The following is a 115343-nucleotide window of genomic DNA, read 5'->3' on the forward strand; positions in this document are numbered from 1 at the left end:
GTGGTTTGTATCAAAGCTCTAATTAATCTATCTTGTAAAGCGAAAGCTTTAGAATATATATAATTTCGATATCACCTTTAACCTTGATTCAGTTAGGTTACAAGTTGGTCGACCAATAGATAATATCTTGACGTCATAATAACATCAGACTCATATCTAACCCCCTTTGCTGACGACAATAGCGCGATGGCCCCACCTGATCCCTTCCCGAACTCAGAAGTGAAACATCGTAGCGCCAATGGTAGTGTGGTTCGCCCATGTGAGAGTAGGTCATCGTCAGCTCTCTATTCCTGATTAGCCCCTTAACTTAATTGTTAAGGGGCTTTTCTTTGTCTGCGGGTTTTTTATTTTGTTTATGCGTTCTTTAATGGACAGTTTCTCTCAGCTCAATTATTTATGTGCTTGTAAAAAAAGACTTTTATCATTTAGATAAAAGTCTTTTTAAATCTTACATTTCCATCTTTTTCTAAGCGTTATGTGGGTTCCATTGTTGGTTAGATTTAAAAATATCCTGATATATTACATCTCTTATAGATTGTATATTGAATTTACTTTTATCCTCATTTAAGCGTAATATCCGTGGCAAACGACTTATTCCTAGCTTACCGTCAGCAATGGCATAATGCCTGTATTGTTCGTTGATAATGCTATTACATTCAAATTCGACGTAAATCATACTTTCGTTTTGTATTTTAGCCAAACGAACGGTTGACATAAAAAAATCTTCTTGTAAGCTTTGCTCCATTTGAGAGATATCTTCTAATGAGTACTCAGGAGCTCTTCGAGATTTCAGTTTTTGCCAGAAGCTACCATTCTCTTTTATATATTTATAGTCATCTATACTATCTTTGAAAGACTTTAAGTTTTCTATAGAATCCTCAGTTTCTTCAAGATTTGCTTTTATGATTTCTAATGTTGTTTTCATGGTTTCAGTATGATCACCTATGGCTTTCTCTTGAGAGCAAAGTAGGCTACGTGATTTATTTAATAATTGCGCCATAGAAGTTAACTTCACAGCCATTATTTCATTACTGGTTGAGTACATAGAAAAAGGCTGTAATCGAAAATCTTCAATATTTTCATTCATTTTTTTTATCAACTGATCTAGATGATAAAATAAATAGTCTTGGTCATTTACATCATGAAGCGCTACTTCGATCATTCCAGGTAGTTTTTGAAGTATCAATATCGATAACTGCTTTTCAAATTTAATCAAACGCTCTCTAATGACAATCTCTGGGTTGCTGCCATCTTGTTCAAGAGGTGCTCTTAGTAAAGGTTGTAGATAGTTTTGATATAACTGTTGAATCTCATGCACAGATCTCAGCAGTGTGTCTGATACACCTACGTCGAGTGTATATAGTCTTGTCATACAGTAGGCAGCATGTTCCATATATTGAGGATCATGCATTTGGTCTTTTTTAAGCACTATATGAGTTAAGTAGATATACTTCTTAACATTATTACCACTTTCATCTTCGTACAGAAATCGACGGAAAGAGTAAGCATTTTTGTCAACTTTATTCGCACTACCAATTAAAAACCAATAACTTTGTCCTTCCACAATAAAGAATTTTCTATCTTTACCTTCTTTTTTGATAAAGGAGGGCAGATGTGTAAGTTCTTGAAAGCTGAGGTCTGACGAGTCCCAATTACGAAAGTCGCGTCCTTGTATTTGTTGTTTGATAAAAACTTCTTTGAAGTAGGATTTGATGGTGTCGGTATCTAGTCTCCGTAAGCCCGGTTTAATCTCTAGAGTAATACTCTCTATCCATATAGCCAAATCATATAGAAATGCTGTCCGTATCATTTGCCTATATTTCTGATCAGAGATGCTATTATTTGTGTCTACACTATCAAGGTAGCTAAGAATCGCTTCGACCTCATCAGCCAACTTTATGGCATTGTAAGCGTTAATGTTTGGGTCGATAATTTTTAACATATGCCGTGAGATAGCGCTTAATTCTTGATTATTCGTATGTAAGTTTTCAACAGTTTGTCTCAACGTATTAGGACTTTTATGAATCAGATTGTCTTCATCATTAAGAAAAATACCTCGCGGTTTTAATATATTTTCATAGACCGTATCTTGACCTTGCTGATTCAGTTTTGGAAGGATACTGTTTACAACGTCAGACCAGTCTGAACTGAGAGTAGGATCTATAGATTTTAGTTTATATAACTGATATTCAGATAGGTCATGAATATTCATTAAATTTGCCCCTTTAAGGTTTCACTATATCAAAATATATTAACTTAGTAATTATAGTGGGCAAATGTAGGATATCAAGTTATTAGTTTCGAATTCGCACAAATAAGTGTGATATTTCTCTATAATCATTACTTATCATACATATATTAGAATGGATTAAGAGATGAGTCATGAATCGTACTAAAAATTTCAACTAAATCAATTATAAAAAAATGATCTAAAAAATAGGATAATAATATGACAACTTCAAAAGTAACCTATCAAGGCGATTTGCGTACCACTGCCATACATCTGCAATCAAAAGATGAAATAATTACCGATGCACCGACTGACAACCAAGGCAAAGGTGAAGCGTTTTCACCGACTGATTTACTAGCCACTAGCTTAGCCAGTTGTATGTTGACGATTATCGGGATTAAAGCTCGTGATATGGATATCGATATTGCAGGCACTATGGCTGAAGTGACCAAAGTAATGGCAGCTGACCCAAGACGTGTTAGCGAAGTACATATCGTAATTACTTTTAATCAACAGTTAGATGATAAAACGCAAAAAATATTCTATAACACCGCCTTAACTTGCCCAGTGGCTAATAGCTTGCATCCTGATATCATTCAAAAAGTGACTATTGATTCTAAGAGCTATTCATTCTAAGAACTATTCATTCTAAGAGCTATTAATTCTAAAAGTTGCTGATTCCAAGAACGACTAATTCCAAGAACGACTAATTCCAAGAACTAATGACCTCTACAAGGGTGATTAATATGGCTAGCAAAACCTTACTTATTGTTGCGCATGCACCATCGCCGAATACTAAAAAATTAGCACAAGCGGCCTACGATGGTGCGAACCATCCTGATATAGATATTAATGTCATTCTGAAATCACCACAAGACACGCAGCCTCAAGATGTACTCTCGGCGGACGCACTTCTTCTTGGAACGACAGAGAATTTAGCGTATATGGCTGGGCTCACCAAAGACTTCTTTGATCGTTGCTATTATCCTGTGTTAGAGGGAAAGCAGGGTATGCCATTTGCGCTTTATATTCGTGCTGGACAAGATGGTACAGGTACTCATCGTGCGATGCAGACCATTACTACCGGATTGCGTTGGTCATGGATTCAGGATGCTCTAATATTAAAAGGTGATTGGCAAGAGGAGTTTGCTTCCCAAGTGGAAGAGCTAGCGATGACATTGGCAGCTGGATTAGAAGCGGGTATTTACTAGTTTTTAATTCTGAATTGGGTTTAAAAGGCTGTTATGAATAATAAAAACTTAGGCAACACCGGTATCAATAATCAAAGTAAGCTACCGTTTTCGCAAGCTTGTGAGAACAATAAGCGACCCATTCTGTCTGTTTTGCAAAAAGAGTTAGTAGGATATTCGCAAGTATTAGAAGTAGGATCAGGAACGGGTCAGCACAGCGTGTACTTTGCACCAAACCTAACTCATCTCAATTGGCAAACTAGCGATGTTGTCGCCAATCACGCTGCTATAAAAGCTTGGCATGATGCTCACCCTGCCTCTAATTTATATAAACCTTTGGCTTTTGACTTAACGACTGACACGCTACCTAGAAGCCTTAACAATGAGTCTTCTATAAGTGCTAACGACAAGCCTTATGATGCAGTATTTACGGCCAACACTTTACATATTATTTCGTGGTCTTTGGTCGAAAGACTTTTTGAGTCAGTGGGAGAGATGTTACCTGATAGTGGTAAATTTATAGTGTATGGCCCTTTCAATGACAATGGGCTTTATACGAGTAACAGCAATCGTCAGTTTGATAAAGCACTACGACAACGTGATGCTAATAGCGGTATACGCGATAAAGAAGATGTTGTAGCGTTGGCTGAAAAAAATTGGCTGACATTGGTTAAATTTTATCCGATGCCAGCCAACAATCAGCTACTTGTTTTCAAAAAGATAGAGTCAGTTTAGTGCGTGTTGAACATTCACAAGAAAGCACTGCTGATAGCTAAAGTGGTGCAAAATAATAGCATTTATAAAAATGTCATTTAACAACTTGAGTAGCAACTCATTTGTAAGTATTCTCTAAAAAGTTTAGATAACGATTCCAAGAGCGTTCATCTGCGCGAGCATCATATCTATCTTTATTATTGAAGTCCGTAAAAGCATGTACTGCACCACTATAAGTAATCATTTCATGCGGTACTTTAGCTGCTTCTAGCGTTTTGTTAAGCGCGGCAAAATCTTCGAACGGTACGGCTTCATCGGCTGAGCCATGAAACACCAATATCTCGCCTTTAGTATTGCTATAGCTTTGACCTGTTGGCGTCTCCAAGCCACCGTGAAAAGGGACAAAGGCTTTTTGCTCAAAGCCTGAGCGTGCCAGCTCTAGCGCGACACCACCACCGAAGCAATAACCCATCGTCACGCCTTCGCGGACATTATTACCTTGGGCTTGTCCAGTATTTAACGCCGCCGTCAGAATACGGCGCATCTTACTGCGATTCTTATAAAGCTCAGAAGTCAGACGCTTTTTGTCTGCTAACTCAGTCGGGCGAATACCCGTGCCAAACATATCAGCAGCTAGGACATTATAGCCCTCAGTCGCCAGCATATCAGCTCGTTTTTTTTCGTAATCAGTCAACCCATCCCAATCATGAATGAGCAAAATAAAAGGCGCATTGGCCTTATCGGCTTTGGCGTAATAGCCTTCATAATTTTGATTGTCTACCGTATAAGTGATATTTTTAGTCGTAATAGCTGCTGCTGTTTGACTAACGGTCAGTGCCATTAAGCCCAATGACGTGGTAAAGAGCAGAGATTGGCACAAACGCTTAGCGGGGTGAATGACGTTCGATAACATAAGTAGTCCTTTATTTATGAATGATCAGGGTAAATGCTTGGCTGAGCTCTCTTTTTATTCATAAGATGTGGCTCGCAAGCAAGCTATAGTTTGATGAAGCATATTTTAGCAAGGCATACTTTAGAGAGTACCTTATAGAACCTGCTCATGACAAGCATGGCTATCAATAATAAAATGCACCTCATTTTTACTGTCAATTCCCAGTATTATTAACCAAATATCAACAAGCTTAACTATTTATATGACGTGTAACTTTGAATTTTTCGCTAAGATAAGTCGCAAGCCTATAATTTCTTTATCTTTTTAACAATCAGCATCGCTAAAACACAGACAATTAAACGACAGTTGAAGTCATTATTATCTCTAGGGATATTAGAACTGTGTAGGTGCTTTCTTTGGTCTCATTAGAGTCCATTTCACTTATAAGCTAGGATATTTATGAAAAAGAATATTGATCATAACGACCCCGCCAAAGATATGAACCCTGCGCGTGGTAATGGTGGCGAGACTCATCAGCGTGCTAGTGACGATGGCAAGGTGTTAACCACGCAACAAGGCGTCGCAATTTCAGACAACCAAAACTCGTTAAAAGCCGGCGCACGTGGTCCGGCCTTGTTAGAAGATTTTGTCTTACGCGAAAAAATCAATCACTTCGACCATGAGCGCATTCCAGAGCGTATCGTCCATGCTCGTGGTAGTGCGGCGCATGGTTATTTTGAGCTAACAGAGTCGTTAGAAGAATACACCACCGCTAAAATTCTGACTGAAACAGGTAAGCAGACACCTTTATTTACGCGTTTTTCTACGGTTGCCGGTAATAAAGGCTCCAAGGATACGCCACGTGATGTCCGAGGGTTTTCTGTAAAAATTTATACTGAAGAGGGTAATTGGGATATTGTCGGTAACAATATGCCGATTTTCTTTATTCAAGACGCCATTAAATTTCCAGATTTGATTCATGCGGTAAAACCAGAACCTGATCGTGGGTTCCCGCAGGTGGCATCTGCCCATGATACGTTCTGGGATTTTGTCTCGTTAAGTCCTGAGACCATGCATAATGTTATGTGGTTGATGAGTGATCGTGCGTTACCACGTAGCTTTAGTATGATGGAAGGCTTTGGTATTCACTCTTTCCGTTTTCTTAATAAAGAAGGGAAGAGTACCTTTGTACGCTTTCATTGGAAGCCAGTATTAGGCGTACAGTCTTTAATTTGGGATGAAGCAGTAAAAATCTCAGGCGCAGATCCTGATTATAATCGCCGTGATATGTATGAAGCTATCGAAAATGGTATGTTCTTTGAGTGGGAGTTTGGCGTTCAGTTATTTACCGAAGAAGAAGCTAATGAATTCCCGTTTGACCATTTAGACGCTACTAAGCTGATTCCAGAAGAATTAGTACCAGTTAAGATAGTCGGTAAAATGGTCTTGAATCGCAATCCAGACAACTTCTTTGCAGAAACTGAGCAAGTAGCCTTTTGTCCCTCGCATTTGCCACCTGGTGTTGACTTCAGTAACGACCCATTATTACAAGGTCGCCTGTTTAGCTATCTAGACACCCAGCTATCGCGCCTCGGTTCGCCAAACTTTGCCCAGATTCCTATCAACGCACCAAAGTGTCCGTTTGCTAACAATCAGCAGGATGGTCATATGCAAATGCGGGTACCTAAGACTAGAGTATTGTATGAGCCACAAAGCTTGGATCAAAGCCGTCCTCGCGAAAGTGTTAAGCACGGTTTTGAGTCATTCCATGAGCAGTTGGATGATGGTGTTAAAGGCCGTATCCGTGCTGAGAGCTTTGCAGATCATTATAGCCAGCCACGTATGTTCTATCGTAGTCAGACAGCTACTGAGCAAGCGCATATTGCAACGGCTTTTGCATTTGAGCTTGGCAAGGTAGATACAGGGTATGTACGTACCCGTGTCCTTAGTCACTTGATTCACATCGATGAAGATTTGGCCAATCGTGTGGCAACGGCGCTAGGTATGCAATTGCCAGAGCCTGCTGAAGCAGCAGCACCTGTGCAAGACTTAGGTACCTCTAAAGCAGTACAAACTATTGGTTTGACGCCTAAGAGCTTAAAAGGCCGTCTGCTAGGCATCTTAGTCGCAGAAGGTTCTAAGCATAGTGAAATTAAGAAATTCGAAGATGCGGCAAAAGCGGAAGGCGCGAGTGTGAAGATTGTCTCGCCGAATAAAGAAGTGACTTTAGACGATGGTACCCGTGTTCAAGCTGATGAGCGTCTTGCTGGTGGACCCTCAGTATTGTTTGATGCGGTAGTGAGTATCATTATGCCTGACCAAGCTAAGAAGCTAGCCATGGATAGCTCTGCGTTAGATTGGTTCAATGATGCTTACAATCACTGTAAAGCTATTGCATATTGCGGCGCGACCGATGAATTTATCCTAAGTAAGCTGCCAGTTGAAAAAGATGAATTTGTGACGCCATTGGCTGAGCTAGATGCCTTTATTAGTAATGCTAAGTCTCGTCTATGGGAACGTGAGCCAAAGGTTCGTGACCTTGCATAGTCGATAAGTAGGTAATTTACGAATTATCTAAAATAACAAATAAGATATTAAGTGTTTCCTTAAACCCAGCCAAAGTGCTGGGTTTTTGCTTTTTGCTAATAAGGTGAGAATTATCATAGATAGAATTATATAAGCAATTATTAATAGTCAGTTGTCCATAATTAGTTGTTAGCTGCATAGTCTCTGTATGCCGTATGGTTTCTATATATAGTCACAAGCGTTCACTCAAAGTCATTTTATTTATGGTGACGGGCGCTATAATAAAGATTGGTTATAAAACTGAACAAAAGCCTCACAATAATAATGACGAATGAGGTAGGGAACACCAATGAGTCTATGTGAAATTGTACGATTAGAAGGATATATCCAGAGTAGCTATCTGGCAGTATATCCAGATAAAATAATGCTGTTAGATGGCTGTTGCCGTGCTGATGTGCCGATGGTGCTCGACTATATCAAGTCGACGTTAAAACGACCCGCCACCGACCTAAAAGTAGTGGTGGTCACGCATATGCATCCGGATCATGCAGGAGGTGCTAGTGCGCTCAGAAAAGCGACAGGCTGCCTTATTGTTTCCGCAGATAAACCGAAGCCGTGGTATGCAGGTATTAGTGGAAAAGCTATGTATTTAACGGATATTGCGCTGGCTCATTATGTTGCTCGTCGTACACAACGTCCTTATGCAAACCTATGGTACCCAATACATCTGCGCCCTGATATTACCGTTAAGGAGGGTGATTGTATTCCTAGCTTTGAGGAGTGGCAGGTACTGGAAACACCGGGTCATACCGATCGGGATTTGTCTTTGTTTCACCTTTCAACTAGGCAAGTATATACGGCTGACTTAATTATAAAGCTACGCCATAAGTTTGTCGCTCCTTTTCCGGTTCATTATCCAAAAGCTTATGTTCAATCTCTTCAAAAAATAAAAGACTTACGTCCTTCTAACGTTATGATGGCGCATGGCTGCGAGCTGCCTATTGACGCGGCAACTTTTGACATGCTTATCGCACAAGCTCCCAAAAAGCCTCGTACTATAACCGACACCATTAAGCATAAATTAAAAGGTGGAAAAACAAAGGTCAAAGATTACTAAAGTAGAATAGCTTCTATAGGTAGTCCTCTATAAATCAGATACGATGTCAGGCTCGCTTAGTCTACTATTTGCAGTACTCTCATTCGCTTTCCCTATATCCAAATTATATCGATATAGTCAGTGAAAGTAATATCGTCGCGTTTTTAGGATATTTCAGTTATATACACTATTCTTTATTAAAACCAAATTTAAGACAAAAAAAGCCCAGCCATTATAAATAATGGCTGGGCTTTTAGAATATGGTGGGCCGACCGCGACTCGAACGCGGGACCAATTGATTAAAAGTCAACTGCTCTACCAACTGAGCTATCGGCCCTGAGAAGCGTTAAAAAATTGCATGACAATTTTAGCTTCGCAAGATAAATTTCCTTAAAGGGAAATTTATTAAAACTAGACATCAAAAACAATGTCTTTAAACTTATAACGCTACTACCGAATAGGGTAGCATACATGATAAGAATCATACTAAAGATGGTGGGCCGACCGCGACTCGAACGCGGGACCAATTGATTAAAAGTCAACTGCTCTACCAACTGAGCTATCGGCCCTGAGCGAGGATAACACGAAACACTGCTTCGTCTGAGCGCAAGAGAATTTACATTTTCGTAAGTTCTAAAAACTCAGTATCCAAACTAGGTTTGCATTTACTGCAAGATAAATTCCCTTAAAGGGATATTTATTAAAACTAGACATTAAAAATATCTATAAGCTTAACTTCTTTATCTATTCTTGAATCAATATCAAAAGAGACAATAAGCTTGTTTACTCGTTTAGATTATTTGTATCTCTAAACGTGAGAGCACATTATATATATTATTAAGACAATTACAACCCCGTAGAACAAAAAAAGTGTAATTGAGGCAAAACAATGGGTATTTTTATTATATTCACGAGTAAATGCAATTTTAGAAGGTCAGTTAGCTAAGATAACTGACTGAATAAATACAATTAGTCCCAAATAAGATGAGTACAAGTATTATAACGTGCTACTGGTATAAATTTTCTTTGCTTGCTGTGCCTGCGCAGTTTCGATGCTATGAAAAATCCATCCCAGTAGCACTGTGTGTATTCTATAGTAGATCGACTATAACTTAGTGTTTGATTTAATTATTGGTTTAATCTCTAGACAGCGCTTCTACAGGATCCAGTCTGGCCGCATTGCGTGCAGGCAAGAAACCGAAGATAACACCAATCAGCGTCGAGCACAAAAAGGCGGCAATGATAGAGGTGGATGAATAAATGACTTTAAAGCTATCGCCACCAACGCGGTTAATGACCTCACCAATCGCAAATGCCAGCCCAATACCAAGTAGTCCGCCTAGAATACAGACCAGTACGGCCTCGATTAAAAACTGCTGCATAATGTCGTTTTGACGAGCACCGACCGCCATACGTACCCCAATCTCATTGGTGCGTTCAGTGACCGACACCAGCATGATATTCATCACCCCGATGCCACCAACAACTAGTGAGATAATAGCGATTGATGAAATCAGTAAGGTCATGGCAGTGGTGGTCGATTCGATGGTTTGGCGAATCGAGTCTGAGTTGCGTATGCGAAAGTCATCGGTACCATGGCGACTTTCCATCAATTCGGAAATGGCGGATTCTGCAGCGGCCGATGAGATATTATCATCAATGAGTGCGACAAAATTTTCAATATAGGCACTACCGATAAGTCGCGACATCATCGTGGTATAGGGCATATATAGCGTAGGCGTATCGACAGAACCTCTGCCGAAGCCGCTAGAGTTGGGGGCTAAGACGCCAATGACTCGCCCTGGTACGCTACCTATCAGCATGACTTCACCGATGGGGTTGGGGTTGTCCGGAAAAAAGGTATTTTTGGCGTTGTTGTCGATGATAATGTCTTGAGTACGGCGTAAGATGCTGTCCTGATCAAAACCTTGACCCTGAACCAGTGTTTCGCCACTGACATCAAGATAGTCTTTACCCACACCACTAACGCTAGCCGCCTCCTGGACGCTGCGATAACGCACATTAATATTGGTATCGAGCTGCGGGCTCACACTAACGACATAGGGCTGATCAGCGACCGCTTGGGCGTCTTCTGGCGTTAAATTGTCATCATTGTATTGCCGTCTGGGATCGCCATAAGGATAGCCGTCAGAGACGGTAATAGTATTGGTGCCAAGAGAGCTAATATTGGAGAGGATCTGCGCCTGTGAGCCTTTACCGAGACCGACGACTGATACGACTGAGGCGATACCAATAATAATGCCTAGCATCGTCAGTAAGGTGCGCATTTTATGAGCACGCATGGCCAGTAATGACATCTTAAACGCTTCAAATATACGGTCGATAAAGCTGCTAAAGGTACTCTTTCGATGTTTGTCTAAAATAGGCTCAGGTTTTACCTCTGTTCGCTGGTAGCGCTCATTTTTATAATCAGCAATCACATAACCGTCTTTGAGCTCAATTACCCGCTCGGCTTGTGCCGCAAGGTTGGGATCATGCGTGACCATGATAATAGTATGACCTTGGGCATTTAACTCATACAATATCTGCATCACATCGTCGCCAGACTTACTATCGAGTGCCCCAGTTGGCTCATCCGCTAAAATAATGTCGCCGCCATTCATCAGTGCCCGAGCGATAGAAACACGCTGCTGTTGTCCGCCTGACAGCTGATTAGGACGATTATTGACTTTATCTGCCAATCCCAAGTCTGCTAGCAGTTTCTCGGCTCGCTCGTTACGGGCTTGCCCATCCATCCCTGCATATACTGCAGGCACCGAGACGTTATCGCGCGCGCTGATATCGCCGAGTAAATGATAACGTTGAAAAATAAAGCCAAAGTGCTCGCGGCGCAGTTTGGCCAACTCATCGGCTTCTAGGCGGTCAACGGGTTTGCCAAATATTTTGTATTCGCCAGCACTGGCTTGATCTAAGCAGCCTAAGATGTTCATCAGGGTCGACTTACCCGAACCCGATTGACCAATGATGGCCACCATCTCACCTTGATTGATAGTCAGATCGATATCATGAAGCACACGAATGGTCTGTTCACCCGCTTTAAACTCTTTTATCAGCCCTTTGACCTGCATCAATGGGACGTCTGCTGCGATATTAGGGTTGGGGTTGCCACTATTCATCTAGAATGCTACCTATATCAATACTGCTAATATGAATCAATTTCAAAAACTTATCTGCTGAGCGATGTTTGCTGAGCGATGTATCTGTGCAGATGGTACGCCAATTTTAGTGCTAGGCATTAAAACGGACGTCCGCCTCGGGCATTTGCTTTTGCGGGACCTTCTTCGCTTAAGATGACTTCATCGCCTTTATTAAGACCACTCAAAATCTGAACATTCACGCGGTTGTTAATACCAGTCTTCACTATTTGCTCGACGACTTGACCATCCGCTTTTAGCACGCGAACCTTGGCCGTTTTTACGTTCGGATCTTCATTTCTGCTTTTGGTATTTTTAGTATTGCCAGCAGGTTGCAGGGCCGCAGAGGGGATAAGTAGCGTATTTTTTGCTTGATCAATAACGATATAAACCTGCGCGGTCATGTCGATACGGAAACGGCGATCGGTATTGGGCACTTCAATATAACCGACATAATAAATAGCCGCGTCCGTTGAGCTGGTGTCACTGATACTCTCAGGGGCGGGTTCAATCGCCTTGAGGACAGAGTCAAATTTTTGATCAGGATTACCAATGATATTAAAGTAGACGGGCAAACCCGCTTGGACATTAATAACGTCCGCTTCAGAGATTTGCGCGTTAATACGAACCGTGGATAAATCTGCCAAAGTCACAATTGTTGGTGCCGTTTGATTGGCATTAACAGTAGTACCTTGCTCGGTAGTGACCGATACCACAGTACCTGCCATTGGGGCACGGATAGTGGTATAGCTCAGATCTTCTTGGGCAGTACTGACGTTGGTTTGCGATTTGCGTAGTGCCGCTTGCTGGCTGTTGATATTGGCCTCTGTGGTCGCAATGGCAGCTTTTGCCGTTTCAATCGCAGCACGGGCATTGGCTACGGCCGCTTTTGCTGTCTCAACACTGGTGGCTTGCATATCGTACTCCTGCTGTGAAATGGCATCGATAGCCACTAAAGACTGTAAACGCATAAAATCGGATTGCGCTTGTTTTAATTCCGACTGACGGCTGGCAAGATCTGCATAGGCACTTTTTAACGCCGCCTGCCGACTCAAAGATTCTGCCCGCGCACTTTGTAAGGCTGCTTCACTTTGCTCAAGGCTGGCTTGTTCATTACTCAGGTTGTTTTTTTGCGTTACTTGATCAATCTGCGCAATCAAATCGCCTTTTTTTACCTCGTCACCGACTTCAACGAATAGGCGAGTGACTTCACCAGATACCTGTGCCCCTACATCAACGGTATTAAGCGCTTTGACCTTACCAGAGGCCATGACATTATTTTCAATATCGCCCATTTCAGCGATGGCTGTTAAATAGTTGGGGGTGGTTTCTTTCGGTTTAAAAAAGCTATAGGCCAAAGCTCCCAATGCGATGATAATTAAGGCAATAACACCCCATTTGATAGCAGACTTTTTGCTTATTTTGCGCATGACAACAATCCAATTACAATTAAATCAAGTGTAGCTATAGTAGAGACTTCATGGTCAAAATGGAATGGGAATTAGTTTAAGAAAGGTTAAGGTAGTTTTTGAACATGGTGGGAATAGAGAAAAAATAGGAGGGGAATTGCAAAAGTAGATATATGTGAAAACTATAGAGGGCATCAGAGGGCATCGAAGATTTGTGAGAAGTCATTACTGACGCTGTTTTTGACAGGGAATGGCTGCATCACATCAATAACAATAGTGACTGAAATTTATCGTGCAGCAAACAAGCGCTTACCTGTTAATTCAAGCGCGGCCTGCAACAACAACTCCCACGCTGGCTGACGAACGAGACCTTTAATCGCTTGGTCACAACGATATAGCAGGGCAGGCCATTCAGCCGTTTGCGCTTTCGCTTGGCGGCGGCATGCTTGTTGATAGAGACCTTGTTTGCTGCGCCAAATACCCAATGCTTGCGGATCTTGCCCATCCATTAATTGTATAATTTGGCGCATGTCTTTGCTGATTGCCCACAGTACCAAGGTCGTCGGCTCATCAGTGGCTTTCAGCTGAAAAATGATTTTCGCCACTTGTGCGCTATTGCCTGCCAGCATTGCATCAGATAAATCAAAGACGCTGAATTGAGCGTCGCTGACCAAGGCGGCCTGAAGATCTTTGATGTCTAATGCTACGTTTGGCGCGGTCGTTGTAGACTGATTATTGCCTTCGTGAGTTGCATCATGACTACTAGCATCCAACTGCGGTGCAAATAGATAAGACAGCCGCCACAAGGTTTGATAAGCACTTAGCAGGTGATGCTCGGTGTGCGACATGAGCAGTTGCCACGCTTCTTGTGACAGCCTGAGTCCAAATTGCTGGGCTTGAATCTGCAACAGCTGCTGACGTTGCTGTTCGTTGTATAAATTGCAGTCAATGATGTGACCGTATTGCGCAAATGGCGCAAACCACTTGCTGCTTTGCGCGCGTTTGTCTTGCTTGGGCGTTAACCATAATAAGCTATGACTGTGCGCTCCTGTTTGTGCCTCGACAGCAAAGCGCTCAAGCTCAGCGATAACGACTTTATCAGGTTTATGATTACCGGTTACGATCAAGGCGCTGGCATCATCAAATAAAGACTGGCTACCAAGCTCTGAGAGTACTTCTTGCCAGCTCTTAACCGACACCAGCTCTATACGTTTAATCGCGTAATTCTGCGCACGCCAATGCGGACGCAAGGCATCGATTAGCCACTGACTCAATAACGGCTCATCTCCATGTGCCAGCCACAAACCAGCTACGGCCACGGATGACTGTAGTAGTTTGGGATAGGCTTGTATAAAAGACTCTTGCATAGACTAATGAGGACACAGGTTTATGAGAATGGATGGACAGAATACCTTACGCTAACCATTAAGGGGTTGGTGTGCTTGGAACGATAACAGCCGTAGACGCTGAGCCTGTTTGTGCCGTTTTATTGGCATTGGCAGGGGTGACTCTAGGCAATGCAATGGCAACATATTGATCAGTGATACGGCGTGCCAAACTGTCATAGAGCCAGTCACGAATTTGATCGCCTTGTTGGTCATCGGTACTGACCGATGCCTCATTATACTGGTAACTGCGCTCGACTTGGATAGGGTTGGTTAGTGTCACCACTTTGCCATTTTGTAGGGTTTGGTAGCTGACATCTGCTGACAATACTAAGCGGATTTCTGTTAAAACACCGACCAATTCATAACGCTTAAAGCGCATATTTTTGACGCTAATCGCAGCAATGGGTTCCGCCGTCGCGTTTTTATTGTTATTGGTAATATCGACCAAGGTCATATTATCGATTACATCGACGCCCAAGGCTTCTAGGCGTCGTGACAACGGTAACTTTAGTGGAAAGGAGGTGCGATTGTCTTCGATGATGATGGCTGTTTTGGCCACATCAAATAGCATCGGTGTGCCATAACCTCTTAGCTGAAAGCCGCAGCCACTAAGAGCCGCTGTGGCTCCCAGTACAGAAAGCAGTGGCAAGCTTGCGAGTAATGCTGTCGCTAGCTTCTGTGCATTAGACTTTTTTGCCATATTGCATTGTCCACTTGGCTTGCTTAATTTCGTTTGAGATGACTGCACAGCTCGCTGCTTACAAGACATAATCGCTATCCTTATGTTGATAAAAAGGCTTAAAACACTACGTTTAAAAAAGTTTAGCCTGCAACCACGATATTGACCAGTTTATTCGGCACGACGATTTCTTTTTTGATGTCACCCGTTAGGAATTTCGCCACGCTTTCTATCGCACGCGCTTGCGCCTTTAGCTGTTCAGGGTCGCTGTTCGGCGCGACATCCATCTTACCGCGCATTTTGCCGTTGACCTGTACCACCATCGTGATCATGTCTTGTACTAAGGCACTTTCATCGACGGCTGGGTAGCTCAGGGTAAGGGTATCCAGCCCTAACTGCTCAAGTAAGTGCTCGCCCGCGTGCGGCGCGTAGACTGATAGCATAATAAGCAGATCAATCAACGCTTCATGCTGCACTTGTAGGTCTTGCTCACTATTTGCTTTAAAGCCAGTCAGCTCGTTGGCAAGCTCCATCAAACTTGATACGGGCGTGTTTAGCGCCAGACGATCACCCAAGTCACTATCGATCTTGGCAATGGTCTCATGAGTTTTACGGCGTAAATTTTTCGCTTCTTTGCTTAAGCCATCAGTTTTCAAGGCGACATTATTGAGTGTCTCAAGGCTTAGGTTTGCTTCAGTAAGCGCTTGCATATGCTCAGTAGCAATACGCCATACTTTTTTAACAAAATTATAAGGGCCTTTTAGCGCGTCATCTGACCATTCTAGCGTCTGATCGGCAGGCGCGGTAAATAGGGTATAGAGACGAACGGTATCAGCGCCGTATTTATCAATAGTGATCTGTGGATCAACACCGTTGTTTTTGGACTTAGACATTTTTTCGATTTTGCCAATGGTTACTGGCTGTCCATCAGCTTTTAAAATCGCTTTAATCGGTTGACCACGCTCGTTGTAGTCGATATCGATGTCTTCTGCGAAGTAATACGTCGTGCTGCCATCGGCATTAAGACGGTAAAAAGTACCGGCAAGCACCATACCTTGGGTCATAAGATTGGCAAATGGTTCATCGCCTGACACCAGTGACTCATCGCGCATAAGCTTATGGAAGAAGCGTGCATAAAGCAGATGCATGACGGCGTGCTCTACACCGCCAACATATTGATCGACAGGTAGCCATTTATTGGCGGCAGACTTGTTGACCATGTTCTGTGCATCATTCGGACTGGCAAAACGCGCATAGTACCAGCTTGACTCTACAAAGGTATCAAAGGTGTCAGTCTCACGTTCAGCAGGGTTGCCACATTTCGGGCAAGTGGTATTCACAAACTCTGGAATGTTTTTGAGTGGATTACCGCGACCATCAGGAACGACGTCAGTCGGCAAGACAACGGGCAAATCTTGCTCTTCAACAGGTACGGTACCGCAATGCTCACAGTTGACCATTGGAATAGGGCAGCCCCAATAACGCTGGCGAGAAACACCCCAATCACGGAGACGGTATTGGATTTTTTTCTTAGCCAGTTCTTGTGGCTCAAGTTTGGCTAACATAGCCTCAAACGCTTGCTCAAAGTCTAAGCCATCAAATTCACCTGAATTGACCAAAATATTGCGCTCAGTATAGGCAAGATTAATCTCAGCATCGTTCGCCTTTGCGTCTGCTTCTAACTCATCAAAATACCCAGCAGGGATATCGATAACTTGTTTAATTGGTAGCTTGTACTTAACGGCAAATTCATAATCGCGCTCGTCATGTGCCGGTACTGCCATAACTGCGCCAGAGCCGTAGCTCATGAGCACATAGTTGGCGACCCATACGGGTACTTCTTCGCCGGTCAGTGGATGCGTCACGGTAAGACCGGTATCCATACCGATTTTTTCAGCTTTGGCTAGATCGGCTTCTGCCACTGAGCCTTTTTTACACAGCGCATTAAACTGGGCAATCGCCTCATCATGCTCAGCGGCGTACTGTGCCAATGGGTGCTCAGCAGCAACCGCCACATAAGTGACGCCCATCAAGGTGTCAGGACGCGTCGTGAATACATCTAGGGTATTGGTTTCGCCAGCAAGCTCATAAGGGAAATGCACTTCCATACCTGCGCTACGACCAATCCAATTGCGCTGCATAGTCAATACTTCTGATGGCCAGTGACCTTCTAATTGATCCAAATCGTCAAGCAATTCGTCAGCATAATCAGTGATATTAAAGTAATACATCGGAATGTCGCGCTTTTCGACCGCCGCGCCACTACGCCAACCTTTACCGTCAATGACTTGCTCATTGGCTAAAACCGTATTATCAATCGGATCCCAATTGACCGTCGCCAGCTTCTTATAGACCAAGCCTTTTTTGTATAACTGTAAAAACAACCACTGCTCCCACTGATAATACTCAGGGCTACAAGTGGCAAATTCACGTGACCAATCGATAGACAAACCTAGCAATTTTAGCTGCGCGCGCATGCTGTCGATATTGGCAAACGTCCATTTAGCAGGTGGCGTCTGATTGGCAATCGCAGCGTTTTCAGCGGGCAGGCCAAAACCATCCCAGCCCATTGGCTGCATGACTTCATAGCCCTTAAGGCGATAGTAACGGCTCAGCACATCCGAGATGGTATAGTTGCGCACGTGACCCATGTGTAGCTTGCCACTTGGGTAAGGGAACATCGACAGCATATAGCGACTTGGCTTGTCGCTTGGCTCATTGCTGACTTCAAAGCGCTTATCCGTTGCCCATTTGGCTTGTTGTGCGGCTTCAATAGCTTGTGGGTTATAATAATTATTTTCTGATTGGTCAGATGTCACAGTATTGCTCATAGTCGGCTCTAGATTGAATATTTTGATAAGAAATTAGATACGCTAGAATAGCGCAAATCGGCAAAAAATGCGATGGGGCAACGTAATAATAGAGCAGTATTAAGAAGTATATAACAACTTATGAATCCACAGTAAGGCTCGGCATGCAAAAACTAAAGAAAGGTCAGGTACTAAAGTATACTATTGATTTGTATTTATCGAACAAACACATGCTGTCGATTTTGGCTTTAGGTTTGTTAATTTTTCCGCTGTATTATTATGGGCTACCCATCGCAAAAGATGAAGGTTGGTTTTTCATTATAGTGATGTGGTTATCAATAATTTTGATAGCTGTTGCGGTATTCACGGTATTATTTGCCTTTATTACTGGTAAGCCCGTTTTTCAAATTACAGATAAAGGGATAACGATTTTACAAGTCTTGCGCCGACCACAACAGAGATATTTGTTGTGGCAGGATATTGAGTGTATAGGTATCGATTGTCGAGTCATCAAGCGCCACGAAATTTGGCTATTAATGATTCAACCTAAACAAGGCAAAATTATACAATACCCCATAAGGTCTATGAGATATAAAGATGCCATCTTGAATGAAGTGGAAGTGGTGCATTTAGTGCAACTTGCCTCTGAAGGCCGTTCCGCTATACATTATGAGCCTATAGGAATGGAAAGAATTAAACTGATCACTCCAAGAGTGCAGTGGTTATTGTTAGCCTTGATTTTTCTTTGTATAGTTTTCTATCTATTTTTTATGATTAAATAAAAGTACGCGCTAAATATAACCCCTTAAGGATTAATTATGACCATCACTATTTACGGTATTAAATCTTGTAGCACGATGAAAAAGGCTTTTACTAAGCTCGATGAGCTAGGCATCAGCTATGATTTTCATGATTATAAAAAACAAGGTATCGATAAAGAAACGCTTCAGCGTTGGGTCAACGAGCTTGGCATTGATAAAGTATTAAACAAGCGCGGTACCACATGGCGTAAGCTCACCGATGAGCAAAAGCAAGCCGCTGATACTAATGTAACTAATGCCATTGATTTACTTGTCGAAAATACCAGCATGATTAAACGTCCGATCGTCGAAGGTCAGCTTAAGAATAAGGATCAGGCGGTCTTATTGTGCGGTTTTGATGAAGAAGCATTCGATATAAACTTTTCGTAAAGGAAATTTTGGTCAAGTGCAAAAAATCCCGAACCTAGTCATTGCTAAGTTCGGGATTTTTCATATTTGAATTTGAGAGCTTATCGCTAGCTCATAGCAGCATCGATTTCACGACTAATCAGCGTACCAACACCTTCGTTGGTAAAAATCTCTAACAGCGTGGCATGCGGGACACGACCATCGACGATAACCGCGCTTTTTACGCCGCTACGTACTGCGTCAAGCGCGCATTGAATCTTAGGAATCATACCACCTGAGATAATGCCATCTTCAATAAGACCATCGACTTTCTTTGGCGTGAGTCCAGTCACGACTTCGCCGTCACGACCCAGCACACCCTTTATATTGGTCAATAGCATGAGCTTTTCCGCTTGTAAAAATTCAGCGACTTTCCCCGCGACCAAATCAGCGTTGATATTGTAGGTATTGCCTTCGCTATCAACACCAAGCGGCGCAATCACAGGAATAAAATTGGAGGAGATAAGCATATTAATCACCTCTTTATTAACGCTGACCACATCGCCTACATAACCTAAATCTATTGGCACTTCGCGGCCATCGTCATCAATTTTTGTCATCAACATTTTCTTAGCTTGGATCAGGTTGGCGTCTTTACCGGTAAGTCCAATAGCGCTACCACCATGTTTATTAATTAAGCTGACGATAGATTTATTGACGCCGCCGCCTAGTACCATCTCGACAATATCCATGGTGCTTTTGTCAGTGACTCGCATACCATCGATACGCTCAGATTTGCGTCCGAGCTCCTTTAACAAATTATCGACTTGCGGTCCACCGCCGTGCACCACTACCGGATGCATACCTACTGTCTTTAGTAGCACAATATCACGTGCAAAAGAGCTCTCAAGCTCAGGATCAGTCATCGCATTACCACCGTATTTGACGACGATTAGTTTGCCGACGTAGCGTTGGATATAGGGCAGCGCTGTGGTCAATACTTCAGCGGTGATTTTGGCTTCATCCAGATTAAGCGTCATGACTAACTCCTAAAAGATATGGGTTTAAAAGGCTGGTTATTCAGAAATAAGGTCTGCAATCTGCGCTGCCAAATTTTTATCAAAGGGACGGCAGAGCGCTACGAAGCGTGCTTGTATGTCTTTTAAATCCGCTAAGCTGTCGCCAGCAAAGCGCACGGTCAAATGATGACTGGTGTTTGATTGGCGCAATACGCCAAAACCATGAGCGAAATCTAAGCGCACGCCATCAATACAGGTCAGCCGAGTGCCACTCGGTAACAATTGCTTGGCTTGGGCTAAGGTCGTATGCTCGACACTCGACACACAAGAGCATGATGATGAGCCATGAGCCGCAGCCAAGGTATTGTCGACGTCATCAAAAGGCGGCGTAACCAAACGTTGTAGATAATAACAAAATTCTGCTAACTGTTGCACGATTGGGCATTGTAGAGACGCGCTATTGGGTAAAGGTAAATAATGATCCGCTGTACTGACCAACGTCGGTAATTGACGGGTGATATCAGTCAACCGAGGAGGGCGAGAGGTCTCAATGGCTTCGCCCCATAGACCAACGGCGGCTGATGATTTATCAGCAAGCGCCGCTGTATATACCAGCCAATGCAGCAGCCGTAAGCCGGCGTACATCGCATCATCATAAGCAGTAAAATAACCGTCGTTAAAAATAAAATGTCCAGATAACTCGCCTGCGAATAGGATTTGACTGTCATCGACCCGCAGCTGTTGCCGCATTAAGCTACTGCCGGTTTTGCTTAGAATGGGAGTCGCCCCCAAGTCGCTTAAGAGCATAGGCAGATGGTGTGAGCATTTAATATCAAACAGTACTTGCGGGCTCACGGTATCAGCCTGCCACGGTTCTGGACGCTCGCTAATGGCAACTGAGGCGAGCAAATACAGTAGATGGTCAGGCATAATCACTTTACCGCTGTTGTCGACAATCATTAATCGATCGCCATCGCCATCGAATGCCAGACCAATATCGGCAATATTTACGATGACGGTTTGTTGCAGTTCGGCCAATCGATTCGGTTCAGTAGGGTCAGGGTTGCCCATGGGAAAGCTACCATCAGGCGTGTCATTGATGATGATGACGCGCTGACAGAAGTTCGTGAATAACGGCAGGGCGATTCTACTGGTCGCCCCATGCATACAGTCAATAACGATGGTGAGATCAAGTTTTTTAAAGGTTCGCTTGTTGCTAGCAGATAGGCTTTGATCGGGATAGATACTGATAAATACATCGGCAATGGCATCAATATAAGGCGCTGCCACAATATCAGTCGGCAAGCCTATAACGGATAATATCGACGGTGCTGTAGCGTCATCACTGTGGCATGCATTTGAGAGTTTAGGGCTGTCATTGCCATTGTCACTGTTATTGTTATTGTCATTTTGATTGTTGCGTTGGTTAGCCGCAAACGCTGTCAAATCTTGATAAAGCAACTGAATATCTTCGGCACTAGGGGAAGCGTTGCCAACCAGCCACTTGATACCCAAGATGCCTTTGGCAGAGTGACTGGCGGTGACCATGATGCCATGACCGTCGTATTGCTCAGTCCAAAATGCCATCATCGGTGTAGTGACCAAGCCCAAATTAATCACTTGCAGGCCTTGCTCTTGCAGGTTAGTCGCTAATGCCTGAGCCATGCTATCGCTATCGCAGCGTACATCATAGCCGATGATGACCGTGGTTTCTTTCGGCTTATGATGCGGTTTAGCAGTGCTGTTAGAAATATGGCTGTTAGAAATATCGACATTAGCAATGAGACTATTAGCAACGAGGCTATTAGAAATCAGCTTGCCATGTTTGGCAGCATTATAGCTTTTGTAAAGTCGTACAAAGGCGCTGCCCAAAGCCTGTATAAAATCTGAAGTAAAGTACTGCTCGTCGCCGCGAATATCATAAGCACGAAATAAGGATTGCTGCGCAGCAAAAGACGGCATCGTTTACTCTCCTTATTGTCGTAATAAATGGGCTAGTGGTGAAACAAAAAATCGCTGATTATTTTTATTGCTGCGATTGATGCTAAATGAAAATCCAATAATGCTTAATGCTTATATTCAATGCTACTGACGACCAGAATGTCCAAAACCACCCGCACCGCGCGCGCTTTCGTCACTAAATTCTGCCACCACTGCAAACTCTGGGCGGGCGACGGGTACGACCACATACTGTGCCATACGTTCTGCTGGGTTGAGTACAAAGTCTTCATTGCTGCGATTCCAAATACTGACCATCAGCTCACCTTGATAATCGGCATCAATCAAGCCGACCAAGTTACCCAAAACGATACCATGCTTATGACCCAGACCTGAACGCGGTAAAATCATCCCCGCAAAATTGGGATCTTGAATATAAACGGCGAGGCCAGTACCTATTAAATGCGTGGCACCTGCTTTAATCGTTAAAGGCTCGTCAATGCAAGCACGTAAGTCAATACCGGCACTGCCATCGGTGGCGCGCGTTGGTAGAGAAAATGCTTTATCTTCAGTGATTTTAGGGTTTAATACTTTGACTTGTACAGCTTGCATAACGCACTCACTTAACGATGTTTTGATTTAAGTTGATTTTATGTTTTATAAATAGAACGAATCACATTTTTAACTTTGAGTTTTTAAATATACTTAACAGCAACTATTATTATAAATAGCTGCTGATTTTTAACTTTTGGTATTTAACTTCTAATAACGGTTTTACTAAAGAATCAGCACGCTTGCCAAGCCCAAGAATGACATAAAGCCGACGATATCAGTCACGGTGGTTAAGATAACCGAAGCGGACAGCGCAGGATCGATATTCATGCGTTTCAATGCTAATGGAATACTAATGCCCGATACATTGGCAGCGGTCATATTAATGGCAATAGCAAAACCGATCACCGAGCTAATTTTAATATCATGAAACCACAGTTGCGCGATAAACGCCATAATTATCGCCCAGATGATACCGTTTATCGCACCGACCCACAGTTCTTTATTGAGTAACCACAGACGGTTAGAACCACCGATTTGACCCATCGCCATACCGCGAATGACCACAGTCAGCGTCTGCGAGCCAGCGATGCCGCCCATACTGGCAACCACGGGCATCAATATCGCCAGCGCCACCACTTGCGCCAATACTTCCTCGAACTGACCAATCACCGCTGCCGCTAAAAGCGCGGTACACAAGTTGATGCCAAGCCAAATACTACGGCTTTTGGCACTGGTTAAAATAGGCGCAAACAGCTCTTCATCTTGGCTGACACCAGCAAGATTTTTCATGGTGCTGTCGACATCATCTTGGATAATTTCCATGATGTCTTCGCCATTTAATTGACCAACCAGCTCGCCATGACTGTTAATCACTGGCGCAAAACGAATGTCTTCTGAACGAAAAATCGCGGCAGCATCTTGAATGTCTAAGCGGTCGTTAATGGTAATCGCATTATCAATCAGCGCGGAGACCAAGGTATTTTGATCATGCTTGATCAAGTCGACCAAACTGAGTAGCCCAAGTAACTGCTGACCTTGATCGACGACCAGTAGCTCTTGGCTTTGATCATCAAGTAAGTCGTCGTTTTCGCGTAGCCAGTGCTGTACTTGCGCCAGACTAATATCATCCTTTACTTGGATGAGGTCGGGGTCCATATAGCTACCAACTTCCCAGTCGGCATAGGTATCGAGCTTATTAACCTGAATCCTAATATCTTCATCTAAAGTCGCCATGACTGAGGTACGCACGCTCTCAGTAACGGTGTCTAGAATTTCAGAGATATCTTGCGCATCAAGGTCTTGAGTAAAAAGTGATATCTCTTTTGAAGAGATGTTTTCCATCAAGGGCTGGCGCGTATCTACGTCCAGCTCAGCGAGGACTTCACCTCTTAAATTGTCAGGGACTTGCGCCCAGATAATGCGCCGCGCTTGCGTCGGGAAGGATTCGAGTAGGTTGGCAATCTCATACTCTGACTGCTTGATTAAGAACTCAGCGATGTCGCTATGCGAGTCTTTAGCGACCAGTTCCTGTAGATATAACAGCTTATATTCGGCACTATATTCTAACGGATTATAATCTGCCTGCAAGGTTGGCTGACGATCAGGAGTAGGCGTGGGAGCAGGCATAATCGTTCCAAAGTAGTGAGTGAATAGTTTTTTTGCCAACCATTAACCTCATGCTAATGGTGTGGCGCTCAATGTAACATGGCTAGTGGCTAGTGCATGTTCTAGCCACTAGCCATGTTACGATTTTTATCGGTCTAGCGTTTACCCAGCAAGGCACGAATATTGGCCAAATATTCATCAGCGACGGCTTCTGGATCTTTGGTCGCTTTTTTCTTTTTCGCTTTGGCCGGCCAGTCGATATGATCTTCTGGTAATTCATCTAAAAAGCGTGATTCAGAGGTCACGCGCATCTGCCCACCGGCGCGGCGCTGAGTCGCTAAAGTCAACGTCAGCTCACGACGGGCTCGGGTAATACCTACATACATCAAACGCCGTTCTTCTTCGACCGTCTCGCTCATGATAGAGTTGCGATGTGGCAGCATCTCTTCCTCAAGGCCCATGATATAAACGAAATCAAACTCCAGACCTTTTGCCGCATGCAAGGTCATTAGGTTGACCTTGTTGGTGTTTTCTTCTTCTTGCTGTTGCTCAAGCATGTCGAGTAACACCAGCTTGCGAATAATGGTATCAATCGTCCGGTCTTCATCTTCTTCCGCGCGATTAATCAACGATTGGATACTGGTATAAAGCATATCGATATTATCGATACGGTTCTTTTCTTGTTGCGGCGTTTTGGCGTCGCTACGCACGAAGTCAATATAACCGGTCTCATCAATCATCTGGCGCACGATTGGCACAGGGTCAGGGTGTTGATCCAGCTCGCGAGTATAATGCTCAATGAACTCACCAAACTCTTTTATCGTGCCATAAGCCTTCGATGGCAAGACGTGAGCCAGACCAGCGTGCGTGCAAGAGGCTAATAACGAGATGCTATGCTCTTGCGAAAATAGACCAAGCTTTTCGAGGGTCGCAGGTCCCATACCGCGCTTCGGTGTATTGATGATACGTAAAAATGCGCTGTCGTCTTCTGGGTTCAAAATCAGACGCAGGTAGCCCATAATGTCTTTGATTTCACTACGGGCAAAGAACGACTGACCACCCGATAGCTTATAAGGCACTTGCAACTGGCGCAATTGCGCCTCCAGCATGCGCGCCTGAAAGTTACTGCGATACAGAACGGCATACTGCTCCCATTCATTACCAAAACGCAATTTATGCGTGACGATTTCTTTTGCCACGCGCTCAGACTCGTCGTCGTCATTACGGCAATTAATAATGCGAATCTTTTCGCCTTGCCCTTTATCTGACCACAGTTTCTTTTCGAATAAATGCTCGTTATTCATAATAACGGCGTTAGCAGAAGTCAAGATGCGCGTGGTCGAGCGATAGTTTTGCTCAAGCATGACGATTTTAAGCTTTGGAAAATCTTCTTTTAGTAGCGCCATGTTTTCAGGCTTAGCGCCTCGCCAAGCATAGATAGACTGGTCATCATCGCCAACCACAGTAAAACGCCCTTGTGGCCCGACCAAATATTTAATCATCTCATACTGCGCGGTATTGGTATCCTGATATTCATCGACGAGCAAATAACGAATACGGTTTTGCCACTTATCACGCAGTTCTCTATTTTCACGTAATATCTTGGTTGGCAATACAATCAAATCGTCAAAATCGACAGCATTATAAGCACGCAAGTTACGCTCATAAAGCGCATATAACGTCGCGAAAATCATATCTTCTGGATCGTCTAGCGTTTCCATCGCCTTATCGGGCTCGACCAAATCATTTTTCCAATCGGAAATCATTTTGATGGCTTTACCGACCAACTCGCGGCTTTCAGCGCCACTCAAGTTGTCGCGCATCATCAGCTCCATCAGCAAGCGCTTACTGTCGTCGCTGTCCATGATAGAGAAGTTACCTTTTAGAGGCGTATGAATCAGCTCATAGCGTAAAAACTGCAGACCAAATTGGTGAAAAGTTGATACCGTTAGGCCACGCATCTTATCGCTTGGTAGCAATTTACTGACACGCGCTTTCATTTCACGCGCCGCTTTATTGGTAAAGGTCACCGCCGTTATGCGCTCAGCTGGCATGTTGCATTCTTCGATCAGATACGCAATCTTGCGCGTAATCACCGACGTCTTACCGGAGCCAGCACCTGCTAGTACGAGCAATGGGCCCGATACGTAGAGCATCGCTTCTTGTTGTTTGGGATTAAGTTGACTCATAAGGTGACCTGTAAGACAAAAGCAAAAAAGAGGGCAGAGCTAAGACAGTCAATCCAAAATAACATCAGTACAAGACAAGGAAACCGAATGCAAGCTATACCTTAGTATAGTAATCGAGGTCGAGGCTGTAGTGATTTTATAGTGGGCAGACTATAGCCGCATAGCTAAAAGAGCGCGGTATATATCATTAAAATTGATAGCGGAGCGATATTTTTAAATACATAAATCAGATAATAACGCTAATAAAATCTACAGTTTATTGACTATGTGTCATTGAAATTAGGTGGGCTATTATAAAGCAAAAACCACCACTTTGGGGAAGGAGTTAGCTAATGATAGTGGCATGATAAAGCATGCAGTATTTGGCAGCTAAAGTGCTAACAGTGGCTAGCGGTAAAAATTGATGACAGTTGACCATAAAATATAATTATTTGACATCAATATAAGGTAACGTCTATATCATAATTTATAATAAAAAAAATATGTTTTTTTTGCCTATAAAGTGACCGTACAATACAGTTAAAAACTAGCTTTTGGGCCATGATATGCGTATAGTACGTAAATAATTTATGCCAGTTGTCACGTCATTATTGACCACGTGTAATGAGCTATTAAATCAATTAAATAAAACATCAAATATGATATTGATTTAATACGTTGATCTTACGTTGTTAGAAGATGCGTTAGGCGACCAGCTTTCTCCGCGCGCGTACCGGAAATTCTACAGTTGGTCACGTCTGACACCGTCGTCAATAAGCTTGATAATTGGTTATTACCAGCACAGTACCTATAATAGTCATTGAGTTACTTGTATAAAGTGGCTCACTGACAGTTACTTTGTGTTTTCGTCTGCGTTACGCCTGTCGTAAGACTGCCTTAATTGGTGCATCTGCGCTGCGCTTAACACTCGATTGGGTGAGGAGCACGTATTATCATGTCTGCTTTTAATTGGTCAGCAGTTGCGTTTATTTTAGCCGCTATCGGGCTAGTTGTCTTTATGCTGGTCGTTCCGCGCTTACTTGGCGGTCGCTCTCATGGCTCACAAAAAGAAGAAGTATTTGAAGCGGGTGTTGTCGGATCTGGCAACGCCCGTATTCGTTTGTCTGCAAAATTCTATTTGGTGGCCATCTTCTTCGTTATTTTTGACTTAGAAGCGCTGTACTTATACGCTTACGCTGTTTCCGTTCGTGAAACTGGCTGGGCGGGGTTTATTGCGGCGGCGACCTTTATCATTGATTTGTTAATTGGTCTGGTATACGCTTTAAGTCTGGGGGCTCTAAACTGGGCACCTGCTGACAAATTGCGTAAAAAAGTACGTCTCTATACTGCGCCTGCTGGCTTTAACTTAGCAGACATCACCAAGTTTGATGGTGTCGATGAGCTGATGGTCGACCCGACTGGTAAGATACCCGCGCAGTCCTCAGGACAGATTAATGTCTCAAACAATATTGAGACCAATCGTCGTCATTTACAAAATATCGATCATATTAATACCACAGGTAATGTTACTTCTGTGGACTTTGCGACGTCTGCGCATCAGGATAATAAGCGCTAACTATTTTGCTTATAGTTATTGGCTTTTAAAACTGATATCTAGGTTTGATAATAGGTTTGATAAAAAGTTATAAAGATCAAAGCTAGTGGCAACAATATGATAACGACAAGATTGTAAAGAATATGGCAGTCGATTTATATTAATGGTCACTTATTAATAATAGAAGTTATGGCGCTAGTGAAGACAAGATAATTGCCACGCTGAGCCTAATATAAAGGTTGTATGTTATGAAATACACATTAACAAAAGCCAACCCTGATGCAGATGTCTATCCTGCACAGACCAGTCAAACAGTCAACGATCCTATCGAAGACGAAGTCAATAAAAACGTCTTTATGGGTCGTCTTGAAGACCTCGTTCATTCAACAGCAAACTGGGGGCGCAAGCACTCATTATGGCCATTTAACTTTGGTACGTCTTGCTGTTACGTCGAATACGCCACTACTTTAACCGCGGTTCATGATTTGTCACGCTTTGGGGCAGAAGTTATTCGTGCTTCACCGCGTCAGGCCGATGTGATGATCGTCGCTGGTACTTGCTTCGTCAAAATGGCCCCCGTTATTCAGCGCCTCTATGAGCAAATGCTTGAGCCAAAATGGGTCATCTCGATGGGTGCTTGTGCCAACTCGGGCGGTATGTATGATATCTATTCTGTTGTGCAAGGCGTGGATAAAATAATACCCGTCGATGTCTATGTACCGGGTTGTCCGCCGCGTCCAGAAGCGTTGATTCAAGGTTTGATGCTGCTACAAGAATCTATTACCAAAGAGCGTCGTCCGCTGGGTATTCATGTCAATGAGCAGGGTATTTATAAGCCACAAATGACCCCTGAGCGTGACCGTAAGCAAGCGGATCGTATCGCGGTCAAAAACTTACGTAGCCCAGATAGCATTTAAGTTACAGACAGTATTTAAGTGTTAGAGAGTATTTAGATTCACAGCAAAAATCCAAAATTTTATGCGCTTATCATAGCTCAGTTACGATTGACATAGCTTGGTTATGACTGACATAGCTCGGTTATGACTGACATAGTTTAGTTATGATTAATGAAGGAATGCATCATTCATGGTCACGGTAGTCGAAAACACAGATCCTAAGATTAAGCCTGTTCCAGCAGTTATCAAAGAGCTAGAGCATAAATATGCTGGCAAATTCGTGGTACAGCACACTGTTGATGAGATTCCAACGGTTTGGGTAGCGCGTGCTGATTTGCTGGATATTCTCTTATTCCTGCGTAAATTGCCAAAACCCTATGTCATGCTCTTTGACTTGTCAGCGATAGATGAGCGTTTGCGCCAACATCGCCAAGGCATGCCCGACAGTGACTTTACGGTGTTTTATCACTTAATGTCGTTTGAGCGTAATAGTGATGTGCGTATCAAGGTGGCACTGAGCGAAGACGATGTCAATGTACCGAGCGCCACCCAAATTTGGCCAAATGCCAACTGGTACGAGCGCGAAGTGTGGGATATGTTTGGTATTGTCTTTACAGGTCATCCGCATCTGACTCGCATCTTATTGCCTAAGTACTGGGAAGGTCATCCACTACGCAAAGAGTATCACGCGCGGGCGACTGAATTTACCCCTTACTTCTTGAATACCGCCAAGCAACAATACGAGCAAGAAAACCTGCGCTTTGTCCCAGAAGAGTGGGGCATGAAACGCTCAGGTCGTGATGAAGACTTTATGTTCTTGAACATCGGTCCTAACCATCCTTCTGCTCATGGTGCGTTCCGTTTGGTACTTCAGCTTGACGGCGAAGAAGTCGTCGATTGCATCCCTGATATCGGCTATCACCATCGCGGCGCCGAAAAGATGGCGGAGCGTCAAACATGGCACTCATTTATTCCTTATACCGACCGTATTGATTATCTCGGTGGAGTAATGAATGAGCTGCCGTACATCATGTCGGTTGAAAAGCTCGCTGGGATTACCATTCCACCACGCGCTGAAACCATCCGCGTGATGATGAGTGAGTTTTTCCGTATTACCAATAACTTGCTGTTTGTCGGTACTTTTATTCAGGATGCGGGCGGTATGACGCCAGTATTCTATATGTTTACCGATCGCCAAAAAGCCTATGACGTCATCGAAGCGGTCACTGGCTATCGCATGCATCCCGCTTGGTTCCGCATCGGCGGCACTGCTGCTGATTTGCCACGTGGTTGGCAGCGTCTGGTTCGTGAGTTCTTAGACTGGATGCCAAAACGTTTGGATGAGTATGTTAAAGCGGCATTGCAAAACAGTGTGCTTAAAGGTCGTACCCAAGGCGTCGCGCAATATAATGCTAAGCAAGCGCTAGCTTGGGGCGTTACTGGTGCTGGCTTGCGTGCCACTGGCGTAGATTTTGATCTACGTAAAGCACGTCCGTATATGGGCTATGAAAACTACGATTTTGAGATACCAGTCGGCTACAACGGTGATGCTTATGATCGCTGTATGGTAAAAGTCGAAGAGATGCGTCAGTCGTTGCGTATTATCCGTCAATGTATGGACAATATGCCACAAGGCCCTTATAAAGCCGACCATCCATTGGCAGTACCGCCACCAAAAGACCGTACCTTGAATGACATCGAAACCTTGATTAATCACTTTATCTCCGTCTCTTGGGGCCCTGTGATGCCAGCGGGTGAGTGTACGACGATTGTGGAAGCGACCAAAGGTCTAAACAGTTATTACATCACCTCAGATAAAGCGACGATGAGCTATCGTACTCGTATCCGTACGCCGACATTTGCGCACCTGCAGCAGATGCCATCGGTGATTAATGGCTCATTGGTATCCGATGCCATTATGTATTTGGCATCGATTGATATTGTGATGGCGGATTGTGATCGCTAGTGCTTTCACCTAAGAATAGAGCTTTGCTCAAAGAGTTATAGTTTTAAAAAAAGATAAGTTAATCAATATATTACTGCCAAATGGCACACCAAAATGCTGTAATATTTCAGTGCAATGATAGTCAATGTTTAGACAGTCGTTGTAGTGTGATAAAGCGTGATGAGTGAGGAAAGATAAAAGATTATGAAAATTGTTTCCGATAAAATGCCAAAAGTAGATGTGGCAAGTATCCTCACTGCTGAGGAAATTGCTGCCATTCATGAGTTTATGCACCATTACCCACAAGCACGTGCTGCCTCGTTAGACGCGCTAAAAATCGTGCAAAAGCGCAACGGTTGGGTCGATGATGCGCAAGTGAATGCTATTGCTAATATCTTAGATATTCCGATGTCAGATATGGACGGTGTTGCCACGTTTTTTAACCGTATTTATCGTCAGCCTGTCGGTCGTCACGTCATTCTCATTTGTGATTCAGTGGCTTGTTATTTGACCGGTTATGAGGCGTTATCGGCTGAAATCAGATCGCAATTAAATATTGAGTACGGCCAGACGACTGCTGATGGTCGTTTTACGCTATTACCGATTTGCTGTTTGGGTAACTGTGATAAAGGTCCTGCGGTGCTGATAGATGAAGACACTTATGGTCCTGTCCAGCCCTCCGAGGTCGCGCAATTATTGGAGCTATACGCATGAGTTTAACGATTTCAGAGCAGATTGCTCGTCGCGGTCAAGGCCAAGCGCCAAGCCAGCTAAATGCACAGCGTGTTCCAATTTATGGCGATAAAGCAACCGCTACTAGCGAAACCAAACCGCTTACATGGCGTTTGGCGCATCATGACGCGGTACTTGATTTATCCACTTATGAATCTCTAAAAGGCTTCACAGGTTTAAAAGAAGCCTTATCTAAATCGCCCAAAGCAGTCGGTGATATGATTAAAGCGGCCAACGTCAGAGGTCGCGGCGGTGCAGGCTTTAATGCTGGTTTGAAATGGACGTTTATGTCGCCACCAGATGGCTTACCGCGTTATCTCATCTGTAATGCGGATGAAATGGAGCCGGGTACTTTTAAAGACCGTCTATTAATGGAGCGTTTACCGTTTCAGTTGATTGAAGGTATGCTCATTACCGCGCATGCAATCGGGGCGACTGACGGTTATATTTTTATCCGCGGTGAGTATATTTTAGCCGCAGAGCGTTTGGTTACTGCTATCGAAGAATGCTTGGCCAATAATCTATTGGGCGCTAACATTCTTGGCTCAGACTTTAGCTTTAACTTGCATGTGCATACGGGTGCTGGACGTTATATTTGCGGTGAAGAAACCGCATTGATTAATTGCTTAGAAGGTCGCCGTGCCAATCCACGCACCAAACCACCTTTTCCACAAATCTCTGGCGCATGGGGCAGACCAACGGTTGTCAATAACGTTGAGACCTTATGCAATATGCCTGCGATTTTAAATCATGGCGTAGAGTGGTATCAGTCGTTGTCGGAAATCAAAGGCAAAAGTAAAACGCCAGGCACGAAACTGTTTGGGTGTTCAGGCTTAGTCAATGATCCCGGTCTGTGGGAGCTACCATTTGGCTATACCGCTCGTGAAATTATCGAAGATTTAGCGGGTGGTATGAAAGATGGTAAAAAGCTTAAAGCATGGCTGCCGGGCGGTGCCTCGACCGACTTTTTGACCGCAGAGCATTTAGATGTGGTGGTTGATTTTGACACGATTCAAGAAGCGGGTAGCCGTATGGGTACGGGGCTGATTATGGTCGTCGACGAAGCGCAAGATATGGTGCCGCTACTACGCAATCTCGAGATTTTCTTTCAACGCGAATCGTGTGGTTGGTGTACACCATGCCGTGATGGCCTGCCGTGGGGTGTCAAATTGCTTACCGCTATCAATGATGGCGAAGGGCAAGTGGGCGATGTCGAAAAACTAGAGGGCCTTACGCGTGACTTATGGATTGGTAAAACCTTCTGTGCGCATGCGCCGGGTGCGATGGAACCACTGATGAGTGCGATTAAATATTTCCGTCCTGAGTTTGATCAAAAAATCGCGCAGGCGGTTGGTGTCGATGTCATTGATGCGGCAGCCAATCAACAGCCAGAAGTGAAATAAGGAGAGCGGCATGGCAGTCATACATATTGATGGGACCACTGTCGAAGTAGATAGCGCAGATAACTTGCTACAAGCCTGCTTATCACTCGGCATTGATGTGCCGTATTTTTGTTATCATCCAGCCCTTGGCTCAGTAGGCTCGTGCCGTCAGTGCGCGGTCAAGCAATTCCAAAATAAAGAAGATATGGAAGCGGGTCGCGGTCGCCTCGTGATGTCATGTATGGTCGCTCCTGGCGATGATATGTACATCTCTGTGACTGACGATGAAGCCAAAGCATTCCGCAAGTCGATGGTTGAGTTACTCATGACCAACCATCCACATGACTGTCCAACTTGTGAAGAGGGTGGACATTGTCATTTGCAGGACATGACCTATATGTCAGGTCATAGCCGTCGTCGCTATCGCTTTACCAAACGCACCCATCATAACCAAGAGCTTGGGCCATTTATCGCCCATGAGATGAACCGTTGCATCGCTTGCTATCGCTGTGTCCGTTTTTATAAAGACTATGCGGGCGGCGAAGATTTGGGTGTTTATGGCTCAAACAATCGCGTCTATTTTGGCCGTGACAAAGATGGTCAGTTTGAAAGCGAGTTCTCAGGCAACTTAACCGAAGTATGCCCAACGGGTGTATTTACCGATAAAACGCATTCTGAACGCTATAACCGCAAATGGGATATGCAGTACGCACCAAGCATCTGTCATGGTTGCTCAGCAGGTTGTAATATCTCACCAGGTGAGCGTTATGGTGAATTGCGCCGCATCGAAAACCGCTATAACGGCGAAGTAAACCGTTACTTCTTATGTGATCGTGGTCGCTTTGGTTATGGCTATGTCAATCGTGATGATCGTCCAACCCAAGCGCTTGAACGCATCAATGATAAGCATGTCAAAATTAATATTGACTACGCTCTTGATGAAACCATCAAACGTATCAAAGATAAAAAAGTCATTGGTATTGGCTCGCCGCGCGCCAGCCTTGAGACTAACTTTGCGCTAAAAAATCTGGTCGGCTTTGATAACTTCTCAACAGGTCTGAATCATCAGCAACAAGCACTGGTCAATAAATGCATCGAAGTGCTTAGCACGGAAGGCATTTATAACCCTAGCATGACCGATATCGAAACGCATGATGCAGTGCTCGTATTAGGTGAGGACATCACGCAAACCTCATCACGAGTGGCGCTATCAGTACGCCAAGCCGCAAAGAACGAAGGCCTAAAAATGGCGGCGGCGCTGCAAACGCAGCCTTGGCTTGCTGAACCAGTTAAGCGTATCGCGCAAGATGCATTAAGCCCAGTTTATGTCATTGATGTGACCCAAACCAAGCTAGAAGACATCAGTAAAGTGAGCGTAGTCGCGACACCTGAAGACATCACTAAACTTGGTTTTAAAGTCGCTGATGAAATTGCTAACTTCGCTGATGATTTAGCAGAAGTAGCGGACCCACAAGCGGCTGAACAAGACGCTAATGTGGATGCGATGCAAGCATTGGCTCAGCAGATCGCTTATGATTTGGTTCAAGCGGATAAGCCATTAATCATCTCTGGTACTAGCCTGTCGTCTACCGCATTAATAGAAGCGGCGGCACAGATTACTCAAGCATTAACACAAAAACGTGCTGCGATTAAAGCAACGGAACAGCAGCAAGTTGAGGCACATAATGAGCAGGTTCGCGCCGCTGAAGCACAAACAGCAACTGCTCAGCAAAGCGAAGACAAAGACTTGTCTGCTAAACCCAACAAACCGGAAACGGGCGTTGATACAGAAGCACAAGACGATGTCGAGCGTGAGCCTGCAACCAAGCTTGAGCTAAAAGAAGTGAATGATAGCTATCATGCGCAAGCCGGTATCTATCTAACGGTTCCTGACGCTAACAGCATGGGTGTGTCCATGCTCGGCGGTCAGTCAGTCGAAGAATTGTTAGCGACTGATTTTGATGTCGTCATCGTCGCTGAAAACCAGCTGACTGATGCAATCGATGCCAATAAATTGACGCAGCTATTATCTGATAAAACCGTCATTGCACTGGATCATCAGCTACTTGATTGGCATAAAGACGTCGATATCGTATTACCAGCCGCAAGCTTTGCAGAAGCGGACGGCACATTGATATCTGCTGAGGGTCGTGCCCAGCGCTTCTTCCAAGTTTATGATAACGAATATTATCATCCGATGAGTAGCATCAAAGAAGGCTGGCGCTGGCTGCACGCGGTACATAGCAGTATTGAAGGTCGCGACGTCGATTGGACACAGCTTGATGATGTTATTAATGCACTAATCGCTACGCATCCTAAGCTTGCTGGTATCAAGAATGCTGCGCCTGATGCTGATTACCGTATGACGGGTCTAAAGATTGCCCGTCAGCCGCGTCGCTATTCAGGCCGTACCGCCATGCGGGCCCCAATCTCAGTCCATGAGCCAATGCAGCCAAAAGATTTGGATACTGGTTTAACCTTTTCAATGGAAGGCTATAGTGGCAAACAAACACCAAGCTCGATGATTCCTTTTGCCAATGCGGCAGGTTGGAACTCACCGCAAGCGTGGAATAAGTATCAAGACAAAGTGGGCGGCAGTCTAAAAAATGGTGATCCCGGTGTACGCTTATTTGATCAATTAGAGCGTTTAGCCATGCGTCAATATGTTGCACCAGAAGCGATGTCTGCAACCACGACCGACATGCAGCAGGGACAGGCTAAGCTTGTGCCTATTTATAATATTTATGCCAGCTCGATGATGGCATCACGTAGCCCAATCGTAGCTGAGCAATTGCCTATCGCGACATGGCGTATTGGTATGGACGATGCCAAAGACTGGAATATTGCAGCTGGTGATTACTTAGCCATTGAGATTGATAAGCAGCAAATCACCTTGCCGGTACAGATTGTCGGTTATCTAGCAGAAGGTTGTATTGGTTATCCGGTTGGGCAGGTGAGTATTATTCATCCATCCATGCCAGCATCAGTACGTAAGGTTGATGCGCCAGTAACGATGATGGGCAGTATGGCTAATGACAGCTCTTTAACTGCGAATACTAACGATACAGCGTCAGTAGACAACGCGCCGACCACTACACAGGAGGTGTAATATGCAAGTTACCCGTATTATCCCTGATGTGCCAAGCTTCTTAGCGAGTAGCATGAGCTTTGATACTTGGTCGATACTTTTTTTGGTCGTACAATCTTTGGTTATCTTTTTAGTGGTAGTCATTGTTGCAGCGTTGATGATTGTCTATGAGCGCCGTATGTTGGCGCTTTGGCAAGACCGTTATGGTCCAAACCGTGTGGGACCTTTTGGCTCTTTGCAACTGGTCGCGGATATGCTCAAAATCTTCTTTAAAGAAGATTGGACGCCCAATTTTACCGACAAATTTATATTTACTCTAGCACCTGCAGTGGCCATGTTTACTGCATTGGCATCGTTCGCAGTTATTCCTATCTCACCAACACTGGGTGTGGCTGATTGGGATATCGGTATCCTGTTTTTCTTTGCGATGGCAGGTATCGCTGTTTATGCCGTTATGTTTGGTGGCTGGGCATCGGCTAATAAATTTTCGTTACTCGGTGGCTTACGGTCTGCGGCACAAACCATCAGTTATGAAGTATTCTTGGGTTTATCGTTGATGGGTGTCGTCGCCTTGACCGGCTCATTTAACTTACGCGAGATTGTCGAGTCACAAATTGATGGCTGGTATATCATTCCACAGTTTTTCGGATTTTTGACCTTTGTCGTGGCTGGTGTGGCTGTTACGCACAGACATCCATTTGATCAGCCAGAAGCAGAGCAAGAGCTGGCCGAAGGGTATCATGTTGAATATTCAGGCATGAAGTTTGGGATGTTCTTTATCGGCGAATATGTCAACGTCGTTTTGATTTCTGCATTAATGACATGTTTATTCTTCGGTGGTTGGCTTGCGCCTTTTAACCTAGATATTCCATTCATTCCACCCGCTTTTTGGTTCATGATTAAGACGCTATTCTTTATGACCATGTTCATTCTGGCTCGAGGCTCACTCATGCGTCCGCGCTATGATCAGGTGATGAACTTTGGCTGGAAAGTCTGCCTGCCCGTCACGCTGATTAATTTATTGGCTACTGCGGCAGTCATATTGCTGATGATGGATTAAAGGCATTGACGTAATATCATTGCGGTAGTTTGGAATGAAGAACACGTTTCTTATTTTATAAGTTTGTTTGTGGTAGATACATCCGTGATTTTTCGGATAGAAATGAGGTGATTGCTCGTATTGGTGAGCAACTTTATCCATATTTGGGATAAACCTAATCATTTAGCATTGCAAATATGCAAAGGAAAGTTCCATGTTAGCAACTTTTTTTACGGCCATAAAAAAGATCGTCATTGGTATGTTTACCATTGTACGCAGTATGTGGATGGTTAACAGTCATGCTCTTAGGCCACGTGACACCATCCTTTATCCTGAAGAGCCGGTACCGGTACCGCCGCGCTTTCGTGGACGTATTATATTGTCTCGCGATCCTGATGGTGATGAGCGCTGTGTAGCTTGTAACTTATGTGCCGTGGCCTGTCCAGTCGGCTGTATCTCCTTACAAAAAGCGGAGCGTGAAGATGGTCGTTGGTATCCGGAGTTTTTCCGTATCAACTTCTCGCGCTGTATTTTTTGTGGCCTATGCGAAGAAGCCTGTCCGACGACCGCGATTCAAATGACCCCCGATTTTGAGCTGGGTGAATATAAGCGCCAAGATTTGGTCTATGAAAAAGAGCATTTGCTGATTTCAGGACCGGGTAAATATCCCGATTATAACTATTATCGTGTGACGGGTATGGCGGTAGCGGACAAACCAAAAGGCGCTGCTCAAAATGAAGCAGCACCGATTGATCTAAGGAGCTTGCTGCCATGATGAATATCTTGAACAATCCTGAACTGGCAGGTTTTTATGCGCTTGCCGCGGTGGCTATCTTTGCCAGTCTACGGGTAGTTACCCATGCCAATCCTGTACACGCTATTTTGTCGATGATTGTGTCTTTATTGGCGGTCGCTGGCATATTTTTTGTGCTGGGTGCGCCATTTGCTGGGGCGTTAGAAATTGTTGTTTACGCTGGCGCAATTTTAGTGCTCTTCGTCTTTGTTATTATGATGCTCAACTTGGGTATGAGTAATGATGAGCGTGAAGAGCGCTGGCTCGATGCAGGCACTTGGGCAATACCGACAGGGTTGACGATCGTTATCGCCGTTGTGCTCTATGCGCTGATTGGTCTTAATCACGACGAAGCAGCCGTCATTGGTGGTATGAGTGTTCCTGCTAAAGCAGTGGGTACTGCCTTATTTAGTAAGTATATTATGTTGGTAGAAGTCGCTGCTTTGTTATTATTAGCGGCGCTAGTGGCTGCGTATCATGTGGGCAAAGAGTCGAGTGATGATGAAATTGTCGGCAATGACAGTCAGGACTTTAAGCCCAGTGTGGGCAGTATCACCCAATACGATAACGATAGCACTCATACTGAACATGATGCGGTAAAAATGGCTAAACCCTACGAATATAAAGATGTCGATCCACATGACTACGTTGGTAAGAAGGTAAGTATGCAGGTGGGTATGAAGAAAGTCACGCGCAAGGAGTCTGACTGATGGTACTAGCAGCAAGCGTGGCACAAGACGTGTCGAACGTGCCGTTTGCCCATGAGGTAGCAGGCTTAGTACAGCCCGCTGCCGCGGCGCAGAATGTACTGGGTATGATACCCATGAGCCACGGACTAATTTTGGCGGGAATTTTATTCGCCATTGGTCTGTGCGGTGTCATGGTACGGCGTAACTTTTTATTTATGCTAATGAGCCTTGAGATCATGATGAACGCGGCAGCCTTAGCGTTTGTGGTCGCAGGCAGTCGCTGGGTCGATCCGGATGGACAAATTATGTTTATCTTTATTTTGACGTTGGCAGCCGCTGAAGCCTCTATTGGTCTGGCAATATTATTACGTTTTTATCATCAGCGTGGGCATCTCGATGTCGATAGCGCCAATGAGATGAAAGGATGATGTCATGAGTTTATTACCATTAACCTTTATATTCCCGCTCGTTGGCTTTTTGATTTTAGCCTTTATGCGTGACAAATTATCAGAGCAAGTAGCCGCGATTGTCGGTGTCGGTAGTATGCTGCTATCAGCGCTATGCACACTGGTGGTCAGCTATACTTTTTTAACGACGCATCCTGCGGGCACGGTCATTGAGGTTCCGCTATGGACTTGGTTCCAAGTGGGAGACTTTGCACCAAGCTTTGGCTTGAGCTTTGACGGTTTAGCATTAACGATGACAGGTGTTATTACTGGCATTGGCTTTTTAATCCATCTATTTGCGGCATGGTACATGAAAGGCGATACAGGCTTTGCCCGTTTCTTTAGCTATATGAATTTGTTTGTCGCCAGCATGCTATTGCTAGTCTTGGCAGATAACCTGTTCTTGCTATATCTCGGCTGGGAAGGCGTTGGTATTTGTTCGTACTTGTTGATTGGTTTTTATTATCATGACCGCGCTAATGGTCGTGCAGCGATGAAAGCCTTTACCGTCACCCGTGTGGGTGATGTGTTCTTAGCCTTTGGTTTGTTTTTATTATTCCGCGAATTTGGCACGCTTAATATTCAAGAGATTATTACGCGCGCTCCGGAAGTGTTTGATATTAACAATCCAACGATGATTCTAACGACCATGATGCTCGTTGGTGGCGCGATGGGTAAATCAGCGCAGCTGCCATTACATACGTGGCTTGCCGATGCGATGGCAGGTCCGACGCCAGTTTCGGCATTGATTCACGCGGCAACGATGGTCACGGCAGGGGTTTATTTAATCGCCCGTCTGCATCCACTTTTCCTGCTGACGCCTGGTATTTTATTATATTGGGTCGGCGGCGTTGGAGCACTGACGTTGGTCGTTGCTGGCTTTTGTGCACTGGCGCAAACTGACATCAAACGTATCCTTGCTTATTCGACTATGAGCCAAATTGGCTATATGTTCTTAGCACTTGGTGTGGGCGCATGGCAAGGAGCGATTTTCCATTTGATGAGCCATGCTTTCTTTAAAGCGTTGCTATTTTTATCATCAGGCGCGGTCATTTTGGCGGTACACCACGAGCAAGATATCTTTAAGATGGGTGGCTTACGCAAAAAGATTCCATTGGTGTTTTGGTGTTATATCATCGGTGGCGGTGCGCTGGCTGCGATACCTTGGGTCACCGTTGGCTTTTATTCTAAAGAAGCCATTCTGTGGGAAACCTATGCCACTGGTCATCAAGTTTTATTCTATATGGGTGTATTCGGTGCTTTCTTAACCGCGCTTTATACTTTCCGTATGATTTGGATTGTGTTTTTTGGCGAAGAAAAAACCCATGCGCACAAGTTGTCAGGGGTGTCATATTGGTTACCACTGACTGTATTGCTGGTGTTATCAACTGCGGTCGGCGCATTGATTACTCCGCCATTGCAAGGGGTGCTGCCAGAGAGCGTTGGACACTTATTAGAAGTTGCTGGTCAAGCGCATGCCAAGCACACCGCAGAGTATATCGCGATGGGTGCGATGCTCGCAGGGCTTGTCTTAGCAGCACTATTATATGTGGTGGATAAAGGTCGTACACTCACACGCTTTAAGCGCTCACGTATCGGCGGTGCGTTATATCATTGGTGCTACCACGGTCTGGGCTTTGATGCGCTATACGATATAATTTTTGTAAAACCCTTTTTGTTCATCGGCCGCTTATTTAAAGCCGATCCTGTCGATAAATCGTGGCTCCTATTACCTAAGCTGGCATCGGCTGGTAATAGGGTATTGTCTGCGACGCAAACAGGGTCACTTCGAGGTTACGCTACAAGCTTTGGCTTGGGCATGGCTGTATTGCTGGTGCTGGTAATGATGACGGTGGTATAAGATGATTGAGTTACAACAAACGTGGATGCTACCAGCATTGATTGCAATTCCGTTTATTGCTGGATTGCTGTGTTGGCTGGTAGAGCGCTTTAATAAACGTCTGCCGCGCTGGATTGCTTTAATTGGTATGACGTTGACTTTTGCTTTGTCACTGGTACTGTGGCAATACGGTGATTTTGGTGGTATGAGCAAGCAGGTGATTGCACCAGATGCTGCTGTGCCTTGGGTCGCTGAATTTATGGTGCCTTGGATACCGACTTTTGGTATTAGTTTTCATTTAGCGATGGATGGTTTGTCGCTTATGATGGTGGCTCTTACAGGGCTACTGGGTATCGCAGCAGTGGCCTGTTCGTGGAATGAGATTCAGCGCCGCGTTGGTTTCTTTCATCTAAACTTGCTGTGGAGTTTGGGCGGCGTTATCGGTGTTTTCTTAGCGATTGACTTGTTTTTATTCTTCTTCTTTTGGGAGATGATGCTGGTTCCTATCTACTTCTTGATTGCTATTTGGGGTCATGATGTGGTCGGTGGCAAGACCAAAGAATACGCGGCAACCAAGTTCTTTATCTATACCCAAGCGTCTGGCCTCATCATGTTGGTCGGTATCTTGGTACTGGTCATCATTAGCTACGCACAAAAAGGCGTGGTCAGCTTTAATTATAATGACTTGCTCGGTACCTCGCTTGGCGGTTGGGAATATCCCATCATGCTATGCTTCTTTATTGGCTTTGCGGTCAAGCTACCGATTGTTCCCTTTCACGGCTGGCTACCTGACGCCCATGCGCAGGCACCAACCGCTGGTTCAGTGGATTTGGCAGGGGTACTGATCAAGACCGCCGCTTATGGTTTGATTCGTTTTGTCTTACCACTGTTCCCAGCCGCATCACAAGATTTTGCGCCAATAGCCATGACCTTGGGTGCGATTGGTATTTTTTATGGCGCATGGCTAGCCTTTATGCAGACCGATATGAAGCGCCTGCTGGCTTATACCAGTATCTCGCACATGGGTTTTGTGGTATTGGCAATCTATGCAGGTACGTTGCTCAGCTTGCAAGGTTTGATGATTCAAATGCTGGCCCATGGCTTAAGCTCAGCGGCTCTATTTATTATGGCAGGGCAGTTGTACGAGCGTCTGCATACCCGCGATTTAACCTTAATGGGCGGTATGTGGGGACAATTCCGCTACTATGCACCGATACTGATGTTCTTCTGTGCCGCTTTGTTAGGTATTCCAGGTACTGGTAACTTCATCGGCGAGTTCATGATCTTATTAGGCGCATTTGCTCAGTATCCCGTGTTTGTGATATTGGCCACCTTTAGCTTGGTATTGGCAGGGTTGTACTCGCTTATCTTGATTCATAGCGCGTTGTTTGGTACCAATAATGTTAAAGAATTGGCCATGCGCGAGACCAAATCACACGGTTTACCGAGCCGCAAATTAAAAGATTTGGGCAAACGTGAGCTGTCATTATTACTGATGCTCGCCGCAGGCTTGGTCTGGCTCGGACTGTATCCACAGCCGTTCCTTGATACCTCAAGCCACGCGATGCAGTGGATTAATAATGCCTATATATATAGTCAAGTGACACAAGTAGACGCATCGCAGCTGCTTGATGCAATGGAGGCACGTTAAGTCATGAATGAATTTACGATGAATGATTTGATGGGACTGATGCCTTATGCACCGATCATTGCCGTCGTCATTACGGTATTACTGGTAATGATCGCCATCACTATTAAACGCTCACATATGATAACCGGCACTATTACAGTCGTTGGTCTCAACATTGGTTTGTTTACGTTAATTGGGCAAATGGCAGGCATCATCACTAGTGGGTCGCAGTTACCAGTCGCCGAGCAGCTTTTTGTGATTGATAACTTTGCGCAGTTCAACATGGTAGTGATATTGATCTGTGCGCTGGCTTGTTGTACGTTGTCTTATGCTTATTTGGCTGATTTCAAAGACAATAAAGATGAGCTGTACTTGCTCATGCTGCTATCGACCACTGGCGCGCTGCTCATGGTCTGTGCTCAGCATATGGCATCGTTCTTTATGAGCTTAGAGCTGCTCTCAGTGCCACTCTATGGTCTGTTGTCTTATACTTACATGCGCAATCGCTCGCTTGAATCAGGGCTTAAGTATCTGGTGCTGTCAGCAACGGCATCGGCAACCTTGCTCATGGGCATGGCCTTTATCTATGCGCAAGTCGGCACGTTGGCCTTTAAACCGATTAGTATTATGTTGGGTGACGTGTTTGAGTCGCCACTATTAATACTCGGTGCGGCAATGATGATGTTCGGTATTGCGTTTAAACTGTCGGCTGCACCCTTTCATATGTGGACGCCCGATGTTTACGAAGGCGCACCGGCACCGATTGCCACGTTTTTAGCATCGGTATCAAAGGTCGCTATGATGGCGCTTGCAGTACGATTCTTAATCGATACGTCTTTATTGGCATTACCGTCGGTACAGATGTTACTGATGGTTATGGCGACCTTATCGATTTTGGCGGGTAACTTGTTGGCAGTCCGTCAGACTAGCCTAAAACGCTTATTGGGTTATTCATCCATTGCGCATATGGGTTACGTGCTTATTGTCATCGTCAGCATTGGTACGGCAGCGGATAGTATTTCTAGCATGTATATGGCCGTTTATGCGTTTACCTCTATCGGTGCTTTTGGTGTGGTGACCTTGATGTCGAGCCCGTATCGATTGGCTGGTGAAGCGGATGAGCTGACCCATTATCAAGGGCTGTTTTGGCGTCGTCCGGTGCTGACCGCTGTTATGACAATTATGATGTTGTCATTGGCTGGTATTCCACTGACGGCAGGCTTTATCACTAAGTTGTTTGCGATATTGGCTGCGGTACAAGGCACGCATTGGTTCTTGGCGGCTATGATTATCTTGGGTAGTGCCATTGGCTTGTTCTATTACTTGCGCGTGATGCTTACCTTATTTAAACGTCCTAAGCAATTTATCGAGTTTGACGTCGCTGGACAATGGGGTATTCGTACCGGTGGTATCATGGTGATTGCCGCGACTGCGCTGATTGTCTTCTTCGGTATCTTGCCAAACACCTTAATTGAGTGGGCAAGTCTGGCTCGTATTTGGTAATACTATTATAAATGTAAGGTAAGTCGCTGCATTTTTATGGAGCTGCTTATCTGCTGTTACGGTTAGAAAAACAAGATGCGCCCGCTTTATGATAAGCTTGGCGCATCTTTTTTTGTACTTTTTAAATTCTTATAAGTATAAATCTTAATAAAATATGAGTGACGAATGATTATGAGTGACAATATCCAAAGCGTGACGGTACTGAGTAAAACCACTTGGACCCCGAATTTGTTTAGCTTTACCGTCAGCCGTCCAGATAGTTTTAAATTTACGGCGGGGCAATTTGTACGTTTGGGTGTCAATCCGAGTCAATTAAAATATTATCAGCAGCAAGGCGAGTCTGCCAAAGATGCACCTAATGCTGCATTGAATGAAGATATCTTTCGTGCCTATTCTATCGTCTCATCTCCTTTTGATGAGGTATTAGAGTTTTTCTCTATCGTGATTCCTGATGGCGCGTTCACCTCGCAGCTGCAGCACTTACAAGTGGGCGATGAGCTATTGCTCAATACCATGCCGTTTGGTTTTTTAACCTTGGCCCGTTATCAAAAGCCGTTGCCAAAAGACTTATGGCTGCTGGCGACAGGTACGGGCTTGGCACCGTTCTTGTCGATGCTACAAGACTTGCAAACGTGGCAGGATTACGATCATATTGTCTTGGCGTATAGTGCGCGCTCGATAGAGGAGCTGGCTTATGTCGAGCAGATTGAACGCTTGCAAGAAGACTTCGGTACACTGGTTGATAATCCAGCAAAGCTTATCTTTATCCCAATCGTTACTCGTGAGCCTGTCGGTGGTGCATTGTCAGAGCGTCTGCCGAAGCTGCTGCTAGAGGGTACGTTGCAAGCGCGCGCGGGTATCGCATTAGATATTGATACTACGCATGTCATGCTATGTGGCAACCCAGATATGGTAGAAGATACCAAAGAGGCATTAAAGACACTGGGACTAGTAATGAATCGCCGCGGTGAGGGTAATATTGCCGTAGAGAACTACTGGTAGTTGACGACTTTAATAAAAAAACGCTGCATCTATAAGGCCAATAACCTCTAAGCTGCAGCGTTTTTTTATGGGATAAAACATTGTCTTATGGGATGAAACATTAGCGACTTACTCTTGGCTTGGTTCAGTCGCATCGTCTACAGGGTTAATAGGGCCTTGCATCAATTCAGGATCATCATCATCACCGATGATATCTTCGTTACTGCTGGCCGCCAGTAAATCACGATAGTTGATTTGAGCCTTCAAAATCATTTGCTCTTCTTCTAGCTCGCCATAATTTATCTGTACCTTATGCAAGGTACTCATGATTTTCTTGTTCTTCTTCAGCCAGCGATGGATATCGAGATAAATCACTTCGTCTTTTGCGCGAGCAATATTGACGTACGACAGAATAAAGCCTAAAGGGTCTTTTTTGAGGACGCTATGATAAAACCAAATCGCCAGTTTGACGCCTTGACGTTTCACGAAAGATTCGCAGCGCAGATTCAATATATCGGTATAAGTTTGCTGACCAAATACAAAGCGCTGCACATTGCGATCGAGTTGGACGTGAACTAAGCTAAAGTTACTTGCCACCTCGGCATAGATGCCGCCTGCATTGACAGTGCAGTACAAACGAAACCAATCCTCATGCATCTCGACACGTAGCTCTAAGATGGCTTTGACATTGTCGGTCACGAACTTTTGCAGGGCATCATTGACATAGATTTGTGCTACTGGCAGCGATAGCTCGTCCTCAAACTTGTCAGTCGTTCTGTTATATATATTCTTAATAGTCTGGGTCAGGCGCTCCCAACCATCGCTGAATGACTCGTCAAAACGATAGCCGATACTATCGAAGAAGTCATCGAAGCTGTCTGAATTATTCATGTTATCAAAATCACTCAAACTTATTATCCTTATCATTATCGGGCAGCAACATCAGAGGCGACGCAAAGTAGCGTTTATGAAAAATAGCGTCTATAAAATAGAAAACGTCTTGTAAAAGTCAGACATGCTACATGAGTTCAAAGTAGTTTTGGCTCAAAAAATGGTCACTATAAAACGGGTTTAAATGACATATATTGATACTAGGGCGTGTCCTCAATTCAAGCGATGAACCTCTAAATGAGCTAAAAATGGCTAAATTTTGTCAAACGTCGTCAAAGAGCTGGGCAATATCTCGATATTATCTGCGCTGTTTTCCTTGATTGACTGCAATTTATTTCATTTTTATCTCCATTTTTCAAAGGAGGACACGCCCTAAGCTTAGAGCAGCGCTATGTCATATACAATAGAAATTCACGATTGTTAGGGTAATACCTACTATTTATTATTGTCATCATTAGAAACAGTATATAACAAATCAGCAGCATGCAAAATGAACACATGCGTTTTGTCGCTATTCATTTAAACCTATTGCAGGTTAATAAACTAATAATGTACCCCTGTTAACAGATATTCGTCATAAAACTGTCTCACCCTCGCTAGGTTATGACTTTGCCAAAAAATGCCAAAATGATGCAATGTGTGCTAGCAACGGTTATGCTAGCGACATAATTATGTGTCATGTTATGATAGCGCCGACATATGCTCATGTGCTTTAAATAGCGCGCGCCAACATTACAATCATATTGTCTGCACCCTTATATTTATAAATAACTATAAGCTCGCTCATACCTAAAAGCTGAGACCAATTGTGGCCTATATCAAAGACTCGCAAAGCTACCACTTTTCAGCGCAAACCCCTAAGCGTGATATTAGCTTGCCTGTTGCTATTGTCATCGCCGTTGCCGTCCATGCGGTGATTATTTTTGGTATCAGTTTTTCGATGGGCAAAGACCCTGCCGCGATGATGCAAGACGTGGCCAAGGCACTCACCGATAATATGCAGCCGAATGAAGATGCGCATTTTATTGCCAATGCCTCCCAAGAGGGCGGTGGCACAGTGCGTGAACCGTTGCGGCAAGAGAGCGATCAGAGTAGTCCGCTCTCTGCTGAGCAAATGAGCGAAACGCAAGATGTGATCAGTTTGCAGCGCCAAGTGCGCCAGCAGCGCTATCAAGAGAGCTATCTGCGTACCACGCTGAGTTGGCGTCAGGCCACTGTAGAGTCGGATAATGACAGCGAGCAAGCGCAAGATGACGCGATGGCGCAAGAAGAGCGGCTACGTAAGCAGATTGCTACCTTAGAAGCTCAGCTATCTCAGCGTCAGCAGGTCTACGCGACCAAATCCAAAGTCGTGACCATGGATAGTAACTCGACCACACGGGGTGCGGCAGCAGATTATATCAATACGTTCCGCGAGCATGTCGAGCGAGTGGGTAACTTACACTATCCTGTACAAGCGCGCGCCCAAGGCATTACGGGTGAAGTACGCCTTATGGTTATCATAAGTAACGACGGTAATATCAAAGCCATTCGTTTGCTTGAAAGCTCAAACTCTACGATATTGGATGAAGCGGCCAAGCAGTCGGTACGACAAGCTGCACCCTTTGGTAAATTCACCGAAGACATGAACGATATCGTCGAGCTGCGCTTGATACGTACTTACCGCTATAGTGATACAGTCGAAGTAACGTACTAAGGTTAATGTATTCATGCACTAAGAAGATAGGTGCTAAGAAGACAAGCACTAAGAAAAAAGCTACTGAAATTAAAGTTACTGAAAAAATGTCACTGAAAACACAACTGTTAAGAATAACGCTTAACGCACTATTTTTTATCATCACAGATATCCAAGTTCATAACACACAGCTATAAAATAAAGAGTCAGTATGGAATTTTTAGGTTTTACCGTCGATGTCGCTACCTTAACGAGCAATGCCCTAGAGCTGGTCATTAAAGTCGCTTTAGCAATACTTATATTTATCGTTGGACGTTGGCTTGCCAAAAAGGCAGTCGCTTTTTCCGATCGCTTGATGACGCGTAGCCATCTGGACGAGACAGTTGCTAGTTTTTTAAGTCGCCTATTGTATGGCGTGCTACTGGTCGTGGTGATTTTAGCTGCACTTAGCAAAGTCGGTGTACAGACTACGTCGGTCGTCGCAATCTTAGGTGGTGCCGCTGTTGCCGTTGGTTTGTCACTAAAAGACCAGTTATCAAATTTTGCCGCTGGTATTATGATTGTGACGTTTCGTCCCTTCGTACGCGGTGATTTTGTGCAGATCAGCAGTTACACTGGCACCGTCACTGAGATTACGCTAGTCAATACGCATATTACGACGACCAACAATCACGATATTATTATTCCTAATAGCAATATCACTACCTCAGCGGTCATCAACTATACGGCGTTGCCCAATCGGCGTGTCGATATCACAGTAGGTATCGGCTATGATGCCGATATTAAAACGGCAAAAGAGGTCATGCTAAGTTTGGCTAGAAATAATGCAATGGCCTTTACGGACCCTGAGCCCATCGTACGGGTGACCAACCTAGGTGATAACTCGGTTGATCTGACTTTAAATGTCTGGACGACTAACGCCGACTGGTGGTCAATGCAATGTGACTTGCTTGAACAGTTTAAACATGCGCTTGATGATGAGAAAATTGAGATTCCATTCCCGCAGCGCAGTGTCCATGTCAAAGGTCTAGATCAAATGATTAACCAAATGGGTGAGGCACAAAAGCTAACCATGACTAAAGACTAACCAAAGATTGGCCGCATAAATTTAACTGTTTATTAACTTATCGCTTAATAACCGTTATTAACTTAACGGTTATTAAGTTAAACAGCCATTAAATTAAATATAAGGATTTGGTAGGTTTAAACCTGCCAAAATCTCAATCTCAAAACTTTCCATCTCATCTTGCTCGGTCTGTCCGAGCTCATGATCAAACCCTAATAAGTGCAGCATACCGTGTATCAATAGGTGACTAATATGCTGCGCGACGGTTTTGTTTTGCTCGGCGGCCTCACGTACCATGACTTCATGACAAATAATTAGCTCACCCAGCGGCAGCGTTGGCATCAGCTCAATAATGTTGGCTGGCATCTCACTGGGGTAGGACAGAATATTGGTCGCATAATCTTTGCCACGCGCTTCCAGATTTAACTCGCGTCCCTCCGCCTCATCCGTAATATATATATCGAGTGCTTTTGGCTTCTGTTGCCATTGCTCATGACTGATATCTGCAAAATAAGGCAGCGTCATGCCAGTGTTAATACGTTTATCGATATAATTTAAAGTCGCCATTATGACTGGCAACAGACTATCTTCACTATAAAAGCGCTCAATCAAATCATCATTAATACTGTCAATAGCGCTGACATTGAGCTCAGCACTGGTAAGATTGTTTGCATCTGTTTCATTCATATTATTATCATTAGATTGGTTCATTCTTCTATCCTATTAACAAATAGCACGGCTTAATAAAAAACCGAACTACTGTCTTTAGTAATCCGGTTTTGATTAGTTTGAAGCTAAACGTTTTAAAGCTAAACGTTTCATGATAGCTACAATTCAACAGCTATAGCTTTTCACCTATAGCTTAGCCGCCGCGTTACTTATCGCTTGTCTGCGCTCTTGCTCAGCTAAGCGTTCTTGTTTGCGTTTTTCTTCTAGTATCAACTGCTCATTATCAAACACATCATAAGCTTCAACGATTTGTTGCACCAACTGATGGCGGACCACGTCTTTTGAATCAAACTTAGTGATATGAATCTCTTCGATACCGCTTAGGATTTCGAGCGCCTGCGTCAGTCCTGATTTGGTACCGCGAGGCAAATCGACCTGAGTAATGTCACCCGTGATGACTGCACGTGAGCCAAAGCCTAAGCGTGTCAAAAACATTTTCATTTGCTCAGGCGTGGTGTTCTGCGCTTCATCCAAAATGACAAACGAATTGTTCAAAGTACGACCACGCATATAGGCCAGCGGGGCAACTTCAATGATTTGCTTCTCAATCATTTTGCCGACTTTTTCAAAGCCAAGCATCTCGTACAACGCATCGTATAAAGGGCGTAAGTAGGGATCGATTTTTTGTGACAAGTCACCGGGTAAAAAGCCTAACTTTTCGCCTGCTTCTACCGCAGGGCGCACTAATAAAATACGCTCAATCTCATTACGCTCTATCATATCGACGGCACAAGCGACTGCCAAATAAGTCTTACCGGTACCGGCAGGCCCAATCCCGAACGACACATCAGACGATAAAATATCTCTCACATAACGCTGCTGATTGCCACCGCGCGGAATGATTTTACCATTACGAGTACGCAAGCTGATCGGGGTAAACTCACTAGCAGTAGCTAAGTCGTCCTTATTCTCCTCAGCAGCTGCTTGCTCATCTTCCTCATTGTCTTGATCGCGCGAGATGCTTGACTGGATAATGAGGTGCAGCTCTTCTGCGCTAATATCTTTTGAATTTTGAGCTTCATCGACCATTTTATAAATGATACGTTCGCCGCGCTCAACGCCAGTGATATCGCCACTCAAACAAAAATCACCTTGGCGTTGGCTAATTTTGATATCGAGGCGTTCTTGGATATATTTCATGTGGTTATTGTATTCACCAAGCACGGTTTTTAGCTGTGCTGGAGTCAATGATTCGAACTTTATACGGCGGCTCATGGAGTCAGTCAATCGATTATCCTTATATTGGTAGCCCGATGCTATTGCTATTTATTGATAGAAGCAGGGGCATAATAGATAAAATAGTCAGTAATGCTTTATTGCTTTTAGAGAGTAGCGACAACAATGACGGTAAAATTATTGTGGGGTTTGTGGATGATAATAAGTGAATGGCCTGCCTTCATTATGGTAGATAGATTTTAAAATTCAAGCAATAGATGGCGTGAAAGGCCTTGTTTTTGTATGACGATTGCAACCGCTGCGCCAAGATTTTACAAGCGCTGATGCTTAAACTATATAACTTTGTGTCTCAAGCACACTATCACTGCTGTTTTAGATATTTCAATAGTTTTTGTACACGCTGTCTATACCGTCGAGAGCACAGAATAGTAGACAATTTGTGGTAATCTATCAGCCATATCATCACAATTTAATTAGTTATAGTGGTGCAAAATAATATCAGCCATACCGTCGCGTTTTTAGGATATTTTGACTATATCTAAATAGCTAACTTAACAGATAAATTCACGTCTTAATAGAACGATGACGTTTTCACATAGAACAATATAACGTCTACGATAATAACGTTCTTGAAGGTTCATCAATAACTCGTTTTTGCTAATGATGGATAGCTAGCCAGCATGCTAAAGAGATCACATAAGGAATAATAATGACACAACATAAAGATTCGAATTTATCGAATGCTACAAACCAGTCTAAAAATACAAAGGCAATGACTGAGCAGCAAGTCCTTATCGCCGGCGGTGGTCATGTAGGCTTGTCTTTTGCGCTGTTACTCGCACATCATGGTATTGGTAGCACCTTGCTTGAGAAGATGAGCTATCCAACCATTAGTCCCAGTGATGATGCTAAGCGCAGCCATTATTTGGATAGCCGTAATACTGCTTTATCGCGGCGTACGGTACAGATCTATCAAGAGATTGGCCTTTGGGACGAGCTGCAAAGTCACGCTTGCCGTATTGATGCGGTGCAAATTAGCGAGCAGGGCAGCTTTGGGCGCGCGCAATTAAACAAAGCGGAAGAGCGGGTCGAGTCATTCGGCCAAGTAATGGAAAATGCGTGGCTCGGACGCAAGCTGTTATTAGCTGCGCAACAAGAACCGCTGATCACTTTGATTGATAATGCCAATGTCACGGCAGTTGCGCAGCAAGACGATATGGTGACGCTGAGCTTTAGCCGTCATGGTGAAAAGGACGATGAGCAGCAATTGCAGGGCAGCGTGTTGGTCGCTTGTGATGGTCGTGACTCTACCGTACGTCAGCTATTGAATATCGGCACGACAACTTATGATTATCAGCAAACTGCTATCGTCGGCGTGGTAGAGACTGACAAGCCACATGAGCATGTGGCGATTGAGCGTTTTAGCCCAGCAGGGCCACTGGCGGTATTGCCATTGACCGATCCAGAAGGTGATGGTAATGATGACTATCAAAAAGGCTATAGACGTTCAGTCGTTTGGGTTTGTCCAACGGGTGAGGAAACGCAGTATCTAGAAGATGATGCGCATTTCTTGGCAACCTTGCAGCAGGCTTTTGGCGCGCGCGCTGGCACCTTTATAGCGGCTGGTCGTCGCGGCGCTTATCCTTTAACGCGAGTGCTCGCTGACAAACAAGTCGAGGGTCGCTGCGTGATTATGGGTAATGCCGCTCACACACTACATCCAGTAGCAGGTCAAGGCTTTAACCTGTGTATGCGTGACGCTCATGTACTGGCGCAAATGATGAGTAGGCAAGTGTTAAAGGGCGCAGATATCGGCGATACGCAATTATTAAAACGCTATGAGAAGGCACGTCAAACTGATCAAAAACGCGTCATTCGCTTTTGTGATGCCGTCGTACATGGCTTTACGCATCCAAATCCAGCGGTGAAGCTGGCACGTAACGTGGCTTTGGTTGCCTTTGATAAACTGCCAAATATTAAGCCGCTAATCGCTAACTATGCGATGGGCTTGAAGTCGTAGTTTGTCATAGCACGAGCACGTTATATTAATTGTCTATACCAATGTTCTATACGATGGCACTTAAATGTAGGAATAACTTATGAAAAATAATCATACGCTGATTATCGGTAGCGGTATTGTTGGGGCGACATTGGCGTTAAAACTGGCGCAAGCAAAAATGCCCGTGACGTTGATTGATGCACGTCCTGCGCGTGATGAGTCGGATTGGCAACAGCTGCTTAGTCAACGCGATGCACGGGTCTATGCGCTTAGCCTTGCTAGTATTGAATTGCTTAAAGAAGTTGGCGCTTGGCAAAACATTGAAGCTAGTGGACGTAAAGCGGACTATTCGCAGATGCAAGTGTGGCAGCTTAATGGGCTAGGTGAATTGCTATTTGGTGATAGCGAAAATAATGATAAGGCTAATAATGATAAGCATGTCCCGCAAAGGCTAGGCAGTATGGTCGAGCCGTTGGTCATTGAAAATGCTTTGTGGCAGCGTTTAGAGGATGACGATGTTAGCGCTTATCTTACCGTTATCAGAGGTCAGAAAGTAGTCGCTATGGATTGGCTAGGCGCGCAACTAGGCCATCAAGTCACTTTAGACAATGGCGAAAGTATTGAGGCTAATTTACTAGTGGGCGCTGATGGTCGCGGCTCATTTGTCCGTAAGCAAGCCGCTATCGAACTAGATACTTTAGACTATAAGCAAACGGCGATTTGCTGCGCTATTCAAACTGAAAAACCTCACCAAGCTACTGCGCGTCAAGCGATGCTACCTACCGGTACGCTGGCACTATTACCGTTAGCCGATATTACCGATGAGGATAAAGCCAACCCACAACATTGGCAATCGGTAGTCTGGACGTTGCCGCGCAATCAAGCATTGGCGTTGATAGAGGAGGACGCGCGCGTCATTGCTGATAAATTGGCTGCTGCCAGTAACTATGAGCTAGGTGCTATCAGTCAGATTGAATCAATCGCGAGTTTTCCATTGACTGCGCAACAAGCAAAGAGCTATGTCGCAGATAATTTGGTCTTAATCGGTGATGCGGCACATGGCGTGCATCCGCTGGCAGGTCAAGGGTTGAATCTGGGCATGCTCGATGTGCAGACGTTAAGCGAGCAATTGTCACACGACTTTGCCCGTAGCGGTGGAACCAGTTGGGGCAGCAATCAAACGTTGCGTAGCTACGAGCGTTTGCGCCGTCCGCATAACAGTCTAATGATGCATAGCTTTTCCGCGCTTAACTGGCTATTTGCAGGGTCGCTTGCACAGATGCGTCCTATTCAACAAATCCGCAGCGAAGGTATGTATCGAGTTGGCAAAATTAAGCTATTGATGAGACTGTTTGCTAAGCAGGCGAGCGGGGTTTAGCGTTTTATTGAAGTTATTAACTACACTAAGGATGGCGTATGAAAACTAAGTCATGGATGACGATAGCCGTGGTAATAGCTAGTTTTACTTTAACTTCCTGCCAATCCGTACCCAAAAAAACCATAATCGATGAAAAGGCAGACAACACACCTAAAGTCCTGATAGAGCCACTTGCAGATACAGACAATGATGGCGTGCCCGATGAACTTGATAACTGTCCAAACACTCCTAAAGGGGTAGTGGTAGATGAGTATGGCTGTCCAGTAGCGGTGAGCTTGATCGATTATCTTACGATGGAGCTACGAGTTTTCTTTGAGCAAAATAGTAATGAGTTGCAAACGAAGTACTTACCAGAAGTAGAAAAAGTAACGGAAAAAATGCATAGTGATCCTGAGCTGGTGGTAGTCTTATCTGGTCACATCTCGGAGCCTGAAGCTGCGCAAAAATCAGTAGATATAGACGGAAAAACGAATCAAGTAAAAGCTGATAAACGTCTATTAGGACGTGAGCGGGCACAGGTAATAAAAACTGCTTTGATTAACAGAAATATAGCTGCTGATAAAATTTATACGTTTGATTGCGCTGATAGTATGCCGATTGCACCTAACGATAATGAGGAAGGCGCTTCAATGAACCAGCGTATTTATGGCAAAGCGTTAAAGGCAGATGATTTTTATACGGGCAGTGGTAATGAGCACTCACTCACGTACTATAAAGAATTTTGTCAGCAATTTTAAAGGTAGAAGACATAACCATGCTATTAAGAAGTACGCTTGTTGTTTTAATCAGCGTCTTAACGCTATCCGCATGTCAAACCGCCGATTTGTCTAAGCAAACAAGTCAAACCATCAACATGCCAACGGTTGTCGTTAATTTGGATAGTGACAGTGATGGCGTTCCTGATGAGCTAGATCAGTGTCCAAATACGACAGAAAACGTGGTAATAGACGAAAGAGGCTGTCCTGAGGTTATAAGTCTTATTGGTATGCCTCCAATGATGGAGTATCGTGCTTTTTTTACCAAAGATAGCAGTGAGCTATTGCCACCGTATCATGATGAGCTTGATAGAGTAGCAGCACAGATGAATAACTATGAGACGGCTACTATAAGAATTGAAGCTCATGTCTCAGAGGACGAGGTCAATGAAGCTTCTACCTCAACTTTGCAATCAAACTCACTGGCTAAGAATAGAGCGCTCGTTGTTAAAAATTACCTAATTTTAAATCACAAAATTGAGTCTAGTCGTCTGACTACTCTCGATTGCGGTATTAGAGGTCCTATTGCGCCTTCTGATACCGAGGAGGGCAGATCTATGAATCGTAGAGTTTATAGCTTAGTAAGCGATTCAAAAAACCACAAAGCTGATCATTATCAAAATGACCTAGGCTCAAACAGATGTATCGAGTTTTAAAGGTAAAATACAATGATAATTAAACCAAGAAATACGTTTTTAGTTTTGGTAAGTGCTTCATTATTAACAGGCTGTCAAACCGCCGATCTGTCTAATCAAGCAACTCAAATTATTGATATACCAGTTGTTGAAGCTATTTTAGATAGCGATGGCGACGGATATTCTGATGATATAGACATGTGCCCAGGTACTCCAATGAACATAGTAACAGATGAAAGGGGTTGTCCCTTTAATGGCATGGGGATAGGTCTAAAAATGGAATATCGTGCCTTTTTTGCCAAGGGTAGCAGTGAGCTATCGCCAGAGTATCAGCTTGAGCTTGATAAAGTAGCAGCAAAGCTGCAAGAGTACTATACGGCAACTATGCGTATTGAAGGGCATGCCACCACAAATGAAATATCCGCTACTGATACAGCCCTGCAACCTAATTCTTTAGCAAGGAATAGGGCGCTTATCGTCAAAAACTATCTGATAATGCAGCATCAAATTGATCCTAATCGTTTAAGTGCCTTTGGTTTTGGTGCTGAACAGCCTATTGCATCCTCTGATACTGAAGAAGGTAAGTCTATGAATCGCCGAGTTTATGGGGTAGCTACTGCAGATTTTGATACCGAAGAGGAGATGTCTATGCACCGCCGAGTTACTAGTATAACTATGGAGCCTGAAGATTAATTATTTAATGGTCAATCAGCAGATTTTGATTTAAAACAACTATACCAAGGCAAATCCTATGCTCATCCCGAAGTACTGGGCGCAACACAAACAGCGCTTTGAATCGCTAGAAACGTCTAGTAACCCTTCCAAGCAAGCCACTATGAAACGTTACGGTTGGTCAGATATCAGCCAAATGGAAGCGCTATCCCATGCTAAATCACGAGTAGATGACGCCCATCATCGCTGGCTGGCAGGTGAAGACATTGTGCGTCGTGAACGCAGGGAAGAGTATAACGAAGGCAATAGCATTCCTATTCGTGAGCAAATTGTCTCCAAGCATTCTTTTCCAGAGAATGAATCATCTAATAATAGTGCAGCAGTAACGAAGCTCATCGTCACGCGCAACAGCTATGGCGCACAAGTCGCCAACGTTGATAACATCGCTATTATTGATGTTGATAATGACGATTTATTGCGTCATATCTATCCTGATGATTATACCCATCATGGCTTTATGCCTGCCTTTCTCGTTAATCAAAGTAATCCCACCAGCAAAATTAAAATTTGGTTTTTTGTTATTGCCTTTATACTCATCGCCAGTGTCATCGCTTGGCTAGGATTGTCATGGTTATGGCTGTTAGTCGTTATGTTTGGTGTGACTGCTTATTTGTGGCAACAAGCCAGTGCCAGAGACAAGACCCGCACGCAAAAATATGCCGATGACGCCGCCTCGTTACTGCCTTTTATAACTGATTTGATTCAACAACGCATTATCAGCCATCCACAGGAATCATTTCGCTTGTATGAGACGCCAGCAGGATTTCGCATTATTGCCACACACGATACCATTTCGCCAAGTGATAAATTAGTCGAAGAATGGTTTGAGTATTTCCATGCGGATGCCAATTATGTGCGGCTGAGTCAGGTGCAGCAGTGTTTTCGAGCGCGGTTGACTGCCAAGCCGTGGCGTATGACTGAGGTTGAAAATAATAAGTTGGCTAAAGATATCCCTGCTAAGGACTTTTGGTTTGGCTCTGATAATACCGATGTGGAGAATAGCATTGAGCAACGTCAAGATGAGTTAAAAGCGCGTAAACAGTGGATTGTTGACTATGATCGTTTTGCCCAAGGCTATCGTGCTTGTCATTATGTTGAAAGTATGGCTGGTAAAGAAGTTGCTAATAACAGCAAAGTACAAGCCAGTATTGATGATTTTGTACAATGGCATGACCGTGCTTGTCAGGTGAATAAAGCGCTGCCGATGGCTTAATTCAGATTTTACTTTACTTTTACCTGACAGGTAAATGAGTTTTGGATCATCTCACGGAAGTATTGTTTTCAAGGAAGAATCATAATGAAACGCTATCGTATTTTATTATTAACCACATTTATAACGCTAGCTGGTTGCCAAACGACTGAAATTATACCGCCCAAAACTATACCGCAATATGAAAGCATCAGGACGATGCAAGCGGATATTCTTGATTCAGATGGTGATGGCGTTCCTGATGACATGGACCAATGTCCTGCTACGCCGTGGAATGTAGTCATCGATGAAAGAGGTTGTCCGCATTCCTTACTTTTTGGTGAAAATGAATTTATGATGGAAGCTAGAGCGTATTATGATGAAAATAGCAGTGAGATAAAAAATGAGTATTATGAACAGCTAGATAACGCAGGCAAAAAAATGCAAGATCATTTGGACGCTGTTATGCATATCGAAGGGCACATATCCAAAAGTGAAGACAATAGTGCCAATCAAACACTATCAAGATACCGTGTGGAAGGAATTAAAAATTATATGACCATGACATATAACATTGATCCTGATCGCATCAAGACCGTTTACTATGGGTCAGAACGTCCAATTGCGCCAAATGATATCGAAAGCAGTTGGCTCAACCAGCGTATTTATGCGCTTATTAGCAATGTTGATTAATATATTGAGCGTTTTAAAAAACGTGAAAATGATGACAAATTAAGTGGTAAATTATTCTGGATAAAGAGAGTGTAATAATGACCATGAAAACCCATAGCACGTTGTTGTTACTAGCAGCATCTATAATATCAGCTGGCTGCCAAACGACCGAAATTGTACCGCCCAAAACCATACCGCAATATGAAAATATCAGGACGATGCAGGCGGATAGCGATTTAGATGGCGATGGAGTGTTTGATGATATAGACGAGTGCCCTGAAACGCCACCTAACGTAGTGGTCGATGCTAAAGGCTGTCCAGTAGTGGTTTATACAGGTTCGCTAGAATTGCAGTTGCAAGGATTTTTTGAACCGATAAGCAGTCAAATATCTGACGAATATGATCAAGAATTTGCAATAATTGAAGAAAACCTTCATGAGCAACCAGATGCCAAGATTTTTATTTTTGGTCATGTATCATCAAACGAGCTTGCGATAACGAATAATAAAAATAATTTATCACGTAACCGTGCCATTAATATCAGGAATAGGTTAGTAGAAAAGCATCACATTACCTCTGATCGTATCTCCACTTATGACTGCTTAGATAGATATCCGTTTATAGCTACAGACTTTAGCGAAAGTGATCTTGCAGGTATAGAGTCAAAAGATAGAAGGGTAACTGTCAAAGCAAGTACGCAAGTCAAAGACCTGGCGAATATAGAAAACCCAAATGATTGGAAAAACTATGAACCATATCTAAAGCGCTGCGAGATATTTAAATCTGAATAATAACGTCAAAAAAACGGTTGGTTTTTAAAAAGCCGAAAACACCACCATCAACACAGGCGAGACAATATTAATAATAAAACCAAAGCTAATCGCCAATGGCACGACTTTTAGACCACCAGATTGCTGAATAATGGGTAAGGTAAAGTCCAAGCTCGTCGCACCGCCAAGTCCTACTGCCGCTGACGGATATTTACGCATAAAGACAGGAATAAATATCAGCGCAAAAAACTCACGTACCAAGTCGTTAAATAGCGCGACACTGCCCCAAACCGCGCCATAAGCATCGGTCATGACGATTGCTGATAGCGAATACCAACCAAATCCTGACGCCAATGCCATTCCCTTCGTCCAAGAGACATCGCTAAACATCAGCGCAAAGAATAAACCACCAACCAATACCGAGAGCGTAAAGATAACGCTCATTTCCACCCCGCGTTTATTCAGCAGTACTTCTTTTAAAGTAATACCCGAGCCCTTTAAGCCAATACCGACTAGCAAAATTAATATCATTAACATCACCGTCATCGTATTTTCGGGTGGCATATAATTGGCTGGTAAGAAATAGCCGACAACCATACCAATGACTACACAAACGACTTGAGCGAGGCTACCGCGAATACTAACGCGATGTTCTTTAGATTTGATGCTGGGTTTTTTGGCATGCCATGGGCGCAAATGATCGAATAACATCAAGGCAAATAAGCCCGACCCAATCGTCAATATTGATAATATGGTCACATACAGGGCAATCTCGCCTATCTGACTGCCAAGCCCTTCCACTTGCGACAGCTCAATCCCAATCAGCGCTAAGATAATAAATACCAAATAAGACAAGCCTTTATCAGCAAGCTTGGTCATTTTGGGATTGGAGGGGATGGCAAAGCCAATAAACATTGGCATTAATACCAAAACAAGGGTAACTAGGCTTTGCATGATGATGTGCTCACAGCTTTCGAAGGCATTTTTAGGAAGCTGGAGATTGTATCATATCAAGCTATTAATACTGACATGAGCGACTAAGATTCCTTGTAAAAGCTGACTGTTTAACGACTAAATATTGGGCGTTAAAGTAAGCAACTGAATCACGAAGCCGTAAGTTAGGGTTTTATTCATGATAATTTGACTACTAACAACGTTTACGTATTTACCTAACCAACTTTTGTTGCTACATTAAAGAACTGAATATATTTGGTTCGCCTTATGTCGCTCTATCAGCTCAAGTCTCAATTTCAAGATCAATTGCGTCCCATTAGCGATGCATTGGTTGAGCAAAAGGTTACCGCTAACCAAGTGACCGTATCAGCCATCTTATTGAGCCTTGGTACGGCGTATGTCATTGCTAAACCTGCGCAAAATCAGCCTAGACTCTGGTTGCTGTTGCCATCATCTCTCTTTGTACGCATGGCGCTCAATGCGATCGATGGCATGATGGCACGCGAGCATGGGCAAGCGTCAAGGATTGGCGCAGTGCTTAATGAAGTGGGCGATATCGTGGCTGATACGGCGCTTATCGCAAGTCTTGCCCCGCATGTTGCGAATGATAATGCGCAAGCGTCGACAGTCAATTTACCAAACCGTATATCAATCCATCAGCCACATATTGTCGGTCTAATCGTGCTTAGTATTGGCACTGAATTGCTAGCGATAATTAGTAATAAAAGCTTAAATGTTCGGGCGAATCAAGGGCCGTTAGGCAAAAGTGATCGTGCTTTTGTGCTCGGTGTGCTTGGCACTGTTATGGCAATTAAAGCACCGATCGCGCTATCTCATATGAGAGTAGGACAATTATTTATAGTGACAGAAGCGCTGCTACTTAAAACCTGCCTTAATCGACTGCGTTATATGGCAGAATTATATCTGATGCGTAAACCACCTGTGCTACGCTCAAACCGTTTAGACAGTCTTGAGTCAATACCAGAATCATCGTATCAATCTATTTCGTCTATCGATTGCCAAGCGATTATTGATCAACCTGATACGCTATCTCCCAATACCTTTTCATCAAATTTTCCTTTATTAAATGCCCATCTATCAAACTCTGCTGCTAAAACGTCCCTTTTGGAGTCCAAGACAATGCCTGCTATTGCTAAAAATTCCCAGTCTCCCAATGCCAAAGCTGCTCCAAAACAGGTTGGCGCTGACATTAATTTATCGTCTTCTAAATTGATAAGCGGTGAAAGTTGCTATAACGCTTATGATGGTACGGCGATCTATTACCGCTATTGGCTAACGATGCCTTTAGAGGCTATCAAACAAACCAGTCAGCAACACACACAACAGCGCCAAGTCATTCTGTTACATCGTGGTCACGAGCATTCGGGACGCTTAGCAGAACTTGGGGAACAGTTTGCTAGGGCAGGCTATCAAGTATTTGCTTGGGATGCGCGTGGTAATGGGCGCTCAGGTGGTATCAAGGATCATGCCGAAAGCGTCACCGAGCTGGAGCGCGATTTAGACGGTTTTGTGCAACTGGTTATCGGGCAAACGGGCATTGCTATTGAGGATACATTAATCGTCGCCAGCAGTATCGGCGCGGTACTCGCCGCAGCATGGGTACATGATTACGCCCCCAATATTCGCGGGATGATATTGGGTACGCCAGCGTTGAGTATTCGCTTGTACATGCCATTTGCCATACCATCGCTAAAGGTAGCTCGCGCGCTTGGACTGATGTCACGCGTGAGCAGCTACGTCAAGGCGCAAGTCTTAACGCATGATAAAGACGCACAGCAAGCTTATAATGCCGATCCGCTGATATCGAATAGCATCTCGACCGACTTGCTCATCGATACGCATGCAACGGGTCAACGCTTGCTCGATGATGCGGGTGCTATCACCGTGCCAACCTTTATATTATGTGCGGGTAAGGATTACGTGGTCGATAAACAGGCAGAGCGCGATTTTTATGAGGCCATCAATACCACTGATAAACGCTGGCAATTATATCCAGATAGCTACCATGCGATCTTTCATGAGACCAATAAGGCAGACGTCTTCGCGGATTGTATCGATTTCGCTGAGCAGGTATTCAGTACCGATGTTAAAGCGCCTGATTTAAGCGCGGCTCATCTTAATAGTGCCAGTAAAGATAAAGTTGACCGCTTAGCGATTAAACCCTTTAACCCAAGCTTTGCCATTACCCGATTCGCCATGCAAAAATTTGGTCATGTTAGCGACGCGATTGCCACAGGACTTGAGCATGGATTTGATTCTGGTCATTCGCTTGATCACGTTTATTATAATCAGCCGAGCGGTCAGAATAAATTTGGTCAGGCGGTCGATAAATTTTACTTAAGCAATATTGGCTGGCAAGGGATTCGTATCCGCCGCGAGCATATATTAGAGCTGGCACGTGAAGCTTTAGCAGATATTAAGTCTGGCAAGCAAAACCAAGCTAATCACAACAGCACTGAGTCATTCCAGCCGAAACTACTCGATATCGCTAGTGGGCATGGCTTTTATGCCTTTGACTTATTGACAGAGTTTGAAAGCTTATATGCTGAGCTACGCGATTATGAGCAGCATAATATCCAAGCCTTACAGAAAAAGGCGGAACAGTTAGAGATTGCTGATCGTGTCCTTACTTGTCAAAAAGATGCGTTTGACCCTGCCAGTTATTCTAATATGCAGAAGGGAAGTAACAATGCTAAAGGTCTTGATGATAAAAAATTCGATATCGCTATTGCTTCTGGGGTTTTTGAATTATTTTCTGATAATACGCTCCCTGCCACTGCATTGGCGGGTATTTATGACCGTTTAAAATCGGGTGGTTATTTACTTTATACCAATCAGCCGTGGCATCCTGAGCAGGAATTTATCAGCAAAACCCTAAACAATCATCGCGGTAGCAGTTGGGTGATGCGTTGTCGCTCACAAGCGGAAATGGATCAATTGGTTGAAAATGCCGGCTTTAAGAAAGTCGCCATGCGTATCGACCGTTTTGGTATCTTTACCGTGTCGCTAGCGATTAAAACAGCACCAAATGCTGCTAAGTGATAGATGGATAATAGATGAGTGATAAAAGTGCCAAGCCCTTGAACAGTAAAAGTGCCAAGCCTTATGAGCGCGTCCAGCTGTTTTCAGGGGGCGGCTCCCGTTTTGGCTATTATTTAGGCAGTTATGCAGCATTGGTTGCCCATGATTTGACGCCAGATATCATCGTCGGCACTTGCGGTGGTAGTCTGTCGGCTTATTTGGTCAATCTAGCGCCTGACCCCAAGGATTTGCAGGAGCTCATGTGCAGTCGTGAATTATATCGAGTCATTACTGCAATCAGACATGTCGCGCCAGATGAAGCCAATAAACGTTCGAAAATACGTTATATGACGCAGGCACTAAAACGCTGGCGCTTGTCACGGCAAGTTTCTAACCGCCAAAAACAGCAGCAAGCAGATAGCTACGAGCGACTATTAGATGAGTTGCAGCAGTTAGCGATGTTTCGGATAGATAACGAGGGACAATGGCTGGATGAGTTATCCCATTTTTCTGCTAGTAATAGTAATGTTAATAAAATAGCACCAGAGATAGCCATTATTGCCAGCCGACTACATAAAAATTCCAGTCAAACATCTAATCAGATGCCTACTGCTAATAGTTCTGTTTACGATGATTTTAAGTTGCAAGAGTTATTATTTGCGCCACCGCGTTTGGCAGCATCAGAGCACTTTGATGAAATACTTGATTCACCTGCGCATACGTTTGCCGATAGGCGTATTCATCAATCAGTAAATGTCGTAAAGCAGTGGGCATTTAATTCAGCGGTTCGTGCTTCTATGGCAGATATGTATTATCTACCACCGACGCCTATAGACGATTTGGGTTGGTGCTTAGGAGGGGTAATTAATCTCACGCCCATTGAGCTGGCGTGTCAGTTAGGACAGACTGTATTTGCAGAGACCAAGGCAGGTTATGATTCATGGCTGGCGGCACCAGCGATTCAGCGCGTTTTTGGTTTTGACCCCAATGAGCGTTTGGCACAAGTGCATGGTTATCAGCCAATGGAAACGTCATCACTTGTGGAGTCAGAAAGAAATAGCCGTCAATTGCATTGGTTACCCTTTGCAGATAATGGCCAACAGTTGGCAGGACAGCATGTACAAAAGCGTTTTAATATCAGGCAAATGACCGTTGAACTCATTCACAGTGATTATGATGGCTTTGTACAGCAAATGCAGGCGCAGTGGCAGTATGGCTATCAGCGTACGGTCAACTATATACAACAGCATGGGCTATGAACTCGCAAATGAAAGACCTTACACAATCTACTTCAACTCATCAGCCATCGCATATCATCGTCTTTGGTGGTACGAGCGGACTTGGCTTGGCATTGGCGCTGCATCATCAGGCGCTTGGCTGGCAGGTGAGTGTCGTTGGCCATAGTATGGAGAAAATAACCCATATCAAAAAGCAACACTCTAATATCAATACTCATTGTTGTGATTTAACGGATAGCGTGCAAACACAAAGTTTGTTAGAGAGCTTGTCAGATGTTAGTTTTCAAAGAGTGATTTATAGTGCGGGCAGTTACACCAATGAGCGCGTCCACCATCTTAGTCAAGTGGACAGCGATCAAATGCTAGCGATTAATTTGCAAGCGTTTGAGCAGGTTTTTAGATGGGCAAGTGAGCAGTTAAAGCGCCAAAGCTATCCATCAGATTTCAACGAAAACAACAGACGAAGCCTGATTTGTATCGCCTCTATCGCCGGTATTATGGATTATCCTTATACCAGTCTTTATGCCAAAAGCAAACGCGCGATGATTGCGATTGCTAGCGCTTATCGAGCGGCACTTTCGCCTTATCATATTCAAGTCAACTGCATCGCCTCGGGCTATATCGATACCCAAGCCTTACGCGATTTAAATAACGGTGATGCCAGCCATAAGCCCTTTATAATGACGACTCAAACAGCAATTGACCATATCATGCAAGCGATTGATAACGATATTGAGCTCGCCATATTTCCACGCTCCATGCGCTATATTACTCGGGCGCTCAATCATTTCCCTAAGCCTGTGCTTAACTGGATATTGCGTAGTAAGTTGGATAAACCTAGTTGATATAGTCAGTCCTAAATAAAAGAAAGACAACTATTATAACGTGCTACTGGTATCCATTTTTCTTGCTTGCTGTGCCTACGCCGACAGAGGCTGCGAATAATTCATCCTAGTAGCACTATATTCATTTAAAAGTGGATCGACTGTAACCGCTTACCCAAGCAGCCAATAAAACAAGGTAAATAGCGGCACACCAATGAGCAAGCTATCCACTCTATCTAATACGCCGCCATGTCCGGCAAGCATCGTACCCGTATCTTTTACCCCGTGCTGACGTTTAAAGGCGGATTCTAATAAGTCTCCAGCGATACCACTGACCGCTAAGCCATAAGCGGCTAATGAGCATACCAACCAACTAAACGGCGTGAGCCAAATGCCTAATAGCGTTGCCAATACTGCCGCGAGCATACTACCGAAAAGAGCGCCCTCGATACTTTTATTCGGGCTAATGGTTGGGGCAAGACCGCGCTTAAACAGCTTGTGACCAAGCAATTGTCCACATAAATACTGGGCAATATCATTAAATTGACTGGCGAATAATACAAAAAATAAAACGCCATACTGCTCGCGTTGCCAGATTAATTGTTGTAAGGCAATGAGACTGATAATCAGTGCGATAAAAGCAAAACTAAAGACTAGGTCTAATAGATTTAAACGTGTGTAAGCTTGAGTAGAATGGTTAGGAGTTTTGCTAAAAGGCTGAGTGTTTGCTTGTAAACCGCGCGCTTGGAGCTTGTGAATCAGCACAGCTTTGTTGCGCAGACACCATAAGCGTTTGATCTCATAGCTACCACGTAAACCAATTAAGACGAAAAAGGCGATGAGTAACCACTGGTATGGGTAGGTAGGAGGCTGTGAGGGCTGGCTATTATCAGTTATCTTAGCGATAACATAACAAGCGCAAAGCGCTGCTAGCATCAGCCACCACGAGCGGGCAATCAAATAAATTTTCGGTAAGCGCTGACGCAAGCGAGGTAGGGCAAGCATTGCCCACGTCAAACTGACGACCATCATAAGTCCGATCACAAACTGTAAATCAGTAGCCATATTTTTAGCACTTTGAGGTCAATAAAGAACGGCAATTTACCGTTTTGTCATGATTAGAGTGGCAACCTTTAATTGCTGTTAGACGTTAGCAACTGTATGTGCTGATCCAACCTCTGTGTCATCGATTATAGGCTGAACCAACCAACCAATGCCACCCTCTTTGTCACCTGCTTTGTCATCATCTATCAACTTCGATAATGGCGCAATCACACTGGTCCGAGGTGTAGATGCCAAATGTGGATAGTCTTGACGATAATGACCACCGCGACTCTCATAACGCTGATAAGCTGACTGAATAACCAATGTGGCTAATTGTAATTGTCGTGCTAATTGAAAGTATCTCAGGTTGGCAAGGGTAGGTGTATCGCTCTTACTCTCACTACTGAGGTTGGTTGAATGAGACTTGAGGTATCTAAGCTGATGCTGCCAACTTTCTATCTGTATCAAGGCTTGTTCTAATTGCCCAGCCCTGCGAGTAATGCCCATATTATTGGTCATCAATATCTTTAGCTGTGCGGTTATTTCGCTAATGTCAGCCTCTATATTGGCATTGCCATTGCCATTAACATTAACATTATCATTATCATTAACATTATCATTAACATTGTCATTCGCCTTGCTTCCATATGAAGGAGATGCAGGTAAATTAGACAGTGGTAGTATGACGGCCTGAGCGTCTTTAAGCGTTGGTGGTGTCCAAATAGTAGTCCCTGATAAATTTGAGTGATCATAAATGGCAACGGTATCTAGATTTTCTAATGCTTTCAAATAGTGCGGCAAGTCAGCAGCGATATTGCGCCCAACCACCACGCATTCCAAAAGTGAATTACTCGCCAAGCGATTCGCACCATGTAGGCCAGTATAAGCAACTTCGCCTGCAGCATATAAACCTATCACATCGGTCAAACCATTGGCACAGGTTATCACACCGCCACAACTGTAATGAGCGGTAGGGGCAACGGGGATAGGTTGTTTCGTGATATCGATGCCAAGCTCTAATAGTGTTTGATAAATCTGTGGAAAGTGCTCTCGTAAAAATTGTTCTGGTAAATGGCTGACATCCAAATGCACGTAGCCAAGACCATTATTACTGATCTGCTCAGCGATGGCGCGCGCGACGATATCGCGTGGTGCCAATTCCGCTCGCTCGTCAATCTCTAACATAAAGCGCTTGCCAGTTTGCGGACAAGTCAGCCGTCCACCTTCACCGCGTAGTGCTTCGGATATTAGAAAGCTACTGTCATCTAACGCTAAACCGGTCGGATGAAATTGGATAAACTCTAAATTTGCTAAGCGGCAGCCTGCTTGCCATGCCATCATAACCCCGTCGCCGACACAGACATTTGGCGCGCTGGCACGTTTAAACAGTTGCCCCAAGCCACCACTGGCTAAGACAACGGCACGACTGTGAAACGTAAGCTGTCGTTGATGAGTATGATCAAAAACAAGCGCCCCTTGGCATTGCTTATTTGGATTGGCGCTATTCGTTAAAAGGCTGAGCGCCTCATGAAACGGTAAAACATTAATGTTGCTTGCCGCTTTTACCTTTATTGTTAAAGCTTCCATAATGTGTCGACCGGTCGCGTCATCCGCATGTGCGACCCGCCTACAACCATGTCCGCCTTCTTTGGTTAAATGTAAGTCGGCAGTTTGTAATTCAGTCTGTAGTTCGGTGACAGGTTTTGCATTATCTGCTTGCGGTATCTGGGTAAAAGGAACGCCTTGCTCGCACAGCCATTGCACTGCTTGTTGTCCGGCACTTAAAATGCTACTGGTATTGTCAGCTTCGCATAGGCCTGCGCCAGCGATTAGGGTATCAGCGATATGGTCAGCGACAGAGTCCTCTTTATCCAAGCTTGCTGCGATACCGCCTTGGGCATAATGACTGGAGCAAACCTCCAAGCTGGCTTTGCTGAGTACGGTAATATTCAGTGATTTTGGTAATGCTAGAGCCGTGCTTAAGCCTGCTAATCCCGCACCAATAATAAGCACATCCGTTTGTACCATAGCAGCAGGGCTATTAGCACCTAATAATTCCGCTGTAAATACCGCGCTCATATTAGGCAGCCCCGACATTGGCGAACAGCTCGCGGTCTTTGACAATATCGCCGCTCGCTGCCACACGTTGCTTTTGCGCTTCGGCAAAATCAAGCATACGTTGCAAGGACTTTTTAGCCGCGACTGCCAGCTCAGGCGTCATTAATACCTCACCGCTATGATGCGTTAAGCACTGCTCAATACCTTTTAGGCCATTCATTGCCATCCATGGGCAAAATGCACAGCTTTTACAGCTGGCGCTTTCACCAGCCGTCGGTGCGGCTAAGAAACGTTTGTTTGGCGAGCGCTTTTGCATCTCGTGCAAGATACCCAAGTCGGTGGCGACGATAAAGGTATCGGCATCCATCTCATAAGTTGATTGCAACAGCTTACTGGTTGAGCCGACCACATCGGCCAGTGCTACGACGCTATCAGGTGATTCAGGATGTACCAATACTTTGGCATCTGGATGATCCTCTTTTAATTGCAGCAGCTCGGTCGCTTTAAACTCGTTATGTACGAGGCACGAACCTTGCCAGAGCAGCATATCTGCGCCCGTCTCTTTAGCAATATATTTACCCAAATGGCGATCGGGGCCCCAAATAATTTTTTCACCATTAGTATGCAAATGGCGAATGATATCGATGCCAACCGATGACGTCACCACCCAATCGGCACGGGCTTTCACAGCAGCACTGGTATTGGCATAAACCACGACGGTACGCTCAGGGTGAGCATCACAAAAGGCCGAGAACTCATCAGCCGGACAGCCCAAATCGAGCGAGCACTCGGCTTCCAAGTCTGGCATCAGTACGGTCTTCTCCATACTTAAAATTTTGGCCGACTCACCCATAAAGCGGACGCCAGCGACCACTAGGGTTTGCGCACTGTGCGCTTGTCCAAAGCGCGCCATCTCGAGCGAATCACCCACGCAACCACCGGTTGCCAATGCCAAATCCTGAATAAAGGGATCGACATAATAATGGGCGACCAATACCGCATTATGTTCTTTCAGTAATTGCTTGATATTTTCTTCAACCGCAAGCCGTTCAGCACGTGGTAAGTCTGCTGGCATTTTAGCTTTGGCATATTCAATATTCATTTGAGTGGCAATGCGAGTGTCATTGCTCATGATGGGCGCGTCGTAAGGATAAGTTTTCATAAATGCAAACCTTTTAGGCAGTAACGACAAGCAATATGTCGCGAAAAACAAGTCAATTAGAGACAGCTGGCGAATCAGATGTTTTAATTATGCTCATTTTGAGCATAAATACAAGTGTTTTTTATAACTTGATTTCAAAATAATATTTATTTTTACAGAATTTTCCTAGGGCGTGTCCTCATTTTAAAAATGGTGATAAAAATGAGGTGAATTGTAGTCAAACAAGGAAAATAGTGCAGACAATATCGAGATATTACCTAGCTATTTGACGATGTTTGGCAAGATTTAACCGTTTTTAGCCCATTTAGATTGCTATCGGTTGAATTGAGGACACGCCCTAATGATTGTTGGTATCCAACTCTTTCAACCTCTTATAATTACAACCGCAGGCTATGATAGTTTTAGATTCACGTTATACTGAGCACTATTGTCAGAGCTGCATATGACGAGCTCATCATTCCATTCATATAATTAAAGGATCGTTGCTAAAGTCATGACGTTGTCTTATTCACATGCACATCAACAGGGAAGTGGTACCACTGAGGTGGTCGCGGTGTTAGTTGCGATTACCGACCACAGCGCCCGGGTCTTAACAGTGGATCAAGGCAAACTCTTGCCCAATGGCCCTTTGATGCCGTTACATCGCTCCTTGCAAGCAGGTGTACGGCAATGGGTGGAAGAGCAAACGCAGCAGCCGCTTGGTTATCTAGAGCAGTTATATACCTTTGTAGATACCAATAGACGCAATGTTGACGGTCATGCACTGGTGTATGTGAGCTATCTGGGTCTGGTGCAAGAGACACAAATGCAAGCACGACAAAGTCAGGCATTGTGGCGAGATTGGTACGATTATTTCCCATGGGAAAATCACTTGAATGGTACGCCTAGCATCATTTTGGATTATATTGTGCCAGCGTTATTGAACTGGGCAAACGCTGGGTCTGATGAGATCATTCAGCAGCGCCGCCGTCAGCGTATTGGCTTATGCTGGGGCTTAGCGGCAGCGCCTATCGTTGACGGTACAGATACAGAAAATGCTAGCGAAGTAAGTCATGACAAAGCTTATGAGAGTAGAGAGTGGGTCGCTGAGCATGTCCTGCTGCGCTATGAGATGCTGTATGAAGCAGGGCTGATACCTGAAGCACCGACTTATCCACCTAGCTATTCATCCGATACGCAAAGCAAGTTGCCAGCCGATTGGTCGCAGCTGATTGGCGTGCCCATGTATTACGATCATCGTCGCGTGATTGCGACGGCCATCTCTAGATTGCGCGCAAAGATTGAATACCGACCGCTTATCTTTGGCTTAATGCCAGACGTTTTTACCTTGTCACAATTACAACAAAGCGTTGAAGCCTTATCAGGGGTGCGCCTGCACAAGCAAAACTTCCGCCGTCTGCTCGATGCGCAAAACCTTGTCATGGAAACCGGTCAGAGTAGTAGCGCTCAGCGCGGTCGCCCTGCCAAGCTTTACCGTTTCCGTCATGATATCGAGCTACAAAGCTTGTTAATGGACAATAAATTGCCCAAACGAAACAAATAGTCGCCACCTTATTCCTGCGATATTCTTGCCGCATGCTATTTCTATAAACTTTAAGCACAGGTACAAAGAGGTATAAAATGCTTACCTTTGCTTGCGAGCTTGCTCACTTTGCGCTATATTTATGCTCATTTTGAGTTTAAATCATTAAAATTTATATAAGGGTTAAAGATGACAGTTGCACGAGAGCCAGCGTTGGATGAAGTATTGCTTAAACCCTTGGTTGAGGCTGCCCTAACCGAAGACTTGGGTCGACGCGGAGATGTCACATCACAAGCCACCATTCCCGCCGATATGCAGGCGCAGCTCCAGATTAAAGCGCGGCAAGCCGGCGTGATATGTGGTATGGACTTGGCGCGTTTATCGTTTGCCTTGGTTGATGCACAGATAGCGTTCATCGCTCAAGTTACCGATGGTGAGAGAGTTGAAGCAGATACGGTATTGGCTATCGTGCGTGGTAATGCGCGTCATCTATTGACGGCAGAGCGTACTGCATTGAACTTTATGACCCATCTGAGTGGCATTGCGACGGCAACACGGCAGATTGTTGACAGTGTGGCAGAGTATCCGGCGCAAATTACTTGTACGCGCAAGACCATTCCTGGCCTGCGTATCCTCCAAAAATACGCGGTACGCTGCGGCGGTGGTCGCAATCATCGCTTGGGCTTAGATGACGCCATTTTAATTAAAGACAATCATATTGCTATCGCTGGTGATATCAAGACCGCTATTCAACAAGCGCAAAATTTCGCTGGGCATTTGATTCCCATTGAAGTAGAGGTGGATACGCTAGAGCAATTAGCGCAAGCACTAGACGCTGGTGTGAGTTTGGTGCTATTAGACAATATGTCCCCTGAGATATTGTCGCAGGCGGTGGCCATGTGTAAAGGTCGTGCCAGAACAGAAGCCTCTGGCGGCATCACCCCTGAAACGGTGCAAGCAGCCGCAAAAACGGGCGTTGATTTTATCGCTATGGGCTATTTAACGCATAGCACTACTGCGCTAGATATTGGTCTGGATTTTAGCGCGTAGTTTTCAATACGCCTGTCTTAACACGACTTGTTTAACCATTAGTCTTCATCAGATTATCCACCCACCAAATGACTGCTGAGCGGTCGGGGGTCAGCCACTATTTTCGCTGATATACTGGTGTCAGAAAGGTAAGCAAAGTTAATGATTTAATTAGCTTATCTGCCTATGCTACAATGCCACTGCTAACCGCCTATTGGGTCATCGTTGCACTCGCACGATGGCCTTATCTTTTTGCCCAAGTTTTATCGATAGACAAGCGAGCGCTCAGTGAATACTGAAATCATCAAAATTATCTTAGCTTTTGTGGTATTGATCAATCCGTTTAGCGCCTTGACGTTATTTTTGGACTTGACTCGTGGTTATTCAATGAATAATCGCCGCAAAGTGGCACGCGTTGCTTGCTTGACTATTTTTATTACCATCAGCTTTTTTACGATAGCAGGTGAGACGCTACTAAAAGCCTTGGGTATCTCTATCGGCTCGTTCCAGCTGGCGGGCGGTATATTGGTATTTTTGATTGCCTTGAATATGATGAATGGCGACGGGAATCCCGTTAAGCCTGACCAAGAAAACTTCGATGTCGATCATGTACAAGACTCGCCGCCGACGATGGCTGCTGCAGTAGTGCCATTGGCGATCCCTATGATGATTGGACCGGGTGGTATCTCTACAGTTATTATTTATTCTTCACAAGTTTCTGGTATTTTGCGGGTATCAGCGGTATTAATCGCCGGCTTATTAATCAGTCTCTTTTGTTATTTGGCATTGATGGCAGCAGGTCGTATAAGCCGTCTATTGGGTGATACTGGGCTTAATATTATGAGCCGAATCATGGGGATGCTACTGGCTGCGGTCTCTATCGAAATTATTGTCAGTGGACTGCGCACCTTATTTCCCGATTTAGTCTAATTACTTATTTTTTCGACATCTCATTTCCAACATTTCAACTATCATTCTCAGGCCATTTAGGCTCTTGCGTTCAGATTGAGCACACGCTCTAGGCTGTGTAACACATATACAGTCTATCTTCGCTTAGCAAACCCCTCCAACAGTATTAATCCAGATAAACCGATATTTACTGAACACCTTAATGTTACAAGACTAAACTTTGAATAGAGTCTATCTTTTATAGTCAAAATATCTTAAAAAAGCGATGGTATTGCTGATATCAATGTTTTGTAGTCTTTGTCTGCGCAGGCACAGCAAGCAACAAAAGTGGATATCAGTAGTACGTGCTGGTTCGATATCACTTTTTACTCACTATAAATGGTAGTTGTGTCTTCAATAATCATTATTAATTACCAAAAGTACTGCCAAAAACGCCATTAATGAAAATATGTTATAATAGATATACATTATTTTTATGGGAGTTAATCTTGAGTAACAAAAGAATTGCTATTTTAGGAGCAGGTCCAAGTGGTTTGGCGCAATTACGAGCCTTTGAAGCGGCTCGTTTAGCTGGTGCGACAGATTTACCTGAGATCATCTGTTATGAAAAGCAAAATGCTATCGGTGGCATGTGGAATTACAGTTGGCGTACTGGATTAGATAGAAACGGTGAACCCGTTCACGGCAGTATGTACCGCTATTTATGGTCAAACGGCCCTAAAGAATGCTTAGAGTTTGCCGATTATTCGTTTGATGAGCATTTTGGTGAAGCGATCCCCTCATACCCACCGCGTGAAGTTTTAAAAGACTACATCATGGGGCGCATCGATAAGCAAGACATTCAAAAGTACATCCGTTTTGAATGCCCAGTACGTTGGGTATCATTCGATGATGAGACACAAAAATTCACCGTGACGGTGATGAATCATAAAAGCGGTGAGCAAGAAGTTGAAGAGTTTGATTACGTCGTAGTAGCGACCGGTCACTTCTCAACGCCGAATATGCCTTACTTCGAAGGATTAGAAGCGTTCCCCGGTCGTATCTTGCACGCCCATGACTTCCGCGATGCCTTAGAATTCAAAGATGAAGATATCTTACTGATTGGCAGCAGTTATTCTGCTGAAGACATTGGCACCCAGTGCTATAAGTATGGCACCAAGTCAGTTACTATCAGCTATCGCACGCAAGCACTCGGCTATGACTGGCCAGAAGGTATTAAAGAAGTGCCTTTAGTCACCCATTTTGAAGATGATGTGGCACACTTTGCTGATGGTACTAGTCAAAAATTCGACGCCATCATTATGTGCACAGGCTATTTGTTTCACTTCCCCTTTATGCCAGATGAGTTACGTTTGCAAACGCACAACTGCTTATATCCAGCCAATTTGTATAAAGGTATCTTTTGGCAGCCCAATCCAAAGCTTATTTATCTGGGTATGCAGGATCAGTATTTCACCTTTAATATGTTTGATGCGCAAGCGTGGTATGCCCGCGATGTGATGGTGGGTGATATCGAATTGCCTGATTTGGCGACTCGTGAAGCAGATGAGCAAGAGTGGTTGGCAACTTATGCGAAGTGTGCGACAGTCAGTGATTCGATCGACTTTCAAGCCGCTTATATTCGTGACTTAACCAATGCGACCGATTACCCAGAGTTTGCGGTAGAGAAGCAGGGCGAAATCTTAAAGGAATGGCAAAAAGACAAAGCCGACAATATCATGACCTTTAGAGAAAAGGCCTATCGTTCTACGTTGACAGGTACGTTATCGCCTGAGCTACCAGAGCCTTGGCTGGATGTCCTTGATGATTCCCTAGAGCACTTTTTGAACCTAACCTTTGTTAAACCTAAAAAGCGTAAAAAAGCTTCATAAATAACAAATGCGAACTAAAAAAGCCAAACACGTTTATACAATGTGTTTGGCTTTTTTGCTTTAAAGAAGCAGTGTCATCTTTTAAGCTAAAAATCTGTATTTGTGTAGCTATTTTACGGCTTTGACATATTGGTTTTAATATATTAGCTCTGGTATAAATGCCAAGCCAAATACAACATCAATAACCCTACCAAGGCATCGAGTATGTTCCAAGCTTTTGGCTTGGCAAACAAGGGTCTGAGTAAGCGTGCACTATAGCCTAGCGCGAAGAAGAAAAAGAACGAGGCGCTGACGGCACCAACGGCAAAGGCCAGTTTGCTACTTGCGCCTGTTGAAACCATGCCGACGAGTACCAAGGTATCTAGATAGACGTGTGGATTGAGCCAAGTAAAACCAAAACAGAGTAATAAGGCTTTTTTTAAGCTGGTAACAACTTGTCCATCGACAGTGAGCGCGTGTGATAAGCGCACACTGGCATACAGACTTTGGATGCCATAGGCCAGCAAAAATATGACGCCAGCAATTTTGGCAATATTGACGGCCTGCGGGTACTGAGCCGTGACTGCGCCAAAGCCTGCGACGCCAGCAGAGATTAAAAACGCATCACTCACTGCGCAGAATAGGCAGATAAAAAAGATGTGCTCGCGTTTGAGTCCTTGTTTAAGGACAAAGGCATTCTGTGAGCCAATGGCGATGATGAGCGAAAGCCCTAGCAAAAATCCAGAGGTGTAATCGGTCGCATTCATAGCTATTTACTTGGGATCTGTTAAATATTCAAATATTAGGACTGCTGATCGCTAAAATGGTTCCAAACCTTTTATCAAATCAGGCGTATACCGACGTTAATGTCTAGACCTTAGCGAGGTTTACAACGACGTTTGGGGCGATTTTAGCATCAGCCTTTCAGGGCAGGACTATTTTTTGCCAATATATTGTGAAATTTTCTAACTTAGAATGACTAAGTGTCCAAAATTTCCCTGCATATTGTCTAGGGCGTGTCCTCAATTCAACCGATAGCAATCTAAATGGGCTAAAAATGGTTAAATCTTGCCAAACATCGTCAAATAGCTGATTAATATCCCGATATTATTTGCGCTATTTTCCTCATTTGACGGCAATTCACCTCATTTTTATCACCATTTTTAAAATGAGGACACGCCCTAAAAAATAGCCACTGCCAGTGCCACATTTGAATGTACAACAGACCCTAATATTAAAGACCAAAACGTTGACGTTTGCTTACTGGCAGCAGGCTAAAAAACTGTTAAGATAAGTCATCGAGTTATTGAATGCAATAGCATCAAATCACAATAGAAGTAGTAAAATTAAAAAACTGAGTATAGAGCGATAAGTACTACTGAGAGTGCGGCTGATATTTTATTGTCTGTATAGACGTCGCTGTATGGTAGGTAGGCGTGAGTAATAAATGGGTGAGGGGCAGAGTAAAACATGGTCGTAAGTTTGACAAGAATGCTACAGTCATTTGGGCAAGCTCAAGATGACCTGCCAGCCATAGCTGCCAAAAATGCTCAGGCAACGGCTATCAGTCAAGATATAGAGGTGACTGATAACAATGATAAAAACAATCAAGCGGTCAGTCAGCGTTCTGTACTGACGCCTCCTGAGCGTGCCGATCGTATTTGTGAAGCGTTATCGCAAGTCAATGACATTCGCTCGCCCACGCCACTGACCGACCGCTATTTGTCCAATCGCGCTGCGATGCGACCGACCAATAGACCACCTTTTGACCCCGATACCTTGTGGTATCTCAAACATGGACGCTGTCCGATTATGACTGAGCTTGTTGATGTGGTCGATGAAGCCACCCTAAATGCCATGCCTATTGAGGCCGTTGCGATACTAGACCGTATTAACGGCAAGCTAAAGCGCTACCGTGAGTGGAGCAGTGAGCTGAACGAGCAGCAACAGCAGCAACATAACGAGCGTCAGTTTGTCATTGATAAACTCATATCTGAGAGCATTCCAGAAGCGCTACACCATTATGAACAGCTACAGCGCTTTAGCCCGCATCGTACCAAAAATACCATGGTGCAAGGAAAGATGACCGCAGGTGATATGTTGACCGATTTGTTTTTAGAGATTGATTATGAGCTTGATGAATTGCTAGACGAGCTACACCAAACGGTGATGAACAAACTTGCTTCTACCCATCGTTATGTCAAAAGTCGTACGCAAAGCTGAACGATAGTACTTGCACTCGTTCTCCTTGTTATAGTTAGTCCCAAATAAAATGAGTACAAGTATTATAACGCGCTACTGGTATAAATTTTCCTTGCTTGCTGTGGCTGCTATAAACATCATTAAAAATAATAATAAACTTGCTAGACCATTCTGCTAAATTATTTTATTCAACCATTAGGACACTCCAATGACCCAAGTAACTGCGATGCTCGTGATGTTTGTTTTATATGGGGTGTTACCAGTAGCAGGGTTATATCTGGGATATCGTGGTATCAAAAAAGTGACCGCACCTAAAATGCTTGAATACAAAGCAATGCCGCAGCTAGGTTATATCCCCGAAAAAAGCTTGCCCGTTGAGGTTAAAACAGCCCTTGAGCAAATCAATGAAAAAGGGGAGAAGCTGCGGGTCATTTATGGTGATACCAACAATGATGGCAAGATAGACGATAAAGATACGGTCAATGAAACCTATATCATGATTCAAAATTTGATGGACAGGCATGTACCACAAGCAGTGGCTGACTATCGCCGCTTGCATGATTTAGATGTTGGGGACGGCGCGCTTGCCGATAGCACTAAGATTAAGCACTCTAACGTCACTGGAAAAGAAGCGTTACTAGACGTATTGCGCACCATCAATACGCAATTTGACGATTTATTAAATGCCTCCTACCATCAAGACGGCCAAAAGCTACTGGCGACCAATCGATATTTACAACAACGTTTTAATAATCCTGCTATTACTACCGATATTCAAAAGCTCAATAACAATGTTAATAGGGTTAATAGTGTCAGTGATGCTGATACTAAGGTGAAAAGCCAAGCAATTGAAAGTCCAACTGGCGCCAATGACGGACAGGTGAGTGCTGAGGATATCAAACTGTAAATAAAGGCAAAGTCGTATGGTTAAAAGATGAAGATGAAGAGTAAGCGTATATGAGCATCTTGATAGGCATTGGCATTGTGACGACGGTGACCACCTTCTACTTAGGTAGAAAAGGCTGGCAAGCGTTGCATAAAGCCGTCGGTATCACCCCAGGGGTGCCCACTTATCAGGATTATGATGCGCCGTTATCACTATCTACGTTGTCACCATCTGCGTTGTTATCTACCATACATTGGCAACAGCTAACATTGAATAAAACACATTTGAAAGCTTTATCCGAGCCACAGTTGCGTCAATTAAAAGGTATTGATGAAAAAGTAAACAGCTATCATAATTATCAAAAAGAGCAGCAAGCGCAACATAAAACGCCTGAATTCACAGAGTCGCAGTTTGTGCTGCACAAACTCTTGCATACTCGCTTGCCTGAGACGCTTGCCAGTTATTATTATCTAACGAAGGCCGATATAAGCACTAACAATATAAGCACTAACAATATAAGCACTAACAATGTGAGTAATGGCAAAAAAGCGGAAGCCAATGAGTTATTGCAGCAGGTATTCAACAATATTGAGAGTCGCCTAGATATATTATTAGCGCAGGAGGAGACGCAGCATTTACAAGACTTACGAGTGATGACACGTTATATGGATAGTCATCGTAGCTAAATCCTGAGTTGGTAAAGTGCTTATAAAAACGCATAAAAAAGCTGCCCATAATGAATATTCATGATGGGCAGCTTTTTTATGGTTTACGCTAAATCGTGCAACGACTTAACATAAATTTCGATTAACGCTTATCGTTGCGATCACGGGTATTGCGCGAACCGCGACTGGCAGGGCTACCGCTACTTTTTGGTTTCGCACTGCCACTACTATTACGGCTATCGCTACGAGTATCGGTGCGACGCGCTTTAAGTGGCTTATTTTTGATACGTTCTTGCTTTTCTTTTGCCGCACCATGCAGACCAGTACCGTGGCGTGGGCGTAAGCTGACTAAGTCTGTTAGAGTATTGATGTCTTTTTTATCCAGCTCTAAAAAGCGACCTGTACGCAGCTCTTTTGGTAACACAATCGTGCCGTAGCGCGTACGCAATAGACGGCTGACTTTGAGACCTTGTGACTCAAATAGGCGACGTACTTCACGATTACGACCTTCTTTTAGTCTGACGTGATACCACTTGTTGACGCCTTCACCGCCGCCTTCTTTGATGTCTTCAAACTGTGCCATGCCATCTTCTAACATAACGCCAGAAGTCAGCGCACGGGCGATATCAGGGGTAACTTCGCCCAATACACGTACCGCATATTCACGAGTCACTTCGCTAGATGGATGCATCAAACGGTGCGCCATCTCGCCATCATTGGTAAATAACAATAGACCGGTCGAGTTAATGTCTAAGCGTCCGACCATGACCCAGCGATCATGAGTTAGCTTTGGCAGACGTTCAAAAACCGTTGGACGACCTTCTGGATCGTTGGCAGAGCAGACTTCGCCTTCAGGCTTATAATATGCCAATACGCGACGACGCTTCTCATTTTCAGCCGTATATTTAATTTGACGACCATCAACACGGATCTCATCGCCTGGTTCGACGCGATCACCGATGGTTGCTGGGCCATTATTGACCGTGACGCGCCCAGACTTGATGACTTCTTCCATCTGACGACGTGAGCCAAGCCCCATACGGGCGAGGGCTTTCTGTAATTTTTCATCTTTCATAATCAATTCCTTGAGTCGGTGGGTTTACATTTCTCAATGTATAAATTTGAAGGGCATATTCTACGCTATTTGTGTTATATATGCAGCACTTGATTGTCATTAAAAAATTGCTTTAGTTATTAAAACAAAATATATTCAAATATTTGAATATATTTTAGAAAATTAGGTAACAACTGTCTAATAACTAACTTCATGTGTTATTATAACGGTGTTTATTTTTGTTTCTACTACGATGGTTTAGTGTGTTCTTGCTAATGTAGTATTACAAAAGTTGCTCAATCGTTAATAGCTGATATTTATCACTATGTTTTATAAGGTTCTTCTATGCGTCGCAAGTCATACAGTCTATTAAGAGTAGCGTGTTTCCTACTTGTCAGTATGTTATCAGCCTGTACCAGTATCAATTCTGGACTTCAAGCGGGTGATTTGCCGCCTAATGGGGCCTTTGTGGCCGAAAACGGTATTACCTTTAATGTTCAGCCATTAAACGTAGCGACATTACCGCCTAAGCAAGCCACAGTGCTCGATAGCGACTTATATAACCTAGTCAAAGCATCGGGACGGATAGATTATCGTATTTCTGAAGGCGATATTCTAAGTATCGTCCTGACCGGCTATCCTGATATAACGCCTTCTGCAGCTGCTAGTAGTGGTAATCCTTATACTTCGGGCTTTCCGGTTGATCAACAAGGCTTTATTCAGTTTCCTTTAATAGGACGTATCAAAGCCAGCGGTATGAGTGTGCCGCAGTTCACGGCGACGTTGCAAAGTAAGCTACAGCGCTATCTTAAATACTCAGATCCACAGGTCAAAATTGTTAACTATCGGGGCAGTAAGTTTTTTGTCGATGGTGACGTCAATCAATCTGGGGAGTTTGCTATTGCTGATGTGCCGGTTTCCTTATATAGCGCAATTTCTATGGCGGGCGGTGCTACAGAAGCTGGTGACTCCAATAATATTGTCTTAAATCGCCAAGGTAAGAACTATAACCTAGGATTGCGGTCATTACGTCAAATGGGTCTGTCTGCCAATCAGATTTACCTACAAGATGGCGACTCTATCCATGTGAATAGCCAAAGCCGTAATAAAGTTTATGTATTGGGTGAATTTGGCAAAATTGCACCAGTTGCCATCCCTGAACAAGGGCTGAGCTTAGCGCACGTACTGGGTGAGTCGAATGGGCTAGACTCTAATACTGCCAATGCCGCTAAAATATATATTGTCCGTGATAACCCAGAATATAAGTATACCAATATTTATTATGTCGATATGCAGACCATCACCAGCTTAGCATTGGCCAATCGCTTTGAGATGCAGCCTAATGATATTCTTTATGTTGATCCGACTGGTTTAACGCGTTGGAATCGTGTGATCAGCTCGTTGTTACCATCAACCTCTGCAATCAATACGCTTTCACGGTTATAGGTACGAAACATTATGGTGTTTGAAAATATTTTGGTCGTTTGTGTGGGCAATATCTGTCGCAGCCCTATTGCTGCCGCCCTATTGATAGATAAATTTCCGCAGAAAAATATTGATTCTGCTGGCCTGTCTGCCGTCGTTGGACATTCTGCTGATGCAAAAGCGCAAGAAGTTATGAAAGCAGATGGTTTAGATATGTCTGACCATATAGCCAAACAGATTGATGAAGAGCTAGTGGTAACTGCTGATCTGATTTTGACTATGTCGACCAACCAAACCAAATGGATTGAAAGTCGCTGGCCACACTGCCGTGGTAAGACCTTTCGGATTGGACACTGGATTGACAAAGATATTATGGATCCTTATCAGCATGAAAAATCCGTATTTGAGACAGTAAAGAAAGATATTGTCGAAAGCCTTAAGCAATGGAATGACAAAATTAGCTGAGCGATTAAAATTAAGCGACTGCTATTAAGCAACCAACACGAAGTGGTGAATACATAGTGATAAATACAGATTCAAAGAACCTATCAAAGTCTAACGGTGACAAAGAGGGTGATGACATTGATTTAATGGCACTTTTACTAGTGTTGCTACGTGGCTGGAAAGTCGTGGTTTTTTTTGCTGTATTAGGACTGTTGATAGGAATACTATATAGCCGTTATGTCAATCCAACTTTTAAGTCAGATGCGCTGATACAGATTGAGGAGAACTCTCAAGGTATTGCTGCACTCGGCGAGAGTATATCAGAGCTGGTCGGCTCAGAAGCCAGTAAGGCCCAGACAGAGGCAGAGCTCATCAGATCACGGATGATATTAGAGCCGGTCGTTAATTTATTACATCTGCGTATCCAGCTCACTGATCCTAATGTAGGGTACATCGATAAAATAAAAAATGATCGTACTGATACCCAGATTAATACTGCTGAAGGCGTGTCACTAGATACTGAAAGTGGCCAAGTACAGATTAGTCAATTTAACGTGTCGCAAGCCTATTTAAACCAAAATTTTACGTTGACGAGATCTGCTACGGGATTTGTATTAACCAATGGTTTTGATGAGTTTAAAGGTCAGATTGGTCAGCCGCATAAGTTCAAGGGCGTAGACGGTCAGATCCATATTACGGTAAATGACCTTCCTGCGACAGACTATCCTATCAATATCATTAAACAGTCAGTAAAGGCCACCACAGATGCTGTAAATGAATCTTTATCTGTTGTAGAGAAAGGCAAGCAAACCGGTATTATTCAGCTGTCTATGACTGGTGCAAACCAGCAGCAAGTGACGTCTGTGCTGAATGAAATCGTTTTATCTTATGTCAATCAAAACCAATCTCGCGGTTCTGAAGAAACCACCAAAACGCTTACCTTTATGGAGACTCAGATCCCAACATTAAAGAAAAGGCTAGAAGAATCTGAAGCCATATTTAATGAATTCCGTAAAAAATACGGCACGATCGACGTCGGTAAAGAGGCGGAGTTATTATTGGGTGAAAACTCTCAAATCGACGCGCAACTGAACGAGCTTAAACTTAAAAAAGCGGATCTGACGACTTATTATACTGAAGAGCATCCGTTGGTCATTCAAATCAATGAACAACTTGCCGTGCTTAATAATAGAAAGCAGGAGATTGACAATACCATTGCTGGTTTGCCTGAAATCCAACGAGAATTCTTAAAGTTATCAGAAGATACGGCGATCAATAGAGAGATCTATCTAACGCTGCTCAAAAACTACGAACAGCTAAAAATCGTCAAAGCAGGTCAAATAGGCTTTGCACGTATCATTGATTTACCAATCAGTACCTTTAAAGCCATCGCGCCTAAGAAACTGCAAATCATGATACTAGCAATGCTCTTAGGTACGATGCTAGGAGCTATGCTCGTCCTACTCAAAAACTTACTGAGAAACGTAGTAAAAGATCCTGAGCGTTTAGAGGCCAAGACTGGTATTCCAGTGATTGCGACCATTCCGCGCTCACCCCTATTGTCAAGATTAAGTAAAAATAAAAAATCTGCCGATCGAATGCTGGCTCATGTCGATCACAATAGTTTGAGCTATGAAGCGATCAAAAGCCTCAGAACGAACTTGATGTTCGGAATGCCAAAAGAAGGTTTAACGGCTCAATCTGCCAAAGTGATACTAATTACTGGAGAAAGCCCAGGAGTTGGTAAGTCTTTTATCGTGGCTAACCTTTCAGAGGTATTTGCCCAGTTGAACAAAAAGATATTGGTCATCGATGCGGATATGCGCTTAGGTGGGCTACATAATATGTTTAATATGAGTCAATATGATGGCTTAGCTGATTATTTGATGCAAGACCACAGTCGACTGAATCAAGTCGATAATATTCAAAAAGATAATATCCAAAAAGGTAATGCGGTCTCTAACCTAGGTATTGCTGACTTTATTCATCCTACAGCTATGGATTGTATTGATTTTATACCGCGAGGCAAGCATCCACACAATCCGGCGTCGCTACTGATGAATGATAATTTTGGCCAACTGATGGCAGAGCTAAAGTCTCAGTATGATTATATTATTATCGACTCACCACCAGTGCTGGCAGCCTCAGATGCTATGGTCTTAGGACAGTACGCGGATAAGGTACTAATGGTAACGAGATATGATGATTCAATAGAAGGGCAGTTGGTTTATGCCGTCAAGCAGATGACTAAATCCAACATACAAGTAGATGGCATTATTCTCAACGATGTACAGCAAGGTCTGATGAGTAAATACAGTTATCACTATAATTATGCTTATGGCAATAATCAATAGCTAGCTCGTCACTGTCGACTCCAAAAGTACACTTCAGGTAGTTGGATGTTATGTCTATAAAATCAGAGTCTATGGATCCTTATCAGTCAGGCAGTAACCTAAAAAAATGGTTACAGCTTACGGCTCAGTATTTATTATCACTACCGCGTCATGTTAAGCGTGCCATTTTATTAACTGCCGATTTTGTAGTAGCAGTCATCTGCTTATTCTTGGCGCTGGCATTGCGACATGGTTATATTGCTCATCATATTAGTCCAGTTGCCTTATGCTTATATGCGCTTATTCCTATCATCGGCTTATATGTGATTGGGTTTTATAAAGGTATCGCTAGAGGCTTTTTTGATGCGGAAATGGGTAGAGTATCTCTATTATTTATACTACTTATTGTCGTTTATGAAATTATTATTTCTTTAAGTCTTTCTCAGAACCTACCACGCTCAGTCCCTATTATATTTTTATTCTTCTTTTTTGCATGGCTATGGAATAGTAGGCTGACCATTCGCGAGTTATTAACTCGTTGGCAAGGAGGACGTCAACCGCATCGTTTAGAAGATAATTGCGACAATGTCATTATTTATGGCGCGGGGGAAGCTGGTAGAGACTTGCTAGAGGGTTTGAGACACTCCAATAAATACAATGTCGTGGCTTATATTGATGACGATAGGCAACTGACAGGTGCGTATTTATTAGGAAGAAGGATTTATGCCGCTCATGAACTTGAGGACATAGTAGAGAGACTAAAAATAGCGCAGGTGTTTTTGGCCATTCCCTCTCTTAGTCGTACTCGTAGAAGACAAATCATAGATAAGCTGTCGAGCATCTCTATCAAAATTCAAGATCTTCCGAGTTTACAAGAGCTTGCTGATGGCAAGGTCACCGTTAGTAGCATGCGTAAGGTTGATATTTTAGACGTGTTAGATCGGCAGACGGTCGAGCCCGATGCTTACCTCTTGCAGAAGAATATCACTGGTAAATGTGTGCTGGTGACTGGTGCCGGCGGCTCTATCGGTAGCGAGCTGTGCCGTCAAGTAATAAAGAACGAACCAAAATGTCTTGTGCTATATGAGTTGTCTGAATTCGCGCTTTATAGTATCCATCAGGAGCTCATAGCATTACAAGTGATGCACAGCAGCTATCAGAATATTGAAATCGTTGCAGTCATTGGCAATGTCACCAATGAGGACAATCTTGTCAGGATATTCGAGCAATATCACATAAAGACGGTCTATCATGCTGCTGCCTACAAGCATGTGCCTTTAGTTGAGCACAATCCCTTTGAAGGTGTTATTAATAATACTAAAGGTACTTATCACTGCGCGCGTGCGGCGATTGCAGCAGATGTAGAGACCTTTGTGCTCATCTCTACCGATAAGGCAGTTAGACCTACCAATGTCATGGGGGCGACCAAGCGGTTGGCTGAGCTGGTCTGCCAAGGGTTGAGTAAGACTAGCGGTAGCACCCGTATTAGTATGGTGCGTTTTGGCAATGTATTAGGCTCGTCTGGCTCGGTCGTGCCAGTATTTACCAAGCAAATAGAAGAAGGTAAGCCAATCACGGTTACTCATCCTGATGTCACTCGTTATTTTATGACCATTCCAGAGGCGTCGAATTTGGTCATACAAGCTGGGGCAATGGCAACTGGTGGTGAGGTATTCGTCCTTGATATGGGTGAACCGGTAAAAATCGTCGATTTGGCACGTAGAATGATTCATCTTAGTGGTCATGAAACCAAAACAGCTGACAATCCTGATGGTGATATAGAGATTGTCTTTACGGGGCTGAGGGTAGGAGAGAAACTCTATGAAGAGCTTATCATCGGTGAGGACAATATTGAAAATACAGAACATCCGCTCATCATGCAGGCAATGGAGCACAGCTTCCCATTAGATGATATAGAAGAGACATTGTGCGAACTGAGTCATAGAGCCAAAAAGCATGATGTGATATGGCTAAAAGAGCAGTTTAAGTACTTTGTAGCAGGGTATCAAGAAAGCCCTAATACTGAGACTTTAGAATCTAAGACAAAACTCACTGAAAAGATTGTTTAATAGGAAAGATGATGGACATCAATAATATAAGAATCGCCGTTATTGGTCTTGGGTATGTAGGATTGCCTTTAGCGGTTGAGTTTGGCAAGCAGCATTCGGTCGTGGGTTTTGATATCAATGCCAGTCGTATTGCTGCTTTGATAGCGGGTAGCGATCATACTTTAGAGGTTAGTGACGAAGAATTAGCTGAAGCGACACATTTGCGCTACAGCTCAGACATTCAAGTGCTGAAAGACTGTAATTTCTTTATCGTAACAGTACCCACACCCATCGATGACTTTAAGCAGCCTGATTTGACACCATTGATCAATGCCTCAAAGGCGATTGGTACATTACTAAAAAAAGACGACATCGTCGTTTATGAGTCGACAGTCTATCCTGGCGCGACCGAAGAAGTCTGTATCCCAGTATTAGAAAAAGTATCTGGATTAACCTTCAACCAAGATTTCTATGCGGGCTACAGTCCAGAGCGTATCAATCCAGGTGATAAAGAGCATCGCGTGACCAATATTTTAAAGGTTACGGCAGGCTCTACCCCTGAAGTCGCTAGCTTCGTCGATCAGGTATATAACTTAATCATCACCGCCGGCACTCATAAAGCACCAAGTATTAAAGTCGCAGAAGCTGCAAAGGTCATCGAGAATACCCAACGAGATGTCAATATTGCCTTGATTAATGAGCTGGCAGTTATTTTTAATAAAATGAACATAGATACCGAAGCGGTGCTCACGGCGGCAGGTACTAAGTGGAACTTTTTACCGTTCCGTCCGGGTTTGGTCGGTGGACACTGTATCGGTGTTGACCCTTATTATTTAACTCATAAGGCACAGGCTATCGGCTACAATCCTGAGATTATATTAGCGGGTCGACGTTTAAATGACAGTATGAGTGAGTATGTCGTCACCCAATTGGTTAAGACCATGATTAAAAAGCGCATACAAGTAGAGGGTGCCAAGGTTTTAATCTTGGGATTAAGTTTCAAAGAAAACTGTCCCGACGTGCGTAATACTAAGATCATCGATATTGTCCATGAGCTACAAGAATATAACATCGAGGTCGATGTTTATGATCCTTGGATAGATGCGAATGAGGCTCAGCGAGAATACGATATCACGCCTATCTCTCAACCATCATCACATCAATATGACGGTATTATTTTAGCAGTTGCTCATCAGCAGTTTGTAGAGATGGGTATAGAGAGCATTAGAGCATTCGGTAAAAGTAATCATGTTCTCTACGATTTAAAGTATGTTTTCACTAAAGAAGACACTGATATCCGCCTATAAATCTATAAAAAATACGGAAAGTAATGGTTATGACGTCAACTGCATATGAAAAAGTTCAAAAAGTACTAATTAACGAGCCAAAAACATGGTTGATTACTGGGGTAGCAGGATTCATTGGCTCTAATTTACTAGAAGAGCTATTGTTACTAAATCAAAAAGTAGTCGGTCTAGATAACTTCGCGACGGGTTTTCAGCATAATCTAGATGAAGTACAGGGTTTGGTAAGCAAAGATCAGTGGCAGAACTTTACCTTTATAGAGGGTGATATCTGTGAGCTAGCCGATTGCGAGCAAGCATGCGCAGGTGCTGATTATGTGCTGCATCAAGCGGCGCTCGGCTCAGTACCGCGCTCTATTGCTGATCCAATCAACACCAATCACACTAATATTTCAGGCTTCTTGAATATGCTAGTGGCTGCTCGCGATGCTCAGGTAGCTAGCTTTACCTATGCGGCGAGTAGCTCAACGTATGGCGATCATCCAGCATTACCAAAAGTCGAGGATGCTATTGGTAATCCGTTATCACCCTATGCGGTGACTAAATATGTCAACGAGCTGTATGCAGATGTATTTGCTCGTACTTATGGCTTTAAGACGATCGGTTTGCGTTATTTCAATATCTTTGGTAAACGACAAACACCTGATGGCGCATACGCAGCGGTAATCCCAAAGTGGACGGCTGCTATGATCGCAGGTAATGAGGTATTTATCAATGGTGATGGCGATACCAGTCGCGACTTCAATTTTATTGAAAATGCGGTGCAGGCTAATATCTTGGCAGCGACTGCTACTGAAGAAGCCAAGAACCAAGTATACAATGTAGCTGTGGGTGGCCGTACCACTCTTAATACGCTGTTTTCAGCATTGAAAGAGCATTTAGAAGCTAATGGCGTTAGCTATACTCAAGCCCCGGTCTATCGAGATTTTAGAGCAGGGGATGTGCGTCATAGTCAGGCTGATATTAGCAAAATACAGAATGCGTTAGGCTATGAGCCACAATTTGATATCATTCAAGGGATTGAGAAAGCGATGCCTTGGTATAAAAGGTTTTTTGAGTAGAATGATAAGTAAAATAAAAAAACTAAAAAATCGTCTCCAAAAAAGTAAAGATGGTAGCGCTCTAGCTAGTAATTTCGGCTACTTAATGCTTTTGCAAATAGCCGGTTATGTATTTCCTCTAATTACTATTCCCTATTTAGCACGAGTTATTGGTGTAGAAGGCTTTGGTAAAATTGCTTTTGCAGCAGCAGTCGTTGTGTGGTTTCAAACGATTACAGATTGGGGCTTTAACTACACAGCTACACGTGATGTAGCTCAAAATAGAGATAACCCAAACAGAGTATCAGAGATTTTCTCTAATGTTCTTTGGTCAAAAATACTTTTAATGTTTTGCTCATTTTTCTTGCTTATGGGGCTAATTATTACAATTCCTTATTTGAGAGAAAATCAAGCGATTTTGCTAATTACATTTTTAATGGTGCCGGGGAATATTTTCTTTCCGGATTGGTTTTTTCAAGCAATGGAGAGAATGAAATATATAACTATCTTTAATTTAATATCCAAAATATTATTTACATTATTAGTTTTTATCTTTATCAAAGAAAAATCTGATTTTATTTTACAGCCATTATTTATCTCTCTGGGCTCTGTAGTATCTGGAATATTTGCTATGTATATAATAATAGTGAAGTGGAAGGTAAAGCTCATTCGTCCAAACCGCAGCAGTGTTTTTAACACAATAAAAAACAGCACAGATGTTTTTATAAACAACATAGTCCCCAATTTTTACTATGGGTTTTCTACTATTTTATTGAGTTTTTGGGGTGGTAATGCCTCTGTAGGGTTGCTAGATGCTGGACGTAGGTTTTTATCCATAAGTGAGAAGTTTTTACAAATTGTATCGCGCGTATTTTTTCCTTTTTTATCAAGAAGGTCAGACAAACATAATACTTATGTGAAGATAAACTTCTCGATTGCAGCCTTGTTTTTTTTAGTCTTATTTTTAGCGGCACCTATACTAATTAAACTATTTTACACACCTGAATTTTATCCTGCCGTAATAGCACTACAAATAAGTTCATTCTCTATCTTATTTCTATCTTTGAGAAATATTTATGGGATAAACTATTTAATAGTTAGAGGTTATGAAAAAGAGGCACGAAATATCATGTTAGTTACCTCATTTATAGGCTTTACATTATCATTTCCTTTGATTTATTTCTTTGATTTTATAGGCGCAGCTATTACTGCAATATTAGTACATGGAATTCAAGGACTCAGCATGATGTACAAAGCAAAAAAAATTGAAAAACAATCAATCGTCTTGACTTAAAAGAGTATATATCAATATGAAGTTCCTAATTACTGGTGATTTAGTCGTCAATCAAAGCTACAGCGCATTAGATAATATTGAGCAAGAGCTTATCAACTTATTTGCGAAGTCCGACTGCAATATAGTTAACTTAGAAGCACCTGTTACTGATAGTGAAGCAAAAATTTTAAAATTAGGGCCACATTTGAAGTCTAATAAAGCAAGTACCTTTGATGTTTTTAAGAAATTAAACATACATGTAGCTGCGCTTGCTAATAATCATATTAAAGATTACGACGAAGAAGGTGTGTTAGATACTATAGATTTTTGCCACCAAAACGCTATTAAAACTATGGGTGCGGGCAGAAATCTTGAAGATGCTTCGGAAACATTTGTACTAAACACACCAGAGGGCTCAGTAGCGATTGTTAATATCGCGGAAAATGAATGGGCTAGTGCTGGCCACGGAAGTGCTGGTGCTAATGGCATGAATTTAATTAAAGATATGCGTAAAATTCAACAAGCAAAACAAAAGTATGATTTTGTGTTTGTAGTGGTGCATGGCGGACATGAGTATTACAACTTGCCAAGCCCAAGGATGCAAGAGCAATATCGTTTTTACATAGATGAAGGTGCTGATTTAGTTGTTGGGCACCATACTCACTGTATTAGTGGCTATGAAGAATATAACGGTAAAATAATTTACTATAGTTTAGGTAATTTTTTATTTACTAAGCAAAGCCCACATTCTGATTGGTATCAGGGTCTTATTTTAGAGGTTGAGTTATTAAATAACGAATTAAAAACTAACTTACATTCTGTTTCTATGGAGGAGACAAGTTTTAAGCTTGCTTTAAGTGAGGGTGAAAGTAAAATAAAAGTCTTAAGTCGAATTGAAGCTTATAGCGAAATAATTTCTGATAGTAGTAAACTAAAAACAAGTTGGATTGAATATGTAAATGAAAAATCAGATAGTTACTCATCAGTTTGGAGTATTCTTAGTTTTATTGAAAATCGTATTATACGAGGCGTTTTAAGACGCTCACCTATACAGTTTTCAAAAGTTCAAGGTTGGAAAAAAAGCCTAAATTTTATGAGGTGTGAGGCTCATCGTGACTTATCTTGTGCCACTTTAAAGCTATCTTTAAATAAAGCATATAAGAAATAAAGTTATGAGAAGCATACCAGAAAAAATAACCTTAACTTTTCTATATCTTTTTGTTTGCTCTCTTGGTTTTGAGTATTGGGATAAGGTAAATGTTTATAATGGTATGACCTTACCAAGATTACTTGCTATTCTTTATGTTACTTTTTCAATGCTTAATATTTTTTCAAAAAAGTTTAATATTAAATTCGAAAATAAAGTTTCGTTAAGGCCAGCTATTTTTCTACTATTCGTTTGGTGGTTTATTTTATTAGGAGAGATTGTTACTCACATTAAAGGAAATTCTGCCTTAATTAGTATGAATCTTACTTTTCTTCAAACTATTATTCTATTCGTTTTCATTCGGCTTGATGTTGGTAAGGCAGAAAAAAATAAAGAAATGCTACTGCTTAGTTTTTGCACAGGTGTTTTTTTGATTTTTATATTAATAAATTTAGGTATCGGCATTCAATCAGGTCGTGAACTTGAAGACGTAGAAGCGTTAGAAAATGTCAGGCGAGTATGGTTCATGGGGTTAAATCCAAATACATTGGGAGGTCTAGCAGCAATATCATTCGTATTGTGTTTGTATTTCCTTATAATTAAAATTAAAGAGAACAAGTTTTGGTTATTTTTGAGCATACCATTAATGGCTTATCCTATATTGATTATGTTCTCGGGATCTGCTGGTGGTTTTATAGCATTATTTTTAGGAGTGGGCTTTTTATTTTATCAGCGCTGGTTACAATTTTACAAAGCCCCATATTATTTATTGCTTGGTACCCCACTGTTAATTTTTTTGACATATTTTATACTTAGTGGAAATGAAACAATTGCCACAAAAATATCAGGGCTCTTTGATGGCGAAGCATCTGGTCGTTTTGCTCTTTGGAAGGCGGGGCTAAGTATTATCAACGAACATATGGTTTTTGGTCTGGGTGGGCAACACAATACTAGTAAATATTTTTTACAGCTGAATATCCCTCAAGATACAGCACATAATGTGTTTATAGATGTCTTTCTGTTTGGCGGTATTTTTGCTTTTTTTGCTTTTTTAATATTCTTTTTTTATATGTTTAAGTTAGTAAAAAAATATCCAAATAAAGATAGGATAGCACTAGATCTGGCTTTGTTGATTTGTGTGATTTTTATTATGTCAAAGTCAGGAGGAGGGCTAACACTTAAGTACTGTTGGGTATTACTAGCAATCATTGGTATTGGATATACAGGTGGTAGAGGTAAATATGTTTCTAAAACTAATTAAAAAGCGTGACAGAGCGGCGGTAAAACTTCTTTATACACTGTCACCAGTTATTCCTAACAAGATCTATTTAAAGGTTTTGTTTCGATTAAAAACAGGGTATTCACTTAATTTAAAAACCCCAAGAACTTTTAATGAAAAACTTCAGTGGTTAAAGCTTAATTACTACGATGAAAACTTGCCACAGCGCGTAGATAAGCAAGGTTATAAAGAATGGGCTAAAGGTATTGTCGGTGAGCAATATTTGCCTGAAACATATAGTGTCTGGGATACCTTTGAGCAAATAGAGTGGAGTAAATTACCTGATCAATTTGTATTAAAGACGACACATGATCAAGGTGGTGTTGTTATTTGTAAAAACAAAAAAGAATTTGATTTTGAGGCTGCACAGAAAAAACTTAATAAACATCTAAAAAGTAACTTGTACTACCGGTTTAGAGAGTGGCCGTATAAATATGTTAAGCCAAGAATTATGGCTGAAGAGCTTCTAGTTGATAGTGAAAAGGGAGATCTTTGGGACTTCAAGTTTTATTGTTTTAATGGTGTTCCCAAAGTTATGTATATTTCATTAGGACGCTCATCTGAGCACACCCCTTTCTATTTCTTCGATATGAATTTCAAGAAATTAGACATAATTCGACCAGGCCATGAGCCATATGGCGATATAATTGAAAAGCCTCTGGCTTGGGAGTTGATGAAAGAATTGGCAGGTAAGTTATCAACTGATCAGCCTCATGTTAGAATCGACTTTTATTGCATTGAAGAGAAAATATTTATAGGTGAATATACTCTCTTTCAGGGTGGTGGCATGATGCCGTTTAAACCCAAAGATTGGGACTTTAAATTAGGCGATTTTATTAATTTACCTTTGGATCTTTAAGTTGAATATTCTTTTTATAACTTCTTACCCCTCTAATTTCTCGCCCTCAGACTCTATCTTTGTTTATCGCTTAGTTCAGGAGTTAATCGCTTTAGGGTGCAATATCACTATTATTGCACCACAACAATGGCGGTCTAAACGCAATGTATTGTGCGAACGATCTGGTAAGAAAAATTATGGTTTTGAAGGTGCTACAGTATACCGGCCAAAATACTTCGATTTTCCTAATCGTATAAGGTTAGGTGGTTTATCAGCAGGCCGCTTGAATGCTCTAACTTATAAGTGGGCAGTTGAGCGAATTGTAAAGAATTTATACTTTAAACCCGATGTTGTTTATACTCATTTTTTATATCGCGGTGGTCCTGCAGCAATAGGCATTGCGAAGGATTTTGCCATACCTGCGGTTGTAGCATTAGGTGAATCCAGTATGGAAAAGCATGAAGATATCTTTACCAAAAACGCCATGCAAAAAACAATGGAACAGTTTTCTGCTATTATCAGTGTTTCAGAAAAAAACAAACGTTATTGTATAGAGCAATTTGATATATCGCCACAAAAAATATCAATTATACCTAATGCGATAAATCCCTCTATTTTCTACCCGCGTGACAAGCAGATGGTGCGCGAGGAACTTGGTATTCCTGATGATGCATTTATTGTAGCTTTTACAGGACACTATATAGAAAGAAAAGGCCCATTACGTTTACTTCAAGCTATTGAGAAAATCCCCAAAGATAAGAAAGTTTTTGGAGTGTTTATTGGTAGTGGGGAACAAGAGCCAACTGGCGATCGAGTATTATTTAAAGGGCGTTTAAAACAAGAAGAAGTGGCTGAAATGTTAAGCTCAGCCGATGTATTTGCGCTGCCTACTTTAAATGAAGGCTCTTGTAATGCGGTTGCAGAGGCAATGGCATGCGGCTTGCCTATTATAAGCTCTGATATAGAGGCTATAAAAGAGCAGGTTAATGAGTACAATGCTATATTGGTAAATCCGAAAGATATCGATGAAATTTCCAAAGCAATTGAAATACTTTGTGGTGATAAAGTGTTGTTGAGTAAAATGAGCAATGAGTCTATAGCTTTAAGTGCTGGAAACTCTTTATCACTAAGAGCATATAAGATTAAAGAGTTATTGAATGGTATTATTAAAAGCTACAATCAATGTTTGTAAGTGAGAAATAAAGTGCATATTGTTTATTTTTGTGACTTTGACCTAAGCAATCCTACTGGTGGGAAACATCGTGCCACTAAACAAAAGATAGAAGCGCTTCAAAGAAAATCTAATCAGTTTAAGGCTTTTTACTTAACTAAACCGGGGCACTTTTATAAAGTTTTTTTTGGCATTTCGTTGGATGTTCAATGTGCACTTTATCTGCTAAAGCACAGACCTGATGCGCTGATCGCTCGTGGTGGATCTAATTACTTATCTTTGTTTGTCACTAAATTTTTGGGTATAAGGACAGCACGTGAAGTTCATGGTGTTTTTTCTAATGAGATAAACCTATTGCCTCATAAAGGCTTGAGATTAAAGCTCATTGTATTGATTACTAAGTTTTATTCCAAACTAGATGATTTGGCTGATATCAGAATATTTAATCACCCTTTTGTTTATGAGCATTATAAAAAACAGGAAAGAACACAACCGTTTGATCTTGTGTGCTATAACGGCTTTTCTACAGGTGCAGCTGCTCCCATAAATAAAGAGCAATCAAGAAAGAAGTATGGTCTTAAAGCTAACCAGAGGTACTTAGCTTTTACTGGTTCTGTATCGGAATGGCATGGTGTTGAATATCTTGTTTCACTGCAACAAGAGTTTAACCGACATGGTGATAATATTACAATCGTTGTTGCTGGTGGAAGTATGGCCGAATATGATTCTAATGGGCTATGCATAAACGTGAGCCCCTTAAACGAAGTTGGTTGTAGTGAAATCATTACAGCATCTGACGCGTGCTTGTTGCCAGTAAAAAACAACCGTATAAGCCCAGGTAGTCCACTTAAGCTTTATGACTATATAGCCCATAAAAAATATATTTTTGCTCAAGATATAGCCGGTTATTCGGATGAGGTAGAAAGGTACGATGTTGGTTGTACAGTAAACTTTGCTGACGCGGCTTCAACAAGACTAGCAATAGCTAACTTTTTTAAGATAAAGAAGCAGTATGATGATATGTACGAGGATAAACCAGTCACTTGGGATGACCGGATTTTAAATTGGCTTGATAATATTAAAGCCTCTTTAGTATAGTGGGTTTTATGAGCACAGAATTATTTAGTTATGATGTTTACAGCTTACGCGCATACGCAGCCTTAGCTGTCCTGCTTTTTAATTTTAGTCTGTTTGGTTTAATTATTAGTTTTATTAGCATTATTTTTGGCTACCTATGAAAATAAAAATTGGTATCAATGTTTGTGCAAGTTTTCGAGGCTGAATAACGTATGAAATTTCTAATCCTTGCCAGTCTTGCTGGCTCTCTTACAGGCTTCCGCAAACCTTTAATTCAAGCACTTGTGTCTCAAGGGCTTGAGGTCCATGCTACTGCTCCTGAATTACTTGACAATAAGAAAATCATTTCCGAACTCTCTGCTATGGGTGTAACTTGCCACGATGCACCATTGTCGCGTACTGGCATGAATCCAGTATCCGACTTAAAAACTCTGTTTGCGCTGCATCGTTTAATGAAAAAGATAAAGCCAGACTATTTTTTGGGTTATACCATTAAACCAGTTATTTATGGCAACTTAGCCGCAACGTTGGCAGGTGTACCATATCGTTTTGCACTGATTACTGGCTTGGGCTATACCTTTATTGATGGGCAGAGTCTTAAGCGTAAATTAGCGAGTAAGCTTGCTCATGTTTTATATAAAGCAGCGCTTTCAAAAACGCATAAAGTTTTTTTCCAAAACCCCGATGATGAAGCCTTGTTTAGGCAGCTTGGTCTACTGCCAATCAATATTCCTTCCGTTGTGGTAAACGGTTCAGGAGTACCTGTGCATGAATACCCCAACACTCCTGTATCTAATTATGAACAGCCAACGTTCTTATTAATCGCACGTTTGCTTGGTGATAAAGGTGTACATGAATATGCCGCCGCTGCGCAAATAGTAAAGCGGCAATATCCGCAAGTTGAATTTGGCTTGGTCGGGCGCACAGATATGAATCCTAACTCCATAAGCCAAAATGAATTGGATAGTTGGGTAAACAATAATGTGTTAGTAGCTTATGGTCAGCAGAGCGATGTAAAGCCATTTATTGCAGCGTGTTCGGTATATGTTTTGCCTTCGTATCGCGAAGGCACGCCTCGAACAGTATTGGAAGCGATGTCTATGGGACGCGCTATTATTACCACCGATGCACCAGGCTGCCGCGAAACAGTAATCGATGGCGACAATGGTTTCTTAATCGCTGTTAAAGACTCAGACGCACTAGCAGAGGCTATGTTGAAGTTTATTAAGCAACCAGAGCTTATTGTCAGAATGGGTAAACGCTCCCGTGAAATGGCAGAGCAGAAATACGATGTTCATAAAGTCAATCATCATATGCTAAGCGAAATGGGTATAATATCTGTACGTTAATGAGTTTCAAGCTGTGCTTCTCTAAAGAAGGTGCATTTAAATGTCGAATCATTCAAAAATAAAATATTTAGTTACAGGTGCTGCCGGTTTTATTGGTTTTTATACTACTAAACGTTTATTAGAGCAAGGTCATCAAGTTGTGGGTTTAGATAACCTTAATGATTACTATGAACCTGAACTTAAGCAGTACCGCCTTGCTCAGTTAACCCCTTTTGAAAACTTTACCTTTACTGAATTAGATTTAGCCAATCGTGAAGGTATTGCTGCGTTATTTGCTGCCGAAGAGTTTGATCGTGTGATTCATTTAGCTGCTCAGGCTGGTGTGCGTTACTCTATTGAAAATCCTTTTGCTTATGTGGATAGTAATTTAGTGGGTATGATGACTATTCTTGAAGGTTGTCGTCATAATAAAGTGCAGCATTTAGTTTATGCCTCGTCTAGTTCTGTTTATGGCATGAACGATAAAACTCCTTTCAGTGAAGAAGATCAAGTAGATAACCCAGTATCACTGTATGCAGCTACTAAAAAATCCAACGAGTTGATGGCACATAGCTACGCTAAACTCTATAGATTGCCAGTGACTGGTTTGCGTTTTTTTACCGTTTATGGGCCTGCAGGGCGTCCAGATATGGCGCCTTGGTTGTTTACTGAAGCGATTTTGAAAGGGGAGCCTATTAAGGTATTTAACCATGGCAAAATGATGCGCGACTTTACCTATATCGACGATATAGTCGAAGGTGTCATTCGTATTCAAGACGTAATACCTACAGATGCGATTCCTTATAGTTTATTTAATATCGGAAATAACGAACCTATTCAATTATCACGTTTTATTTCTGCTATTGAAACCGCAACTGGTCAATTGGCAGAAAAAATCATGTTGGATATGCAGCCGGGTGATGTCGAGCGTACCTATGCCGATACAGCACGGTTAGAGGCAGCGGTAGGCTATAAACCGCAAACTGAAATTGAGCATGGCATTCAGCAGTTTGTAAATTGGTATAAAGACTATAGAGGTATTTAAATGAAAATTGCTATTGCTGGAACAGGGTATGTGGGTCTCTCTAATGCTATGCTTTTAGCTCAACATAATGAAGTCGTTGCAGTAGATATCGTCCCAGAAAAAATTGACCTACTCAATGCTAGAAAGTCACCCGTTGAGGATGCTGAGATTCAGTCCTTTTTGGACAGTGATACAATCAATTTTGTAGCGACTTTAGATGCTAAGGCTGCCTATAGTGATGTTGACTTTGTAATTATCGCCACGCCTACTAATTATGATTCACAAACTAATTATTTTGATACCAAAAGCATTGAAGCTGTTATTGCTTCCGTAATTGCTATTAATCCTGAAGCTGTAATGATTATTAAATCTACAGTACCTGTAGGTTATACAGAAGAAGCCAAAAAAACTTTCAACACTTCAAACCTGATTTTTTCTCCTGAATTTTTACGTGAAGGTAGAGCACTATACGATAATTTACACCCGTCACGTATTATTATAGGTGAGAGCTCTGACCGTGCGCGACAATTTGCTGAGCTATTATTGCAAGGCGCGATCTCGAAAGATGTCGATATGTTGTTCATAGGCAATACAGAAGCTGAAGCTGTTAAATTATTTTCTAATACTTATCTAGCAATGCGAGTGGCTTATTTTAATGAGCTTGATAGTTACGCTGAGTCGTCAGGCTTAGACAGTAGGCAAATTATTGAAGGTGTTGGTTTAGACCCTCGCATCGGCAATCATTATAACAACCCCTCGTTTGGTTATGGTGGATATTGCCTACCCAAAGATACAAAACAGCTATTAGCTAACTATCAGCAAGTGCCAAATAACATCATCCGAGCTATTGTAGATGCTAATCGTACTCGTAAAGATTTTATCGCAGAATCTGTACTAAAGAGAAATCCGAAGATAGTGGGTGTGTATCGGCTAATTATGAAAACCGGTTCAGATAACTTTAGATCCAGTGCTATGCAGGGCGTAATGAAACGTATAAAAGCCAAAGGAATCGAAGTCATTGTATATGAGCCGGTGCTAGATGATGAACAGTTTTTTGGTTCACGTGTCATCAAAGACTTGTCAGATTTTAAGCGAGAGTCTGATGTTATTCTCACTAATCGACTAGCAGTGGAATTGGAAGATGTCGCTGATAAGGTCTTTACGCGTGATTTATTTGGTAATGATTAAGATATAAATTATTTAAATAAATACATTAGCACTTGTTATTTACTCTCAATCAATAAATATTTATTTATTAAATTAGGTTCAACAATGATAAAACGCCTATTTGACATCACAGCCGCTACAACTGCATTGGTTATTTTATCTCCTGTGTATGCTCTCACTGCTTATAAAGTCAGTAAAAACCTAGGCTCGCCAGTACTGTTTCGTCAAACGCGCCCCGGACTAAATGGCAAACCGTTTGAAATGATTAAGTTTCGCTCGATGAAAGATGCGACAGATGCAGATGGTAATCCTCTAGAGGATAGTGAACGTCTCACATCATTTGGTAAGAGATTGCGCAATAGTAGTCTCGATGAACTGCCCGAGCTATGGAACGTAGTTAAGGGTGACATGAGTCTTGTCGGTCCGCGTCCATTATTGATGGAGTATTTGCCATTATATAGTGACGAGCAAGCTAGACGTCATGATGCACGCCCAGGTATCACAGGTCATGCTCAAGTCAACGGGCGTAATGCTATCGGTTGGGATGAAAAGTTCAAACTAGATACGTGGTACGTGGACAACCAGTCATTATGGTTAGATATTAAGATACTATTTAAAACAGTCAAAAAAGTGCTGATTAAAGACGGTATTAGTGCTGATGGCGAAGCCACCATGAATAAGTTCACAGGAAACAAGTAATCAGTATGCAGAAATTAATTGGTATTTATGGTGCAAGTGGATTTGGTCGAGAAGTATTACCTTTAGTCCGTGAACAGTATGTAGCTGCTCAACTTTGTTTTGTAGATGATGGTTCGCAAGAAAGTGAGCTTAATGGTTATTCAATTTATAACTATAAAGAGTATTTAGAGTTACCACACACAGATAAATCGGTAGTTTTCGCAATTGCAGATAGTAAAGTGCGAGAAGTTCTAGAAACTAAATGCAGCCAAGACAACGTGATAATTCTATCTGTAAAAGCATCTAACTCTGTGGTATTAGATAGTGTTGAGATTGGTGAAGGGGCTATATTATGTCACTTTACACATTTGACGTCGAATATCAAAATTGGTAAACAATTTCACGCTAATATTCATAGTTATATTGCTCATGATTGTACAATCGGTGATTATGTTACTTTTGCACCTCAAGCTGGCTGTAATGGCAATGTTCATATTCATGACCATGCTTACATTGGTGCAGGTGCTATTATCAAGCAAGGCACGCCTGAAAAACCTTTAATTATAGGTAAAGGTGCGGTTGTTGGTATGGGCGCAGTAGTGACCAAAGATGTTCCTGCTGGAGCCGTGGTAGTAGGTAACCCTGCTAGGCCACTACATAAAACATAGTTATTTTATAATCCGTTAGTCGCTGTTTATCAGCCGTTATGACGAATAACCTTTGAGGCATATATGCTAAACACTCCGTTTTCACCTTGGCCCAGTTTTACGCAACAAGAGGCCGATGCCGTCAGCCAAGTATTGTTATCCAATAAGGTCAACTACTGGACAGGGCAAGAGTGTCGTCAGTTTGAGCAAGAGTTTGCGGACTGGTCAGACAGTGAGTATGCGATTGCGCTGGGTAATGGTACCTTAGCATTAGACGTTGCCTTACAAGCGCTAGAGATTGGTGCAGGCGATGAAGTCATCGTCACCCCGCGTACCTTTATTGCCAGTATCTCATCGGTCATTAATGCTGGAGCGACGCCTGTCTTTGCTGATGTCGATGAAGCAACGGGTAATATCACACCTGAGTCGATCGCGGCGGTATTGACGGATAAGACCAAAGGTATTGTGTGCGTACATTTGGCAGGCTGGCCTTGTGATATGGATGGCATCATGGCGCTGGCGGATAAGCATAATCTATACGTGATAGAGGACTGCGCGCAGGCACATGGCGCGACCTACAAAGGTCGGAGTGTCGGCAGTATCGGGCATATCGGGGCGTGGAGCTTTTGCCAAGACAAGATCATGACCACGGGCGGTGAGGGCGGTATGGTCACGACCAATGACGAGCAGCTATGGCGCAAAATGTGGGCGTATAAGGACCATGGCAAGAGCTATGCGGCTGTCTATGAAACAGAGCATCCACCAGGCTATCGTTGGTTGCATGAGAGCTTCGGTACTAACTGGCGTATGACCGAGATGCAAGGCGTGATCGGGCGTATTCAGTTAGACAGAATGGGTGATTGGACCGCCAAGCGTACTGCCAATGCCCAAGCGATATTAGATGCATGCGCTGGTTGGGAAGCAAAAGGCTATCTGTCGGTACCAAGATTAGAGACGTCTGCCCAGTTTTCAGACTCTAAACATGCGTACTATAAACTCTACGTCTATGTACGGCCAGAGAATCTACCTGATGGTTGGTCACGCGACCGTATTATTCAGGAGATCAATGATCAAGGTGTGCCTTGCTTCTCTGGCTCAGCTTCAGAGGTCTATTTAGAAAAAGCCTTTGATCATACAGGGTTACGCCCAGCGTCTAGATTGCCAGTGGCAAAGCAATTGGGTGAGACCAGCTTGATGTTTTTGGTTCATCCAACATTGACGACAGCAGAGATAGAGCAAACGGTACAGGCTATTGATAGTGTGTTTGGCGCAATAGCTGAGAGACGTTAACCTATAAATTATGAATACAATGGACATTTTCTGTGCTGACATGTGGTAGAAAACTACATGTTGCTAAGCGTTTTAAAGCTTACGCTATATGATAGAGATGCTTGCATTCTTTATTACTATTTGAGTAAATTAAAATCTTTTTAACCGTTCAGATTTGCGTATACTGATAATGCTCCATATATAAAATATGCCCACGGACGAGCACTAAAATCAATATAAGGATATTCAGATGCTAGGAAAAATGATGTATCAGCCGCTGCTGATTAGCAGCCTCATTGAGCACGCCGCCCAATATCATGGTGATACCGCTATCTTGTCAAAAGAAGTTAATGGCGAGATGACCAAGAGTGATTGGCTGACTGTCTCCAACAACTCAAAACGTTTGGCAAATGCACTACAAGCACTGGGTCTGAAGCTATCAGAGCGCATCGCAACCTTGGCATGGAACAATCGCCGTCACCTAGAAGCGTGGTACGCAATATCGGGTAGCGGTATGATTTGCCATACTATCAATCCCCGTCTATTCCCCGAACAGCTTGCCTATATCATTAACGATGCAGATGATCAGGCTTTGTTCTTCGACATTACTTTTTTGCCGCTGATTAGCGCCATTAAAGAGCATATCAAAGGCATTAAGCATTTTATTTACTTGGGCGATAGGGACGAAAAAGTCTTAGAGCAGTTGCCGAATGCTCTGTTCTTTGATGAATTGTTGGCAGATAATAGCCCTGATTTTGACTGGCCGCAGTTTGATGAAAAGCTGGCAAGCTCACTCTGTTATACCTCAGGGACGACAGGCAATCCCAAAGGCATCTTGTACTCTCATCGCTCCTCAGTCCTGCATGCGATGGCTTTGTGTATGCCGGATGTGTCCTCGTTATCTGCCCAAGATGTCTTGCTACCAGTCGTGCCGATGTTCCATGTCAACGCGTGGGGCACACCTTATGCCGCTGCTCTGACGGGCTGCTCTTTGATACTGCCTGGCCCCAATCTTGATGGAGACAGCTTGGTGTCTGTCATTGATGACTATAAAGTGACGGTGGCTTTGGGCGTGCCAACTATTTGGCAAAGTTTGCTAACCGCTGCCAAAAACAGAGGCAGTAAGCTGGACAGTATGACGCGTACGATCGTCGGCGGTGCAGCATGTCCGCCATCAGTCATCAAAACCTTTAGAGAAGACTTTAATTGTGATGCGATACATGGTTGGGGCATGACCGAGACCAGTCCACTTGGCACGATGAATCAGATAAAAGCCAAGCACAAATCACTCAGTAAAGAAGAGATTAACGAGCTGCGTAAATCGCAAGGTCGCCCTCCTTATGGTGTCAAGATACGTCTGATGGATACGGAACAAAAAGACCAGCCAGTTGCTGAAGATGGTGAGTCACAAGGGCGCTTGCAGATTCGCGGGCATTGGGTCATTGATGATTATTTCACTGAAAATAAAGATGCCATCACTGCCGATGGCTGGTTTGATACCGGTGATATCGCTACGATTGATGGCGATGGTTATATGAATATCCGTGACCGCTCAAAAGATTTGATCAAATCAGGAGGCGAGTGGATATCTTCTGTGGAACTAGAAAACATCGCTGTGGAGCACCCAGAGGTTAAGATGGCCGCAGCGATTGCAGCGACCCATAAGCAATGGGGCGAGCGTCCAGTGTTGATTGTCGTCAAAGAAGCGGATTCGGCAGTCGATGAAGCGCAAATTCTTGAGTTCTACCAAGGTAAAGTGGCCAGTTGGCAAATACCTGACAAAGTCGTCTTTGTCGATAATATCGTGCTCAACGGCGCAGGGAAAATGATGAAAAATAACTTACGTGATGAGCATGGTGATGTCTTGCTTGCTTAATCATATTTTTTATGAAAAAGTCCGCAAATAAGCGGACTTTTTTTATTTAACGTGCTTTATTCTAGACTTTCGGCATCATTGCGTTTCACAATTTTATGCTGATCTTCTGTGCTATCGACTTTCCAGTAGCTGGATATGTATAAATGCGTTTTTGGTATTGGACGCTCTACTTTAAAGTATTGACGTAGGGCGCGCATACTATGGAATTCACATGCCGCCCAGACCGCAGGTTGCCCTGCTAGCCAAGTAAGCGTTTTAGTATGTTCAAGTAATGGGCTGCTTTCTGCATTTGGATGTGCGTTTATTACCCAATGAATGTCAACGTTGTCTGGTTTTTTAAGTAGTTGCTTATCTGCTTCAGTGCTCACCTCAAGGACTGCATAGCCGCGTGCGTCCGCAGGTAGTTGGGCAAGATTGACGGTAATCGCCGGCAGCGCTGTCATGTCACCGATCAATAAAAACCACTCTGCCTCATTATTAATCAGCTTCTTTGGTCCAGGGCCGCCTACCCATATTTGCTCACCCACTTGGGCGTTACGTGCCCATGTTGAAGCAGGGCCTTCTGTCTCATGCAGCGCAAAATCGACATCTATCTCATTATCACGCTGGGCGCTGACAGTATAGGTGCGCATCAATGGTCGAGTGTCATCGCCTTGAGAAAACATCAGCTTGATATAAGCACTTTCTTGATCTGCTGGAAAATCAGTCAGTTCAGCACCGCCAAATGTGACGCGGCACATATGTGGCGTGATGTATTTGGTCTGAATGACTTCAAGCAATCTTGGATTGGGTTTTGCCATTTTAATACTTCCTTTCATTCCATTGTTTAATACCATAATGCATCATTCGAGAGAAAGCCAATCTATAAGACTGACATTCTCTGGTAATTGTAAGTCCTACATTGCCTAAAAATGGGCTTTTAGGCTGACGGACATTTGGCGTTCAGACCCCATCCAGCAGTTATTAATATCATAACAAGCGCCGATGTAGGTCTTATCAAACAGATTGTTGATACTCGCGCCGACAGTGAGCATCGGATTGATTTGATAATTGCCGCCGATATCTACCAAAGTCACGCTTGGCAGCGCATCTGAATTTTGTTTGTCAAGTTGCATACCGCCTTCATAGCGCACGCCAGCATTGAGTGTCAGTTTGTCTGTGGCGTAATAGTCTGTCCAAAGTGTGGCTTTATGCTTTGCCGTTTGTGCTGGGGTGTTGCCGATCACATCAGGGTTGAATTCATCCTCTGTAATCTCAGCATCGGTATAGCTGTAGCTTGCATTGATATCTACCCAGTCATTGAGCATGTGGCTGCCTGAAACTTCAAACCCTTTGGACGTAATTTCACCCGTTTGTGTTTGACTTCTATAGTTGATTTCGTCAGCCACCACTACATTTTTTTGGGTGATATCAAATACTGCTAATGTCCCTTGTGTGGCGCGATCGGCGGAGAGATATTTGACACCAGCTTCTAGTTGATCGGCGGTGGTGGGTCTGAAGGCTTCATTGGTAATGAAATTACTGCCAACGACTGGCTGAAAAGACTGAGAATAGCTGGCATAAGGCGATAGTCCATTATCAAAGTCATAGATAGCTGCGAGACGACCACTGGTTTTCGAGGCATCATTGTCAATAGTTTGATCACTATAGATGGCACCTTCAGAAGCCTTTGTCTGCTTAGTGATACTATCAAAATTATCGTGACGTAAGCCGGCTACTATCGTCAAATCTTGCCATTTCATCTCATCCTGTACATAAAACCCAAGCTGGCTTTGTTCGATGTCTTCATCTTGACGATAAGCGTCTAAAGGCAACATATCGGCATTGATTTTCGAAAAATCTGGGTTAGACAAATCAAGGTTTGGCGTGCCGTCCGCGCCAGCATCATAATAGGTGGCGGTGCTGTCTGTTTCTTGATACTCAATACCAAATAACAGGTTATGGGAGGTATTGGTAGTATCCAGCTGATAAGCAAGCTGATTGTCAGTGGTCCAGTTGTTCATACTTTCATCAGTGGTGTAGGCCACACGGTTTAGTATTTTGTCACTGCCGCTTACAAACCCGCTGTTGTACATATTACGCTGCTGCGCGTCGGCATCGGTATAGCGCAGAATGTGCTTGAACGTCAACTTATCATTGATGTCCCAGTTCACTGTGACACTGGGCATGAATACTTCTTTGCTAAAGCGATTCCATTTGTCACCCGCATAAGCATCACTGCTCAGTTTTCCATAGCTGGCATTATAGACAGTGCCAACGGCAGGTAGCGGAGTGGAGGGCACCATCTCTGGATCATCTTGATAAAACAGATTGGCAAGGACGGACACATCCTCTGTAGGTTGCCAGTCCAATGACGGATTGATCAGCGTGCGTTCTTCTTCTGTGGTCTGCATCTGCCCATCTTTTTTGCGTTTTAATGCCACTAGACGATAATTTAGCGTGTCTGAGATAGGTCCTGTGGTATCGACAGCCACTTCTTTTAAGTCTTGATTGCCGAGTCGCAGCTGCACTTCAGACGCTTGGGTGCTTTTGGGGGTTTTAGCGACTTGATTGACCATGCCACCTGGGGATGCATAACCATAAAGCGAGGATGCTGGTCCTTTTACCATTTCGACTGCTTCTGTTGCGTAAATATCGACTTGTGGCATCAGGTTCCAAGCACCATCGTAGGGCAGTCTTAAGCCATCATAAAAATTGGAGTAAGTTTTAAAACCGCGAATGTTGTATTCGTCAAAGATCGATACGGTACCGCGACTTTCAGCACTCACCCCTGGCTCATAACGTAATGCAGCATTGACACTGTCTGCTTGGCGTTTTTGCAGTAATGCTTGATCGATTCTTGTATAGCTCATGGGCGCATCATTGGGATCTAATGCAGTTTTTGTACCTGTACTGCGATAGCTGTCGGCATAGACAGTAATGCTATCTAAGATGGCTGATGGTGTCGCAGTCTCATCAACATCATTATCAACGTCGTTCTCTACACTATTTTCGATGTTATTCGGTATCGTCTCAGCGTAAGCGGCGTGACTCAGACCCATTGCCAATCCCAGTTGCACGGCGAGTGTTAAACGTTTTTGACGAATGGATGTAGACGTTGAGATAAAACGCATCATAGCTCCTATAAATTATTATGAAATACTAAAAATTAAAAAAGGAATAATAACATTAATGATTATCATTATCATAAAAAATTTACAAATAAAGAGTTTTTGGAGATATTGTATGCAATAGAGCGATGCATACATCGTCAAAATGTATTGTATGTATGCTCTAAATTGGTGTGAGTCAAACAGATTTATATAGACTAAAAATATCTAATATGATGATAATTTCTTACTATAAACGATGGTGTTTAAATCAGTTTCCTCGTATGATACAGCCGTCTATTTGAAATCAACTTTGAGATCAATAAGTGGACAGGATTTATTAAAATTCTTGATAGATTTAGGTTATTCATTGAGCAACCAGAGATTGTTAAAGGTCATATTTATGAACAGAGGCACCCATCAACCAACTAACAATCAACGCTATTTTACGGTATGGCGCTGGCATTTTTATGCAGGCATGTTTGTCGCTCCTTTTTTAGTTATTTTGGCGTGTACAGGGCTTGGGATGATACTCATGTCTAACACCTCAGGGCGAGACAATGACCGTGTGACTGTGCCTACCCCAGAGTCGATGGTGCAAGCACCTGTCGCTACCCAAGCCCCTATCTCCACTCAAGCTAAGAACGCGCTCAACACGCTGCCCGATAGCACATTGGTAAAATACATTGCTCCTCGTGAGAACAATACGGTGGCCTTGTTTCAGGTGGTGTCAGAAGGGCATGACAATATGGTGTCGGTGAATCCTTACACGGCCGATATTGTTGACAGCATACCTACTAATAGTAGTTTGTATAACACTTTTGATGCTATTCATAGTGATTTGCTATTGGGTAAAGTCGGTGACTATATCCAAGAAACCACGGCCTCCTTGACTATTTTAATGATTTTAACGGGATGGTATCTGTGGTGGAAAAAACGTAAATCTTTCAAAGCCATGTTGGTTCCTGATGACAATACCACGCTGAAGAAAAAACGCCCATTTTTTCGAACCATCCATGCGACGCTAGGCAGTTGGATATCTATTGTGTTGTTATTTTTCTGCATTTCAGGCATGGCGTGGGCTGGTATTTGGGGCGAGCGAGTCGTGCAGGCATGGAGCCAATTTCCCGCAGGTAAGTGGGGCGTTGCGCCCATACCGCTTTCAATTGACCCCAGCCATAAACACCATGCTGGTATGGATATGACTAACGCCGCGCCGCACGTTCATGGTGCATCACCAGCCGTGGCTCCCACACATGGTGATGTATTAAACACGGGCAGTACCAAAGATGTACCTTGGGTGCTTGAGTTGACACCGATGCCCGTATCAGGGACGACCATGGGTAAGAATGGTATCGCGCCAAATATACCTATTATGATTGATACGGTGGATCGCTTTGTCCGTGAAATTGGTTTTGAAGGACGTTATCAGATGAATCTACCTCAAGGCTCGACTGGGGTATGGACGATTAGCCAAGATTCCATGAGCTACGATATGAAGAGCCCAACCGCGGATCGTACCGTACATATCGATCGTTATTCGGGTAAGGTTTTAGCAGACATTCGCTTTAATGATTACAATCCCTTTGGCAAATTCATGGCAGCAGGTGCCGCTATTCATATGGGTACGCTGGGATTATGGAGCGTGCTTGCCAACGTTTTATTTTGCCTATCGGTCATTGCTATTTCTGTGAGCGGTTATGTTATGTGGTGGCAACGCCGTCCACGTCATTCCAGTGAAAAAGTGGGGCTAAACCCACCAGCACGCGGTCAAAGTTTTTCTATCTGGTGGCCGTTTGCAATTCCCTTACTGCTTGTGTCTATTATTTTTCCAACCGCAATTATTGCTATTATCGTCATAGGATTATTGGACTTTTTGGTGATATCGCGTGTTGGATTTCTACAGAAACTATTAAAATAAAAAATCGACTCTTGCTTGTGATGAAAAAATGGGTGTCTTCTAGAAGACACCCATTTTTTAGCCTTATTGCTCTATTCTTAAATATTTATGCTTCAGACCATATGTATACCATTTCCAAAAATTTGGGTAGCAAGGAAGAGGAGTGCAAGTACTATTTTTTATAGAATAAGCGAGATTGACGTCGCTAATCATGCTTTTTGGGATTGGTATTACTTCAACATAGAGATGGCATCGGTACTGGCGCGTTGACGTTCTTCAGCATTCAGCTCGATCAATTTCCCCTCTTTCATCAGCAGCAATCGATCCGCATGCTCAAAGTAGCTGTCATCATGACTGATAATAAAAAGGGTTTTACCCAGCGCTTTTAGCTCAGGAATCAATGATTGATAGAATACGCGACGAAAAGCAGGGTCTTGGTCAGCAGCCCATTCGTCAAGTAACAGTATGTCCTTATGTTCAGCAACAGAGATTAACATAGCCAATCGTTTACGTTGTCCCTGCGATAATTTGTCCGTAGATAAGCGATGATCCGTCACACTGACTTTATCTTGCAAATTTAATTTATGCAGCCAAGTGGTTACTAGCGTCATATCAGGATCGCTGCCATGACTGCCAATCAATTGTTTAAAAAGATGCTGATCGCTAAAAATGGCAGAAAAAAGCTGTCGATAATCGGTATTATTTTTGGAGTCAATAAGCTGATTGTCTATATGTACAGAGCCAGTGGTAGGGGTAAAAATGCCTGTAATAATCTTTGCAAGGGTGGATTTACCGCTACCATTCGCACCAATCAAAAAGACCACATCGCCACGTCTTAAAGTGAGATTGACGTCTTGTAATATATCATTTGAGTGAGCGGTTTTTTCTGTTACTAAGGCAGACGTATCAGCATCACTGTTGTCGTAACGGTAGTGAATATCGGTCAAAGAAATAGAGTGCCAGTCTGTTGCGGCGGTGTCAGTGGCAAACGCTGAATGATAATCCGCTAGCTCCAATGATTGTATTTTGTCCAAGGCAACTTGCGCTGTTTGCATGGTTGGATAAGCACCAACCGCATGGAGCAGAGGTGACTGCATAAATAGAATGGTTAAAGAAAAAGTGGTCGCTACGCCCATGGGTATATCAAGATAGTTGGATACGGCAAACACCACACCAATCGCTGCAAACATCATGATGTTCGACCAGTTCACTGCCGATAAATGATACGTATCCGCTTTAATAATTCGCTCTTGATAAAACTGGGCATGATTTAAAAAATCATGTTTGTAGAGTTTTTCGGCGCGGTGATGGTTCAATGCTAGCTCTTTACGGCCCTCTATTATAGATTGATAATCTGCATATAACTCATCATTGATCTCCCTGATGGCGGTGAGATGGTGATAGACATGTTTGACCAGAATAGTACTTATCCAAATGGTCATCACAATCCAAACCATGATAATCAGTAATAGTGGCAATGACAGCCAGCCCAAATAAAGAGCGACCCCAGTAGATAAAATAACCCCTTGTACCAATTCTGGCATGCGGACAAAGGCAACGGTAATTGATTGAATGTCTGAAGACAGACTAGCGAGTAATCGCGCACTACCTAAATGATCTATTTGTGGGACGTTGGTATCGATGATTTGTTTGACCAGCTTGGTTCTGAGCTCATAGACAAACTTGTGACCAAGACGGGTTAAGGCATATTGTGATAAAAAAGTAGTGACCAATAGCAGGACAACCAAGGCTGAAAATTGACCCAAACTTGCCCACGATAAGGTATTAAAAACAGGCTGACTAATAAAGGTGTGATTGATGAAAGCGATGATGCCCACACTGACAGCCGCATTAACCAAATTAAGAAAGATAACTTTAAGAAAGGGCAGGCGATAGTGTGCCCAAATCATATGGTATAAAGAAACGGTGGTGCGAGAGGACATAATGGCTCAATAATAAAATGGTTTTTTGCGTATTTTTGATGGCATAAAAGGGAGTAGGTGGTGCCTAATCCCTTTTATCTAAGTCTTATAAACGTGGTTTAATCTGCATGTCTTAAAAGTCGAAAGTCGCTGATACTTTTAGGGCAGTAGGCTCACTGGCATTTAAATACCCAGCACCCGCATAACCACCCACTGATTGCCAATAGTCCTCTCCTGTCACGTTAGTAACCACGCCTTTTAGCGTCACGTCTTGTCCAGCAAGCATGGTTTTGTAGCGAGCACCTAGATCTAGCGTGGTATAACCGTCGACTTTTAAGCTATTGGCGGCATCGGCATAACGTGCGCCTGTGTGAATGATATCACCGGTCACCGTCAATCCTTCAACTGCTGCCAAATCATATTCTAGGTTGACGTTGCTTTGTAGCGTTGGCAGTCCGATGACTCGGTTGCCGTCTAACGTCACATCGCCTGTGTCTTTTTGCTCAGCATTTAAGTAAGTAACACCAGCATTGAAGCGCATGTTTTCGCTCGGGCTACCAAATACAGTTAATTCCACCCCTTGATGGCGATTTTCTCCAGCAGCGGTAAACGTGTTTGAGTCATTGATATAAGCACGCGGCTCATCAGTGCGGAATATCGCCAAACTACTGCCGATCAGACCATTGTCATACTTAACGCCAACCTCAGTTTGCTCACTCACATAAGGGTCTAAATCTTGACCACCATTGGTGACAGCACCGCTACTATTAGTCAGAGGTGCCCTTGCGCCTGGCGCTAGGCTTTCGATATAGTTACCATAAACAGACCAGTCCATGCTCGGTTGATAGACGATACCGATACTTGGTGTCCACTCACTTTTATCGTAATCAGCAGTTTGTACTTGATTATTAGGATCATAGCTGGTGGTTTTTATATTCTGATGACGCACGCCTAAGGTAGTTTTTAATTTGTCATCGAACAGTGATACGGTGTCAGCTAGCGCAAAGCTTTGGAATTGCTTCTCGTTGGTTAGTTTTGGATCGTCTAAGTTACCACCGAAGATTGCTGTGCTTGTAAAAGGGACCTCAGCGTAGTCGGTAGGATGGTACAAATTGGTCCTGGGTTGATTACCAAAATCATAGGCGAACGCCCCTTTTTCTTCTTGGTCATAGAGATCCGCTGCTAGTACCCAATTATGAGCCACTTCACCTGTTTGCCATTTACCACGCAGACCGAGCTCAGCACTTTGTACCAAATCTTTTCTAGAATTATCAAAGCGATAAAACGTACCTGCACCATCAACATTGTTGACGGTTAGATTGGCCAGTGAGTTTTCTTCCTCACCACTTCGCACACCGTAAGCACCATAAGCGGTAATATTATCAGTAAAATCATATTCTCCTCGAATGGTACCAAAGACATCTTCTTCATCTGAATACGTCCAAGGCTGCGCCCAATTCTTTGAGCCGTCTGGTGCTTTTGGTACTCTAGAAACACCAGCAAGTGTGACACTAGGACGAGTCTCTGTCAGTTTGTTGTCTTGCCAGCCCAAATCTGCTGACAGTCGATACTGATCGCCTCTATAATCTAATCCCAACGCTGCCAGACCCAGTGTTGAGGATTCATCATCAATCGCGCTGTCGCCATCTTGATAAGCGGCATTAAAGCGAACGCCAAACGCATCATCAGTACCAAAGCGATCACTGAGGTCTACGGCAACTTTGCCTTGATCGCCCTGACCATAACCGAGTGTCACCTTACGTAGCGGGTCATTGCCAGCTCGTTTGGGCAGCAGGTTAATCGTACCACCAGCGTTACCACCACTGGGTGCTGCACCATTGAGCATGGCGGATGCCCCGCGCTGAACCTCAACGCGCTCAAACAATTCAGTAGCGATATATTGCCTTGGTAATATGCCGTATAGACCGTTATACATGGTGTCATCAGAAGTTGTGACAAAGCCGCGCATAAAGTACGCTTCTTGAAAGTTGCCAAAGCCTCTAGCGACACGAACAGTCGGGTCTTTTTTGAGCAGGTCGCCCACACTTTGGGCTTGTTGATTGCCGATATACTCATTGGTATATGAGGTAGTGGAGAACGGCGTGTCCATGATGTCTTGGTTGCCCAAGATTCCGACACGGCTTCCTGTCGCTACTTGACCACCTTCATAGGCATCTGGCAAGCCATCGGCTGATGCATCAGCACTACTGGTCACGACAATCTCATCGAGTACCACGCTTGGGGTATCGGATTGAGCGTCAGCATTTAAATCTGTTTGTGCCCACGCAGCTTGACTTGCACCCAGTAATATTACCGATGTAGACAGACAAGATGAGCACAGCGATTTTAGTAAAAACGGATGGTGAGAGATACTCAAAAGATTAGGGCGAAATAAAGCGGAGTATAAGCGAGACAGTTGCATGAATATTTCCAGCACATAGATTAAATGCTTATTATAATGATAATCATTTTCATTACAATGTATTACTGGATTAAATCTCAATATATTTTTATCGTGTTAAGTGTACGTTTTTGTTAGGCAAAGTAGTAAGTCGTCTAAAGTTGGTCAGTCGCGCTATGTTGATTAGTTACGCTATGACAGCAGCAACGATTGTTATTAGCTCAATTTAGCAGTCAGCACAAGTGGTTGATAAGTGGCTAAATACTTTCTATCTATAATTAAACATCTGCTATTCATAAAAAGGCGCTTTTTATAAAGACATGCTACTTATAAAAAAGATAGTGATTACTGCGCACGCCAATAGACTTTGATAACCATGTCCTGACTTGATAGACCCAGTGTTGATTTTAATTGCTGTCGTAATGCTTTGATATCCGCTGCTTCCTGAGCGGTCCATACTTTGTCAATTTTGAGAGGCAGTTTCGCAAATTGTGTATTTAATAATGCCATTATTTGCTCAGTAATATCAGTCGTTGGGGTATTAATCAGATGGCACAAATTGTCTTGCAAAAAATGTGCATTATGGCGCAGTTGATGATTGAGCGTTAGCGTGTGTAAATAACGGATGTCCTCTGGATCATTAGTTATGGCAATGATTAGAGGTGGCAACGGGTTCTACCAGTTTTCTAATAGATTGGCCACCGTCGGCAGAGAGGTTTCATCACAGATGAGTAAGCACTGACCCTCGCTGAGATGTTCTGTCTTCTCTGGATATTCACGCACTGTTTTGATTTGCACGCCACAGTCAAGCGCGCGAGCCTAGTTACCTCCTACTGTATCGCCACGAATGTAGACGTCTATCCACGCTAGGACGGACGAGTTGCTCGAATTTTGCCATACTTTTCGCAAGGTATAATAGCGCTGTAAAGGTTTGTCGCTATCTTTTGAATGGTTTCTTGAATGGTCTTTTGAATGATTTTTCTGGGCGGATAAGCCGTCTGAATCTAGCTCAAACAGATAAGCGTAACCGGGGTGAGAGAGTGGCGTATTATCAGGCGCGGTTACTACTAATCGATACATATTGGGGCTGGCGTAGTAGCCATTGATGACAGTAAAACGCTGTTCTTGAAGCTTGATCGTACGCTTGCCAAGCTTATTGGCAGAGGTTTGCAATAGCGTTATATATTGCTCTTGTAGCGTCATCGACTCACTAATCGGCGTCGTAAAATTGATAAAATATTGACTGCTGAGAGTAGTGGTATTTGCTAAAGCACCGTTGTTATGATTGGTGGTTGTGACATCCATTAATATCCCACATCCGTATATAGCTCTTTTATCGAGGCGATATCATGCTCACTCACTGTCGTGCTAGTAAAGGCATTGATAAACATAGCGAGTTCATCTTGATGCTCTTCATTGACATGACTCATAAACTGATCTTTGTCAGCCATGTCTAACGGTGTTTTATCGATATCGTACTGAGCAAGTGGTTGAGCCATAACATGTCATCCAAGCCAAAAATTCAAATAATCGTTGAACGACATTATATATGTTAATGATAATCATTAACATATATATTACGCTAATAATCCTGTTTATCGATTTACTGTCAGTGAAAGTGGCTCATAAATGAAAGGAGGTGGGCATAGATACGGCTGATAATATCAGTTATGCTATATGACGGTGCTTACTCAAGCAAAGGGCTGGTGTCGACAGTGAAAATAATCAAAACCGAGGGATAGGTATGTCTGCAAGCAAAGAAGAAATCGTCGCCTTTATGACGGCAGAGTTTCCACAAACCAAATGTAGGGTTGAGGCAGTAGATGATAAGGGTTCGACCTTGTCGCACGAGATAGGTATCAATGAGCTGCGACCTGGTGGCACGGTCTCGGGGCCAGTGTTGATGAGTATCGCTGATGTAGCCATTTATGTGGCAATACTGGGAAAAATTGGCATTGTACCGTTGACAGTGACAACGAATCTGACCATCAACTTTTTGCGTAAACCTTCAGCAGAAGCACGCATCATCGCTGACTGCACGTTGATGAAAGTAGGGCGCACACTAATCGTGGCCGAGGTTTCTCTTTATTCAGAAGGCTCTAGCGACTTGGTGGCCCATGTGGTTGGCACTTATTCTGTACCACCAAAACCTAGAGAAAAGACGCAGATAGTTAATCCACTATAAATTAGATGACGTTATCAATTTTCTATAGCTGCAAACGACGTAATCTAAGTGCATTACCAATGACGGACACTGACGATAAGCTCATGGCTGCTGCCGCTATCATCGGGCTCAGCAGTAGTCCAAAAGTCGGATACAGTAAACCTGCGGCAATCGGTATGCCAATGGCGTTATAGATAAAAGCAAAGAATAGGTTTTGTCTGATATTACGCATAGTCGCATGGCTAAGCTTATAAGCTTTGGCAATCCCCATCAGATCCCCTTTGACGAGAGTAATGCTCGCGCTTTCCATCGCCACATCGGTACCAGTACCCATAGCGATACCGACATTCGCTTGCGCCAAGGCAGGGGCGTCATTGATACCGTCTCCTGCCATCGCCACCATTTTACCGCTGTCTTGCATCTCTTTAACGATGCGGTTTTTATCCTCTGGTGAGACATCGGCATGGACGTCATCAATGCCTAATTTATTAGCGACCGCTTGCGCCGTTTTTTCGTTGTCGCCCGTCAGCATCACGACTTTTAGTCCTGCGCTATGTAGCAGTTTTATCGCATCGGCAGTGCTTGGCTTGATTGGGTCAGCCACTGAAACTATACCAGCCGCTTTGCCATCTATAGCGACAAACATGACCGTTTCACCGTCCTTTCTACGGACGTCAGCTTTAGTAGACAAATCCTGATCGAAGCTGTTTAAACTCTCCATAAGCTTTGAGTTGCCGATTGCGACTTGCTTGCCATTGACTAGCGCTTGTACGCCTTCGCCCGTTGTGGAATTAAAATCGCTGGCTTTGGGAATAGTAAGCGACTTGTCCTTAGCCGCTCTGACGATAGCTTCTGCTAAAGGGTGCTCGCTCGCGCTTTCAACAGCGGCGACAAGCGCTAAAAACTCATCTTCGTCTTGACCTAATAACGCATCGATGGCCGTTAATTCGGGTTTACCAGCAGTTAGCGTGCCTGTTTTGTCAACGACAATGGTGTCAACTTTTTCCATACTCTCAAGCGCTTCAGCGTTTTTGATGAGTACGCCATTTTGTGCGCCTTTCCCCGTGCCAACCATAATGGACATTGGGGTCGCCAATCCTAGCGCGCAGGGACAAGCAATAATCAATACGGCAATCGCGTTAACAATAGCAAACGCCATCGCGGGAGTAGGTCCAAAAATCGCCCAAACGATAAAGGTGATGACTGAGCAGATAAGCACAATCGGCACGAACCAACCAGCGACTTGATCGACTATTTTTTGTATTGGTGCGCGACTACGCTGAGCTTCAGCCACCATTTGTACGATTTTGGACAAAACCGTATCATCGCCGACATTGACCGCTTCGATTAAT

92 protein-coding genes, 2 tRNA genes and 1 rRNA gene (1 of these 95 running past the window's edge) are annotated in these 115343 nt (G+C 43.3%); 63 read left to right on the forward strand and 32 right to left on the reverse strand.

The window, feature by feature from the left end; genetic code table 11:
* The first annotated feature begins 168 nt into the window (after positions 1-168).
* Positions 169-282: ribosomal RNA gene (rrf, locus tag HQR03_RS04965) — 5S ribosomal RNA — on the forward strand.
* A gap of 184 nt (positions 283-466) precedes the next feature.
* Here rrf and HQR03_RS04970 read toward each other — a convergent pair.
* On the reverse strand, positions 467-2212 hold the full coding sequence (locus HQR03_RS04970; RefSeq protein ID WP_173239377.1) for a hypothetical protein: 1746 nt from the start codon (positions 2210-2212) through the stop codon (positions 467-469).
* Between the two features lie 237 nt (positions 2213-2449).
* On the opposite strand from HQR03_RS04970, the gene HQR03_RS04975 reads away from it, so the two are divergent.
* The 3 genes from HQR03_RS04975 to HQR03_RS04985 all read left to right on the forward strand — a co-directional run bounded on the left by HQR03_RS04975 (position 2450) and on the right by HQR03_RS04985 (position 4155).
* Positions 2450-2866 carry an OsmC family protein gene (locus tag HQR03_RS04975; RefSeq protein ID WP_173239378.1) on the forward strand — a complete coding sequence of 139 codons (417 nt, stop codon included), beginning with the start codon at positions 2450-2452 and terminating at the stop codon, positions 2864-2866.
* 110 nt (positions 2867-2976) lie between these two features.
* Positions 2977-3441: a flavodoxin family protein gene (locus HQR03_RS04980; RefSeq protein ID WP_173239379.1), complete on the forward strand. Its 465-nt coding sequence runs from the start codon at positions 2977-2979 to the stop codon at positions 3439-3441.
* Positions 3442-3474: 33 nt separating this feature from the next.
* A complete protein-coding gene (locus HQR03_RS04985; RefSeq protein ID WP_173239380.1) occupies positions 3475-4155 on the forward strand; it encodes a DUF938 domain-containing protein in 681 nt (226 codons plus the stop codon).
* Positions 4156-4252: 97 nt separating this feature from the next.
* Here HQR03_RS04985 and HQR03_RS04990 read toward each other — a convergent pair whose 3' ends face one another.
* On the reverse strand, positions 4253-5047 hold the full coding sequence (locus HQR03_RS04990; protein WP_051395153.1) for a dienelactone hydrolase family protein: 795 nt from the start codon (positions 5045-5047) through the stop codon (positions 4253-4255).
* Between the two features lie 438 nt (positions 5048-5485).
* On the opposite strand from HQR03_RS04990, the gene HQR03_RS04995 reads away from it, so the two are divergent.
* Together HQR03_RS04995 and HQR03_RS05000 are read left to right on the forward strand one after the other, a co-directional pair.
* Positions 5486-7573 carry a catalase gene (locus HQR03_RS04995; RefSeq protein WP_173239381.1) on the forward strand — a complete coding sequence of 696 codons (2088 nt, stop codon included), beginning with the start codon at positions 5486-5488 and terminating at the stop codon, positions 7571-7573.
* Between the two features lie 328 nt (positions 7574-7901).
* Positions 7902-8669, forward strand: coding sequence for an MBL fold metallo-hydrolase (locus HQR03_RS05000; protein ID WP_173239382.1), 768 nt, complete (start codon positions 7902-7904; stop codon positions 8667-8669).
* 240 nt (positions 8670-8909) lie between these two features.
* Here the strand turns inward: HQR03_RS05000 and HQR03_RS05005 are convergent.
* The 7 genes from HQR03_RS05005 to leuS all read right to left on the reverse strand — a co-directional run bounded on the left by HQR03_RS05005 (position 8910) and on the right by leuS (position 18110).
* A tRNA-Lys gene (locus HQR03_RS05005) sits at positions 8910-8985 on the reverse strand.
* A 156-nt stretch (positions 8986-9141) separates the two neighbouring features.
* A tRNA-Lys gene (locus HQR03_RS05010) sits at positions 9142-9217 on the reverse strand.
* A 567-nt stretch (positions 9218-9784) separates the two neighbouring features.
* On the reverse strand, positions 9785-11785 hold the full coding sequence (locus HQR03_RS05015) for a MacB family efflux pump subunit (RefSeq protein ID WP_173239383.1): 2001 nt from the start codon (positions 11783-11785) through the stop codon (positions 9785-9787).
* A 119-nt stretch (positions 11786-11904) separates the two neighbouring features.
* On the reverse strand, positions 11905-13233 hold the full coding sequence (locus HQR03_RS05020) for an efflux RND transporter periplasmic adaptor subunit (RefSeq protein ID WP_173239384.1): 1329 nt from the start codon (positions 13231-13233) through the stop codon (positions 11905-11907).
* 266 nt (positions 13234-13499) lie between these two features.
* A complete protein-coding gene (holA, locus tag HQR03_RS05025) occupies positions 13500-14579 on the reverse strand; it encodes a DNA polymerase III subunit delta (protein WP_173239385.1) in 1080 nt (359 codons plus the stop codon).
* Positions 14580-14637: 58 nt separating this feature from the next.
* Positions 14638-15300, reverse strand: a complete 663-nt coding sequence (locus HQR03_RS05030; RefSeq protein WP_025653082.1) for an LPS-assembly lipoprotein LptE — start codon at positions 15298-15300, stop codon at positions 14638-14640.
* A gap of 122 nt (positions 15301-15422) precedes the next feature.
* A complete protein-coding gene (gene leuS / locus HQR03_RS05035) occupies positions 15423-18110 on the reverse strand; it encodes a leucine--tRNA ligase (protein WP_025653083.1) in 2688 nt (895 codons plus the stop codon).
* A 143-nt stretch (positions 18111-18253) separates the two neighbouring features.
* Here leuS and HQR03_RS05040 point away from each other — a divergent pair, with 143 nt between their 5' ends.
* Both HQR03_RS05040 and HQR03_RS05045 read left to right on the forward strand, forming a co-directional pair.
* Positions 18254-18871 carry a hypothetical protein gene (locus HQR03_RS05040; RefSeq protein WP_173239386.1) on the forward strand — a complete coding sequence of 206 codons (618 nt, stop codon included), beginning with the start codon at positions 18254-18256 and terminating at the stop codon, positions 18869-18871.
* Between the two features lie 36 nt (positions 18872-18907).
* Complete coding sequence (locus tag HQR03_RS05045; RefSeq protein ID WP_101211518.1) at positions 18908-19279, forward strand: arsenate reductase; 372 nt, start codon at positions 18908-18910, stop codon at positions 19277-19279.
* 86 nt (positions 19280-19365) lie between these two features.
* On the opposite strand, the gene argB is transcribed toward HQR03_RS05045, so the two are convergent.
* From argB to HQR03_RS05070, 5 genes are all read right to left on the reverse strand, one after another.
* Entirely contained in the window at positions 19366-20277 is a 912-nt protein-coding gene (argB, locus tag HQR03_RS05050) for an acetylglutamate kinase (protein ID WP_101211519.1), read from the reverse strand.
* Between the two features lie 36 nt (positions 20278-20313).
* Positions 20314-22218 (reverse strand): phosphohexomutase domain-containing protein, encoded by a 1905-nt coding sequence (locus HQR03_RS05055; RefSeq protein ID WP_173239387.1) that lies wholly within the window; start codon positions 22216-22218, stop codon positions 20314-20316.
* Between the two features lie 123 nt (positions 22219-22341).
* The gene (gene dut / locus HQR03_RS05060; RefSeq protein ID WP_173239388.1) at positions 22342-22806 is read right to left on the reverse strand and encodes a dUTP diphosphatase; all 465 of its coding nucleotides are present in this window, start codon (positions 22804-22806) and stop codon (positions 22342-22344) included.
* Positions 22807-22971: 165 nt separating this feature from the next.
* Positions 22972-24375, reverse strand: a complete 1404-nt coding sequence (gene mgtE / locus HQR03_RS05065; protein WP_173239389.1) for a magnesium transporter — start codon at positions 24373-24375, stop codon at positions 22972-22974.
* 134 nt (positions 24376-24509) lie between these two features.
* On the reverse strand, positions 24510-26543 hold the full coding sequence (locus tag HQR03_RS05070) for a UvrD-helicase domain-containing protein (protein ID WP_173239390.1): 2034 nt from the start codon (positions 26541-26543) through the stop codon (positions 24510-24512).
* A 934-nt stretch (positions 26544-27477) separates the two neighbouring features.
* On the opposite strand from HQR03_RS05070, the gene ndhC reads away from it, so the two are divergent.
* From ndhC to HQR03_RS05140, 14 genes are all read left to right on the forward strand, one after another.
* Entirely contained in the window at positions 27478-28098 is a 621-nt protein-coding gene (ndhC, locus tag HQR03_RS05075; RefSeq protein ID WP_101211524.1) for an NADH-quinone oxidoreductase subunit A, read from the forward strand.
* Positions 28099-28325: 227 nt separating this feature from the next.
* Positions 28326-28994: a NuoB/complex I 20 kDa subunit family protein gene (locus HQR03_RS05080; protein WP_010198893.1), complete on the forward strand. Its 669-nt coding sequence runs from the start codon at positions 28326-28328 to the stop codon at positions 28992-28994.
* Positions 28995-29163: 169 nt separating this feature from the next.
* Positions 29164-30939 (forward strand): NADH-quinone oxidoreductase subunit C/D, encoded by a 1776-nt coding sequence (gene nuoC, locus HQR03_RS05085; protein WP_173239391.1) that lies wholly within the window; start codon positions 29164-29166, stop codon positions 30937-30939.
* Positions 30940-31122: 183 nt separating this feature from the next.
* Entirely contained in the window at positions 31123-31632 is a 510-nt protein-coding gene (gene nuoE / locus HQR03_RS05090; RefSeq protein WP_173239392.1) for an NADH-quinone oxidoreductase subunit NuoE, read from the forward strand.
* Entirely contained in the window at positions 31629-33053 is a 1425-nt protein-coding gene (nuoF, locus tag HQR03_RS05095) for an NADH-quinone oxidoreductase subunit NuoF (RefSeq protein WP_173239393.1), read from the forward strand. Before nuoE ends, nuoF begins: the two co-directional genes overlap by 4 nt.
* 10 nt (positions 33054-33063) lie before the next feature.
* Complete coding sequence (nuoG, locus tag HQR03_RS05100) at positions 33064-36141, forward strand: NADH-quinone oxidoreductase subunit NuoG (protein ID WP_173239394.1); 3078 nt, start codon at positions 33064-33066, stop codon at positions 36139-36141.
* A gap of 52 nt (positions 36142-36193) precedes the next feature.
* Positions 36194-37180 (forward strand): NADH-quinone oxidoreductase subunit NuoH, encoded by a 987-nt coding sequence (gene nuoH, locus HQR03_RS05105; protein WP_037026128.1) that lies wholly within the window; start codon positions 36194-36196, stop codon positions 37178-37180.
* Positions 37181-37418: 238 nt separating this feature from the next.
* Positions 37419-37934, forward strand: coding sequence for an NADH-quinone oxidoreductase subunit NuoI (gene nuoI, locus HQR03_RS05110; RefSeq protein WP_420825602.1), 516 nt, complete (start codon positions 37419-37421; stop codon positions 37932-37934).
* On the forward strand, positions 37931-38662 hold the full coding sequence (gene nuoJ / locus HQR03_RS05115; RefSeq protein WP_101211531.1) for an NADH-quinone oxidoreductase subunit J: 732 nt from the start codon (positions 37931-37933) through the stop codon (positions 38660-38662). Before nuoI ends, nuoJ begins: the two co-directional genes overlap by 4 nt.
* 98 nt (positions 38663-38760) lie before the next feature.
* Complete coding sequence (gene nuoK / locus HQR03_RS05120) at positions 38761-39069, forward strand: NADH-quinone oxidoreductase subunit NuoK (RefSeq protein ID WP_025653102.1); 309 nt, start codon at positions 38761-38763, stop codon at positions 39067-39069.
* 4 nt (positions 39070-39073) lie between these two features.
* Positions 39074-40948, forward strand: coding sequence for an NADH-quinone oxidoreductase subunit L (nuoL, locus tag HQR03_RS05125; protein ID WP_173239395.1), 1875 nt, complete (start codon positions 39074-39076; stop codon positions 40946-40948).
* Position 40949: 1 nt separating this feature from the next.
* Positions 40950-42578, forward strand: a complete 1629-nt coding sequence (gene nuoM, locus HQR03_RS05130) for an NADH-quinone oxidoreductase subunit M (RefSeq protein ID WP_173239396.1) — start codon at positions 40950-40952, stop codon at positions 42576-42578.
* Between the two features lie 3 nt (positions 42579-42581).
* Entirely contained in the window at positions 42582-44060 is a 1479-nt protein-coding gene (gene nuoN / locus HQR03_RS05135) for an NADH-quinone oxidoreductase subunit NuoN (RefSeq protein ID WP_025653105.1), read from the forward strand.
* A 171-nt stretch (positions 44061-44231) separates the two neighbouring features.
* Positions 44232-45062, forward strand: a complete 831-nt coding sequence (locus HQR03_RS05140) for a ferredoxin--NADP reductase (protein WP_173239397.1) — start codon at positions 44232-44234, stop codon at positions 45060-45062.
* A 108-nt stretch (positions 45063-45170) separates the two neighbouring features.
* Here HQR03_RS05140 and HQR03_RS05145 read toward each other — a convergent pair whose 3' ends face one another.
* Complete coding sequence (locus HQR03_RS05145; RefSeq protein WP_173239398.1) at positions 45171-45968, reverse strand: hypothetical protein; 798 nt, start codon at positions 45966-45968, stop codon at positions 45171-45173.
* Between the two features lie 772 nt (positions 45969-46740).
* Here HQR03_RS05145 and HQR03_RS05150 point away from each other — a divergent pair.
* Both HQR03_RS05150 and HQR03_RS05155 read left to right on the forward strand, forming a co-directional pair.
* Positions 46741-47628 (forward strand): TonB family protein, encoded by an 888-nt coding sequence (locus HQR03_RS05150; protein WP_173239399.1) that lies wholly within the window; start codon positions 46741-46743, stop codon positions 47626-47628.
* A gap of 190 nt (positions 47629-47818) precedes the next feature.
* Positions 47819-48694: a mechanosensitive ion channel family protein gene (locus HQR03_RS05155; RefSeq protein ID WP_173239400.1), complete on the forward strand. Its 876-nt coding sequence runs from the start codon at positions 47819-47821 to the stop codon at positions 48692-48694.
* A 93-nt stretch (positions 48695-48787) separates the two neighbouring features.
* Here the strand turns inward: HQR03_RS05155 and ybeY are convergent, their stop codons facing one another.
* Both ybeY and HQR03_RS05165 read right to left on the reverse strand, forming a co-directional pair.
* Positions 48788-49384: an rRNA maturation RNase YbeY gene (ybeY, locus tag HQR03_RS05160; RefSeq protein WP_173239401.1), complete on the reverse strand. Its 597-nt coding sequence runs from the start codon at positions 49382-49384 to the stop codon at positions 48788-48790.
* Positions 49385-49528: 144 nt separating this feature from the next.
* Positions 49529-50617: a PhoH family protein gene (locus tag HQR03_RS05165; RefSeq protein WP_101211534.1), complete on the reverse strand. Its 1089-nt coding sequence runs from the start codon at positions 50615-50617 to the stop codon at positions 49529-49531.
* Between the two features lie 670 nt (positions 50618-51287).
* Between HQR03_RS05165 and HQR03_RS05170 the strand changes: the two genes are divergently transcribed.
* The 8 genes from HQR03_RS05170 to HQR03_RS05205 all read left to right on the forward strand — a co-directional run bounded on the left by HQR03_RS05170 (position 51288) and on the right by HQR03_RS05205 (position 58729).
* Positions 51288-52598, forward strand: a complete 1311-nt coding sequence (locus HQR03_RS05170; RefSeq protein ID WP_418889564.1) for an FAD-dependent monooxygenase — start codon at positions 51288-51290, stop codon at positions 52596-52598.
* Between the two features lie 79 nt (positions 52599-52677).
* Positions 52678-53955: an FAD-dependent monooxygenase gene (locus HQR03_RS05175; protein ID WP_173239402.1), complete on the forward strand. Its 1278-nt coding sequence runs from the start codon at positions 52678-52680 to the stop codon at positions 53953-53955.
* 38 nt (positions 53956-53993) lie between these two features.
* The gene (locus HQR03_RS05180) at positions 53994-54692 is read left to right on the forward strand and encodes an OmpA family protein (protein WP_173239403.1); all 699 of its coding nucleotides are present in this window, start codon (positions 53994-53996) and stop codon (positions 54690-54692) included.
* A gap of 17 nt (positions 54693-54709) precedes the next feature.
* A complete protein-coding gene (locus tag HQR03_RS05185; protein WP_217271543.1) occupies positions 54710-55366 on the forward strand; it encodes an OmpA family protein in 657 nt (218 codons plus the stop codon).
* 12 nt (positions 55367-55378) lie between these two features.
* A complete protein-coding gene (locus tag HQR03_RS05190) occupies positions 55379-56038 on the forward strand; it encodes an OmpA family protein (protein ID WP_173239404.1) in 660 nt (219 codons plus the stop codon).
* A 58-nt stretch (positions 56039-56096) separates the two neighbouring features.
* Entirely contained in the window at positions 56097-57290 is a 1194-nt protein-coding gene (locus HQR03_RS05195; RefSeq protein WP_173239405.1) for a hypothetical protein, read from the forward strand.
* An 84-nt stretch (positions 57291-57374) separates the two neighbouring features.
* A complete protein-coding gene (locus HQR03_RS05200; RefSeq protein WP_173239406.1) occupies positions 57375-57959 on the forward strand; it encodes an OmpA family protein in 585 nt (194 codons plus the stop codon).
* A gap of 77 nt (positions 57960-58036) precedes the next feature.
* The gene (locus HQR03_RS05205; RefSeq protein ID WP_173239407.1) at positions 58037-58729 is read left to right on the forward strand and encodes an OmpA family protein; all 693 of its coding nucleotides are present in this window, start codon (positions 58037-58039) and stop codon (positions 58727-58729) included.
* Positions 58730-58753: 24 nt separating this feature from the next.
* Here the strand turns inward: HQR03_RS05205 and HQR03_RS05210 are convergent, their stop codons facing one another.
* Positions 58754-59662, reverse strand: a complete 909-nt coding sequence (locus HQR03_RS05210) for a LysO family transporter (protein ID WP_173239408.1) — start codon at positions 59660-59662, stop codon at positions 58754-58756.
* Positions 59663-59929: 267 nt separating this feature from the next.
* On the opposite strand from HQR03_RS05210, the gene HQR03_RS05215 reads away from it, so the two are divergent.
* The 3 genes from HQR03_RS05215 to HQR03_RS05225 are packed head-to-tail and all read left to right on the forward strand — an operon-like array spanning position 59930 to position 64787.
* Positions 59930-62725 (forward strand): alpha/beta fold hydrolase, encoded by a 2796-nt coding sequence (locus HQR03_RS05215; protein WP_173239409.1) that lies wholly within the window; start codon positions 59930-59932, stop codon positions 62723-62725.
* A 14-nt stretch (positions 62726-62739) separates the two neighbouring features.
* Positions 62740-63963 carry a patatin-like phospholipase family protein gene (locus HQR03_RS05220; RefSeq protein ID WP_173239410.1) on the forward strand — a complete coding sequence of 408 codons (1224 nt, stop codon included), beginning with the start codon at positions 62740-62742 and terminating at the stop codon, positions 63961-63963.
* A gap of 8 nt (positions 63964-63971) precedes the next feature.
* Entirely contained in the window at positions 63972-64787 is an 816-nt protein-coding gene (locus HQR03_RS05225) for an SDR family NAD(P)-dependent oxidoreductase (protein ID WP_173239411.1), read from the forward strand.
* A 150-nt stretch (positions 64788-64937) separates the two neighbouring features.
* On the opposite strand, the gene HQR03_RS05230 is transcribed toward HQR03_RS05225, so the two are convergent.
* The 3 genes from HQR03_RS05230 to nadA form a co-directional block, all read right to left on the reverse strand.
* A complete protein-coding gene (locus HQR03_RS05230) occupies positions 64938-65831 on the reverse strand; it encodes a phosphatidate cytidylyltransferase (protein ID WP_173239412.1) in 894 nt (297 codons plus the stop codon).
* A gap of 78 nt (positions 65832-65909) precedes the next feature.
* A complete protein-coding gene (gene nadB / locus HQR03_RS05235) occupies positions 65910-67889 on the reverse strand; it encodes an L-aspartate oxidase (protein WP_173239413.1) in 1980 nt (659 codons plus the stop codon).
* Position 67890: 1 nt separating this feature from the next.
* Entirely contained in the window at positions 67891-69030 is a 1140-nt protein-coding gene (gene nadA / locus HQR03_RS05240) for a quinolinate synthase NadA (RefSeq protein WP_173239414.1), read from the reverse strand.
* Between the two features lie 493 nt (positions 69031-69523).
* Between nadA and HQR03_RS05245 the strand changes: the two genes are divergently transcribed.
* From HQR03_RS05245 to HQR03_RS05260, 4 genes are all read left to right on the forward strand, one after another.
* A complete protein-coding gene (locus HQR03_RS05245; protein WP_173239415.1) occupies positions 69524-70573 on the forward strand; it encodes an NUDIX hydrolase in 1050 nt (349 codons plus the stop codon).
* Positions 70574-70741: 168 nt separating this feature from the next.
* On the forward strand, positions 70742-71602 hold the full coding sequence (gene nadC / locus HQR03_RS05250; protein WP_101211549.1) for a carboxylating nicotinate-nucleotide diphosphorylase: 861 nt from the start codon (positions 70742-70744) through the stop codon (positions 71600-71602).
* Positions 71603-71869: 267 nt separating this feature from the next.
* The gene (locus HQR03_RS05255) at positions 71870-72511 is read left to right on the forward strand and encodes a MarC family protein (protein WP_025653130.1); all 642 of its coding nucleotides are present in this window, start codon (positions 71870-71872) and stop codon (positions 72509-72511) included.
* A 467-nt stretch (positions 72512-72978) separates the two neighbouring features.
* On the forward strand, positions 72979-74361 hold the full coding sequence (locus HQR03_RS05260; protein ID WP_025653131.1) for an NAD(P)-binding domain-containing protein: 1383 nt from the start codon (positions 72979-72981) through the stop codon (positions 74359-74361).
* Between the two features lie 143 nt (positions 74362-74504).
* On the opposite strand, the gene HQR03_RS05265 is transcribed toward HQR03_RS05260, so the two are convergent.
* Positions 74505-75107, reverse strand: coding sequence for a LysE/ArgO family amino acid transporter (locus tag HQR03_RS05265; protein ID WP_173239417.1), 603 nt, complete (start codon positions 75105-75107; stop codon positions 74505-74507).
* 724 nt (positions 75108-75831) lie between these two features.
* Between HQR03_RS05265 and HQR03_RS05270 the strand changes: the two genes are divergently transcribed.
* From HQR03_RS05270 to HQR03_RS05280, 3 genes are all read left to right on the forward strand, one after another.
* Positions 75832-76563 (forward strand): hypothetical protein, encoded by a 732-nt coding sequence (locus tag HQR03_RS05270; protein WP_101211550.1) that lies wholly within the window; start codon positions 75832-75834, stop codon positions 76561-76563.
* Between the two features lie 187 nt (positions 76564-76750).
* Positions 76751-77449 carry a hypothetical protein gene (locus tag HQR03_RS05275; RefSeq protein ID WP_173239418.1) on the forward strand — a complete coding sequence of 233 codons (699 nt, stop codon included), beginning with the start codon at positions 76751-76753 and terminating at the stop codon, positions 77447-77449.
* Between the two features lie 50 nt (positions 77450-77499).
* Positions 77500-78114, forward strand: coding sequence for a hypothetical protein (locus tag HQR03_RS05280; protein ID WP_173239419.1), 615 nt, complete (start codon positions 77500-77502; stop codon positions 78112-78114).
* 121 nt (positions 78115-78235) lie between these two features.
* Here the strand turns inward: HQR03_RS05280 and rluB are convergent, their stop codons facing one another.
* Complete coding sequence (rluB, locus tag HQR03_RS05285) at positions 78236-79168, reverse strand: 23S rRNA pseudouridine(2605) synthase RluB (protein ID WP_025653136.1); 933 nt, start codon at positions 79166-79168, stop codon at positions 78236-78238.
* 324 nt (positions 79169-79492) lie between these two features.
* On the opposite strand from rluB, the gene HQR03_RS05290 reads away from it, so the two are divergent.
* The 19 genes from HQR03_RS05290 to HQR03_RS05380 all read left to right on the forward strand — a co-directional run bounded on the left by HQR03_RS05290 (position 79493) and on the right by HQR03_RS05380 (position 102515).
* A complete protein-coding gene (locus HQR03_RS05290) occupies positions 79493-80593 on the forward strand; it encodes a polysaccharide biosynthesis/export family protein (protein ID WP_173239420.1) in 1101 nt (366 codons plus the stop codon).
* Between the two features lie 12 nt (positions 80594-80605).
* Positions 80606-81037, forward strand: a complete 432-nt coding sequence (locus tag HQR03_RS05295; protein WP_173239421.1) for a low molecular weight protein-tyrosine-phosphatase — start codon at positions 80606-80608, stop codon at positions 81035-81037.
* Between the two features lie 56 nt (positions 81038-81093).
* The gene (locus HQR03_RS14335; protein ID WP_336217801.1) at positions 81094-83370 is read left to right on the forward strand and encodes a GNVR domain-containing protein; all 2277 of its coding nucleotides are present in this window, start codon (positions 81094-81096) and stop codon (positions 83368-83370) included.
* 50 nt (positions 83371-83420) lie between these two features.
* Entirely contained in the window at positions 83421-85418 is a 1998-nt protein-coding gene (locus tag HQR03_RS05305; RefSeq protein ID WP_173239422.1) for a polysaccharide biosynthesis protein, read from the forward strand.
* Between the two features lie 8 nt (positions 85419-85426).
* Entirely contained in the window at positions 85427-86704 is a 1278-nt protein-coding gene (tviB, locus tag HQR03_RS05310) for a Vi polysaccharide biosynthesis UDP-N-acetylglucosamine C-6 dehydrogenase TviB (protein ID WP_173239423.1), read from the forward strand.
* A 23-nt stretch (positions 86705-86727) separates the two neighbouring features.
* Entirely contained in the window at positions 86728-87762 is a 1035-nt protein-coding gene (locus HQR03_RS05315; protein WP_173239424.1) for an NAD-dependent epimerase/dehydratase family protein, read from the forward strand.
* A 1-nt stretch (position 87763) separates the two neighbouring features.
* A complete protein-coding gene (locus HQR03_RS05320; protein WP_173239425.1) occupies positions 87764-89035 on the forward strand; it encodes a flippase in 1272 nt (423 codons plus the stop codon).
* Positions 89036-89051: 16 nt separating this feature from the next.
* Positions 89052-90182, forward strand: coding sequence for a CapA family protein (locus tag HQR03_RS05325; protein WP_173239426.1), 1131 nt, complete (start codon positions 89052-89054; stop codon positions 90180-90182).
* A 4-nt stretch (positions 90183-90186) separates the two neighbouring features.
* A complete protein-coding gene (locus HQR03_RS05330) occupies positions 90187-91422 on the forward strand; it encodes an O-antigen ligase family protein (RefSeq protein ID WP_173239427.1) in 1236 nt (411 codons plus the stop codon).
* Positions 91403-92299, forward strand: a complete 897-nt coding sequence (locus HQR03_RS05335) for an ATP-grasp fold amidoligase family protein (RefSeq protein ID WP_173239428.1) — start codon at positions 91403-91405, stop codon at positions 92297-92299. The genes HQR03_RS05330 and HQR03_RS05335 overlap by 20 nt, the downstream gene beginning before the upstream one ends.
* A 1-nt stretch (position 92300) precedes the next feature.
* The gene (locus tag HQR03_RS05340; protein ID WP_173239429.1) at positions 92301-93470 is read left to right on the forward strand and encodes a glycosyltransferase; all 1170 of its coding nucleotides are present in this window, start codon (positions 92301-92303) and stop codon (positions 93468-93470) included.
* Positions 93471-94547, forward strand: coding sequence for a glycosyltransferase (locus tag HQR03_RS05345; protein WP_173239430.1), 1077 nt, complete (start codon positions 93471-93473; stop codon positions 94545-94547).
* A 191-nt stretch (positions 94548-94738) separates the two neighbouring features.
* Entirely contained in the window at positions 94739-95875 is a 1137-nt protein-coding gene (locus HQR03_RS05350) for a glycosyltransferase family 4 protein (RefSeq protein WP_173239431.1), read from the forward strand.
* A gap of 58 nt (positions 95876-95933) precedes the next feature.
* Entirely contained in the window at positions 95934-96899 is a 966-nt protein-coding gene (locus HQR03_RS05355) for an NAD-dependent epimerase (protein ID WP_336217809.1), read from the forward strand.
* Positions 96900-98066: a nucleotide sugar dehydrogenase gene (locus HQR03_RS05360; RefSeq protein ID WP_173239433.1), complete on the forward strand. Its 1167-nt coding sequence runs from the start codon at positions 96900-96902 to the stop codon at positions 98064-98066. It begins immediately after the preceding gene.
* An 84-nt stretch (positions 98067-98150) separates the two neighbouring features.
* Complete coding sequence (locus HQR03_RS05365; protein ID WP_173239434.1) at positions 98151-98744, forward strand: sugar transferase; 594 nt, start codon at positions 98151-98153, stop codon at positions 98742-98744.
* 5 nt (positions 98745-98749) lie between these two features.
* The gene (locus tag HQR03_RS05370) at positions 98750-99391 is read left to right on the forward strand and encodes an acetyltransferase (protein ID WP_173239435.1); all 642 of its coding nucleotides are present in this window, start codon (positions 98750-98752) and stop codon (positions 99389-99391) included.
* 63 nt (positions 99392-99454) lie between these two features.
* The gene (locus HQR03_RS05375; protein WP_173239436.1) at positions 99455-100660 is read left to right on the forward strand and encodes a DegT/DnrJ/EryC1/StrS family aminotransferase; all 1206 of its coding nucleotides are present in this window, start codon (positions 99455-99457) and stop codon (positions 100658-100660) included.
* 229 nt (positions 100661-100889) lie between these two features.
* Positions 100890-102515, forward strand: a complete 1626-nt coding sequence (locus HQR03_RS05380; protein ID WP_173239437.1) for a long-chain-fatty-acid--CoA ligase — start codon at positions 100890-100892, stop codon at positions 102513-102515.
* A gap of 56 nt (positions 102516-102571) precedes the next feature.
* Here HQR03_RS05380 and HQR03_RS05385 read toward each other — a convergent pair whose 3' ends face one another.
* Positions 102572-103315, reverse strand: coding sequence for a siderophore-interacting protein (locus HQR03_RS05385; RefSeq protein ID WP_025653139.1), 744 nt, complete (start codon positions 103313-103315; stop codon positions 102572-102574).
* A gap of 105 nt (positions 103316-103420) precedes the next feature.
* Positions 103421-105628 carry a TonB-dependent siderophore receptor gene (locus tag HQR03_RS05390; protein WP_173239438.1) on the reverse strand — a complete coding sequence of 736 codons (2208 nt, stop codon included), beginning with the start codon at positions 105626-105628 and terminating at the stop codon, positions 103421-103423.
* 379 nt (positions 105629-106007) lie between these two features.
* Here HQR03_RS05390 and HQR03_RS05395 point away from each other — a divergent pair, with 379 nt between their 5' ends.
* Positions 106008-107525: a PepSY-associated TM helix domain-containing protein gene (locus HQR03_RS05395; RefSeq protein ID WP_101210817.1), complete on the forward strand. Its 1518-nt coding sequence runs from the start codon at positions 106008-106010 to the stop codon at positions 107523-107525.
* Between the two features lie 209 nt (positions 107526-107734).
* Here HQR03_RS05395 and HQR03_RS05400 read toward each other — a convergent pair whose 3' ends face one another.
* The 6 genes from HQR03_RS05400 to HQR03_RS05420 all read right to left on the reverse strand — a co-directional run bounded on the left by HQR03_RS05400 (position 107735) and on the right by HQR03_RS05420 (position 113326).
* Positions 107735-109447 (reverse strand): multidrug ABC transporter permease/ATP-binding protein, encoded by a 1713-nt coding sequence (locus HQR03_RS05400; RefSeq protein ID WP_173239439.1) that lies wholly within the window; start codon positions 109445-109447, stop codon positions 107735-107737.
* Between the two features lie 112 nt (positions 109448-109559).
* Positions 109560-111848, reverse strand: coding sequence for a TonB-dependent receptor (locus tag HQR03_RS05405; RefSeq protein WP_173239440.1), 2289 nt, complete (start codon positions 111846-111848; stop codon positions 109560-109562).
* 324 nt (positions 111849-112172) lie between these two features.
* Positions 112173-112496, reverse strand: a complete 324-nt coding sequence (locus tag HQR03_RS05410) for an SIP domain-containing protein (RefSeq protein WP_173239441.1) — start codon at positions 112494-112496, stop codon at positions 112173-112175.
* 6 nt (positions 112497-112502) lie between these two features.
* Positions 112503-112625 (reverse strand): hypothetical protein, encoded by a 123-nt coding sequence (locus HQR03_RS14265; protein ID WP_272487609.1) that lies wholly within the window; start codon positions 112623-112625, stop codon positions 112503-112505.
* A gap of 21 nt (positions 112626-112646) precedes the next feature.
* Complete coding sequence (locus HQR03_RS05415) at positions 112647-113132, reverse strand: early set domain-containing protein (protein ID WP_173239442.1); 486 nt, start codon at positions 113130-113132, stop codon at positions 112647-112649.
* Positions 113132-113326: a hypothetical protein gene (locus HQR03_RS05420; RefSeq protein ID WP_173239443.1), complete on the reverse strand. Its 195-nt coding sequence runs from the start codon at positions 113324-113326 to the stop codon at positions 113132-113134. The genes HQR03_RS05415 and HQR03_RS05420 overlap by 1 nt, the downstream gene beginning before the upstream one ends.
* 245 nt (positions 113327-113571) lie before the next feature.
* Here HQR03_RS05420 and HQR03_RS05425 point away from each other — a divergent pair, with 245 nt between their 5' ends.
* Complete coding sequence (locus HQR03_RS05425) at positions 113572-114012, forward strand: PaaI family thioesterase (protein ID WP_173239444.1); 441 nt, start codon at positions 113572-113574, stop codon at positions 114010-114012.
* Positions 114013-114034: 22 nt separating this feature from the next.
* Here the strand turns inward: HQR03_RS05425 and HQR03_RS05430 are convergent, their stop codons facing one another.
* Positions 114035-115343, reverse strand: partial view of a copper-transporting P-type ATPase gene (locus tag HQR03_RS05430; RefSeq protein WP_227674864.1) — the 3' end only. The gene runs 1343 nt beyond the window's last position; only the last 1309 of its 2652 coding nucleotides appear in the window; its start codon lies off the right edge, out of view; it ends in the stop codon at positions 114035-114037.

The sequence above is a fragment of the Psychrobacter okhotskensis genome, from assembly GCF_013248965.1.
Classification (GTDB): Bacteria; Pseudomonadota; Gammaproteobacteria; order Pseudomonadales; family Moraxellaceae; genus Psychrobacter; species Psychrobacter okhotskensis.

What these genes read in the sequence shown, in the direction of transcription:
- nuoG (WP_173239394.1), top strand. Translation starts at nt 33,064, where the DNA reads ATGGCAGTCATACATATTGATGGGACCACTGTCGAAGTAGATAGCGCA.
- HQR03_RS05080 (WP_010198893.1), top strand. Translation starts at nt 28,326, where the DNA reads ATGAAATACACATTAACAAAAGCCAACCCTGATGCAGATGTCTATCCT.
- HQR03_RS05245 (WP_173239415.1), top strand. Translation starts at nt 69,524, where the DNA reads ATGACGTTGTCTTATTCACATGCACATCAACAGGGAAGTGGTACCACT.
- nuoF (WP_173239393.1), top strand. Translation starts at nt 31,629, where the DNA reads ATGAGTTTAACGATTTCAGAGCAGATTGCTCGTCGCGGTCAAGGCCAA.
- HQR03_RS05015 (WP_173239383.1), bottom strand. Translation starts at nt 11,785, where the DNA reads ATGAATAGTGGCAACCCCAACCCTAATATCGCAGCAGACGTCCCATTG.
- HQR03_RS04970 (WP_173239377.1), bottom strand. Translation starts at nt 2,212, where the DNA reads ATGAATATTCATGACCTATCTGAATATCAGTTATATAAACTAAAATCT.
- HQR03_RS05200 (WP_173239406.1), top strand. Translation starts at nt 57,375, where the DNA reads ATGAAACGCTATCGTATTTTATTATTAACCACATTTATAACGCTAGCT.
- HQR03_RS05365 (WP_173239434.1), top strand. Translation starts at nt 98,151, where the DNA reads ATGATAAAACGCCTATTTGACATCACAGCCGCTACAACTGCATTGGTT.
- argB (WP_101211519.1), bottom strand. Translation starts at nt 20,277, where the DNA reads ATGACGCTTAATCTGGATGAAGCCAAAATCACCGCTGAAGTATTGACC.
- mgtE (WP_173239389.1), bottom strand. Translation starts at nt 24,375, where the DNA reads ATGCCTGCTCCCACGCCTACTCCTGATCGTCAGCCAACCTTGCAGGCA.
- HQR03_RS05395 (WP_101210817.1), top strand. Translation starts at nt 106,008, where the DNA reads ATGAACAGAGGCACCCATCAACCAACTAACAATCAACGCTATTTTACG.
- HQR03_RS05270 (WP_101211550.1), top strand. Translation starts at nt 75,832, where the DNA reads ATGCTACAGTCATTTGGGCAAGCTCAAGATGACCTGCCAGCCATAGCT.
- HQR03_RS05215 (WP_173239409.1), top strand. Translation starts at nt 59,930, where the DNA reads ATGTCGCTCTATCAGCTCAAGTCTCAATTTCAAGATCAATTGCGTCCC.
- HQR03_RS04995 (WP_173239381.1), top strand. Translation starts at nt 5,486, where the DNA reads ATGAAAAAGAATATTGATCATAACGACCCCGCCAAAGATATGAACCCT.
- HQR03_RS05145 (WP_173239398.1), bottom strand. Translation starts at nt 45,968, where the DNA reads ATGATAAGGATAATAAGTTTGAGTGATTTTGATAACATGAATAATTCA.
- HQR03_RS05020 (WP_173239384.1), bottom strand. Translation starts at nt 13,233, where the DNA reads ATGCGCAAAATAAGCAAAAAGTCTGCTATCAAATGGGGTGTTATTGCC.
- HQR03_RS05375 (WP_173239436.1), top strand. Translation starts at nt 99,455, where the DNA reads ATGCTAAACACTCCGTTTTCACCTTGGCCCAGTTTTACGCAACAAGAG.
- nadA (WP_173239414.1), bottom strand. Translation starts at nt 69,030, where the DNA reads ATGAAAACTTATCCTTACGACGCGCCCATCATGAGCAATGACACTCGC.
- nuoN (WP_025653105.1), top strand. Translation starts at nt 42,582, where the DNA reads ATGAATGAATTTACGATGAATGATTTGATGGGACTGATGCCTTATGCA.
- HQR03_RS05045 (WP_101211518.1), top strand. Translation starts at nt 18,908, where the DNA reads ATGACCATCACTATTTACGGTATTAAATCTTGTAGCACGATGAAAAAG.
- HQR03_RS05275 (WP_173239418.1), top strand. Translation starts at nt 76,751, where the DNA reads ATGACCCAAGTAACTGCGATGCTCGTGATGTTTGTTTTATATGGGGTG.
- HQR03_RS05325 (WP_173239426.1), top strand. Translation starts at nt 89,052, where the DNA reads ATGAAGTTCCTAATTACTGGTGATTTAGTCGTCAATCAAAGCTACAGC.
- HQR03_RS05390 (WP_173239438.1), bottom strand. Translation starts at nt 105,628, where the DNA reads ATGCGTTTTATCTCAACGTCTACATCCATTCGTCAAAAACGTTTAACA.
- HQR03_RS05380 (WP_173239437.1), top strand. Translation starts at nt 100,890, where the DNA reads ATGCTAGGAAAAATGATGTATCAGCCGCTGCTGATTAGCAGCCTCATT.
- HQR03_RS04985 (WP_173239380.1), top strand. Translation starts at nt 3,475, where the DNA reads ATGAATAATAAAAACTTAGGCAACACCGGTATCAATAATCAAAGTAAG.
- HQR03_RS04975 (WP_173239378.1), top strand. Translation starts at nt 2,450, where the DNA reads ATGACAACTTCAAAAGTAACCTATCAAGGCGATTTGCGTACCACTGCC.
- tviB (WP_173239423.1), top strand. Translation starts at nt 85,427, where the DNA reads ATGATGGACATCAATAATATAAGAATCGCCGTTATTGGTCTTGGGTAT.
- rluB (WP_025653136.1), bottom strand. Translation starts at nt 79,168, where the DNA reads ATGAAAGATGAAAAATTACAGAAAGCCCTCGCCCGTATGGGGCTTGGC.
- HQR03_RS05230 (WP_173239412.1), bottom strand. Translation starts at nt 65,831, where the DNA reads ATGGCTACTGATTTACAGTTTGTGATCGGACTTATGATGGTCGTCAGT.
- nuoC (WP_173239391.1), top strand. Translation starts at nt 29,164, where the DNA reads ATGGTCACGGTAGTCGAAAACACAGATCCTAAGATTAAGCCTGTTCCA.
- HQR03_RS05195 (WP_173239405.1), top strand. Translation starts at nt 56,097, where the DNA reads ATGCTCATCCCGAAGTACTGGGCGCAACACAAACAGCGCTTTGAATCG.
- HQR03_RS05070 (WP_173239390.1), bottom strand. Translation starts at nt 26,543, where the DNA reads ATGAGTCAACTTAATCCCAAACAACAAGAAGCGATGCTCTACGTATCG.
- HQR03_RS05415 (WP_173239442.1), bottom strand. Translation starts at nt 113,132, where the DNA reads ATGGATGTCACAACCACCAATCATAACAACGGTGCTTTAGCAAATACC.
- HQR03_RS05400 (WP_173239439.1), bottom strand. Translation starts at nt 109,447, where the DNA reads ATGTCCTCTCGCACCACCGTTTCTTTATACCATATGATTTGGGCACAC.
- HQR03_RS05185 (WP_217271543.1), top strand. Translation starts at nt 54,710, where the DNA reads ATGCTATTAAGAAGTACGCTTGTTGTTTTAATCAGCGTCTTAACGCTA.
- HQR03_RS05405 (WP_173239440.1), bottom strand. Translation starts at nt 111,848, where the DNA reads ATGCAACTGTCTCGCTTATACTCCGCTTTATTTCGCCCTAATCTTTTG.
- HQR03_RS05220 (WP_173239410.1), top strand. Translation starts at nt 62,740, where the DNA reads ATGAGTGATAAAAGTGCCAAGCCCTTGAACAGTAAAAGTGCCAAGCCT.
- HQR03_RS05420 (WP_173239443.1), bottom strand. Translation starts at nt 113,326, where the DNA reads ATGGCTCAACCACTTGCTCAGTACGATATCGATAAAACACCGTTAGAC.
- HQR03_RS05210 (WP_173239408.1), bottom strand. Translation starts at nt 59,662, where the DNA reads ATGCAAAGCCTAGTTACCCTTGTTTTGGTATTAATGCCAATGTTTATT.
- nuoI (WP_420825602.1), top strand. Translation starts at nt 37,419, where the DNA reads ATGTTTACCATTGTACGCAGTATGTGGATGGTTAACAGTCATGCTCTT.
- HQR03_RS05360 (WP_173239433.1), top strand. Translation starts at nt 96,900, where the DNA reads ATGAAAATTGCTATTGCTGGAACAGGGTATGTGGGTCTCTCTAATGCT.
- nuoE (WP_173239392.1), top strand. Translation starts at nt 31,123, where the DNA reads ATGAAAATTGTTTCCGATAAAATGCCAAAAGTAGATGTGGCAAGTATC.
- HQR03_RS05175 (WP_173239402.1), top strand. Translation starts at nt 52,678, where the DNA reads ATGAAAAATAATCATACGCTGATTATCGGTAGCGGTATTGTTGGGGCG.
- HQR03_RS05225 (WP_173239411.1), top strand. Translation starts at nt 63,972, where the DNA reads ATGAAAGACCTTACACAATCTACTTCAACTCATCAGCCATCGCATATC.
- HQR03_RS05370 (WP_173239435.1), top strand. Translation starts at nt 98,750, where the DNA reads ATGCAGAAATTAATTGGTATTTATGGTGCAAGTGGATTTGGTCGAGAA.
- ybeY (WP_173239401.1), bottom strand. Translation starts at nt 49,384, where the DNA reads ATGAACCAATCTAATGATAATAATATGAATGAAACAGATGCAAACAAT.
- nuoH (WP_037026128.1), top strand. Translation starts at nt 36,194, where the DNA reads ATGAGCTTTGATACTTGGTCGATACTTTTTTTGGTCGTACAATCTTTG.
- nuoL (WP_173239395.1), top strand. Translation starts at nt 39,074, where the DNA reads ATGAGTTTATTACCATTAACCTTTATATTCCCGCTCGTTGGCTTTTTG.
- HQR03_RS05180 (WP_173239403.1), top strand. Translation starts at nt 53,994, where the DNA reads ATGAAAACTAAGTCATGGATGACGATAGCCGTGGTAATAGCTAGTTTT.
- holA (WP_173239385.1), bottom strand. Translation starts at nt 14,579, where the DNA reads ATGCAAGAGTCTTTTATACAAGCCTATCCCAAACTACTACAGTCATCC.
- ndhC (WP_101211524.1), top strand. Translation starts at nt 27,478, where the DNA reads ATGTCTGCTTTTAATTGGTCAGCAGTTGCGTTTATTTTAGCCGCTATC.
- leuS (WP_025653083.1), bottom strand. Translation starts at nt 18,110, where the DNA reads ATGAGCAATACTGTGACATCTGACCAATCAGAAAATAATTATTATAAC.
- HQR03_RS05320 (WP_173239425.1), top strand. Translation starts at nt 87,764, where the DNA reads ATGATAAGTAAAATAAAAAAACTAAAAAATCGTCTCCAAAAAAGTAAA.
- HQR03_RS05140 (WP_173239397.1), top strand. Translation starts at nt 44,232, where the DNA reads ATGAGTGACAATATCCAAAGCGTGACGGTACTGAGTAAAACCACTTGG.
- HQR03_RS05350 (WP_173239431.1), top strand. Translation starts at nt 94,739, where the DNA reads ATGAAATTTCTAATCCTTGCCAGTCTTGCTGGCTCTCTTACAGGCTTC.
- HQR03_RS05205 (WP_173239407.1), top strand. Translation starts at nt 58,037, where the DNA reads ATGACCATGAAAACCCATAGCACGTTGTTGTTACTAGCAGCATCTATA.
- nuoM (WP_173239396.1), top strand. Translation starts at nt 40,950, where the DNA reads ATGATTGAGTTACAACAAACGTGGATGCTACCAGCATTGATTGCAATT.
- HQR03_RS04980 (WP_173239379.1), top strand. Translation starts at nt 2,977, where the DNA reads ATGGCTAGCAAAACCTTACTTATTGTTGCGCATGCACCATCGCCGAAT.
- nadC (WP_101211549.1), top strand. Translation starts at nt 70,742, where the DNA reads ATGACAGTTGCACGAGAGCCAGCGTTGGATGAAGTATTGCTTAAACCC.
- HQR03_RS05280 (WP_173239419.1), top strand. Translation starts at nt 77,500, where the DNA reads ATGAGCATCTTGATAGGCATTGGCATTGTGACGACGGTGACCACCTTC.
- HQR03_RS05290 (WP_173239420.1), top strand. Translation starts at nt 79,493, where the DNA reads ATGCGTCGCAAGTCATACAGTCTATTAAGAGTAGCGTGTTTCCTACTT.
- HQR03_RS04990 (WP_051395153.1), bottom strand. Translation starts at nt 5,047, where the DNA reads ATGTTATCGAACGTCATTCACCCCGCTAAGCGTTTGTGCCAATCTCTG.
- HQR03_RS05295 (WP_173239421.1), top strand. Translation starts at nt 80,606, where the DNA reads ATGGTGTTTGAAAATATTTTGGTCGTTTGTGTGGGCAATATCTGTCGC.
- HQR03_RS05165 (WP_101211534.1), bottom strand. Translation starts at nt 50,617, where the DNA reads ATGAGCCGCCGTATAAAGTTCGAATCATTGACTCCAGCACAGCTAAAA.
- HQR03_RS05330 (WP_173239427.1), top strand. Translation starts at nt 90,187, where the DNA reads ATGAGAAGCATACCAGAAAAAATAACCTTAACTTTTCTATATCTTTTT.
- nadB (WP_173239413.1), bottom strand. Translation starts at nt 67,889, where the DNA reads ATGAGCGCGGTATTTACAGCGGAATTATTAGGTGCTAATAGCCCTGCT.
- HQR03_RS05155 (WP_173239400.1), top strand. Translation starts at nt 47,819, where the DNA reads ATGGAATTTTTAGGTTTTACCGTCGATGTCGCTACCTTAACGAGCAAT.
- HQR03_RS05305 (WP_173239422.1), top strand. Translation starts at nt 83,421, where the DNA reads ATGTCTATAAAATCAGAGTCTATGGATCCTTATCAGTCAGGCAGTAAC.
- HQR03_RS05000 (WP_173239382.1), top strand. Translation starts at nt 7,902, where the DNA reads ATGAGTCTATGTGAAATTGTACGATTAGAAGGATATATCCAGAGTAGC.
- HQR03_RS05190 (WP_173239404.1), top strand. Translation starts at nt 55,379, where the DNA reads ATGATAATTAAACCAAGAAATACGTTTTTAGTTTTGGTAAGTGCTTCA.
- HQR03_RS05315 (WP_173239424.1), top strand. Translation starts at nt 86,728, where the DNA reads ATGGTTATGACGTCAACTGCATATGAAAAAGTTCAAAAAGTACTAATT.
- HQR03_RS05425 (WP_173239444.1), top strand. Translation starts at nt 113,572, where the DNA reads ATGTCTGCAAGCAAAGAAGAAATCGTCGCCTTTATGACGGCAGAGTTT.
- HQR03_RS05170 (WP_418889564.1), top strand. Translation starts at nt 51,288, where the DNA reads ATGACACAACATAAAGATTCGAATTTATCGAATGCTACAAACCAGTCT.
- HQR03_RS05055 (WP_173239387.1), bottom strand. Translation starts at nt 22,218, where the DNA reads ATGCCGTCTTTTGCTGCGCAGCAATCCTTATTTCGTGCTTATGATATT.
- HQR03_RS05335 (WP_173239428.1), top strand. Translation starts at nt 91,403, where the DNA reads ATGTTTCTAAAACTAATTAAAAAGCGTGACAGAGCGGCGGTAAAACTT.
- HQR03_RS05385 (WP_025653139.1), bottom strand. Translation starts at nt 103,315, where the DNA reads ATGGCAAAACCCAATCCAAGATTGCTTGAAGTCATTCAGACCAAATAC.
- HQR03_RS05040 (WP_173239386.1), top strand. Translation starts at nt 18,254, where the DNA reads ATGCAAAAACTAAAGAAAGGTCAGGTACTAAAGTATACTATTGATTTG.
- HQR03_RS05265 (WP_173239417.1), bottom strand. Translation starts at nt 75,107, where the DNA reads ATGAATGCGACCGATTACACCTCTGGATTTTTGCTAGGGCTTTCGCTC.
- dut (WP_173239388.1), bottom strand. Translation starts at nt 22,806, where the DNA reads ATGCAAGCTGTACAAGTCAAAGTATTAAACCCTAAAATCACTGAAGAT.
- HQR03_RS05030 (WP_025653082.1), bottom strand. Translation starts at nt 15,300, where the DNA reads ATGGCAAAAAAGTCTAATGCACAGAAGCTAGCGACAGCATTACTCGCA.
- nuoJ (WP_101211531.1), top strand. Translation starts at nt 37,931, where the DNA reads ATGATGAATATCTTGAACAATCCTGAACTGGCAGGTTTTTATGCGCTT.